Here is a 115343-nt window from a genome sequence, read left to right on the forward strand (position 1 = left end):
CCCGCGTCACCGCGTCGAGCGTCGCCGCGCTCAGCCCCTTGGGCAGAGCGGTCCCCCCGGGCGCCGCGCGCAGCCCCGACAGCGCCCTGTCCACCTCGGCCTGGCTGGCCGCCGCGCCGTCCGCCGTCGCCGTCTCGCTGCGGAACTCCGCGTAGCGCATCAGCCGTTCGCGCAGCGTCGGGAAGGTGAAGGGCTTCAGCACATGCTGTACGACGCCGAGCGAGACGCCCTCCCGTACGACGGCCAGATCGCGCGCCGAAGTCACCGCGAAGACGTCGGTCGTACGTCCGGCGGCGCGCAGCGACCGCAGCAGCGCGAGCCCGTGACCGTCCGGCAGATACAGGTCCAGCAGGATCAGGTCGACGTGCGAGCGCTCCAGGGCGCGCAGCGCCTCGGCCCGCGAGTGCACGACGCCCGCGACGGCGAAGCCCGGGACGCGGGAGACGTAGAGGGCGTGCGCGTCGGCGGTCACCGGTTCGTCCTCGACGATCAGGACCTGGACCGGCGGCGGCACCGCCGGGGTCTCCGGCCCGCTCACGGCTCCACCTTCTGCAGCGGAAGCCGCACGGCGAACTCGGCGCCGCCTTCCGCGGATTCGCCCACCTCCAGCGTGCCGCCGTGACGGCGCACGGCCTGCCGCACCAGCGCCAGTCCGATGCCGCGGCCGCCGCCTCTGCCCGGTCCGCCGACGGGGGAGACCTTGGTGGACCAGCCCCGTTCGAAGACCGACTCGGCGTCCTCGGGCGCTATGCCCGGCCCGCTGTCGGCGACCTTCAGCAGCAGTGCCGCACCTCCGTCCGTGCCGCGCTCGCCGCGCACGCTCACCCCGACGCGGGAACCGGTCTGCTCCGCGCCCGAGCCGGCCGCGGCGTCGACCGCGTTGTCGATCAGATTGCCCAGCACGGTGATCACATCGCGGTGCGGCAGACAGGACGGCAGCAGACCGTCGTCGATGTGGCTGTCGGGGCTCAGCGACAGTTCGACGCCGCGCTCGTTGGCCTGGGCGGCCTTGCCCAGCAGCAGCGCCGCCAGCACCGGTTCCGCGACGGCCGCGACCACCTCGTCCGTGAGGGCCTGCGCCAGCTCCAGCTCCTCGGTGGCGAACTCCACGGCCTCGTCCGTACGTCCCAGCTCGATCAGCGAGATCACGGTGTGCAGCCGGTTCGCGGACTCGTGCGCCTGCGACCGCAGCGCCTCCGTGAAGCCGCGCACCGAGTCCAGCTCGCCGGTCAGCGACTGGAGTTCGGTGTGGTCCCGCAGGGTCACCACGGTGCCGCGCTGCTCACCGCCGTCCACCGGCGAGGTGTTGACGACGATGACGCGCTCGTCGGTGAGGTGCAGCTCGTCCACGCGCGGCTCGGAGGCCATGAGCGCGCCGGTCAGCGCGCGCGGCAGGCCCAGGTCCGCGACGCTGCGGCCGACCACCTCGGTGGTGCCCGGCAGCCCCAGCAGCTCACGGGCACCGTCGTTGACGAGGGCGACCTGGCGCTGCCCGTCCAGCATCAGCAGCCCTTCACGCACCGCGTGCAGCGTCGCCTTGTGGTAGTCGTGCATGCGGCTGAGCTCCGCCGCGTTCATGCCGTGGGTGTGGCGCCGCAGCCGCGCGTTGATCACGTACGTGCCGATCCCGCCGAGCGCCAGCGCACCGCCGGCGACCGCGAGCAGCAGCATCACCTCGCGGCGCAGCTCCTCGGTGATGGTGTCCACGGCGATGCCGGCGCTGACCAGGCCCACCACGCGGCCTTCGTCCCAGATCGGCGTCACCACCCGCACCGACGGGCCGAGCGTCCCGGTGTACGTCTCATGGAAGCTGTGGCCCTCGGCCGCCCGGCCGATGTGTCCCACGAAGCGCCCGCCGATCCGGTCGGGATCCGGGTGGGTCCAGCGGACGCCCTCGGTGTTCATGATGGTGATGAAGGTGACTCCGGTGTCCTGGCGGACCTGCTCCGCGTACGGCTGCAGCTGCTCGCTCGGACGAGGGGTGCGGATCGCCTCCCGAACGGACGGGGAGCGGGCGATCGCGCCGGCCGTCGCGGACGAGCGGTGGCGGGCCGACTCCTCCGCCTGGATACGGTCCGTGACGAAGCCGAACACCGCGCACCCTGCCACGACGACCGCCACCAGCACGACCTGCATCGCGAAGAGCTGGCCGGCCAGGCTGCGGATGGGCCGCGGTGTACCGGGGGTGCGCATGTGCCCAGTCTGCCGCGTGCAATTTCCGTGCACGTAATGCACGCAACCGTGACGGGCGTCACCCCGGCATGCATAGTCGCCGGGACTCGGACCACGGCCGGCCCCCGGCCACGGAACCGAGCGAGACACCCCCCAGAGCCGCAAACACCCGGAACGAGGAGCCCCGACGTGTCCCAGCAGACACCGCCGCCGTCAGCGGCGGCGCCCAAGCGGACGAGGCAGGACCGCACCCACTACCTCTACCTGGCCGTGATCGCCGCCGTCGTGCTCGGAGTGGCCTTCGGCTTCATCGCGCCCGACACCGCCAAGGAGCTGAAGCCGCTGGGTGAGGGCTTCGTCGCCCTCATCACCATGATGATCTCGCCGGTCATCTTCGTCACGATCGTGCTGGGCGTCGGCTCGGTGCGGAAGGCGGCCAAGGTCGGCGCCGTGGGCGGTCTGGCGCTCGGCTACTTCCTGGCGATGTCCGTGGTCGCCCTGGCCATCGGCCTGGTCGTCGGGAACGTCCTCGACCCGGGCAGCGGCCTGCAGCTGACCGACGAGGCGCGCAGCGCGGGCGCCGCCGAGGCCAAGGGCGCGAGCGAGAGCACCGTGGACTTCCTGCTCGGCATCATCCCCACGTCGATGTTCTCCGCGTTCACCGAGGGCGAGGTGCTGCAGACGCTGCTCATCGCGCTGTTCGTCGGCTTCGCGCTGCAGGCGATGGGCCCCTCCGGGGAGCCGATCCTGCGGGGCATCGGACATCTGCAGCGGCTGGTCTTCCGGGTGCTCGCGATGGTGATGTGGGCGGCACCCGTCGGTGCCTTCGGTGCCATCGCCGCCGTCGTCGGAGAGACCGGACTCGACGCTCTGAAGTCCCTCGCGATCATCATGATCGGCTTCTACGTCACCTGTGTCGTCTTCATCTTCGGCGTGCTCGGACTGCTGCTGAAGCTTGTCACCGGGATCAACATCCTCTCGCTGTTCAGGTACCTGGCCCGCGAGTTCCTGCTGATCCTCTCCACTTCGTCCTCGGAGTCCGCCCTGCCGCGGCTCATCGCGAAGATGGAACACCTCGGCGTCAGCAGGCCGGTCGTCGGCATCACCGTGCCGACCGGCTACTCCTTCAACCTCGACGGCACGATGATCTACCTGACCATGGCTTCGATCTTCGTCGCCGAGGCCATGGGGGACCCGCTCACGATCGGCCAGCAGATCTCCCTGCTGATCTTCATGTTCGTCGCCTCGAAGGGCGCGGCCGGCGTCACCGGCGCCGGGCTCGCCACCCTCGCCGGCGGCCTCCAGTCCCACCGTCCCGAACTGGTCGACGGCGTCGGGCTGATCGTCGGCATCGACCGCTTCATGAGCGAGGCCCGCGCCCTGACGAACTTCGCGGGCAACTCCGTGGCCACGGTGCTGGTCGGCACCTGGACCAAGGAGATCGACAGGGAACGGGTCAGGCGCGTCCTCTCGGGCGATGTGCCGTTCGACGAGTCGACGCTCCTGGACGCCGGTGATCACGACGACGCCGCGGACACCGCCGACGGCGGCGCCGACGGCCAGGTGCCCGCCTCGCGCTCCGACGACCGCCAGGAGGCAGCGGTCTCCACCTCGAAGAGCGGCGGCTGAACGAGGTCCGGGCGGCCGCCGTTGCGGCCGCCGAGCCGCGGCCGTCCGCCCGGCTCACCGGGCACAACGGGCCCGCCCGGCGTCCCCTGCCGGGCGGGCCCTCGTGCGCGGGGCGGCGGCAGCCACCCTTCGCCGTCTGTCAGGCGGGCCGGAACCAGAGCGTGGCCAGCGCCGGCAGCGTCGGTGTCACGGACGCGGGATACCCGTGCGCGGGGTGCGCCTCGGACTTCAGCGTCCCGTCGCCGCCCGTACCGCTGCCGCCGTAGCGCACGTCGTCCGTGTCGAGCACCTTGCGCCAGTCCCCGTCGCCCGCGCCGCCCGTCGGCACGCCGAGCCGGTACGAACTCACCTGCCTGGACGAGAAGTTGCTCACCGCAAGCAGCGGATCCCCGGCGGCGTCGAATCGCAGGAAGGCGAAGACGCTCTCCCCGGCGGCTCCCGCCGCTCCGCTGCTGCCGTCCTCCACCCAGGAGAAGCCCGCCGGGTCGGTGTCCAGCTGCCACAGTGCCGGTGTGCTCGTGTAACGCGAGTTGAGGTCACGCACGAGGTCCTGCACGCCGCGGTGCCCGCCGCCGTCAGCGCCGTCAGCGCCCGCGGAGCCGAGCAGCCGCCAGTCGGGGCCGCGTTCGTCCGACCACTCGCTGTCCTGGGCGAACTCCTGGCCCATGAAGAGAAGTTGCTTGCCGGGGTGGGCCCACATGAAGCCGAGGAACGCCCGGTGGTTCGCCCGCTGCTGCCACGCCTCGCCCGGCATCTTCCCGACGAGCGGGCGCTTGCCGTGCACGACCTCGTCGTGCGAGACGGGCAGGATGAAGTTCTCGGCGTAGGCGTAGGTCATCGCACGCGCCAACTGCCCGCCCTCATAGGCGCGTTCCGCGGGCTCCCGCTGCACGTATCCCAGCGAGTCGTGCATCCAGCCCATGTTCCACTTGAAGTCGAAGCCGAGGCCGCCGAAGCCGCCCTCACCGGCATGGTCCGTGGCCCGGGTGACCCCGTCCCAGGTCGTCGACTCCTCCGCCGCCGTGATGACGCCCGGGCACCGGCGGTGGAGCGTGGCGTTCATCTCCTGCAGCAGCGCCACGGCGTCCGGATTCTCGCGCCCGCCACGGGAGTTGGGCGTCCACTCGCCCGGCCCGCGCGAGTAGTCGAGGTAGAGCATGGATGCGACGGCGTCCACGCGGAGGCCGTCGATGTGGAACTCCTCGCACCAGTGCACGGCGCTGGACACGAGGAAGTTGCGCACCTCGCGACGCCCGAAGTCGAACTCCAGCGTCCCCCAGTCGGGGTGCTCGGCGCGCGAAGGGTCCGGGTGCTCGTACAGCGAGGAGCCGTCGAAGCGCGCCAGCGCCCACTCGTCCCTCGGGAAGTGCGCGGGCACCCAGTCCATGAGCACGCCGATGCCCGCCCGGTGCAGCGAGTCGACCAGGAACTTGAAGTCGTCAGGGCCGCCGAGCCGCGCGGTCGGCGCGTAGAAACCGGTGACCTGGTAGCCCCAAGAGCCGCCGAACGGATGCTCGGCGCACGGCATCAGCTCGACATGTGTGAAGCCCATGTCCCTGACGTACGCGGTGAGTTGGACGGCGAGTTCGCGGTACGTCAGACCGGGGCGCCACGAGGGCAGATGGATCTCGTAGACGGACAGCGGCGCCGCGTGCGGACTGCCCGCGGCGCGCCGGTCGAGCCAGTCGCCGTCGCCCCATCTGTACGTGGAGGTGTGGACGACCGAGGCGTTGGCGGGCGGCACCTCCGCCGCGCGGGCCATGGGGTCGGCGTGCAGCACACGGGAGCCGTCGTCCCGTACGACTTCGAACTTGTACAGCGCGCCGTCCCCGACCTCCGGCAGGAACAGCTCCCACACCCCCGACGTGCCGAGCCGGCGCATCGGGAAGGCCGTGCCGTCCCAGTTGTTGAAGTCCCCGGCGACACGCACGCCTTGAGCGTTGGGGGCCCACACGGTGAACCGCGTCCCGGCCACGCCCCCGTGCGTCATCGTGCGGGCCCCCAGCGCCCGCCACAGCACCTCGTGTCTGCCTTCGCCGAACAGCCGCAGGTCCAACTCGCCGACGGCGGGCGGGAATCCGTACGGGTCGACGAAGCCGTCGCCGTCCTCGCCGGGCCCGCTCCCGTACCCGACCAGCAACCGGTACCCGGGGATCTCCCCGTCCCCGGCGAGCGGGCCACCGGGCGGCGTCACCTCGCCGGCGAAGAAACCGTCGCCTTCGTCCAGCAGCCCGGCCCGCCACTCTTCCTCGCCGTCCTGGACGACGACGGTCACGGAGCGCGCGTACGGGCGCAGCGCACGGAAGCGCACGGCGCCGCCGGGCGTGATGCGGGCCCCGAGGTGTGCGTGCGGGTCGTGGTGGGCGCCCGCGAGCAGCCGCTTGCGGTCCTCCGGGGGAAGGGCCGCCGCGGCCCCGGCACGCGGAATCCCGGGCCCCGGCTCGGTGCCCGGTCCGGTGCCCTGCTCTGTGCCCGGTACGAGGTCCGGCTCCGGGCGTCGAACCGGGCGCCCGTCCGTGTGCCCGCCCGTGCGTGGCTCCGGGTCCTTACCGGTGCGGGGCGCGACCGGCCGCCCTGCCGCCACGGGCTCCGAGGGGAGCCCTGGCCACGGGGCCGGCTGCGGCAGCCGCGCCGCCTTCCGCCGCCGCCCCTTGCCCGGCGCGTACGGGCCGGGTGCGGCGAGCCCGGCCGGGGGGTTGGCCCACGGCCCGGTCAGCGCCGCGAGCGACCAGCCCGAACGGGCACTTCCGGCCGGGCCGTCCGTCCGGCCGGGCAGGAAGGTGGCAGGCACGTGCGGCTGAACGCTCCCCGTGGGATCGGGCGGCTGAGGGACGGTCACGGTCAGAACCTCCTGATTACGTCGGCGACGGCTGGCACATCGGGAACGGAAGGCGGACGGTGGCGCCGCCTACCGGTGCACGGGCGCAGTCGCCAGGCGGCGGATCGCGGACATGGGGATGTGCAGCCAGGTGGGCCGGTGCCGGGCCTCGTAGAGCACTTCGTAGACCGTCTTGTCGGTCTCGTACGCGCGCAGCAGCGTGGCCTCCTCGCGCGGGTCGCAGCCGGAGACGTCGGCGTAGCCTGCGCAGAAGGCGTCCCGGTTGGCCTCGGCCCAGCGCCGCGCGAACGCCTCACCCGAGCCCGAGCCCGAGCCCATGCCCGTGCCGACCCCCGAGCCGGCGCCGGTCCCGGCAACCGTCGCGGAGTCCGCCCCCGCTGCCCGCTGCTGACAGGCGGCGTAGTCGAACGAGCGCAGCATCCCCGCGATGTCGCGTACGACCGGCTGCGGCACACGCCGCTCAACGAGCGGACGCGCCGGTTCCCCCTCGAAGTCGATGAGCGACCACCGGCCGTCGGGCCCGTACAGCACCTGCCCCAGGTGCAGATCACCGTGTACGCGCTGCGCCGGACAGGTGTGGCCCAGGCGGCCCAGTGCCGCGAGCGAACGGAAGGCCTCCCGCAGCCCCGGCCGGTACGGGCGCAGTCCCGGCACCGCGCGCCCCGCGGCCTCCAGCCGCTCCGTCATGGCCGCCGCAGTGCCCTCCAGCTCGGCCCGCCCGAGTACGCAGGCGGGCAGCGCCCCGGCCAGGACGGTGTGGACTTCGGCGGTGGCGCGTCCGAGGGCGCGGGCCTCCGCGGTGAAGTCGCGCCGTTCGGCGAGGGCGTTCAGGGCGAGCTGCCAGCCGTCGCGGCAGCCGGGCAGGAACGGCTGCAGGACGCCGAGTGTCAGCGGGAGCGCGCCTTCGCTCTCCGGCCCCGGCTCCGCCTCGAACCACGCCGTCGGCGCGGGCACCCGCAGCGAGCCGTGCCGGGAGAGCGCGAGCGGAAGCTCCAGATCGGGATTGATGCCGGGCTCGACCCGGCGGAAGAGCTTGAGGATGTACCGATTGCCGTAGACCACTGAGGAGTTGGACTGCTCAGCGGCCAGGGGCCGGGACGGAAGCCCTCTGGGTACCGCGGAGTCCGGCTCGCGGCGGAAGCGCAGCGGCCCGAACCGTCCGGGTGAGCCGAGCCGCTCCAGCAGGTGCCCCGCGAGCAGCGGGTCGTGCAGTGCGTCGTAGACGAGGCGCCCTCGGAGCGGCCCCGCGGCGGGGCGTCCGATCAGTGCGGCGGCGAGTTCCGGCGGCAGGGGGGACGAGGCGCCCCGTACCCCCAGCAGCAGTTGATAGCAGTCGGCGGACTCCCGCGCAGGCTCCCGGCCCGGATCCCCGGCGGTCGAGGGCTGCCGTGCCCGCAGCAGCAGATGAATCATCCCGGGCGCTCGACCAGAGTCGTCGCATGGCAGCAGCCCTGTCGCGGTGACGAGGTCGAATCCGCTGACCGGGCGGCCCTTGCCGGCGAACCAGCGCTGCCGGGGCAGCCATTCGGCGAGCGGCCCGGCGAGGGAGCGGAGCAGGTCCGCGCCGACGGGGACGGTGTCCGTCCGAAGAGCTGTGCGGGACAAGGAACTTTGCGACATGACGTCCGGCGTCCTTTCCCCGGGTACACGGAAAGCACGCAGATTGTGGCTGAATGTGGTGTTCTGTGTCCGGCTGTGCGGGCCGTGTCGGCGATCTTCACCCGCCGGCCAGGCGCCCTTCCCAGGGCCGGCCGAGCCCTGGTGGCCCGCCCGGCCGGACGCCGGGCTCCAATCCCGGCCCTTCCCCCGTCGGAGGGCGTGCCCCCTGCGGCGGCTCCCGGACCGGCCGGCGACGGCTCACGTGCGGGGCTGCTCCCGCGCCGTTACGGCTCGCCGTGGACATGCGTTCGCGAACGAGTTGACCCGCCGGCTGCGGGTCGTTCTGCAACATCACGCCGGTGCCGACTGCTGCCGACGGGTGTGGCGCGGGCGCCAACGGGGGTGCGCTCGAAGCGCACCCCCGCCGGACGTGGTCTCAACGGCCCGTCAGGGCTGCCTGCGCATGCGGAACCAGTAGAAGCCGTGGCCGCCCAGCGTCAGCAGATACGGGAGTTCACCGATCGGCGGGAAGCGCACGCCGCCGATCAGCTCCACCGGCACGCGCCCGCGCAGGAACTGCAGGTCGAGTTCGGTCGGCTGCGGGAAGCGGGAGAAGTTGTTCACGCACATCACCAGGTCGTCACCGCCGTCCGGCATCCGTACCTCGCGCAGGAAGGCGAGCACCGCCGGGTTGGACGAGGACAGTTCGGTGTACGTGCCCAGCCCGAAAGCCGGGTTCTGCTTGCGGATCTCCACCATCCGCCGGGTCCAGTGCAGAAGTGAACTCGGCGAACTCATCGCCGCCTCCACATTGGTGACCTGGTAGCCGTGCACCGGGTCCATGACCGTGGGAAGGAACAGCCGCCCCGGGTCGCAGGAGGAGAATCCGGCGTTGCGGTCCGGGGTCCACTGCATCGGCGTACGGACAGCGTCCCGGTCGCCGAGCCAGATGTTGTCGCCCATGCCGATCTCGTCGCCGTAGTAGAGGATCGGCGAGCCGGGGAGCGACAGCAGCAGGGCCGTGAACAGCTCGATCTGGTCGCGGTCGTTGTCCAGCAGCGTGGCCAGGCGGCGGCGGATGCCGATGTTGGCGCGCATGCGCGGGTCCTTGGCGTACTCCGCGTACATGTAGTCGCGCTCTTCGTCCGTGACCATCTCCAGCGTCAGCTCGTCGTGGTTGCGCAGGAAGATGCCCCACTGGCAGCCGGACGGGATCTGCGGGGTCTTGGCGAGGATCTCCGAGACGGGGTAGCGCGATTCACGGCGTACGGCCATGAAGATGCGCGGCATGACCGGGAAGTGGAAGGCCATGTGACACTCGTCGCCGCCTTTTTCGTAGTCGCCGAAATAGTCGACGACGTCCTCCGGCCACTGGTTCGCCTCGGCCAGCAGCACCGTGTCGGGGTAGTGGGCGTCGATCTCGGCGCGTACGCGCTTGAGGAAGCCGTGCGAGCGGGGCAGGTTCTCGCAGTTGGTGCCCTCCTCCGCGTACAGGTAGGGCACCGCGTCCAGCCGGAAGCCGTCGACGCCGAGGTCCAGCCAGAAGCGGAGTGCCGCGATCATCTCCTCCTGCACGGCCGGGTTCTCGTAGTTGAGGTCAGGCTGGTGGGAGAAGAAGCGGTGGAAGAAGTACTGCTTGCGCACCGGGTCGAACGTCCAGTTGGACGCCTCGGTGTCGACGAAGATGATCCGCGCGTCGGCGTACCGGGTGTCCTCGTCGTCCCAGACGTAGTAGTCGCCGTAGGGCCCGTCGGGGTTGTGGCGTGACTCCTGGAACCACGGGTGCTGGTCGCTGGTGTGGTTCATGACCATGTCGATGATGACGCGCATGCCGCGCTGGTGCGCCGAGTCCGTGAACTCCACGAAGTCCGCCAGGTCGCCGAACTCCGGCAGCACGGAGGTGTAGTCGGAGACGTCGTAACCCCCGTCGCGCAGCGGCGACTTGAAGAAGGGCGGCAGCCACAGGCAGTCGACGCCCAGCCACTGCAGATAGTCGAGCTTCGCGGTGAGCCCCTTCAGGTCTCCGATGCCGTCGCCGTTGCTGTCGTGGAAGGAGCGGACCAGCACTTCGTAGAAGACCGCCCGTTTGAACCACTCCGGGTCGCGGTCCCCGGCGGGCGTGTCCTCGAACGTGTCGTGTACGGGTTGGTTCACGGTCATGGGTGGGTGCCCTTCGGGTCGGTGGGGTCGTCGTCGGGCCGCAGGGTGAGGATGTGCGCGGCGGCGGGGGAGTCACCTCCTGACGCCAGACGCACGTAGTTCTTCGTGCTCCAGTCGTACGTCCGCCCGGTCAGCTCGTCGCGTACCGGGAAGGTCTCCCGACCGCCGGCCTGGGCGGCGGTGAGGCCGAATCGGCGCAGGTCGTCCTCGCTCAGGGTCACCGTCGCCTCCTGCGCGCGGTTCGGGTCGAGGCTGACCACGACGATGACGGTGTCGCTCTCCGGGATGTCCTGCTGCTCTGTGCGCCCCGGCTGCCGCGCCGGCTGTGCGGAGTGCTTGGAGAAGGCGATGACCTGCTGGTTGTCGCAGTGGTGGAAGGTGAGCGAGCGGAGCCCGCGCAGCGCGGGACGGTTCCGGCGCAGCCGGTTGAGCTGTCCGATCAGCGGTGAGATCGTCCGGCCCGACTCCTCGGCGCCCGCCCAGTCACGCGGACGCAGCTGGTACTTCTCGGAGTCCAGGTACTCCTCGCTGCCCGGCCGGACGGCCTTCGCCTCGCACAGCTCGTAACCCGCGTACATGCCCCACGACGGTGAGAGCGTCGCGGCGAGCACGGCCCGGGTCTCGAAGACGGGACGTCCGCCCTCCTGAAGGCTCGCGTGCAGGATGTCCGGGGTGTTGACGAAGAAGTTGGGACGCATGTAAGCGGCGGCCTCGCCGGACAGCTCCGTCAGATACTCCGTCAGCTCCTGCTTCGTGTTGCGCCACGTGAAGTAGGTGTAGGACTGCTGGAAGCCGGCCTTGGCGAGCGTGTGCATCATCGCCGGCCTGGTGAACGCCTCGGCCAGGAAGACGACATCGGGATCGGAGCGGTTGATGTCGCCGATGACCTTCTCCCAGAAGCCCACCGGCTTGGTGTGCGGGTTGTCGACGCGGAAGATGCGCACGCCCCGCGCCATCCACAGCCGCAGCAGCCGCAGCGTCTCGCGTACGAGCGACGCGTACGCCGACGGGTCGGTGTCGAAGGCGAGCGGCACGATGTCCTGGTACTTCTTCGGCGGGTTCTCGGCGTGGGCGATCGTGCCGTCCGGCCGGTGCCGGAACCACTCGGGATGCTCCTTGATCCAGGGGTGGTCCGGTGAGCACTGCAGCGCGAAGTCCAGGGCGATCTCCATGCCCAGCGACCGGGCGCGTTCCACGAAGTACTCGAAGTCCTCGACCGTTCCCAGGTCGGGGTGCACGGCGTCATGCCCGCCGGCCGCTGAACCGACGGCCCACGGTGAGCCGACATCGTGCGGACCGGCGGAGAGCGCGTTGTTGGGGCCCTTGCGGAAGGCGTCCCCGATGGGATGCACGGGCGGCAGGTAGACGACGTCGAAGCCCATGGCGGCGACGGCCTCCAGCCGCTCCGCCGCGGTCCGGAACGTACCGGGGACGGTGCTCCCGCCGTTCTCCGAGCCGAGGACCGCGCCCTCGGAGCGCGGGAACAGCTCGTACCACGATCCGAACTGGGCGCGTTCGCGCTCCACTTGGAGCGGCAGGGGACGCGTCGAGGTGACCAGTTCGCGCAGCGGGTAGCGGTCCAGCACGGCCGTCACCTGCGGCGTCAGCGCCGCCGCCAGACGTGCGGCGACGCCGCGGCTCCGGCTGCGCAGCGCGTCGGCCACGGCCAGCACGCCGTCCCGGCCCTCGCTTCTGGGTACGCCGGCGGCGGCCCGTTCGTGCAGCACCGCGCCCTCCTCCAGCACCACTTCGGTGTCGGTGCCGGCCGGGATCTTCAGCTTCGCCTGGCGCCGCCAGGTGGTGACCGGGTCGCTCCACGCCTCGATCGAGTACGTCCATCTCCCCTCGCTGTCCGGGGTGATGTCCGCTCCCCAGCGGTCGGTACCGGGTGCCAGTTCGCGCATGGGGGTCCAGGGGCCGCGGCGGCCGGTCGCGTCGCGGAGCACGACGTTGGCGCCGAGAGCTTCGTGGCCCTCACGGAAGACGGTGGCCGAGACCTGGAACGTCTCGCCCGGTACGGCCTTTGCGGGGTGGCGACCGCAGTCGACGAGGGGCCGGACGTCGAGGACGGGAATGCGACCGATCATTGCTTCACCTTGGTGCGGAGTGGAACAGGCGGACGGTTTGTGATCTTCCGCCTGTTCTATCTGCTTCACCTGGTGCCTCGGTGCCGCGTGCATGGGGGCAGCGCGCGTTCACCCGCCCGGCCCCCGCCCGTCGGGCGGGCGCCCCTTCAACCGTCCGGCTGGCCCCCCTTCAATGGCCGTGCAGATGCACGGGGAAGGACTGAAGGTCGTTCTGGGTGAGCACCGGCTGGTTGACGATCTCCTCGACGGGGACCGCGAACCGGATGCCTGGGAAACGGGCGAAGAGCGCCGGCAGCGCGATGCCCGCCTCCAGCCGCGACAGCGCCGCACCCGGGCAGATGTGCGGGCCGTGACCGAAGGTCATGTGCCGGTTGGGCGAGGGCCGGGCGATGTTGAACTCGTCGGCGTCCGGCCCGTGTTGCCCCGTGTCCCAGCCGATCGCGCGATAGGAGATGACGACGCCGTCGCCCTCGCGTATGACGCCGCCGTCGACCTCGATGTCCTCCGTGGCGAACCGCATGAGCAGATGCGTCGTCGGCGTGTCCCAGCGCAGGGTCTCCTCGACCACCGCGTCCCAGCCCACCTCGCCTGCGAGTACCGCGCGCAGCTGCCCGGGGTGCGTGAGCAGCGCCCGTACGGCGTTGAGGATCAGGCCGATCGTCGTCTCGTGGCCCGCGGCGACCATCGCCTTCAGATTGCCGACGACCTCCTCCTCGGTGAGGGGTTCGCCGCCCTCGTCCGCGAGGATCAGCGCACTGGTCAGGTCGTCCCGCGGCTCGGCGGTACGGGCCCTGACCATGTCGGTGAAGATGCCGTCGAGCTCGTCGATCACCGCGAGACGCTCGTCCTGCGGCGTCAGCATCGAGAAGAAGGCCTTGTAGAGCGTGTGCAGCCGCGGATGGAGTGCCGGGTCCACGCCCATCAGCACACTGATCACCGACATCGGCAGCGGCAGCGCGAAGACCGACTTGAGGTCGACGGGGCCGTGCGCGCCCTGCGCCTCCAGATCGTCCAGCAGCCGGTGCGTGATGCTCTCGATCACCGGGCGCAGGTTCTCCAGGCGGCGGGGAGTGATGGCCTGCGCGGTCTTGGTGCGCAGCCGCCGGTGCTCGGCGCCGTCCACCGTGAACATCGAACGCCCCGCGTCGATCATGCCGATCAGCGGCCACTCGCGCGTGACCTCGCCCGTACGCCACAACGTCCACCGGTCGATGTCCTTCACCAGCCGCTGGTCCGTCAGCAGCCGTCTGGCCTCCGCGTGACGGGTGATCGACCACGCCGGCACACCGAGCAGTTCGATGCGGGTGAGGGTGCCGGCGTCCCGGAGCCGGCGGGTCTCCCCGTCGAGGTCGCGCACCATCGGGTCGATGACGATGGGACACCCGTCGTGCGCGGCGGAGGGGGAGCTGGAGGCGGGGAGGCTCATGATGTGCCTTCGATGGGGGGCGTGGGGGCGAAGTGGACGGGCAGCGCGGTCATCCCGCGCAGGAACGCGGACGGCCGCCGCGCCAGAGCGCCGGCCGGTATCGCCAGGTCGATCTCGGGCAGCCGGTCGAGGAGGATCTCGATCCCGATGCGGGCGATCGTCTCCGCGATCTCCTGCGCCTGGAAGGGGCACTGGAACTCGCCGTGGCTGAAGGCGAAATGGGCGCTGTTGCCTCCGCGCAGCCCGGTGTCGGCGCCCGCCGTCGTGACGTGCACCTTCGGGTCCGCGTTGGCGCCGGCGAGGCCGAGCAGCAGCATGTCGCCCGAGCGGATGCGCTGCCCGCCTAGCCAGGTGTCCGAGGCGGCCCAGCGTCCCGCGAGGATCTGGGTGGGCGTGTCCTCCCAGAGCACCTCGTTCATCGCTTCGGGGATGCTGCGCCGGTTTCCGGTGAGGGACGCCGCGAAGCGGTCGTCGGTGAGCATCAGGCGTATGGAGTTGCCGATCCAGTCGGCGGTCGGCAGATGTCCCGCGGCCGTGATGGCCATCAGGTCCAGCGCGTACTCCTCATCGGTGAAGGGCTCGGGGTACGCGAGCATCCACGACGTGAGGTCGGCGCCCGCGGACGCGCGCTTGTTCGCCACCAGCTCGTGGATCTTGGCGCCGAAGTGCTGGAACCCTTCCAGGGCTTCGGCGCCGCCGTCGGCGAGGTCGCTCATCGCCTTGATGAGACCCGGGCCGTCGGAGTCGGGGAAGCCCAGGAGCCTGGCGAGCACGAGGACGGGCAGCGGCTTGGCGTACTCGGCGATGATGTCCGCCTCGCCGCGCGCGCAGAAGGTGTCGAGCAGCTGGTCGGCCAACTCCTCGCAGTGCTTGCGCAGTTCGAGCGGGCTGATGTTCTCCATCGCGGACTGCACCATCTCCAGGTGCCTGCGGTGCTCCGCGCCGACCGTGTAGTAGATGGACGGCTGCCGCTCGCCGATCATGGGCCGCAGCGGCCAGTCCTCAGGCAGCGTCTCCCACTGGTTCCACAGTCCGGAGTCGCGCGGGAAGAGCCGTGAGTCGGTGGTGACCTGGTACATCTCCTGATAGCCGATCACCAGCCACGCCGGCACGTCGCCTGGCAGCAGCACCGGCACGACGGGGCCGTGTTCCGCCCGCATCTCGCGGTAGTGGCCTGCGGGGTCGGTGTGGAAGCGGGGGCCGCTGAGCGGTACGACGTTCCCCGCGGCGTGTGCCGGGCACTCGGGCGGCGGCGCCGCGGCCCCCCACTCGCCCCACTCGTACGCTTGATCCTCCTGGTGGGCGTGTTGATACGCCGTCACGATGAAAACCTTCCGTGTGGTCGATCGCGACCGATTGAGTACGAGGGAACCGGAACGCGCGGCCGGACCGGGACGCGGTTCCAGCGGCGCAGGCGGTATCCGGGAGCTGGTCAGGAACCCACCGCTCGACTGCGCCGTCACACTTCACCCCGACGGGGAGCGAGCGTGCCCAGGGCCGCGCACCGCGGCCCGCGCCGTTGCTCTCCGCTCACCTCCGTGCTCTGTGTCCACGACCCGCGCCCGCCGTGTGGAGAGACGCAGGTGGAACGTGCAGAAGTCGTGCCCCCTGTACTGAGGTCACGAAGCTTAGGAGCACAGGCCGAGCGTGGTCGAGAGGGTGGAGCTGAGCATTCCGGCACGGGCCTGTGACGAGCGGAATTGCCTCACGGGTGTGACGGATGTGACGGCTGCGAAGCCGAATCGCCCTCGCGGTCCGGGTGTTGAGGTGCGGCGGACACCCGTCGGGGAGGCGGTCCGGCCCGTGCGTCCGCGGCACCTGGACGGCGCCTGGCGGCACACCGTCAGGGTGGACATACCACCTCAAGTGGATCATTGCCGCTATGCACGCGTATGCCCCGTTACGGTCGGGGTGTGAAGGCCATTCGTCGTATCTCCGTCCATCCCGTACTTCCCGAACCTCTCCGCCCGCTGAGCGAACTGGCGCACAACCTGCGCTGGTCCTGGCATCCCCCGACCCGCCGGTTCTTCCGCGAACTGGACCCGGACGCCTGGCGGCTCGCGGGCGGCGACCCGCTGCGCACGCTGTGCGCCCTGCCGCCGTCGAGGCTCGCGCAGCTCGCCTCGGACAGACCCTTTCTGCGGAGGCTCGCCGTCGCCTCCGGCGATCTGCACGACGCGCTGAGCGAACCGCGCTGGTACCAGCAGGAGGCCGCCTCCGGTGATCTCCCGCGCGCCGTGGCGTACTTCTCCCCCGAGTTCGGACTCACCGGGGCGCTGCCGCAGTACTCCGGCGGGCTCGGCATCCTCGCCGGCGACCATCTCAAGGCCGCCGCCGATCTGGGTGTCCCGCTGATCGGCGTCGGTCTGCTCTACCGGCAGGGCTACTTCCGGCAGAGCCTGAGCGCCGACGGCAGGCAGCAGGAGCACTACCCCGTGCTGGACCCGGCGGAGCTGCCGCTGCGGCTGCTGCGCGAGGAGGACGGCCTGCCGGTACGCATCACGCTGCGGCTGCCCGGCGGCCGGTCGCTGCACGCACACGTGTGGCAGGCGCGGGTGGGACGCGTACCGCTGCTGCTGCTCGACTCGGACACCGGGGCGAACGAGCCGTCCGAACGCGACGTCACCGACCGGCTCTACGGCGGCGGGGGCGAGCACCGGCTGCTCCAGGAGATGCTGCTCGGCATCGGCGGCGTGCGCGCGGTGCGCGCGTACTGCCGGCGCACCGGCCACCCCGCACCGGAGGTCTTCCACACCAACGAGGGCCACGCCGGCTTCCTCGGCCTGGAGCGCATCCGCGAACTGGGGGAGCAGGGGCTGGAGTTCGGCGCGGCCCTGGAGACCGTACGCGCGGGAAACCTCTTCACGACACACACGCCCGTCCCCGCCGGCATCGACCGCTTCGACGCCGCCCTCGTCGCCGACCACTTCGGTGAGCAGGGCGAACTGGAGGGCGTCGCCGCCGAGGAGGTGCTGCGCCTCGGAGCGGAGAGCTACTCCGGAGGCGACTCCGGGCTGTTCAACATGGCGGTCATGGGCCTTCGGCTCGCGCAGCGCGCCAACGGCGTGAGCACCCTGCACGGCGAGGTCAGCCGCACCATGTTCGCCGGACTGTGGCCGGGCTTCGACCCGGCGGAGGTGCCCATCACCTCCGTCACCAACGGAGTGCACGCCCCCACCTGGCGCTCGCCCGGCATGCCCGCCGACGCCGCCGGGCTGCCGGACGAGCGGCTGTGGGCGCTGCGCCGCACCCTGCGCGAACAGCTCGTGCGCGACGTGCGGGCGCGGGTGCGCGCGTCCTGGCGCGAACGCGGAGCCGCGGACGCCGAACTCGGCTGGACCGACGGCGTGTTCGACCCGGACGTGCTGACGATCGGGTTCGCCCGCCGGGTCCCGTCGTACAAGCGGCTCACGCTGATGCTGCGCGACCCGGAGCGGCTCACCCGGCTGCTGCTGCACCCGGAGCAACCCGTGCAGATCGTGGTGGCGGGCAAGGCGCATCCGGCGGACCACGGCGGCAAGGAGCTGATCCAGGAACTGGTGCGCTTCGCCGACGATCCGCGCGTACGGCACCGCATCGTCTTCCTCCCCGACTACGGGATGCACATGGCGCAGGCGCTCTACGCCGGATGCGACGTGTGGCTCAACAACCCGCTGCGTCCACTGGAGGCGTGCGGCACCAGCGGCATGAAGGCCGCGCTCAACGGCTGCCTCAACCTCTCGGTACGGGACGGCTGGTGGGACGAGTGGTTCGAGGCGGACTTCGGCTGGGCGGTGCCCAGCGTGGACGGTGCGGCCGCCGAGGACGCCGACCGCCGGGACACCGTCGAGGCCGCCGCGCTCTACGGCCTGATCGAGGATCACGTCGCGCCGTGCTTCTACGACCGGGGCGAGGGGGAAGGGCCGCGCGGCGGGCCCGGCAAGGGCGGCGTACCGGCCCGCTGGGTGGAGATGGTGCGCCGTACGCTCACCCGGCTCGGCCCGAAGGTCCAGGCGGAGCGGATGGTGCGCGAGTACGTCGAGCGGCTGTACGGACCCGCTGCCCGCGCCCACCGCGAGCTGGACGCGGTCAGCGCGCGAGAACTGGCCGCGTGGAAGGCACGGGTGCGGGCCGAGTGGCCGTCGGTCGCCGTCGGCCGCGTCGAGCACGCCGGCCCCGGTCAGGAGCGGGGGCATGACCACGAGCAGCACCCGGACCGCCGACAGGGGCCCGACGGCGCCCTGGATCTCGGTCTCGGCTCGTGCCTGACCCTGCGGGCGCGGGTCGCCCTGGGAAGGCTGTCCCCGGAGGACGTCGAGGTGCAGGCCGTCGCCGGACGGGTCGACGCCGGTACGGGCCGCATCGCCGGCGGCGACGCGGTGAAGGTGCCGCTCAAGCCCGTCACTTCGGCGGGCGGAAGCGGAGGCCCGGACCTCGACGGGCGCTGGACCTATGAGGGGACCGTCACGCCCGGCCGTACCGGCCCCTTCGGATACACGGTGCGTGTGCTGCCCGCGCACCGGCTGCTCGCCTCGGGCGCCGAAATGGGCCTGGCGGCCGCACCCCCGGACGGGGACGGGGAGGAGAACGGGAACGGGGACGGCGAGGCCGGCGGCGTCTGAACAAGGCGACGGGGCGGGTACCGCGCGCGAACTGCGCACGGTGCCCGCCCCGTCCTTTCAGCTGTGCCCTCCGGCTGGCCGACTGCGATCTCCGCCGGCAAGCCGCCTGCGATCTCCGCCGGCAAGCCGACTGCGATCTCCGCCGGCAAAGCCGGACTTGATCACTTGACCGCGACGGCCGTCCAGGCTGCCTCGACCGCCTTGGTCTCGGCGCTGTCGGCGCCGAAGAGGTCGTTCGAAGCCTTCACCGTCGCCTCACGGGCTGCCTTGTAGTCCGTGTTGGCGGTCATGTTCTCGGTCAGTGCCTTGAACCAGATCTGCTGGGCCTTGGTGATCCCGATGCCCTCGATGGTCGAGCCGTCGGAGGTCGGCGAGTCGTACTCGACACCGTTCTTCTCGGACTTGCCACTGCCCATGGACATGAGGAAGAACCAGTGGTTGGCGATGCCGGACGAGTAGTGCACGTCGACGTCGCCGGCCTTGTCGCTCCACTCGTCGAGCGAGTTGCCGTCCTTGCTCGGCTTGTCCATGTAGCGCAGCGGAGTGCCGTCGCCGTTGATGTCGATCTCCTCACCGACGTGGAAGTCGGCGACGTCTTCCTTGTTCTCCGGGGCGTGGAACTCCGTGGCCGCGGCGAAGATGTCCGAGGTGGCCTCGTTCAGACCGCCGGACTCACCCGCGTACACCAGCTTCGCGGTCGTCGAGGTGACACCGTGCGACATCTCGTGGGCCGCGACGTCGAGCGAGGTGAGGGGCTTCTTGTTGCCCTCGCCGTCGCCGTAGGTCATGCAGAAGCAGCTGTCGTCCCAGAAGGCGTTGACGTAGTTGTCGCCGTAGTGGACGCGGCTGGGCGCACCCTTGCCGTCACCCGCGATGCCTTCGCGCTTGAACTCCTCCTTGAAGAAGTCCCAGGTCTGCTGGGCGCCGTAGTGCGCGTCGACGGCTGCGGTCTGCGGGTCGTCCGGCTTGCCGGTGCCCCACTTGTTGTCCTCGTCGGTGAAGTCCTTGCCGTCACCGCTCTCGCCGTTCTCCAGGTTCGTGGTCTTGCTGCCGCCACGGGACTTGTCGCTCAGCGTGAACTTGCCGTCCGCGCCGTCCGTGGAGAGCTTGACCTCGCCGCTGTACTGGCTCGCGCCGGTGCCGTCGGCCTCGTGGATGCCCTGGAACTCGAAGAGCTTCTTGCCGGACTTGGCGTCGGTGATGACGTGCAGTTCGCTGGGCGCGCCGGACTTCTGGGTGCCGCCCTTGACGGTCTCCCAGGCCAGTACGGGCTTGCCGGTCAGCGCGAAGACGATCTGGCGCGGGGCCTTGCTGCCCTTCGCCTTCGGGGTGGCCGGCTTCTCGGCCTTGCTGACGCCCTTGGTGGAGACCTTGATGTCGGCCTTCGTGGACTTGGTGACGCCGGTGTGCTCGCCCGACTTGGACTTGTGCACGACCATGTCGCCGCCGAGGACCGGCATGCCGTCGAACGTCCGCTCGTAACGGACGTGGGTGGCACCGTCCTGGTTCTTGATGACGTCCCTGACCTGGAGCTTCTCCTTGGAGCCGAGGCCCAGGGCCTTGGCGTCCGCGGCCTTGGCCGAGGCGGAGTCGGCCTTCTTGATGGCCTGGGTCTTCTGGGCCGCGCTCATGGGGGCGGCCTGAGCGCCCGCCTTCGCAGTGGACCCTTCGTCCGCGGGACCGGCGGTGGCCGTGCCTGCCGTGACGCCGGCGACGACGAGCGCGGCGCTGGCCGCGAGGGCGGATATCCGCTGCTTCTTGCTCAACGATCTCACTCGGTGGCTCCTTCTGCCGTGGGGGCCGGGCGGCTGCTGTCTGCGGCCGCCCGTGCAGAACTGTGGAACAGGAATGCGAGTTGTCGTGCTCCTGTGCGAAAGCACGAACATTGGTCAGACTACTGTCGGGTACGCGCGACTGTCACCGCTTCCGGCACACGGTGCTCACGGCTTGACCAGAATTTGTCCGTTGCCGCCTTTCAATTCCCCGGATAACGGACGCCGTTGCGTGGGTGTCCCCGGCGGAGGCAGGGGGAAGCCGGGCCTTTCCGCAGGTCGCGAGCGGGTGGGCCGGTGGGCGCGAGTGGCCGGGTGGGCTTCATCGGGCCGTCGCTCCAGGCGCTGTGCGGGGCCCGCCAACCCTCCGGCGTCAGCGATCAGTTGGCGGGAAAGCGGTCCTCCGCGAGCCGCCCTCGCCCGGTCACCGGCATCCGGGTACGCGATCTCCGCCGCCGAGGCCGGCGGGTGACCACAGTCGCAGTACGCGCCCGAAGCGCCGTCAGCATCGCGCGCTGAACGGTCTCTTCGCCCGCAAGAGAGGGGAGGGCGGCGGCGCGTGCGGGTCGGTGACGGCCGGGTCCGCGGGCAGCGCGCGGGCTTCAGCCGCCGTTTCCGGTCGAGTCGGTGCTCGCACGCGGATGGTCTGCCCGGGATGCTTCCTCTACGGGACGTCTCGTCCGCCGTGCACGGAACATCCAGTCCACCGTTCCACCGTGCGGTATGTCCGGTTCGTTGCCCCTGCGGCGGCGGGTCGTTGGTCTCCGTACGGACGAGCTTCACGGGGAGTGGCATGGAACGGGCGGGGCGGACAGGGCAGTCGGGACAGTCGGGCTGGAAGGGTCTGCTGATGAGGACCATGTTGCTGAAGTGCTCGCCCGCGGCTCTGTGCGCGATGGGCACTCTGCTGGCGGGCTGCGGTGCGATGATCGAGCCGCAGACCCCCGCACAGCTGATCGAGGTGACGCCGCGGGACGGGGCCGAGGACGTAACGGCGAAAGGTAACCTGCGCGTCACCGCGACGGAGGGCCGCCTGGACAAGGTGGAGGTCGCGCGCCGCAGCCGCGGCGCGGCGCACGCCGTGCCAGGCAGCATCTCGTCCGACGGGCGCACATGGCGGCCCTCGGAGTCGGCCCGCAGACTCAAGCTGGGCAGCAAGTACACGGTCGACGTCGTCGCGCTCGACGACGAAGGGCGCCGGGCCGCCCGGCACACCACCTTCACCACCAAGGCCCAGCCGCGCCGCTTCATCGGCTTCTTCACGCCGGAGCACCGGCAGACCGTCGGCACCGGCATGATCCTCTCGATCAGGTTCAACCGGCCGATCGCCGAGCGGGAGGCCGTCGAGCGCGGCATCCGCGTCACCGCGAGCCCGCCCGTGAAGGTGGCACCGCACTGGTTCGGCGCCTCGCGTCTGGACTTCCGGCCCGAGGAGTACTGGAAGCCGGGCACCCGCGTCACGCTGGATCTGCGGCTTCGCGGTGTGCGAGGCGCTCCGGACGTGTACGGGGTGCAGCGCAAGACCGTCCACTTCACGGTCGGCCGCGACCAGCGCACCGTGGTGGACGCCCGGCGTCACACGATGACCGTGCACCGTAACGGCGAGGTGGTCCGGCGGGTGCCCGTCACGACGGGGTCGGCGAAGAATCCGACGTACACGGGGGACATGGTCATCAGCGAGAAGTTCGAGGTGACCCGGATGAACGCGCGGACTGTCGGCTTCGGGGGCGAGTACGACATCGAGGACGTGCCGCACGCGATGCGCCTGACCGACAGCGGAACCTTCCTGCACGGCAACTACTGGGCTCCCAAGCGCACGTTCGGCAAGGCGAACGTCAGTCACGGGTGCATCGGGCTGCGTGACAGGAAGGGCGGCGACCCCGGCAGCCCCGCCGGGACCTTCTTCCGCGAGTCTCTCACGGGAGACGTGGTGACCGTGAAGAACTCCGGTGAGCGCACGGTCGCACCGGGCAACGGCCTCGGCGGCTGGAACATGCCCTGGTCGTCCTGGACGGACGGCTCGGCGCTGGACTGACGCCCCGCAGCAATGGGCATGCCGTAGAGAGAAATCGCGACGGAACGGTGACACTCTCGGGGATTTCTTCTCCATCTCGGTGTGATTATCTAGCGCGTGCACAGTCGTGTTTTCGGTTCGGGGGCCGCACGATCATGCCGGCAGCCGTGCGAGGGGAGTAGCCCGCTGTGGATCTGAAGACCGTCGCCAGGGAAGCGAAGGAAAAGCTGAGCCCGGAGGCGATACGGGGGGCGATGCAGGGGGACAGCCGGACCCAGGTGATAGGCGGGTCAGCCGTTGGTCTCGTCGTGCTCGCCGTTGTGCTCGTGCTGACGCTGACGACCTGCGGCGGCGCCGGCGGAGGAGCCGGAGGCCAGGCCGGCGGGGACGACAAGCCGGAGAAGTCGCGGGCGGTCGTCGAGATATCCCCCAAGGACGGCGCGGACGGTGTCGGCACCCAGGACGCCCTGAAGGTGACTGCCGACAAGGGCAAGCTCGTCAAGGTGGACGTCAAGGACGAGGACGGCAAAACGGTCGCGGGTGAGCTCGCCAAGGGCGGGAAGGCGTGGACGCCTGCGACCCACCTGACGACGAAGACGAAGTACACGGTCGAGGCACACGCCGAGGACGCCGACGGCCGCAAGGCGACCGAGAAGGCACGCTTCACCACCCTCACCCCCGACAGCACCTTCATAGGCCGCTTCAACCCTGACGACGGCGCCAAGGTGGGCGTGGGGATGCCCGTCTCCATCAACTTCAACCACGCCATCCAGGACCGTGCGGCCGTCGAGAAGGCGATCTCCGTCACCGCCGACCCCGAGGTCGACGTGGAGGGCCACTGGTTCGGGAACAACCGCCTCGACTTCCGGCCGGAGGAGTACTGGAAGGCGGGCACGAAGGTCGAACTCGACCTGAACCTCGACGGTGTGGAGGGCTACGACGGCGTCTACGGCGAGCAGGACAAGGCCGTGAACTTCACCATCGGGCGGAGCCAGGTCAGCGTCGTCGACGCGAAGTCCAAGACGATGACCGTGACCCGCGACGGCAAAGAGCTGAAGAAGATCGACATCAGCTCCGGAAGCCCGGAGAACCCCACGTACAACGGCCGGATGGTGATCAGCGAGCGTCACAAGGAGACGCGGATGGACGGCGACACCGTCGGCTTCGGACGCAACGAGGAAGCGGGCGGCTACGACATCAAGGACGTGCCGCACGCCATGCGCCTGTCGACCTCCGGGACCTTCATCCACGGCAACTACTGGCTGACGCAGGGGCAGTTCGGCTCGGTCAACGCCAGCCACGGCTGCGTCGGGCTCTTCGACAAGAAGGGCGGCAACGACAAGGGCACGCCGGGCGCCTGGTTCTACAACGAATCGATCATCGGCGACGTGGTGGAGATCAAGAACTCCAAGGACAAGACGATTCAGCCCGACAACGGCCTCAACGGCTGGAACATGGACTGGGACGAGTGGAAGGCCCCGCAGGAATAGCGGTGCTGCCGCGGAAGCGGGCGGCGAACCGGAAGCAGTGCTGCCGCACGCGCGGCGCCGGCGCGGGGCTTCGCGGGACGGTGCGGCCGGAGCGTGCGGCCGCACCATCGGCCTGACGCGTAACGGCCGTTAACCTTCCCCCATGACTGTGAATCTCGAAGTCGCCGAGGGCGTCGGCACGATCCGCATCGACCGTCCTCCGATGAACGCGCTCGACATCGCCACCCAGGACAGGCTGCGTGAACTCGCCGAGGAGGCGACCGTACGCGACGACGTACGGGCCGTCGTGATCCACGGCGGGGAGAAGGTCTTCGCCGCGGGCGCGGACATCAAGGAGATGCAGGCCATGGAGCACGCGGACATGGTCAAGCGTTCCAAGGCGCTGCAGGACTCCTTCACCGCCGTCGCCCGCATCCCCAAGCCCGTCGTCGCGGCCGTCACCGGCTACGCGCTCGGGGGAGGCTGTGAGCTGGCGCTCTGCGCGGACATCCGCGTCGCGGGCGAGGGGGCCAAGCTGGGGCAGCCGGAGATCCTGCTCGGGCTCATTCCCGGCGCGGGCGGCACCCAGCGGCTCGCCCGGCTCGTCGGGCCGTCCAAGGCCAAGGACATCATCTTCACCGGGCGCCAGGTCAAGGCCCCGGAGGCGCTGCAGATGGGGCTCGTCGACCGGGTGGTGCCGGACGAGGAGGTCTACGAGCAGGCGCGGGCCTGGGCCGCTCAGCTGGCCAAGGGTCCGGCGATCGCGCTTCGCGCCGCCAAGGAGTCGGTCGACGTCGGCCTGGAGACGGACATCGACTCCGGGCTCGCCGTCGAACGGAACTGGTTTGCGGGGCTGTTCGCCACGGAGGACCGTGCGACGGGCATGCGCAGCTTCGTCGAAGAGGGTCCCGGGAAGGCGAAGTTCGGCTGATTGGGCGCCTTCCGGTGTGACGGTGGCACCGCCGCTCCATCGCTCTGAAGCCCCGTCATGCGTGCGGCACCCCCCGTACGGGGTGGGGTGGCTGGGGGTGGCGCACAGCGCCGTCCGAGTGCGCCCCACCTTGTGGGGGAACGGGACGGAATCCGGCAGGGTCCTGCGTGCGGCACCTTCACAGCCCGGCCGCTCCGGCGCCCGGCGGAGCGTCGTGCCAGGTCACGGCCGTATGTGTCGCTTCGCGGCGTTGCCCGCACCGAACGGGCCGGTATGCGGAGGGAGTTGTTCCGGAAGGTGGGATCTGGTTGAACCGCCCCACAACCCCCCTGCTCCCGCCATGATGGTGGCCATGGCGGGACAGGGAGAAGTGGCGAACGTGAGCGAGCGGATGCCAGAAGTCCCGGGTGAACCGACGAGCGACGGCCTCTCCGGCGGCGTTCTCGATCTCGTCGGTGACCCGACGATCGGTGAGGTGCGGCTGCCCAACCGCCCCGAGTCGGCGAGACGCGCCCGCCGGCTCGCCCGTACCGTCCTGGAATCGCACTGGTCGCTGCCCGAGCCCGTCACCGACGACGCCGTCCTGCTCGTTTCCGAACTCGTCGGCAACGCGGTGCGCCACACCGGCGCACTCGTCTTCGGGCTGCGGATGATGCGCCGCCGCGGCTGGATCCGCGTCGAGGTGCGCGATCCCTCCCGCGGACTGCCGTGTCTGCTGCCGGTGCACGGCATGGACACCAGCGGGCGCGGCCTCTTCCTCGTCGACACGCTCTCCGACCGCTGGGGCGTCGACCTGCTTCCCCGCGGCAAGACGACCTGGTTCGAGATGCGCGTCGTCGCCTGATGTGACCCGCGGGCACACCTCGTACGCCCCGCCCTCCTGCCGCCGGTTAGGCAGTTCACCCCGGGGCGGCCGCCCGCGCTCCTCGATGTCCTGGTTGACCATGGCCGGCCGGGGACGGACGATCTGGGCTGCGGCGGCGCCTTCGGCCGGACGGCCGGGGCACCAGCACGCGGAACACGAGGAAGGGGCAGGACAGGTCATGGAGCGCAACTCCGCGAAACTCACCGGCCCCGAGGGCGAACCGCTGATGTGGGTCGGCGTCAACTACTGGTCCCGCACCGGCGGCCCCCTGATGTGGCGCAGCTACGACGCCGCGGTGGTCGAGGAGGAGCTGCGCACGATGCGGGACCACGGCATCACCCTCACCCGCAGCTTCCTGTACTGGCCGGACTTCATGCCGGAGGAGAACACCCTCGACCCGGCGATGCTGGAGCGCTACGACGACTTCCTGGAACGGCACGCGGCGCTCGGGATGCAGACCGTCCCCACCTTTCTCGTCGGACACATGTCGGGGCAGAACTGGGACCCGGCCTGGCGCCGCGGCCGCGACGTCTTCGCCGACGCCTCCTTCGTCGCCCAGCAGGAGTGGTACGTACGCGAGACGACCGCACGGTGGAAGGACCATTCCGCCGTCGCGGGCTGGCTGCTGACGAACGAGATCCCCATCTACGCGGACTGGCCCTCGCGCGGCATCGGCACGCTCGACGCGGATACCGTCCTCGCCTGGGCGAAGACCCTTACCGGCGCGGTGCGTTCGGCCGGTGCCACGCAGCCCGTCTCCATCGGCGACGGAGCCTGGGGCGTGGAGACCTCCGGCGCGGACAACGGCTTCCGCATCCGCGACCTCGCGGAGCTGGTCGACTTCCACGGCCCGCACGTCTACCGCATGGAGACCGACGCCGTACGCCAGCACCTGGGCGCCGCATTCGTATGCGAACTCCTCGACATCGGCGGAAAGCCCGTGATCATGGAGGAGTTCGGGCTCACCTCCGACTGGGCGTCCGAGCAGAACGCCGCCCACTACTACCGGCAGATCCTCCACACCACGCTGCTCGCGGGGGCGACCGGCTGGATGGCCTGGAACAACACCGACTACGACGCGCTTGAGGACCAGGAGCCCTACAGTCACCACCCGTTCGAGATGCACTTCGGCATCACCGACTGCGAGGGCCGCCCGAAGGAGCAGCTGCGCGAGGTCCGGCGTTTCACCGAGGTGCTGAGGCGCACCGACGCCCCGCGGCTGAGCCGTCCCGGCGCACGTGCCGCCATCGTCGTCTCGTCCTTCCTGGAGAAGATGTATCCCTTCACCCAGCCGGACGACCGCACCGGCGTCCTCACCAGCACCCGCCAGGCCTACGTCGCCGCGCGCGAGGCCGATCTGGGTGTGGGCGTGGCGAGGGAGGCCGACGGGCTTCCCGGCGACTGCTCGCTGTATTTGCTGCCCTCGGTCAAGCAGCTCACGGCACCCGGCTGGTCCCGGCTGCGGCGGCTCGCGGAGGGCGGAGCCACCGTGTACGCCTCGTACTTCGCCGGGGTGCACGACCATGCGCGCGGTGCCTGGTGGCCGCGGCTCGACGAGACCTTCGGTGTACGGAAGAAGCTGCGCTACGGCCTGGCCGACACCATCGAGGACGACGAGCTGCGCATGGTCTTCCAGCGCGGCTTCGGCGGCATCGCCGCGGGCGAGGAGCTGGTCTTTCCCGTCGCCGGCACGGAGAGCTCACGCTCGTACCTGCCCGTCGAGCCGGACGGGGCGGAGGTCCTCGCGGCCGACGCACACGGCCGCCCCGCGCTGCTGCGCCGCGGCACCGGCAGCGGCGCCATGGTGCTGTGCACGTACCCCGTCGAGCACATGGCGGCAGTCACCCCGCGCGTCAACCCGGAGCCGACGTGGCGGCTGTACGCGGCGCTGGCCGCCGAGGCCGGGGCGGCACCGGAGGTCTCCGTCCCCGACCCGCGCGTGATGACGGGGCTGATGGAGCACGAGGACGGACGGAGCTTCGTGTGGTTCATCAGCCAGCACGACGAGCCGCTGACCGCGCAGCCAGAGCTCCCCGGCGGCGCCGCGCTCCGCAGCCTCGACGGCGGCCGGCTGAGCGAGGTCGGGCTGCCCCCGTTCGGCGTCGTCGTCGCCGAGATGACACGGTGAGAACGGCAGGCCGCCGACCAGGAGAGGAGCACGGCAGCATGAGGATCGAGTCCGCCGAGACAATCGTCACCAGCCCCGGGCGCAACTTCGTGACGCTGCGCCTGGTGACCTCGGACGGCGTCACGGGCCTGGGCGACGCCACGCTCAACGGCCGTGAGCTGTCCGTCGCCTCCTACCTCCGGGATCATGTGGCGCCGCTGCTGACGGGCCGGGACGCCCGGAACATCGAGGACACCTGGCAGTACCTCTACCGCGGGGCCTACTGGCGGCGCGGTCCGGTCACCATGGCCGCCGTCGCGGCCGTCGACACGGCTCTGTGGGACATCAAGGCCAAGGCGGCGGGCATGCCGCTGTACCAGCTCCTGGGCGGGGCCAGCCGCCGCGGCGCCCTCGCCTACGGTCACGCCTCCGGGCGTGACATCCCCGAACTGCTCGACTCCGTACGGGCCCACCTCGCCGACGGCTACCGCGCCATCCGCGTTCAGACGGGCATCCCCGGACTCGACTCGGTGTACGGCGTCGCCGCCTCCGGCGCCGGACCGGGCGAACGCTACGACTACGAGCCGGCCCGCCGCAGCGCCTCGGGCCCGGCCCTGCCGGTGGAGGAGACCTGGGACACCCGGGCCTATCTGCGTCATGTGCCGCGCGTGTTCGAGGCCGTACGCGAGGAGTTCGGGCCGGAGCTGCCGCTGCTGCACGACGGGCACCACAGGATGACGCCCATCCAGGCGGCGAAGCTCGGCAAGTCCCTTGAGCCGTATGACCTGTTCTGGCTGGAGGACGTCACGCCGGGCGAGGACCAGGCGGCGCTGCGCCTGATCCGCCAGCACACCACCACGCCGCTGGCCATCGGCGAGGTGTTCAACTCGGTGCACGACTACACCACTCTGCTCAGCGAGCGGCTGATCGACTACGTGCGCTCCGCGGTAACCCACACCGGCGGTGTCACCGCCATGAAGAAACTGCTCGACCTCGCGGCCGTCTACGGCGTCCGCTCCGGCATGCACGGGCCGACCGACATCTCACCGGTGGGCATGGCGGCGGCGCTCCATCTCGACCTGGCGGTGCACAACTTCGGCATCCAGGAGTACATGCGGCACTCCGCCGACACCCTGGAGGTCTTCCGTACGTCGTACAGCTTCGAGGAGGGCCTGCTGCATCCGTCCGAGACCCCCGGACTCGGCGTCGAACTCGACACGGACGCCGCCGGCCGCTTCCCCTACGAGCCCGCCTACCTGCCCGTCAACCGCCTCACCGACGGGACCGTCCACGACTGGTGAGCCGTGGGCGGTCCTGCCGGGAGGCGCCGGCCGGGCTGATTGAGGCCCGTCAGGGCTGCTTGCGGTACTGCGCGCCGACCTTCCGTGCCTCGTCCTGTGACTTGCGCAGCGCCGCTGCCACGGACTGTTCCCCCTTGATGGCGGCACTCAACTCCCGCGAGACGCTGTCACCGAGGCCCGTGAACTCCGGGACCCCGACGAACTGGATTCCGACGGTGGGCCGCCGCTGCACACCCGGCGTGCGCGGGTCGGCCTCCCGGATCGCCTTCTCCGTCGCGTCACCGAAGGCGCTCGCGGCCTTCTTGTACTGCGGCCGGTCGAAGGTCGACTCCCGCTTCCCGGCGGGTACGTTCTCCCAGCCGATCTCGCGGCCGACCAGCTTCTCGTACTCCTTGCTCGACGCCCACGAGATGAACTCCCAAGCCGAACGCGGCTGTTCGGAGGACTTCTGCAGGCCCCACGCCCAGGTGTAGAGCCATCCCGAGGACTTGGTCTCCTCGACCGGCGCCGGTACGTAGCCGATCTTGCCCTTGACGGGTGATCCGTCGGCCTCCAGGGGACCGGCACCCGCGGTCGCGTCGTACCACATCGCGGACCTGCCGTTCTTCATGTTGCGCAGGCAGCCGGCGTAGCCGGACTTCGTGGCGTTCTTCTCCCCGTGGTCGCGTACGAGGTCGACGTAGAACTGGGCCGCGTCGGCGAAGCCGGGGTCGGTGAGCTTCGCCTTCCAGTGCTGGTCGAACCATGTGCCGCCGAAGGTGTTGACGACCGTTGTCAGCGGCGCGGTCATCTCCCCCCAGCCCGGCTGTCCGCGCAGACATATGCCGCTCATGCCCTCCTCCGGGCGGTCGGCCTCTTCGGCCAGGGACGCGACCTGTCCCCACGTGGGCTTCTCGGGCATCTTCAGGCCGAGTTCGTCGAAGACGTCCTTGCGGTACATCAGGAAGGAGGACTCGCCGTAGAAGGGCTCCGCGTACACCTTTCCGTCCGCTCCGCTGAGGGAGAGCTGGATCGGCAGCAGGATGTCGCTCTGGTCGAAGCCGCGGTCCTTGGTGATGAACGAGTCCAGCGGTCTCAGCCAGCCGCGGCGGGCGTAGTCGCGCGTCTCGAAGTTGCTGATGGTCGCGACGTCGTAGCGCCCCGACTGTGCGGAGAAGTCCTTGTGTACCTGCTCGCGGACCTCGTTCTCGGGAACCGTGGTGAAGTCGACCCTGATGCCCGTCCGCTTCGTGAAGTGCTCGGCGGTGAGCTTCTTCAGCTCCAGCATCTGCGGGTTGTCGACCATCAGCACTTCGATGGACTTCTTCTCCGGCGGAGCCTCTTCCTGCGAGGTGCACGCCGCGAGCAGACCGGCCGTGACGGCCCCCGCCGCCACCATGACTACCGTCCTTCCTCTGTATCCGGACCTGTTCCGGGTGTTGAACACAGACTCTCCTCGGGATGGTTCTGGTGCGCGGCCCGCGAGAGGCGACCGGCACCCCCCGGGGGTTGCCTCCGGGGGGTGCTTCCGGGACACCTCGACGCAGCGTGACGCCGTCCGTGCGGAGAGTTCTACATGCCCGAGATAGCTGAAAAACAGTCCGAACGGCCTTCGATCCTGCCTGCTTGTGCCTGAGTTGAGGCCGCATTCGAATCCGCTGACCTGCGGAAGGAGAGTTACGTGTGCGTACGGGCTGCCCGTTTCCCGCTCTGGGGGTGCCCGTTCCGCTTCCGATGGCCTAGGCCAAGTGCCGCCGCTACGCGGGTAGTTGACGACGAAGGGCGCGACGAGGGGTCTTCACGGACCCCTCGTCGCGCCCTCGCGATTTCCTCACAGACCGTCCGGCGGGTGCGGCGACGGCGGACCGGCAGATCGCCCGTCCGTCCGGTCGGCCGCCGCCGGCCGCTCAGCCCACCGGCTTGGCCTCGGAGACGCTCTCCGGGCAGCGGCGCGACGGCACCACGGCCATTCCGCGTGGGGCGGGCGTCCGCGGACGCCTCGCGTGGTAGACGAGCGCGGGCGGCAGGTTGCGCCACACCGTGCGCCCCGGCACCACCTCTTCGAAGGTGGTGTGAAGCAGCTGCCGGAAACGCAGCGCCGAAGCGAGCCGCAGGGCATGCACGTACCCGAAGGTCGTGAACGCTCCGCCCGGCGCGAGCACACGGCTCACGGCCGAGAGGATCTCGTGCTGCACGTCATGCGAGAAGGAGGCCCAGGGCAGCCCGCTGACCACCACGTCCGCCTTGTCCAGGCCACGCTCGTGGAGGAGCTGGGGCAGCGTGGAGGCGTCGGCGTCGATCACGTCCACCATCCGGCAGCGCCAGCGCAGCTGATCGGCCAGCCGCGGATTCGCCTCGACGGCCAGCTGGTGCCCCCGGCCGCTCAGCTGCTCCTCGATGATGCTGGTGACCGCCCCCGTTCCGGGGCCGAGCTCGACCACGACCGGATCTCCGAGTTCGGGCACGGGCGCGGTGATCGCCTCGGCGAGTCTGGGGGAACTGGGTGCGACTGCGCCGATGTCGGCGGGTGATCGGAGGAACTCGCGCAGCATCGTGCCGGTCTCGCTCGTCAACGCTCTTTGCCTCTCGGGGACGTCAAGGGCTCGTCGAGACCGGCCAGGAACACAGCGCCTTCAGGTGGCTGACGGAGGGGCTGCGACGGGGGCGGCACGACCTCGCGGGGACAACCGTACCCATGGAATCCCCGATCGCGGCCACGCCCTGGAAGCTAATGGCCCGTAACCTGCCTCACCTGCGGATTCGTATTCGGGGCAAGGGGTTCCCGTATGCGGAGCATCCCGTCGAACCGGCCGCGCCGAGGCCGAAGCCGCAGCTGAGGGCGGAGCAGGCGAATCGGCATATTACGGGCATCCGAGGCTGTTATTCCGGCCACGGCCTTGGGCCGGCGCGTGCAGCACGCGGGCGTGTGCGCGGAGCCGCCGATGTCGCAGGCGCGAGGCGCCGTGCCAGTCGAAGTCGACGGAGGCGGAGAGCTTCTCCAGTGCTTCGGACGGGCCACCGGCCAGGTGTCTGCTCCGGCGATTCCTCGGGCAGCCTGAGAGCCGAGTCGAGCGCCGGCCCGGGACCCCCTGGGAGCCGGTGACCCCGATGCCGCTCCAGGAGTCTGCGGAACCTAGCTGCTGTGCGAGCGCTGTCCGCGTACCGGCATGCACAAGAGCGCTCCTGTCTTGCCTCGGCCTGACCGCCTCCGAACGATCACGCTGATTCGATGTCAGTAGGAGATGCGAGCATGCGCCCATGGAGCCATCGAAGATCGTTCATGAGTTGTGGGATCGCATGCAGGCGCGAGACTGGGTCGGGGTCGGTGAGCTGCTTGCGGACGACGTAGTCATCGAGTGGCCGGTCAGCGGCGAACGGATCGTGGGCCGGGGCGATTACGTGAGCATCAATGCGGAGTATCCGGAGGGCTGGTCGATCCGGTTGCTGCGGATCGTGGCCGCGGGGGAGGAGGTGGTCTCCGAGGTGGAGGTGCCGCACGAGACGATGGGTGTGCACCGGGTGGCGTCGTTCTGGACGGTGCGTTCCGGGCAGATCGTCGCCGCTCGGGAGTATTGGAGTGAGCTGGGCTCGGATCCGGCCCCGGAATGGCGTGCTGACTTCGTGGAGCGCTTGTAGGGCAGCGGGGGCTTCCTCAGCACTCGATGACGTTGACCGCGAGACCGCCGCGTGCCGTCTCCTTGTACTTGACCTTCATGTCGGCGCCGGTGTCCTTCATCGTCTTGATCGCCTTGTCGAGCGAGACGTGGTGGCGGCCGTCGCCGCGCAGGGCCATGCGGGCGGCGGTGACGGCCTTCACCGCCGCCATGCCGTTGCGCTCGATGCAGGGGATCTGGACGAGCCCGCCGATCGGGTCGCAGGTCAGGCCCAGGTTGTGCTCGATGCCGATCTCCGCGGCGTTCTCCACCTTCTCCGGGCCGCCGCCCAGGACCTCGGCCAGCCCGCCCGCCGCCATGGAGCACGCCGAGCCGACCTCGCCCTGGCACCCCACCTCGGCGCCGGAGATGGACGCGTTCTCCTTGAAGAGCAGTCCGACGGCGCCGGCGGCCAGCAGGAAGCGGACGATGCCGTCCTCGTCGGCGCCCGGCACGAACTCGGTGTAGTAGTGCAGCACGGCAGGGATGATGCCCGCGGCGCCGTTCGTTGGGGCGGTGACGACGCGGCCGCCCGCCGCGTTCTCCTCGTTCACCGCCATCGCGTACAGCGTCAGCCACTCCGTCGCGTGTGCCTCGCGTGCGCCCTCGGCCCGAAGCTGCCGCGCGGCCGCCGCGGCCCGGCGGCGCACCTTCAGACCGCCCGGCAGGATGCCCTCCCGGCTCAGCCCGCGCGCGACGCAGGCGCGCATCACCTCCCAGATCTCCAGCAGCCCGGCGCGGATCTCCTCCTCCGAGCGCCACGCCCTCTCGTTCTGGAGCATCAGCTCCGAGACGGACAGCCCGGTCTCGCGGGTCAGCCGCAGCAGTTCGTCGCCGGTGCGGAAGGAGTGCGTGAGCACGGTGTCGTCGGGCTTGATGGGGGAGCCCGCGCCTCCCTCGTCGAGCACGGCCTCGTCGACGACGAAGCCGCCGCCCACCGAGTAGTACGTCTTCTCCAGCAGCGTGCCGCCGGCGGCGTCGTACGCGAAGAGCGTCATGCCGTTCGCGTGGTACGGCAGTGAGCGGCGCCGGTGCAGGACGAGCTGGGACTGCTCGTCGAAGGGGATCTCGTGGGCGTCCCCTATCTCCGTGGCCAGCAGCCGCAGCCGCTTCGACGAACGGATGCCCTCCACTCGTTCGTCGGCCCCTTCGACGTCCACCGACCGCGGCGACTCGCCCTCCAGCCCGAGGAGCACGGCCTTGGCGGTGCCGTGCCCGTGGCCCGTGGCGCCGAGCGACCCGTACAGCTCCGCCCGCACGGACGCCGTGTGCGCCAGCACACCCTCGTTCTTCAGGCGGCCGGCGAACATGCGGGCGGCGCGCATCGGGCCGACCGTGTGGGAGCTGGACGGGCCGATGCCGATCGAGAAGAGGTCGAAGACGGAGACCGCCATGGCGGGCGCCTCCTTTCCGTGCGGGGCATTGCTGGTGGGCCGGGGCCCGGTGGTGGCCGGACGGCCGGACGGGTGCCGGAGTGAGCCGGTCTGCCGGACGGGGCCTGTTACCTGCCCAGGCCGGAGTAGAGCGGGTGCTTCTCGGTGAGCGCGGTGACGCGGGCGCTCAGCGACTTCGCCTTGTCCTCGTCGAAGCCGGGCAGCAGCGCCTCGGCGAGGATGTCGGCGACCTCCCGGAAATCCTCCTCCTGGAAGCCGCGGGTGGCCAGCGCGGGAGTGCCGATGCGCAGGCCCGAGGTGACCATGGGAGGCCGCGGGTCGTTCGGGACGGCGTTGCGGTTGACGGTGATGCCGATCTCGTGGAGCCGGTCCTCGGCCTGCTGGCCGTCCAGGTCGCTGTTGCGCAGGTCGACGAGGATCAGATGGACGTCGGTCCCGCCGGAGAGCACGGAGACGCCCGCGTCCACCGCGTCCTGCTTCAGCAGCCGCTCGGCCAGCAGCCGTGCGCCGGCGACGGTGCGCTCCTGCCGCTCCTTGAACTCCTCCGAGGCCGCGATCTTGAAGGACACCGCCTTCGCCGCGATGACGTGCTCCAGCGGGCCGCCCTGCTGGCCGGGGAACACCGCGGAGTTGATCTTCTTGGCGTACTCCTGCTTCGAGAGGATCACGCCGCCGCGCGGGCCGCCGAGCGTCTTGTGCGTCGTGGTGGTGACCACGTCGGCGTGCGGTACGGGGGAGGGGTGCAGCCCGGCCGCCACCAGGCCCGCGAAGTGCGCCATGTCGACCATGAGCAGGGCCCCGACCTCGTCCGCGATACGCCGGAACGCGGCGAAGTCGAGGTGCCGTGGGTACGCGGACCAGCCGGCGATGATCATCTGCGGGCGGTGCTCGCGCGCCAGCCGCCCGACCTCGTCCATGTCGACCTGGCTGGTCTTCTCGTCGACGTGGTAAGCGACGACGTTGTAGAGCTTGCCGGAGAAGTTGATCTTCATGCCGTGCGTGAGGTGACCGCCGTGGGCCAGGTCCAGGCCCATGATCGTGTCGCCCGGCTTCAGCAGCGCGAACATCGCCGCGGCGTTGGCGGAGGCACCGGAGTGCGGCTGCACGTTCGCCGCCTCCGCTCCGAAGAGGGCCTTGATGCGCTCGCGTGCGATGTCCTCGATGACGTCGACGTGTTCGCAGCCGCCGTAGTAGCGGCGCCCCGGGTAGCCCTCCGCGTACTTGTTGGTGAGGACGGAACCCTGGGCCTCCAGGGAGGCGACGGGAGCGAAGTTCTCCGACGCGATCATCTCGAGGGTGGACTGCTGGCGGTGGAGTTCGGCGTCGACGGCGGCGGCGACGTCCGGGTCCACCTCGTGGAGAGAACTGTTCAGAAGCGACATGGAACCATCCCTGGTGGCAGGCCGGTCGGGCATATTGGCGGACATACGTGCGGCGTTGGGTCGTTGCGGGGGCCGGTCACGGGCCTCCTGGGGCGGCCGTGCGCGCGGTCGCGGGACCGGGTGTCAGCTCCCGGCGGTGAACGAGGCGTACTCGTCGGCCGACAGCAGACCCGCCGGCTCGTCCGAGACACGGACCTTGAACAGCCAGCCGCCCTCGAACGGGGCGGAGTTGACCAGCGCCGGGTCGTCCACGACGTCCTGGTTGATCTCCGTGATCTCACCGGAGACCGGCGCGTAGAGGTCGCTGACCGACTTCGTCGACTCCAGCTCGCCGCAGGGCTCGCCCGCGGTGACGGTGTCCCCGGTCTCGGGGAGCTGGACGAAGACGACGTCGCCGAGGGCGTCGGCGGCGTGCGACGTGATGCCGACGGTCGAGACGCCGTCCTCGGCGTCCGACAGCCACTCGTGCTCTTTGCTGTAGCGCAGCTGCTGCGGGTTGCTCATGTTGCGATTCTCCTGGATGGGAAGGGGACGGAGGGAATCAGTCTTGGCCAGTGGGACGCGGGTCACCCCGGCGGCCGGGGGCACCACCCATGCCTCCCCCTGGCCTTCGGCCCGGGTGTACCCCCAGGCCCAGGGGAGGGCGTCGGCGCGCGCGGGTCACGGGGTGTCCCTGCCGGCATGGACGGGGAGGGCGATCAGCGCTGCCGCTTGTAGAAGGGGAGCGCCACGACCTCGTACGGCTCGTGCTTGCCGCGGATGTCCACCGCGACGCCCTCGGTGCCGGGCTCCGCGAACGCGGGATCGACGTACGCGATGGCGACCGGCTTGCCGAGGGTCGGCGACGGCGCGCCGGAGGTCACTTCACCGACCACCGAACCGTCCGCCGCGGAGACCACCTCGTATCCGGCGCGCGGCACGCGGCGCCCCTCGGCGACCAGGCCGACGAGCTTGCGCGGCGGCGCCTTCTCGGCCTGCGCGGCGGCGGCCTCCAGCGGCTCGCGTCCGACGAAGGCGCCGTCGTTGGCGGTCTTCTCGAACTTCACGATGCGGCCCATGCCGGCGTCGAACGGGGTTGTGCGCGTGGTCAGTTCGTGCCCGTACAGCGGCATGCCCGCTTCGAGGCGCAGGGTGTCGCGGCAGCTCAGACCGCACGGCACGAGACCGGCGGGCTTGCCCGCCTCGGTGAGCGCCTCCCACACGGCGACGGCGTCGGAGGGGGAGACGAACAGCTCGAAGCCGTCCTCGCCGGTGTATCCCGTACGGGCGATGAGGGCCTCGCGTCCCGCGACGGTGCCCGGCAGACCCGCGTAGTACTTCAGCCCGTCCAGGTCGGCGTCCGTGAGGCCCTTGAGAATGCCCGCGGCCTCCGGACCCTGCACGGCGATCAGCGCGTACGCGTCGCGGTCGTCGCGGACCTGGGCGGAGAAGCCGGCGCCGCGCTCGGTCAGCGCGTCCAGCACGGTCTGCGCGTTCGAGGCGTTGGCGACGACCATGTACGTCTCTTCGCCGGTGCGGTAGACGATCAGGTCGTCGAGGATGCCGCCGGAGGCGTCGCACAGCATCGTGTAGCGGGCGCGGCCGACGGCCAGCCGGGAGAGGTTGCCGACCAGCGCGTAGTCCAGCAGCTCGCCGGCCTGGCCGCCGGTGATGGTGATCTCGCCCATGTGGGACAGGTCGAAGAGTCCCGCCCGTGTGCGCACGGCGACGTGCTCGTCCCGCTCGCTGGAGTAGCGGAGCGGCATGTCCCAGCCTGCGAAGTCGGTCATCGTCGCGCCGAGCGCGCGGTGTACGGCGTCGAGTGCCGTGGTGCGGGGGGCGGCGGCCCCGCTGCCGGTGTCGTTCATGTCAGGCTCCCGTGACTCGGTGACGCGGATGTCCTCCCCATCTGTCATCGGAACCTGAGAGGTTCGCCACGAGCCCTCGTGCGCGGGCGGTGGCTTGCACCGTGGGTGGAGCCGCCCGTGGGCGGCCCGCTTTTCAGATCTGCCTCATCCTGCGCGGTATCGGTGCCTGAGAGATTCAAGGGAGGACTTGCTCCTTCGGCGCCCCGGCGACCCGCACACTGTGCGCGGCAGGGAACTCTCCCGCGTGGATTCGAACGGCCGGTATGCAGTTGACTGGCCCGCTCATCATGGCACGGCGACGGGCTCGTGGCACCACCCCGTCAGGGCCTGGGGGCTGGCGCCGACGGTGCGTGCCTCCGCGGGGAGCGGCGCGTGGCCTCCTCGCGGGAGCGGCTCCGGTGCGGTGCGTGCCTCCCCGGGGGAGCGCTCGCCCGCCTCCCGCGGCGGTAAGGCCGCCTTGCTGCACATTACTGTTTCTTGACACTCTCGGAGGCGGACCGCCGACCGGCGGTCACCAGCCGGGAGGGGCGATCAGGTGGGTAGCCTGCGCAGTGCGTACGCGACGGTGACCGGCTGGGGGTATTCATCCGCCGGGCAGCGCAGAGACGCCGACGGCGCGCCGGTGCCGGCACCCGCGGCCGTCGAGGCTCCGGCCCCGCCCGTGCCGTCCTCAGGGGTCGTCGCGCCCCCTCCGCCGGCCCCTTCCGCTCCGGTCGCCCCGTCCGCCGGAGCCGCTGCTGCCCCGGCGGCTGCGGCTGCTGCCCCGGCTGCCGCCGCCGGACCGGCCGTTCCGGCGCCCCCGGCTCCGTACGGCGTCACCGCCAACCCCGGCGATCTGCGCGGCACGGAGATCCGCCGTACGCTCCGCTTCCCCGCCGGCGACAGGGTCGTCGTCTCGGGGCTTCCCGGCAGCGGCAAGTCGACGCTGATCCGCCGTGCCGTCGCCGTACAGGACACCGTCCGCCGCATCGACTCCCAGGACGTGCGCGAGCGGTGGGAGTCCGTGCTCCCGCGCTGGCTGCCGTACGCCGCCTACCGGCCCCTCGTACGCCTCGCGCACTACGCCGGGCTGCGGCGTGCGCTCGCATCCGGTGCGAGCGTCGTCGTACACGACTGCGGCAGCCAGGCCTGGGTGCGCAACTGGCTCGGCCGGGACGCCCTCCGCCGCGGGCGCGCGCTCCACCTCGTACTCCTCGACGTTCCGGCCTCGACGGCGCTGCGCAGCCAGGCCGAGCGCGGCCGTACCGTCTCCGACTACGCCTTCATGCGCCACCGCCGGGCGGTACGGCGGCTCATCGCGGACGCGGAGGCCGGACGGCTGCCACGCGGGTGCGAGTCCGTGGTGCTGCTGGACCGGGGCGCTGCCGGGAGGCTCCCGGGCATGGCTTTCGACTGAGGGCCGGTGGAGGATGACGGCGGGGCGGGCGGCGGACAGGCGGCCGGCCGGCGCACGGCCGCAGCACCGGGACCGGCCGCATCCCTCCGTGACCACCGCACTAGGGTTTCCGCCATGACCATTCCTCAGCAGTACGGGCCGGGCCACGGCGGAGGCTGGCCCGGTAACGAACTGGAGGAGGCCCTCGCCGCCTCCCTTCAGGTGCCCGGCGCGGGTGCCCGGCTGCTGGAGGTGCTCGGACGCAGCAGCGTCTGGGTTCCGCTGCCCGAGGGCGGCGGCCCGAACAGCCCCGATCTGGATCTGCCCACCGTCGAGCTCGACGGGGGTGTGTACGTCCCGGTCTTCAGCTCGGAGCAGCAGTTCCTGCAGGTCGTGGGCGGCCACATGTCCTTCACCGTCGCGCCCGCCCGCGAGTTCGCCCGCGGACTGCCGCCGCAGGTCGGCATCGCCGTCAACCCGGAGGGCACCGTCGGCGTGCCGCTGCCGCCCGAGGCCGTCGCGGAACTGTGCGCCAACACCCCCGGCGAGCAGGCGGCGTGGGGCGTTGCGCGGGGCGCGCGCGTACGGCTATTCGAACCGGACTGGCAGGACGAGCCGGTGGACTTCCTCGCCGCCGCGGCCGGTGAGTTCTCCACGCTGCCGCGGATGCGCACCGCCCGTCGCGCCCTTGCCAGTTCGGAGGGCGATACGCCCGCGCTCTTCATCGGCGTCGAGCTGGACCAGCTCGACCCGGAGGTCCGCCAGGCCGCGCACGAGGCGCTGGCGCGTGCGCTGGGCCGCGTACCGGTCAAGTGGCTCGTGCAGCTCGTGCTGATGGACGCCGCGCAGGACCCGGTCGTCGACTGGATGCGGCACTGCGTGCGCCCCTTCTACTCGCGGGACTGACGCCGGTTCTGCTCGCGGGACCGACGCCGGCCCGGGCCGGCGCAGGACGACAGCCGGCCCTCCGCCCCAGGGCGTAGCGCTTCAGTACGACGCCCCGTGTCGGTGGCGGCTCGTAAGCTGGTTTGATGACGGGGACAACGGGGAGGGCCGCGTTCGCGGACCCGGTACAGATCATGGTGAAAGACCGCTTCCCTGCCGGCCGTGCCGCCCTGCGGGTACCTCCCATGCCGGAGGCCCTTGGGGAGGGCGCGCCGGGGAGCGGTTCCGTAAGAAGGGCGGCCAGGTGAGCGCGGTGGCAGGTGTCGAGCAGCTGCTGGGGCAGGTGTCACCGGGGCGGTATGACACATATGAGGCGTTGCTCGACGCGCTCACCGACAGCGAAGTGTGGATGCTGCTCTGGAACGGCCGTCCGGGCGCGCCCGACGCACAGTACGGAAACATGGAGGTCGGCGGGTACGGCTACGCCCCGTGCGTGACCTCCGCCCAGGAGCTGGCGGCCTCCGGCTGGGACCGTTCGCACGAGATCGTCAGCGGCCGCGAGATCTCCTCCGCGCTCTTCCCGGAGCGCTGGGGGATCTGGCTCAACCCGCACGCCCCGGGCGGCGGGGTCGGTGTCCCGTGGCTCGACCTGCGGCGCATCGCGCTGGGCCTGGACCAGCTGCCCGCCGGTCCGCTGCGGATCAGCGAACCGAGCCTGGACATCGCGCAGTTCTACGCGCTGCTCAGCCAGAACGCACACCGCACCCCGGCCGTGCGGTCCCTGCGCCGCGCCTGGGTGCAGCCCGCGCTGGGCGCCGGCTATCTCGCGATCGGCCTGGATCTGTACGACTCGGGCCGGCAGGCCGTCGAGTCGGCACAGCAGATGATGCGTCAGTCGGTGACCGCGGTGCCGGACGGGCTCCCCGTCTCCAGCGTCGCCATGTCGGACGACTACGACCCCGTGGCGATGTGGCTGCGCCGGAACTCGCGCCCCTTCTTCGACCGTGACGTGCCGACAGCCGACGCCGCTCCGCGGCACGGATACGGATATCCACTCTCCTGACGCCCGTACGGGCGGTCGGTGCCCAACTCGGCCTCGGCGCAAGAGGCCTGCGCACGGAACCGCTGGTGGGCGGTTGTCCACGCGCATTGACCGGATTCCGATAGTCGCGGGCTTCCGTTCGTATAACGGAAGCCCGCGACGCACATCACAGTTAGGCATCCTTTCCCCAGGGGGACTGGCGGGTGATCGCAGGGCGGATGAGACTCCCGAGCGTCGAGGCCTTCGGCCTCTTGTGAACGCGCTACTTGCGAACTGGCCGCTACAGCGGCAGGCGTGGCTGGTCACCCCCGGCCGAGAGAGGGTTCCCCCACGATGACGGCACCACTGCACGACACGTCCGCGGAGACCGCGCCTGTCGATCCCGCTCTCGGTGACGGCGCAGGCGGCGGCAAGTCCATCGAAGGACGCTCTCTCGGACGTATCGCGTGGAACCGCCTCAAGCGGGACAAGGTGGCGCTCACCGGCGGCTGCGTCGTCCTCCTGCTGATCGTGGTCGCCGTGTTCGCGCCGCTCATCGTGAGTGTGCTGGGGCATCCGCCGGACAAGCACCACGAGGAACTGATCGACCCGCTCTTCCAGACACCGAAGGGTGCGCTCGGCGGCATCAGCGGCGACCATCTCCTCGGTGTGGAACCCGGCAACGGGCGTGACCTCTTCAGCCGCATCGTCTACGGCGCACGCGTCTCGCTGCTCGTCGGCTTCCTCTCGGCCATGGTCGCCGTCGTCGTCGGAACCGTACTCGGCGCTCTCGCGGGCTACTTCGGCGGCTGGCTGGACGCGGCCATCAGCCGCGTGATGGACATGCTGCTGGCCTTCCCGCAGCTGCTCTTCATCATCTCGCTGATCTCCGTGGTGCCGAACTCGATGTTCGGACTGACGGGCACAGGCGTCCGGCTGACCGTGATGATCCTGGTGATCGGCTTCTTCGGCTGGCCGTACATCGGCCGCATCGTGCGCGGGCAGACCCTCTCGCTGCGTGAGCGGGAGTACGTGGAGGCGGCGCGCAGCCTCGGTGCCGGGCGGCGCTACATCCTCTTCAAGGAGCTGCTGCCGAACCTGATCGCGCCCATCACCGTCTACACGACGCTGATGATTCCCACCAACATCCTCACCGAGGCGGCCCTCAGCTTCCTCGGCGTGGGAGTCAAGCCGCCGACGGCTTCCTGGGGGCAGATGCTCTCCCAGGCCACGCGCTACTACGAGGCGGATCCGATGTTCATGGTGGTGCCGGGTGTGGCCATCTTCATCACCGTTCTCTCCTTCAACCTCTTCGGCGACGGCGTGCGCGACGCGCTCGATCCCAAGGGGTCCCGTTGACACCCCAGTGCCAGGCACGGCCTGGCTCTGGACCCCGGCCCGGCGCATCCGTGCGGGCCGTGACCTACACCGGAGGATGCAGATCGTGACAACCCAACGCTCATCGAGGCGCAGGATCGCCGCGTCGGCCGTCGCGGTCGCGGCCCTCCTCGTCACCGCCGGCTGCGGTGGCGGCGGCAGTGACGGCGAAGGCGACGGCAAGGCGCCCGGATTCAACGCGGCCAACGGCAAGACGGCGAACGCGTCGGACAAGAAGGGCGGGACGCTGAAGTTCATCGGTACCCAGGACGCCGACTCCTGGGACACCACGCGTGGCTACTACGGCTTCGCCTGGGACTTCATGCGCTACTACAGCCGCACCCTGATCACCAGCAAGCCCGTCGCGGGCAAGGAGAGTTCGGAGCTCGTCCCGGACCTGGCCAAGGCCAAGGCCAAGATCTCCGACGACGGCAAGACCTACTCCTACGAACTTCGCGACGGCATCACCTGGGAGGACGGCAAGCCCGTCACCTCCAAGGACATCAAGTACGGCATCGAGCGGCAGTGGGCGCAGGACGTGCTGTCCGGCGGTCCCATCTACCTCAAGGACACGCTCGACCCGGACGGCAAGTACAAGGGTCCCTACAAGGACAAGTCCAAGGACAAGCTGGGCCTGGAAGCGATCGAGACCCCCAGCGACACCGAGATCGTCTTCAAGCTGCCCAAGCGCAACGGTGACTTCGAGCAGATGCTCGCGATGCCGTCGGCCTCGCCGGTGCGCCAGGACAAGGACACCAAGTCCAAGTACGGCCTGAAGCCCTTCTCCAACGGCCCGTACAAGTTCGAGTCGTACACGCCGAACAAGAAGCTGTCGCTCGTCCGCAACCCCGAGTGGAAGAAGTCCTCGGACAACATCCGCAAGGCGCTCCCGGACAAGATCACGCTCACGCTGATCACCAACTCCGACGAGATGGACAAGCGCCTCATCAACGGCGACTACGACCTGGACATCAACGCCACCGGCATGGAGGCGGCGGGCCGTCAGACCGCCCTCAAGGAGCACAAGGGCAACATCGACAACCCGAGCACGGGTTACATCCGTTACGCGGTCTTCCCGCAGACGGTGAAGCCCTTCGACAACATCCACTGCCGCAAGGCGATGATCTACGGCTCGGACCACAAGTCGATCCAGAACGCCCGCGGCGGCCCGCTCGCCGGCGGTGACATCGGCACCAACATGCTGCCGAAGCTCGTCCCGGGCTCCGACCTGAGCTTCGACCCGTACGGCATCGCCAAGAACGACGGCAAGGCCGATGTGGCCAAGGCCAAGGCAGAGCTGAAGAAGTGCGGCAAGCCGAACGGCTTCAAGACCACGATCGCGGTCCGCAACAACAAGCAGGTCGAGATCGCCTCCGCCGAGGCCATGCAGGCGTCGCTGAAGAAGATCGGCATCGAGGCCGAGGTCGACGAGTACGACGGTGCGCAGACCACGGGCATCATCGGCAACCCGGAGTACGTCAAGAAGAAGAACTACGGGATCATCATCATGGGCTGGGGCCCGGACTTCCCGTCCGGCCAGGGGTACGGCATGCCGCTGTGGCACAGCAAGTACATCCTGGACAACGGCAACAACAACTACGCCATGATCGACGACAAGAAGATCGACGGCATGTTCGCCGACGCCATCGCCGAACTCGACAAGAAGAAGGCAGCGGAGAAGTACGCGGCCATCAACGCCGAGGTCATGAAGGGCGCGTACTACCTGCCCTTCACGTTCGAGAAGAACATCATCTGGCGTTCCAGCAGGCTGACCAACGTCGGTACGACCGATGCCTTCAGCGGTCGCTACGACTACGCCGTGCTGGGCGTCAAGTGACCGTCCGACCCCGCCGGCGCACCCGCCGCTAGGCACGAAGGGCAGGTGAGGGCCGCACAGCGGTGGCCCGGTGAACTCCCCGCAGAACCGGGAGAGTTCACCGGGCCACCGACCGGCCCGTAAGGCAGTGCTCACATATCTGATCAGGCGGCTGTTCGCCGTCGTCGTGATGCTCGTCGTCGTCATGCTGGCGGTCTTCGGCATCTTCTTCCTGATCCCGAAGTGGACCGGCGTCGACCCCGCCACGATGTTCGCCGGGAAGCAGGCCGATGCCCAGGCGCTGGAGGGCATCCGCCAGAAGCTCGGCCTGGACGACCCGATCATCGTCCAGCTCTTCGACTTCTTCAGGGGCATCCTCGCCGGACGCGACTACACCAGCGCCGGCGACACGTACCACTGCGAGGCGCCGTGCTTCGGCTACTCGTTCAAGACCGAGCAGGCCATCTGGCCGATCCTCGCCGACCGGCTGCCCGTCACCCTGGGCCTGGCCGTCGGTGCCGCGATCATCTGGCTGGTCATCGGGCTCGCCGCCGGCGTCGTCTCGGCGCTGCGCCGCGGCTCCATCTGGGACCGTGCGGCCATGGGCATGGCCCTCAGCGGCGTCTCGCTGCCGATCTACTTCACCGGCCTGCTGTCGCTGGCGATCTTCTCCTACGGGCTGGGGCTGGTCAGCAACGAATACACGCCCGTCGAGGAGAGCTTCCCGGACTGGTTCAGCGGGATGATCCTCCCGTGGCTGACCCTGGCGTTCCTCTTCGGCGCCATGTACGCCCGGCTCACCCGCGCCACGATGCTCGAAGTGATGGGCGAGGACTACATCCGCACCGCCCGCGCCAAAGGCGTACGGGAGCCGGTCGTCATCCGCAAGCACGCGATGCGCTCCACGATGACCCCCATCATCACGCTCCTCGGGGTGGACCTCGGTGCCCTCATGGGCGGTGCGATCCTCACCGAGACGACCTTCAGTCTCCCCGGTCTCGGCCAGGCGGTGCTGAAGGCGATCGGTGAGAAGGACCTGCCGCTGATCCTCGGCGTCACGCTGATCACCGCCTCGGCGGTCGTCGTGGCGAACCTCATCGTGGACCTGCTGTACGGCGTGATCGACCCCCGAGTGAGGCTCGCATGACGGAATCGCACAAGACGGGCGTCTCGGCGGTCGGCGAGCCCGCCACCGCCACCGCCGCCCCGGCCCGTTCCTTCCTCGAAGTGCGCGATCTGCATGTGCACTTCCCCACGGAGGACGGCCTGGTGAAGTCCGTCGACGGGCTCTCGTTCCGGCTCGAGAAGGGCAAGACCCTCGGCATCGTCGGCGAGTCCGGGTCGGGCAAGTCCGTCACCTCGCTCGGCGTCATGGGCCTGCACACGGTGGGGCAGTACGGGCGGCAGAAGGCGCGGCTCTCCGGTGAGATCTGGCTCGACGGGCAGGAGCTGCTCTCGGCCGACCCGGACACTGTGCGAAAGCTGCGCGGCCGTGAGATGGCGATGATCTTCCAGGACCCGCTCTCCGCGCTGCACCCGTACTTCACCATCGGGCACCAGATCATCGAGGCGTACCGCGTACACCACGACGTGGACAAGAAGACGGCCCGCAAGCGCGCGGTCGAGCTCCTCGACCGCGTCGGCATCCCGCAGCCCGACCAGCGCGTGAACAGCTACCCGCACGAGTTCTCCGGCGGCATGCGGCAGCGCGCGATGATCGCCATGTCGCTGGTGAACAACCCCGAGTTGCTGATCGCCGACGAGCCGACGACCGCTCTGGACGTCACCGTGCAGGCCCAGATCCTCGACCTGATCCGGGATCTGCAGAAGGAGTTCGGCTCCGCGGTCATCATCATCACCCACGACCTCGGCGTCGTCGCCGAACTCGCCGACGACATCCTCGTGATGTACGGGGGCCGCTGCGTCGAGTACGGCACCGCCGAGCAGGTCTTCTACGAGCCCCAGCACCCCTACACCTGGGGCCTGCTGGGCTCGATGCCGCGCATCGACCGCGCGCAGAGCGAACGCCTCATCCCCGTGAAGGGCTCACCGCCCAGCCTGATCAACATCCCGGACGGCTGCGCCTTCAACCCGCGCTGCCCGTACGCGGATGTACCCAAGGGCAATGTCACGCGCACCGAACGGCCCGAGTTGAGGGAGGTGGGCGACGGTCATCTGTCCGCCTGCCACATGGAGCGCGGCGACCGGGACCGGATCTGGAACGAAGAGATTGCCCCGAAGCTGTGAGTGAGGACGAGCAGATGACGATCCCGTCCCAGCGTGTGACGGATGCCGTGCAGACCAAGGCCGATCCGGAGCCCGGCGAGTCGCTGCTGCGGGTCAGCGGCCTGACGAAGCACTTCCCGATCACCAAGGGCATCCTCAAGCGGCAGGTCGGCGCGGTCAAGGCGGTCGACGGCATCGACTTCGACGTACGGGCGGGGGAGACCCTGGGCGTCGTCGGCGAGTCCGGCTGCGGCAAGTCCACGATGGGCCGCCTCATCACGCGGCTGCTCGAACCGACCGCGGGCACCGTCGAGTTCGAGGGCCGGGACATCACCCACCTCGGTGTGGCGGGAATGCGCCCGATGCGGCGTGACGTCCAGATGATCTTCCAGGACCCGTACTCGTCGCTGAACCCGCGCCACACCGTCGGCGCGATCGTCAGCGCCCCCTTCAAGCTCCAGGGCGTCACGCCCGAGGGCGGTGTGAAGAAGGAGGTGCAGCGGCTGCTGGACCTGGTGGGGCTCAACCCCGAGCACTACAACCGCTATCCGCACGAGTTCTCCGGCGGGCAGCGGCAGCGCATCGGCATCGCACGCGCGCTCGCCCTCAATCCGAAACTCGTCGTCGCCGACGAGCCCGTCTCGGCTCTGGACGTCTCCATCCAGGCGCAGGTCATCAACCTGCTGGACGACCTGCAGGACGAGCTCGGCCTCACCTACGTGATCATCGCCCACGACCTGTCGGTGATCCGGCACGTGTCGGACCGGATCGCGGTGATGTACCTCGGCAAGATCGTGGAGCTGACCGACCGGCGGTCCCTGTACGAGTCGCCCATGCACCCGTACACGCGCGCGCTGCTCTCCGCCGTGCCGGTGCCCGACCCGCGGCGCAAGGCGCAGGGCGGACGCGACCGCATCCTGCTCCAGGGCGACGTCCCCTCGCCGATCAAGCCCCCCAGCGGCTGCCGCTTCCACACCAGGTGCTGGAAGGCCACCGAGGTCTGCAAGACGACCGAGCCGCCGCTGGTCTCCCTGGCCCCCCGCCACGAGGCGGCCTGCCACCACCCGGAGAACGCCCCCGACCAGCACCCCGAGGACAGCACGCCGCTGGCGGACGGAGCGCCGCAGGCGGACTAGGAGCAGCGGAACCCGGGCCTCCCGGGCCCCGGACGTACGGAAGGGCGGCCGCGTAGGCCGCGGCCGCCCTTCCTGTTCCTGTGCTGTTGTCCGTGCTGTTGTCCGGAACATCTGTCCGTCCTGTTGTTGTGCTGTTGTTCCGCTGTGCGTGCTGCCGGATCAGTACGCGGAGTTCACGTTGTCCATGGAGCCGTACTTGTCGGCCGCGTAGTTGCAGGCGGCGACGATGTTGGCCACGGGGTCGGTCACCTCGTGCTTGGTGCCCTTCACGTGGTACGCGTCGAAGGTCGGCTGGATGGTCTGCAGCAGACCCTTGGACGGCGTGCCCTTCTGGGCGTTGATGTCCCAGTCGTTCATGGCGTTGGGGTCGCCGCCGGACTCACGCATGATGTTCTTCTTGATGCCCTGGTGCGAGCCGGGGATGCCCTCTTCCTTCATGACCGCGCGGGCCTGCTTGATCCAGCCGTCCAGGCTGTCGCCGCGGGTCGAGCGGTCGGCCTTCTGGCCGGCACCGCCGCGTGCCTCCTCGGCCTTCTCGGCCTGCTTGGCCTTCTCGGCTTCGTCGGCCTTGTCGGCCTTGTCGGCCGGCTTGGAAGCGGACACCTGCTTCGTCTCCTCACCCTTCACGGGAGAGGGGGAGTGGGCCGGTGCGTGGCTGCGCGTGTTGTCGGTGGCGTGGTCGCCCGTCGCGGCCTTGGCGGCCTTCGTCGACGGATGGTCGGCCACGTTGACCGAGTGTCCGGCAACCGGCTTGGCCGGGCCACGGTCCTTGTGAGCGTCCGCGTTCGCACCGGGCGCGGCACCGGCGGTCAGGGCGACGACTCCTGCGGCGGCCGCGAGGCCGGCAGCGGCGGACTTCTGGGTCCTGGTCAGGCGGTTGATAGCGGAAATGCGCATGGAAAAGCAAGAACCTTTCGATTGCTTCGTCGCGTAGGAGCCGGATCGGCGTGGGCGCCGAGTTCGGTTCCCGGCGCAAGCGACGCTGCCATTGGTAAAGGCTCTGGAAGCCGGGCCCAAATATGTGACGTACTAAGCGAGCACGGACAGAAATGCCGGTACAGAATCGGACATCAGGGTGCGAACCTTCGATATGCCGCAGGAGCGGAACCGGCGGCGCGAGCAGCCGACTAAGCGATTTCGTATGTGACGTGCGTCTTATGCGCCGCCTCACATGCGCGGGGTTCCGGATCGACGCTTCGTGATTCCGGGGACACATACCGGTATCGCGATGCCACACTTTGTCTGTTTTCGTCGCTTTCTGCCATCACGCCAGGTCGGAGGCGGGTTCCGGGGTGTTCCGCCGGGCTGCGGGGCCGCCACGGGCGTCCCGCCGTCTCCCGGGCCCGCGGGGGTCTCGTGCAGGGGAGACGGCGGTGAAGAATGGGCCGCGTGAATCAGCACCTGCTCGATCCGGCCGTGCAGCACTGGCTCGACATCGCCGGCATCTTCGTCTTCGCGATATCCGGCGCGCTCCTCGCCGTACGCAAGAACTTCGACGTCTTCGGCATGGCGGTGCTGGCGGAGGTCACAGGGCTCGGTGGCGGGCTTTTCCGCGACGTCGTGATCGGGGCCGTGCCCCCGGCCGCATTCACGGACGCCGGATACTTCCACGCCCCGCTGATCGCCACCGCCCTCGTCTTCTTCCTCCATCCGCACGTGGAGCGGATCAACAAGGCGATCAACGTCTTCGACGCCGCAGGCCTCGGGCTCTTCTGCGTCGTCGGCACCGTCAAGGCCCACGAGTACGGGCTCGGGCTCTTCGCCTCCGCGGTCCTCGGCCTTGCGACGGCCGCGGGCGGCGGCGTGCTGCGGGACGTGCTCGCCAACGAGGTGCCCTCGCTGCTGCGCTGGGACAGGGACCTCTACGCCGTACCCGCCATCGTCGGTGCCACCGTGACGGCCCTGCTGCTGGACGCGGGCGCGCTCAACGCCGTGACGATGCTGTGCGCCGCTGCCCTGGCGTTCCTCGTCAGGCTGCTGGCGCTGCGGTTCGGGTGGCGCGCCCCGCGTGCCTGGCACCGCCGCTCCACGGTGGAGGACGCGGAGCCGGGCTCCTGAGCCGTGCCGAAGCGGGCCGCAGCCGTCCCGGGACCGGTGACTACCGATGAGTAACTTATCCGTGTACGGTGCTCATATGTCCGAGACAATCTCCGAGGCCGTCCCCGGGAACACCCTGAGCGAGTTCGACCGCGACACCGCCGTGAGGCAGCGGGAGCCGGGCGTCCACGACGTGCGGCTCTCCCCGGGCTGGGCCATCGGCCACGCACTCAACGGCGGCTATCTGCTGGCGACCGCCGGCCGCGCCCTCGGCGAGACGCTTGCGCACCCCGACCCGTTCACGGTCACCGCGCACTACCTGTCGGCCACCACGCCCGGCCCCGCCGTCATCCGCAGCGAGACGGCCCGCGCGGGCCGCACCCTCTCCACCGGCACCGCCGGCCTCTTCCAGACCGGAGCGGACGGTCAAGAGACCGAACGCCTCCGCGTACTCGCCTCGTACGGCGATCTGGACACCCTCACGGACGACATCCGCACGAGCGCGAAACCGCCCGCCATGCCGCCCCTCGATCAGTGCTTCAGCGCCCGGGACAACCCGGCCGGGCCGGACGCCGCACCCGAGATGGGCAAGCGCCTCGACCTGCGGCTCGACCCCGCAACCTGCGGATGGGCGGTCGGGGCGCCGAGCGGGCGCGGCGAGATGCGCGCCTGGTTCGGCCTGGCCGACGGCCGCGACGCCGACCCGTTCTCCCTGCTGATGGCAGTGGACGCGCTCCCGCCCACCGCGTTCGAGCTCGGTCTGAGCGGCTGGGTGCCCACGGTGGAACTCACCGTCCACGTCCGGGCCCGCCCCGCCCCCGGGCCGCTGCGGGTCTCCGTCTCCACCGTCAATCTCGCCGGGGGCTTCCTGGAGGAGGACGTCGAGATCTGGGACAGCGCGGACCGGCTCGTCACCCAGTCGCGGCAGCTCGCCCGCGCGAAGGCGAACTGAGCGAGGAAGACGGCGCCGCACGGCCGGTCCGGATGGTCCAGGCCCTCCGGACCGCCCGTCACCGGACACTCCGTACGAACATCACGAGCACGGCGCCGACGGCCCCGACGATGCCCGCGCCCCAGAACAGGGCCGGGTAGTTGTCGGTGGCGCCGGAGGTCCCGAGGGTGAGCAGGAACAGCCCCGCGCCGCTGGCGAGCGACTGCGGCAGCGCGTTCGCGATGTTGAACACCCCCAGATCCTTCGCGGCCTCGTCCGGATCGGGCAGCACGTCGATGACCAGCGCCATGTCCACACCGACGTAGACGCCGAAGGCGATGCCCATGATCGCCTCCACGACGTAGAACTGTCCGATGGTCGTGACGGACGCGAGCGCGACGAGGCCCGCCGAGAAGATGACGGTCGCCACGGCCACGAAGATCCGCCGGCGGCCGAGCCGGTCGGAGAGCCGGCCGCCCACGTAGCTGGCGGCGACCAGGCCGACGGTGTAGATGAGCACTCCGTTCGCGAGTACGGCGGCCGCCTCGGCGGCGCTCATGTCCAGCTCCTCCTGGAGGAAGTAGAGCCGGAAGGTGATGAACATGAACGAGGCGAGCGTGATCAGGAACCGTCCCAGCCACACCAGCGCGAAGTCCGGGTGCTTGTGCGGGCTCACCCAGAACGAGCGCACGAAGTAGGCGAAGCCCAGCCGGGGCGGTGCGGTCGCGATCGGCCGGTCCGGCAGCACGAGGACGCAGGCGAGCACCGAAAGCGCCGCGATGACACCCGGAACGAGGAACAGCAGCGCCATGTCCTCGGTGAACAGCGGGGCCAGATAGGCGCCGGCCAGCGGCGCCGCGTTCGCCATGGCACCCAGGACGCCCGAGACCCTGCCGCGCTGCGCGAGCGGCACCAGGTCGGCAAGGCTCGCCATCAGCGCCGCGAACGAACAGCTGACGCACAACTGGCAGAAGGCCCACGACACGAGCACGACCGGAACCGACGGACCCCACGCGACCCCCGTCAGCCCCGCCAGGAACGCGACGGCGCCGCCGAGCAGCCACGGCCGCCGGCGCCCGAAGCGTGAGGTCGTGCGGTCGCTGATGCGTCCGAACACCGGGCTGCCCACCATCGCGACGATCGCGCCCACCGACAGCACGGCGGCCAGCGAGGAGGCCGAAGCCTTGGCGCTGTCCGGGAACAGCGTCTGCATCTTGATCGCCATGCTTACCGTGACCGGAGCGAGCACGCCGACGAACAGGCCGAGCTGCGCAACGGCGAGACCGGCAACGACCTTTCCCGGGACAGGTGTCCCGTCACCGGACGCCGCGCTGCCGTGATGTCCGACGAGGGGTTCTGTCACGGTCACCTCCGTGTCACCGCCGCGGCCCGGTCGCGGGACCGGGCCGGAATCAGGAGATGAGATGCCGGACCGGTCGCCTCGGTGCCGTGGGAGTAAGCCAGGTCTTCCGTTCCACGGGACCAGAACCCCTCGTCTCCTTCAACCACCCCAACTGCCGGAGATCCGCGGCCTGTTGTCGGAACACCGGAAGGCGACGGCAGGCAACGGGCCCCGGTCCACCGGTGATCCGTCCCCCGTGAGAGCAGATGAAGGTGTGCAGCGTGCGGTGACGATCCAGCGCCGCCGTCAGCTGTCCGGCGTCCGTCCACGGTGGGCGGCACAGGCAGCGGCACGGACGGCAGAGAAGACAGCGGCAAAGGCAGCAGCAAAGCTGCGGCAAAGGCAGAAGCAAAGACAAAGGCAAGGAGGTCGTTCCCTCCTTGCCACTCTCAACGTATAGCGCACCGGGGGGCTTGCGGCAAGACCCGGCCTGTGCTGCAGAATCACCCGCCGAAGCAGGAACCTGAGGAAATCAGCGCTTTGCGAATGATGTGTGCTTCCGTCGATGCATGGTCCCGCAGCGGGACGCGCGGAACAGCCGGCGGAAGCATCTGCGAATTGGGGGGACTTCATGATCGACGTGATCATTGCCGGTGGTGGGCCGACGGGGATGATGCTGGCCGCCGAACTGCGCCTGCACGGCGTGCATGTGCTCGTACTGGAGAAGGAGCCGGAGCCGGCAAGGCAGGTCCGGTCGCTCGGTCTGCACGTGCGCAGCATCGAGGTGCTGGACCAGCGCGGTCTGCTGGAACGCTTCCTCGCGCAGGGCCGGAAGTACCCGGACGGCGGCAACTTCGCCGCCATCGACCAGCCTTGGCCCGACGGGCTGGACACCTCCCATCCCTACGTCCTCGGCATCCCGCAGCCCACCACGGAGCGCCTGCTGGCCGGACGCGCCGTCGAGGCGGGCGCCGAGGTCCGCCGCGGCTGCGAACTGACCGGCCTGAGCCAGGACGAACAAGGGGTGACCGTCGAGCTGACGAGCAGGGAAGGAGGGGCAGGGGAAGGCACGCTGTTGCGCTCGTCCTACCTCGTCGGCTGCGACGGCGGCCGCAGCACGGTCCGCAAACTGCTCGGCGTCCCCTTCCCCGGCGAGCCCGCCAGGAGCGAGTCGCTGCTGGGCGAGATGGAGGTGACCGCGCCGCCGGAGGAGCTGGCCGCCGTGGTCGCCGAAGTCCGCGGGACCCAGAAGGGCTTCGGCGCGGGGCCCTCCGGGGACGGCGCGTACCGCATCGTCGTGCCCGCCGGGGGCGTGGCCGAGGACCGTACCGTCCCTCGCCCATCCTCATCGGCGGGGGTATCCCCAGCCGCCTTCGAGGAGTTCAAGCAGCGGCTGCGGGTGGTCGCCGGCACCGACTTCGGCGTGCACTCACCGCGCTGGCTGTCGCGCTTCACAGATGCCACCCGGCTTGCCGAGCGCTACCGCACCGGCCGGGTGCTGCTGGCCGGGGACGCGGCGCACGTCCATCCGCCGCTGGGTGGGCAGGGGCTCAATCTCGGCATCCAGGACGCGTTCAACCTCGGCTGGAAACTGGCCGCCGAGGTCGGCGGCCGGGCGCCGGAGGGGCTGCTGGACAGCTATCACACCGAACGGCACCCGGTGGCCGCCGACGTGCTGGACAACGTCCGCGCTCAGACCGAGCTGATGTCCACCGGGCCGGGCCCGCAGGCAGTCCGCCGGCTGATGTCGGAACTGATGGACTTCGAGGAGGTCAACCGGTTCCTGATCGAGAAGATCACCGCAATCGGGGTCCGCTACGACTTCGGCGACGGCCACGGACTGCTGGGCCGGCGGATGCGGGACGTGGCGCTGAAGGACGGGCGCCTCTACGAGCGGATGCACGCCGGCCGCGGACTGCTGCTCGACCGGACCGGCCGGCTCTCGGTGGCGGGCTGGGCAGACCGGGTCGACCACGTCGTCGACGTCTGCGAAGAACTGGAGGGACGGGAGGTGCCGGCCGCGCTGCTGCGGCCGGACGGTCACGTGGCGTGGGTCGGTGAGGACCAGCAGGACCTGCTCGGCCACCTGCCCGTATGGTTCGGTGCTGCCGCCGGCTGACCTCGCGGTGACTGCCCTGCTGGGCAGGGCGGTTGCGGCGCCTACCGGTGGGGTGCGCTCTCATCGGGGGGGTGACGGCTCCCGGCCTGCGCGGCCTGCCGTGGCGCGGGCGCCGGTGGCAGTGCCGGCGCCCGCGCGCCCGGAGCGGGCGGCAGCTGGGGCACGTTCGCGGCCGGTGCTTCCGCGGCCGGTGCCTCCGCCGCCGATACGTCCGGAGCCGCCGGGTCCGGAGCGCCCGCGTCCCGGATCGCCGCCTCCGGTGCCCGAGCCGGCGCGTTCGCCTGCGGGGAGAAGAACCACCGCATGCGCGGCTCCAGCACCAAGCGCAGAGCCCGCCGCACCGGCGCCGTACAGAGAAGGGTCATCATCATCACGGCGAGCACCGTGATGGCGAAGCGGTCGAGGGGATGTCTCGCCCCCTCCGCCTCGAACCAGCCCGACTCCCTGGCGTACGCGATCGGGTAGACGTGCAGCAGGTAGGCGCCGAGCGTTCCCGCCCCCAGCGAGGTGAACCACATGTGCCGCCGCGGCACCCAGGCCAGGAAGCACACCGTCATCACCAGCGCACAGCCGAACGCCGCCAGCGTCATCGCCGCGCCCAGCCACGCCGGAAGCCCCAGCCCTTGTGCGTCCTTGTCGTGCAGGAACGGGGCCGCGGAGATGTACGGCACGGCCGCGTACGACACCACGAGCGCTCCCACGGCCACCGGTACGGCGAGTATCCGCACGGTGCGGTGCCGCACCATCTCGAAGTGGCGGGGCCGCAGCCGGAGCCCCAGCACGAAGAACGGCAGGAACTGCGCGACCCGCATGAGCCCCAGGTCGTCGCTGACGGAGGGCGTCACACTGGCGGCGACCGCGACCGCGACGGCCACGGTGAGCGGCCACCGCAGAAGCTTCCAGATGGGGGTCGTGAGCCGCCACAGACACAGCGCCATCAGGAACCAGAGCGCGAACTCCGGCTCCTGGTAGCTGAATTCGCGGTCCGGGTCGTGGGCCGCCCACCGCATGAAGAGGGTGTAGAGCGTCTGGAAGACGAGGTACGGGACGACGATGCCGGTCAGCAGCCGCCTGATCTGCCGCGGCCGGCACTCGAAGCCGCGCGAGAGATAGCCGGAGACGATGATGAAGGCCGGCATGTGGAAGGAGTAGAGGAGGTAGTAGAGCGCGCTCGTCGAGCGGCTGCCGGTGGTGAGCGGCGCCCACGCGTGTCCGACGGCGACGAGCACGATGGTGAGGTACTTCGCGTTGTCCAGGTATGCGTCCCGCGCCGGGCGTTCACCCTGACCGGCCTGCTCCTTCTCCACACCGGCCGTCCCCGCTGCCGGTAACGGTCCGGCAGGGGAGGCGGATTCGGTGCGGAGCGGGGGAAGCGGCGCCCGTTCGATACCGGCCTGCAGCATCTGCCGCACGCTAGAAGCGGAAGTGGATGCTCGAAGTTTTTCTGTACGATGCAGCGGTTTCGCGAAGGCCGAGGGGGAGTCGCGGGTACCTTCTGCCGTCTCCGGGTCCCCACGGCTCCGCTGCGGCCCGGTCCGGCGGTCAGCCCGCGCCGTGCAGGAAGTCCCCGAGCGCGGCGGTCAGTTCGGCCGGTGCGTCCTCCTGTACGAGGTGGCCCGCGCCCTCGATGAGCCGGAGCCCCGCACCGGGGATCAGGCCGGCGAGCCGGTGCGCGCGGTCGACGGGGATCCAGGTGTCCGCCGTGCCCCAGCAGATGAGGACCGGCGGTCCGATCGCGGAGTAGCGTCCCTCGATCTCGTCCGTGAACCGCTGGTCGTTCTGCCGGATCTGCCGGTAGAACGCACCCTGCCCCGCCTCGCCCAGCCACGGGGCCACCAGAGCGTCCAGCACCCGCGGATGCAGGGCGTGCGCGCTCGCCGAGCTGACGTACTCACGCACCAGCGCCTCGTGCAGCGCGGGCGGCAACTGTCCGAACACCTCCGCGTGTCCGCCGAGCAGCCGGTATGCGGGCGACCCCCACGGGGCGAGCGCCACCGGGTCGACGAGCGCCAGGCGGTCGTACCGCGCGCCGTGCAGCAGATGTGCGCGCAGCGCGACACAGCCCCCGAAGTCGTGTGCCAGTACGGCCGGTTGGCGTGCCGCCGCCGTTTCCGCCTCCCAGTGGCCGAGGAGTTCGGCGAAGATCCGCCCCTGCGCGGCGAGCGACACGTCCTGCCCCTCGTACATCGCGGACGTGCCGTATCCGGGCATGTCCCAGACGTGGACACGGAATTGCTGCGCGAGGGCCCTCGCGATGCCCCGCCACGTGTACGACGACCACGGCGTCCCGTGCAGCAGCACCACGGGAGCCCCGTCCGCCGGACCGAGCCGGCCCCACCGGACCGTGCCGGACGAGCTCTCGTACGTCTGGTCCAGGACGTCCGCCCAGCTCTCCCGGTCTCCCGGGGCATCGGCCTTCCGCTGTGTCATCCGGCCAGTCTCCGCGAGGAGGCCGGGGCCCGCACCCGGGTTTCCGCGAGCCCGGTGTAGCCGTGTGCGACCGGGCCGGTCCACACAGTGACGGTATGGGCGGTCGGCCCCGCCGCGCATGAATCCCGTTGGCTCATCCGGTTACCCGGACGGTGCGAAATACAGGGCCGGCCGAGAGAAAGCGAGAAGGTTGTGACCTACGCAGTGAAGAGCACACTCCCGGACGACGACCTGAAGACCGTCGGCGAGGCCTTGCAGGGCGCGCTCGTGGACCTGGTCGATCTCTCCCTCGTGGCGAAGCAGATCCACTGGAACGTGATCGGCCCCCGGTTCCGCTCCATACACCTCCAGCTGGACGACGTCGTCGCCACCGCACGTTCCTACTCGGACACCGTGGCGGAACGGGCCTCCGCGCTCGGCCTGCCCCCGGACGGACGCTCCGCGACCGTGTCGGCGACGAGCGGGATCGACAAGGTGAAGGACGGCTGGCAGAAGGACACGGACGCCGTACGGACCATGGTCCACGCCCTGGAGTCGGTCATCGGCCGCTCCCGCGAACGCATGGCGTCGGTGAGCGAACCTGACCCGGTGACCGAGGACATCTTCATCCAGCTCACCGGCGACCTCGAGAAGCACCACTGGATGTTCCAGGCCGAGAACGGCAGTTGAGGTCCCCGGACCGTCAGCGGGCGTCGTACGGGCGGCGCGGTGGGCTCGGCCGCGGGCCGGCCGCTCACGCGGCGAGCAGCAGCATGCGCGCTGCGGCCGTGTAGCAGCAGGCTTCAGGCCCGCAGCCGTAGCCGTATCCCTACGCCCACGGCGGCGGCCCCGTACGCGTCGCCCACGCCGCCAACTGCGGAGCACCCACACAGCGAATCCCGTGCATCTCCGCGTACGCCGCGGCCGGCTGCGTGAACACGCTCGTCGTCACCACCGCGGCGATCTGCGCGCGGTGCACGCTCCAGCACGTGCCACCGAACCGCTGCACATCCGGACTGGTGACCTTTGTTGTCGGCCCGTACCGCTTGCACTGGATCACGACCTTCCGCCCGTCGTGCGTGGTGGCGGTGACATCCGCGCCCAGGTCGCCGGTGCGCCCGTCCACCCGCACATCGCGGCAGCCGTCGCGCTGGCACAGGAACGCAATCGCGTGCTCGAACTGGGCGGGGTTCATGGCGTGGTAGCGGGCGACCTCGACGGACTGTGCGGCCGTGAGCCGGTATTGGGCGTCGGCGCGCTGCTGCTTGAGGTACGCGCGGACGGAGACGATCCCGGCCACGGTGAGGACGAGTACGACGAGAACGCCGGGCTGGTTGTCGACGAGCGCGACGAGGCCTATCGGGACGGCCACGAGAGCGACGAGGGCCAGGCCGCAGCAGGCTGGCGACGACTCGCGGCTGCGGGCGGTGCGGGCGGGGGCGGTCATGCGGACTCCGTCCAGGGCAGAGAGGCAGGGGCTCGAATGACCCGGGGCCCCGCCGACTCGTGCGGCGGGGCCCCGGGTTGTGGCTGCGTCGCCGTCAGCTGGCGTACCTGGTCACGTCGGTGACCTTGCACTTGATCGAGCCGGACGCCTCGGTGAGCGCCTGCGCGGTCTGCTTGCTGGCCTGCTCCGGCGCGAGGTTGTTCGTCGCGGCCATGCCCTCGTCCAGGCGGGTTCCCCCGGAGTCGGTGAACTCGACCTGAACCATGTAGTTCGAGGTCTTGCTGCTGTTGTTGGTGATGGTGACCTTCGCCGACGGGAACTTCGTCGTCGGGTCGACCGAGCAGCTGTCTATCTTCACGTCGTCCATGCCGGGCTTGGTGGTGTCGGCGGCCTCGGCCTTGTCCGTGTCGGCCTTCTCTGCGTCCTCGGCTGCTCCCTTGTCTGCGGTGTCCGAGGCGCTGCTGCCCGGCTCTTCGGGCAGGGCACAGGCGGTGGCGAACGGCAGAACTGAAGCAGCCATGACAGCGGCGGCCAAAATACGGATCTTCACGAGATCCCCCCTCATGTATGTAGAACCGCAGAGTATCCGGCGGAATAGGTGCATTCGGTGGCTGCGGACGGACCCGTTACGTTCGTGATGATTTTGTGCTCAACTCCTGTAGCTGGTGTGCCTGTTGGGTCAGCGCATCTGCTCGCCGGGCTGCTCATCCGGGCGTCGCGTCGCGGCGCTTTCCTGCTGGCGTCGGCGTTTCACGGCCTTCGCCCGCTCATTGACCTGATGCGCTCGCGCAGTTCGGATGTGGGCATGGTGCGGCGGAATCCGGGCATGTCTCGGCCCTACTCCATGGACATACGCGACGTCATCGACGAGTTGCGGCGGTACGTCTTCCACGACCTGGCCGAGCGGGCGATCGCCCGGGCCGGGACGGAACTGCGGCGCGAGCACGCCACAGATGTGCAGGCCGAGGCCCTGTGGCTGCGGGCCGCCCTGACGGTCACCGACCGGTCCCCGGACAGGAACGCCTCGAGCGCCGCCTACCCATTCGATCCGGGCAACAGCCCCCGGGAGGAGATCGCGCACCTGCGGGCGGTGGCGTCGGCATACCGTCTTACCAGCCCGACCGACGGCCGGAAGCTGCTGGCTGATGCGGCTGCCGGCCCGCGGTGACAACCGAACGCGAGCACCGCGAGGTCTCACATGTCTCCGAACGCCGCCCGTCCCACCATGTCCGCGGGAGCGCTCCTGCGCGACGGCGATCAGCGGTACCTCATCGTCAAACCCGGCTACAAGGAAGGCTGGAACCTCCCGGGCGGCGGTGTCGACGCCGGCGAGACACCGGAGCAGGCCGCACGCCGTGAGTTGCGTGAGGAGATCGCGGTCGACCAGGAGATCGGGCGCCTCCTGGTGTGTGCCTACGTGAGGACCGCGGATCGGGAGCACATCTACTGGGTGTTCGACGGGGGAACGCTCACCGAGGAGCAGAAGGCCGGCATCGTGCTGCAGGAGAGCGAGTTGACCGCCTGTACGTTCCGTGCCTCCGACGAGATCGGTGCAGGCATGATCCCGCCCTCCATACGCCCCGTCTGGGACGCGGCTCTGACGGCTCTGGCCGACAACGGCACCGTGTACCTGGAGTTGGCGAAGTAGCGAGGACGGCGGGGACCGCCTGCGAACTGCGGTGGCTACCACGGCCGTTCGGTGTCCGGGCCGAGGAGTTCGGTGAACGTGCTGTTGATGAAGTCCCGAAGCTCGACCTTGACGTCCTCGGGGATCTCGTCCCCGCCGCCGCAGGCCGCACAGCCACCACCGCCACCGGGGGCAGTGCTCCGTCAACGCCCCGGCCGGGGCCTTCCGTTGCTCGCTCGCGCACCCGCACCAGAGGACCCGGCAGCAGGTCCCCGGCACCTCCCCTCCCGCGTCCTCAAGAGGGACGCACTGGAACGAAGCTGGTGAAGTTCGCCGGGACACCCGTGTGTTCGTTGCCGTCGTCGTCGGTGTAGCGCCATTCGAAAGGCAGGCCGTGCGCGACCGCCACATCCGGGCCGTCCATGAGCTGGAAGTGCAGATGAGGGTCCGAGCTGTTGCCGGAGTTGCCGCAGTCGGCGAGTTGCGCTCCCGCCGGGACCCGGTCGCCGGGGCTCACCCGCAGGGAGCCGCGGCGCAGGTGCGCGAAGACGGCGTGTACGCCTTCGCCCATGTCCAGCACCACGTGGTTGCCGAGGAGGTGACGCGGCCATCCCAGGCCTCGTACGAATCCCTCCAGGCCGAGAAAGAGCACGCCGGGCAGTGACGTACGTGTCAGGTGGTCCCGCTGCTCTCCCGCGGTCGCCACGACCACGCCGCCCGCCGGGGCGAGAACGGGGCGCCCGAAGGAGGGGTAGGCCTGAGGGCGCCGGGCGAGGGGCCAGAACCACGTGACAGGCGGGGTGGCCGAAGCCCCCAGGACGCCGCCTTCGCCGTCCTCTTCGCCGTCCGGACGCGGATCGTGTTTTACGTCGATCGCGTAGGTCTGCGCGTAGCTGTGCGTGTGGCTCGGGACCTTCGTACTCGGACTGTTGAACGCCGTCCAGCGCCCGGTGAAGGGCGGCGGGATCATCATGGGGGCCCGGCTCTCGCGCGGGCGCTGCCGGAGGTTCAGGGCACCGGCCATGAGAAGCCCGGCCACGATCAGCACAACGCCCGTGTACCAAAGCGGCCCGAGGCCCTGCGTGTTGACCAGAACGCACACCGCTCCGGTCGCGAAGACGAGCCCGTGCCGCTTCCACACAGCCATCAGCATGCGTTTCCCCCGGGTGCCGCGAGCACGCGGACACCGGCCGTCCGGCGTCACACGGCGAGCCCGCCGAGCAGTATCCCGCCCAGCGTACCCAGCACCATGAACGGGCCGAACGGTATGGCCGACTTGCGGCCCGCGCGCTTGGTGAGCAGCAGCGCCGAGCCGTATCCGGCGGCCAGGAGGAAGCTGAGGAAGGTCCCGGCGAAGAGCACGTCCCAGCCGTACCAGCCGAGCGCAGCACCCAGCGTGAGCGCCAACTTGACGTCCCCGAAGCCCATTCCGCGAGGGTTCACGAGGAAGAGGACGAAGTGTCCGCAGGCGAGGACGGCCGCGCCCAGCAGCGCCCGTGTCCAGCTGCCGCCCGCCTGCGGCAGCAGCGCCGCCAGCCCGAGCAGGGCGACCGTCGCCGCGGCCAGCGGCAGCGTCAGCACGTCCGGCAGCCGCTTCACCCGCAGATCCACCGCTGCCAGCAGCAGCCCCATCGGGACCGCGAGCAGCCAGACCGCCAACTCCGGTCGTGCGCCCGTGAACAGAGCGATCCCCGCGCACACCAGGGCCCCCGTCGTGGCGAAAAGGCCCGCGCCCGGACCGTACGGGCCCGCTGACGGCGCGCATTCCGGGCAGCGCGCGGTCCCGAGCCATCCGCCGGCCGGGCCCGTCAGGGGATGCCCCGCCGGGCAGCGCCCGTGCCTGGGCAACTCGGGCGGTACGGCGAAGCGGTAGACGGCACGTGGCACGAGCGAGCCGACCGCCGCGCCGTAGCAGGCGGCGCACGCGGCGAGCATCGCCCGCGCACCGTCGAGGGCCCACTCCACCCCGGTCGTCCCCTCCCGCCGCTCTTCACGCGGTGGCCGCTTGTCCGCTCCTGCCGGCGGCCGTCCGCTCTCCGTGCGCTGTTCAGCCTATTCGGCGTCTCCGGGGGCCGTAGGGACTTCCCCTCTCCATGGGGCGTACAACTCGCCGTGTCCGGCGGCCGGTTGGCGCCGTTCTGCGTGCGGTGAAACAGGCCCGGCAGGGCATTGCAGCATTGGCCCCTTGTGTCAACCAAGGGTTGACGCGTGCTCGCTGTCAACCTACGGTTGCCTCATGACCGATCCAGTTTCCATGGCCGGTCGGGTCCGGCTCGACGACCTGATCGAAGCCATCAAGAATGTCCACTCCGACGCACTCGACCAGCTTCAGGACGCCGTGCTCGCCGCGGATCACCTCGGTGACGTCGCCGACCATCTCATCGGCCACTTCGTCGATCAGGCCCGCCGCTCGGGCGCCTCCTGGACGGACATCGGCAAGAGCATGGGGGTCACGAGGCAGGCGGCTCAGAAGCGCTTCGTGCCCAAGGCCCCGGCGCCCGGCGAGGGTTCGGACCTCGATCCCTCCCAGGGCTTCAACCGCTTCACCCCGCGGGCGCGGCACGTCGTCGTGGCCGCCCAGAGCGAGGCCCGTAAGGCGGGGAACCACGAGATCTCCGACGGTCACCTGATCCTCGGACTCCTCCGTGAACCGGAGGGAATCGGAGCGAAGGCCCTCGTCGACCTGGGGGTGTCTCTCGAATCGGTGCGGGAGGCCGTGGGCGGGACGCTGCCGCCGGCCGCCGAGGGTGTGCCGGAGCTGATCCCGTTCGACGCACGGGCGAAGAAGGCCCTGGAGCTGACCTTCCGGGAGGCCCTGCGCCTGGGCCACAACTTCGTCGGTACGGAGCACATCCTCCTCGCGCTCCTGGAGCTGGAGGACGGGGACGGCACGCTCACGGCCCTGGGCATCGGGAAGCCGGAGGCCGAAGGGGAGGTCGTCAGGGCCCTCGAAGCCAAGCTCGCGGGCGGCTGACGGCCGGGCCCGTACCGGCGGGGCCCGGAGGCCCGTACGCCGGAGGTCAGTACGCCGGCGGCGGCCCGAACGTGCCGCCCGCACCGCCCTGCGGCGGTGGCGAGGCCGGAGGCGGGGGCGTTCCGGGCGGTGCCCCCGGCGGCGGCCCCGCAGACTGCGCCGGAGGCGGCGGCCCGGCCGGCTGCGACGGAGGATAGGCGTAGGCCGGACCCGCGGGACCCGGCCCCGGCTGCGGCGGGAAGTACGGCTGCGGCACGGGCTGCCCCGGCTGCGCGCCGAAGGGCACCGCGGCGCCCGGAGCAGGTGCGGGGCCCGGCTGGGCCGGGATGCCGGGACGCAGCGTCAGCACGATCAGCGTCACCGCACCCGCGAGCGTGATCAGCACCTGCAGGCGGCCGAAGGCGCCGGCCACGGGTGCCGCGTCGCCCAGTTCGAAGAAGGTCCCGGCGTCGAGCTGGCCCCACAGGGCGATGAACGCCTCCGGCAGCAGCAGGATCGCAAGGCCCAGCGTGAAGCCGCGGGCGGAGACCCTGCGGGCCAGGGCCAGGCCGACGCCCACACCGCCCGCGATGATCAGCGTGAGCCACTCCCAGCCCAGCGAAGCGTCGAGCAGCGCCACGACGGTGCCCTCGCCGGTGAAGAGCTTGAGCCAGTAGTCGCCGCCGCCGTTGGAGAACGCCTCCAGGCTCCAGCCGACGTGGAAGACCATGAGCAGACCGAGGAAGACCGCCGTCACGACGGCGTGCGCCCCGGTCGGGCGCTGCGGCGACTCACTGGGCAGCGGCGGCTCGTACGGCTGATGCGGCTGCGGTGAGATCACCACTTGCTGGGGCTGCGGCGGCACCGGCTGCCCGTAGGCCTGTCCGTATGGCTGCGGGGGCTGCCCGTAAGGCTGTGCCGGCTGCGGGGGCTGCCCCGTCCATGTCCGGTTTCCCGCCATCAGCACGATCGCGAGCGGCACGCAGAAGATCACCGTCCACACGCAGCTCGTCCAAGCGGCGTCCACGGCCGGGTCGTTGAAGAACCCGCCCAGCGCGTAGTACGGCGAGGACTCCGAGTGCAGGCCCGCGTGCCAGATCACGGGCAGCCGGTAGGAAAGAGTCAGCGCGGTGGTGACGGCGATGAGACCGCCGGCCGCCCACGCGCCCGTGAAGGCCGCGAAGACCGCGGCGATCTGCAGGAGGCCGAGGCCGACGTCGGTGGCGGTGGTGGCGGGGATGTCCGTCAGCTCGCCGGCAGCGGAGCCGAGCCCTCCCGTCCAGACCCTCCACGTGGTGGCGAATTCCAGCTCCAGGATGTCGCGCAGCACCCAGATCCACGTGTGCAGCGCGAAGAGGAGACAGAAGATCCCCCCGGTGATCCGTGCGCCCTTGCCCAGCACCCGCACCTGTGGCATCGCCACGCCCCCCTGCCCCGCTTCTTCCCGGCCCTGTGCTCCTGTGGAATACGGCCGCGCACGCGGACGTTGGTACGGGCTGTGCCCAGGCCCGTCGTCCAGGTGGCGGTGCCTGGAACATTAACAGTCGGACGGGTACGGACCGATGCCGCCCGTGGCGTCTGCCGCGCCCGTCCGAGCGCCCACTGACCGGCGTACGCAGGCGTAGCCGCACGTACGTAGAATCGAGGAATCATGGCTCGCTCCGCCTACCTCGATCACGCCGCCACCACCCCCATGCTTCCCGAGGCGGTGCAGACGATGACCGCCCAGCTCGCCGTCACCGGCAACGCCTCCTCACTGCACGGGTCCGGCCGCCGTGCGCGGCGCACGGTGGAGGAGGCGAGAGAGGCGCTCGCGGCGTCTCTCGGCGCGAGGCCCAGCGAGGTCGTCTTCACGGCGGGCGGAACCGAGGCCGACAATCTCGCGGTCAAGGGCCTGTACTGGTCGCGCAGGGACGCCGAGCCCGCCCGCAGGCGCATCCTTGCCAGCCCCGTCGAGCATCACGCCGTCCTCGACACGGTCCACTGGCTGGCCGAGCACGAGGGCGCGGACGTGGAATGGCTGCCCGTCGACGCATACGGGCGGGTGCACGCGCAGGCGTTGCGCGAGGCGATCGCGCGCGACCCCGGAAGCGTCGCCCTGGCCACCGTGATGTGGGCCAACAACGAGATCGGCACCACGATGCCGGTGGCCGAACTCGCCGACGCCGCAGCGGAGTTCGACGTGCCGCTGCATGCGGACGCGGTGCAGGCCGTCGGCCAGGCGGAGGTGGACTTCGCCGCGTCGCGGCTGGCTGCGCTGACCCTGACCGGGCACAAGATCGGCGGCCCTTACGGCGTGGGCGCGCTGCTGCTGCGGCGTGAGCAGACGCCCGTGCCGCTGCTGCACGGCGGGGGCCAGGAGCGGGACGTGCGTTCGGGAACGCTGGACGTTCCGGCGGTCGCCGCGTTCGCGACCGCCGCCGAACTGGCCGCCGAGCGGCGCCCGGACTTCGTACGCGACGTGGGCGCCCTGCGGGACAGGCTGATCGAGCGCGTCCGCAAGGAGGTGCCCGACGCGGTGCTCAACGGCGACCCCGGGCCCGCGGGCCGGCTGCCCGGCAACGCGCACTTCTCCTTCCCGGGCTGCGAGGGCGACTCGCTGCTGCTCCTCCTCGACGCGCAGGGCATCGAGTGCTCGACGGGCTCCGCCTGTACGGCCGGGATCGCCCAGCCGAGCCATGTGCTCCTCGCAGCGGGCTCCGACCCGGATCTCGCGCGGGGCACGCTTCGCTTCTCGCTGGGACACACCTCCACGGAGGCGGACGTGGAGGCGCTCGCCGCGGCCATCGGCCCGGCAGTCGAGCGGGCACGGGGTGCGGGCCTGAGCTGATCCCGACGGCGCAGGCGGGTTCTGCGCCTGCGCGGGCTATGCGCGACGCGCTCCGGTGAGTGCCCGCCGGGTCTGCGACGCGGTCCGCTGGCAGGTTCGCCCGCTGGATCTCCGACGGGTTTGCCGAACGTTCGCCCTCCGCATGCTCCGTCGTCCTTCTGGACGCCGGGTGCGCCCGTGCCGTTGACTGATGCGCCCGCACGCGGGCCGTGAGGCGCCGGACCGGGCATCGTCCCTACCGGGCGCCCGGTTCCCACCGCGGGGTTCGGCGGAGACCGGAGGGGAAGCGCTGTGGGCGGTGGCGTCGGGGGCGGACCGGACGGCGGCGCACCGCTGCCCGCCTCCGTACGGATCGGATACGGGCTGGGCTCGCTGTGCACCGGAACCTTCGCGACCGTGCCCGGTCTGCTGCTGCTCTACTACCTCACGAACGTCATGGCCGTGCCGCCTGCCGCGGCCGGCCTCGCGCTCTTCCTTCCCAAGGCCTGGGACGTACTGATCAACCCGCTTGTCGGCGCCGTCTCCGACCGCAGCCGGCTGCGCGGCGGGCCCCGCAGGCCGTTCATGCTGGCTGGGGCGTGCACGCTGCCGCCGCTCTTCGCGCTGGTCTTCGCCGGGCCTCCGCTGCGGGGGATGGCCGCGGCGGCGTACGCGGCGGTGCTGTTCCTGCTGGCCGCGACCGCCTACGCCGTCTTCCAGGTCCCGTACGTGACCCTGCCGGCGGAGATGACGGACGACCCCGGCGAGCGGGGCAGGGTGCTCGCCTGGCGCGTGGGATTCCTGGGAGCGGCGATCCTGCTGTCGGGCGCCGCCGCACCGGCCATCGCGCACGCCGGCGGCGGCACCCCGGCGAGCTACCGCCTGATGGGACTGGCCGTGGCGGTGCTGCTGGCCTGCGGAATGTTCGCCGCCTGGTACGGCACCAGAGGCAGGGCCGGGGCCGGGGCGGGCGGGAGGGCGGCGGCCGTGGCGCCCACCACGGCTGAGCCTTCGCTGCGGGCGCAGCTCACCGTGGCCCGCACCAACGGACCCTTCCTGTACCTCGCAGGGATGTGGACGGCACAGTCGCTGGCCGTCGGCGTGATGCTCGCCGGAGTGCAGTACTTCGCGACGTACGCGCTGGGCTCGGCGAGCGCCGTGACCCCCCTGTTCGCCTGCCTCATCGGGCCGTTGGCGCTCGTGATGCCGCTGTGGAACAGGCTCGCGCGTGCGCGGGGCGTCAAGTATGCGCAGTTCTGCGCCAGTTGGCTTTTCTTTGCGGCCGTGACGGCGCTCGTCCTGACGCCGTGGGGCGGTGCGGCGACGGCGTACGCGGCGGTCGCGGCCGTCGGAGTCGCCTACGGAGGGCTGCAGTTGCTGCCGCTGCGGATGCTCGCCGACGACCTCGCCGCGGACGCCGTCCGTACGGGGAAGCAGCGCGCCGCGACCTTCACCGGGCTGTGGACCGCCGCGGAGACCCTGGCGTTCGCACTGGGTGCGGGCGCCTTCGCCGCCGTGCTGGCCGTCAGCGGCTTCCGGTCCTCCGACGCGGCGCACGCGGCGGTCCAGCCGGGATCGGCGCTGACCGGAATCACCGTGGGCATGAGTCTGCTGCCCGCGGCCCTCGCGCTCGTGAGCCTTTGGATGCTGCGCAGATACCGCGTACCGGGGGAGTCGGACGACCGGAGCGATCAGGACGCGCCGCCTGTGCGGCACGCGCTCCTGGCGCAGGAGGCTCAGGCGCTGGTTCCCGAGGGGCAGCCGCACGCCCCCGACCCCCGCCCGGACCATGACCCCGACACCCTGGAGGACGAGATCCGCCGTGACCGCTGAAACAGCTTCCCGTCTCCCCGAGGGCCGGCCGGCCGGGGAAGTCCTCGCCGAACTGCGCGCGTTGCGTGAAGCCGACGCGCCCACGCGCGGCGGACGCACCTTCGCGTACGTCTACGACGCCGGCCTGGAAGGGCTCGACGAGCTCGCGGCCGCGGCCTATTCGGCGTACGCGACCGTCAACGGCCTCGACATGACGGTCTTCCCGAGCGTCGCCCGCCTGGAGAACGACATCGTGCGCAGCGCCGCCGCCCTGCTCGGAGCGCCCGGCACGCAGGGCACCTTCACCAGCGGAGGCACCGAGAGCATCCTGCTCGCGGTCAAGACGGCGCGCGACCACGCGCGGGCGGTACGTGGCGTGCGTGAGCCGCGCATGGTGCTGCCCTCCACCGCGCACGCCGCGTTCCACAAGGCGGCGGCGTATCTCGGGGTGGAGCCGGTGGTCGTGCCCGTCGATCCCGGCACGTACCGGGCCGACGCCGCCGCCATGGAGGCGGCGACCGACGAGGGCACGGTGCTGGTGGTCGCCTCGGCGCCGTCCTACGCGCACGGCGTCGTCGACCCCGTCGAGCAGATCGCCGCCGCGGCGGCCGGACGGGACGTGCTGTGCCACGTCGACGCCTGCATCGGAGGGTGGCTGCTGCCCTATCTGCGCCGCGCGGGGCGCGAAGTACCGCCGTTCGAGATGACGTTGCCCGGCGTCACCTCGGTCTCGGTCGACCTGCACAAGTACGGATACGCGGACAAGGGCGCGTCCGTGGTGCTCTACCGCGACGGCGAGCTGCGCCGGCACCAGTACTTCGCGCACGCCGCATGGCCCGGCTATCCCGTCGTCAACCCGACCGTGCAGGGCACCAAACCGGCGGGGCTGCTCGCCCAGGCATGGGCGGTGCTGCGGCACGTCGGCGAGGACGGGTACACGGAACTCGCGCGGCAGGTGGCCGCCGCCTCGGACCGGCTGCTGGCCGGACTCGGAACGCTGGGGGGCGTACGGGTACTGGGGCGTCCCGAGAGCGGGCTGGTCGCCTTCACCGTGGACGCAGAAGGCGGCCCGCACACCGGAACCGCCGTCTCCGAGGGCGACTTGAGCCTTGTGCTGCACCTCGCCGACGAGATGCGGATCCGCGGCTGGTATCTGCAGCCGCAGCTCGGTTTCGAAGGGATGCCGCCCAACCTGCATCTGACTCTCACCCCGGCCACCGTCGCCCATGTCGACGCGCTGCTCGCGGACTTGGGCGAGGCGCTGACCGCCGCCCGCGCGCTCACTCCCGTACGGGCCGATCCCGGACTCGTCCGGCTCGCCGCCGGTCTCGACCCGGAGACCCTGGGGCCCGACGAGGCAGCCGCCGTGCTGGCCCACGCCGGAACCGGCGGTGAGGAGGGGCGGATGGCACGCGTGCTCGTCATGCTGGACGCCCTTCCCGGGCCGCTCAAGGAGCGGCTGCTGACGGAGTACGTCGGATCGGTCTTCCGGATCTGACGCCGTGGGCGAACGCCGCGTCGCCCGATGTCCGATGCCCGTGTCCGGACGCCGCGTCCGACGCCGTCCGTCGCCTGCTGCAACCGGCGAAGCCCCTGACTCGTCCGGTCAGTTGACCACACGGGGGCGTGTCGAACACGGAAGTCCAGAGGGGAAGCATGAAGCCGGTGCATGTGAAGGGTGCGGCCACGCTCGCGGTGGCCGCACTCCTGGGAGTCGGGTACCAGACCGCCTTCGGCGGCGAGCCCGCGCCGCGGCAGAAGCCGTCGGCATCAGCCGCCGAGTCCATGAAGGTCTCGTACTACAGCAAGTCGCTCAGCGCCCAGTTGACCGACGTCGCCGCCGTGTCGGCCGACGAGGGCTGGGCCGTCGGCACGTCGCAGAAGGACGACGGCAGCGGGGACCCGGAGCAGGTGCTGCTGCACCGCGACGGGGAGAAGTGGAAGCAGAGCCCGCTGCCGGAGGGCGCCGCGCAGGCCTCCCTGGACCAGGTCGAGGCGTCCGGCCCGGACAACGTCTGGCTCTTCGGCCGGCAGAAGGGCGGTGAGGGGAAGCCGCTCGCCTTCCGCTGGGACGGGAAGAAGTGGGCCTCGGTTGAAGCCCCGGCGTCCGAGGGCACCTCGGGCGGCCGGAGCGTCGCCGTGCTCGGCCCGGACGACGTCTGGGCGCTCGGTCTCGACAACACGGCGCACCGCTGGGACGGGAAGAAGTGGACGGAGACGGAGCTGCCCGCGAACGCGCGGGCGGTGGCGGGCACCGGGCCCGGCGACGTCTGGGCCGTCGGCTTCCGTGACACCTCCGGGGACGGCGGCGGGCCGATGAGCCAGCCCGCGGCGATGCACTGGGACGGCAAGGAGTGGAAGACGACGAAGACGCCCGAATACCACTTCCCCGACCCGGCACCGCCGGAGGAGTCGGCCGGGCTCGAATCGGTCGTCGCCGTCTCGGAGGACGAGGTCTGGGCCGTCGGCAACCACACCTTCAACCACGGTGAGGGCGGTCCCGAACCGGAGGAGGAGAACATCCTGCTGCGCTGGAACGGCAGCGAGTGGAAGAAGGGGCCGGCGAAGGCCGCCGAGAAGGCGTCGACGGAGACCGCGTCGGACGGCGCCGGCGGGCTGGTGCTGGACCGCTACTGGCACATGAACGCGGACGGCGATGTCCACGGGATCGCCAGGCACAAGCCGGTGCCCGGCAGGTCGGGGAAGGTCGAAGAGGTCGACAAGAAACAGCGGTTCTGGCCCGAGGAGACCGTCCACGTGCCGGGCACGCGGGAGGTGTGGAGCGCCGGGGTGATCGAACTCGGTGCGTACGGCGATGCCAACTTCCGCCGTGGCGCCGTACTGAGCTACGACGCGGGCTAGGTGTGCTGTTCGGTCTAGCCGGGACCGGCGGGCCACGGGCAGGGGGCGGCGGAACGCGGTGAATTCGGGGCCGCCGCCCCTGCTGCCGTACCGCGCGGACCGACTGGATTTGTGCCCGGCGTCACTACTGGCGACCGGACCCCTACCCAGGGGTAGTAACGCGCATTAACGTTCGTCGCACGCTGGCGCATCTCACCCCACCTCAGGAGATCCGGTGTCCGACTCCCGTGCTACGTCCGGCAGATGGCGCGTCCCGACTACGAGCTCAGCGAAAGAACCGCGAACAGCGAAACGTCCGACGGCGAAACTGCCCGCGGCGAAGCCGCCAGGGGCGCGACGCCGGACCACTCTCCGGCGCATCGGGAAGGCGCGCGCCGCACTGGCCGCCGTCGCCGCGGCCGCGCTCCTCGCTCCGCTCGTCGCCGGCACACCGGCACTCGCCTCCGAGCCCCAGGCGCCCGCGGCGGCAAGGGCAGCCGAGGCGGCGCCCGACCCGGACGCCGACCCGTGCCGAGGACAGTGCCGCGACATTCTCCCGGCGGGGCAGAACGGCCACGCGTCCCTCGCGGAGATACTGCTGCACAAGGCCGTCGGCATCCGCCCGAAGCACTCCGCCGACCAACTCGGCCCGTACGACAAGCTGTTGCACGAGTACTCGGGCCTGAGCGACGACAAGCTCTCCGACTACTTCAACGACGCCTCCTTCGGCGTGCCCGAGGACGAGGTGGAGAGCGTCGTCTCGCCCCGCTCCGACGTCACCATCACCCGTGACAAGGCCACGGGCACGCCGCACATCAAGGGCACGACCCGTTCCGGGACCGAGTTCGGCGCCGGATACGCCGCAGGGCAGGACCGGTTGTGGCTCATCGACGTCCTCCGGCACGTCGGGCGCGGCGAGTTGTCGTCCTTCGCGGGCGGCGCGGAGGGCAACCGCCAGCTGGAGCAGAGCCTCTGGGCCGTCGCCCCGTACACCGAGGACGACCTGAAGCGGCAGGTCGAGCGGATACGCGGCTCCGGCGAGCGGGGTGCCCAGGCCTACGAGGACATCCAGGACTACGTGGAAGGCCTCAACGCCTACGCCGCCGAGGCCACGGGCCTGCTCGACAAGCCCGGCGAGTACTTCCTCACCGGCAACGGTTCGGAGATCGAGGACTTCACCGTCACGGACGTCGTCGCCATCGCCTCCGTGATCGGTGCGATCTTCGGCAACGGAGGCGGCGGCGAAGTGGGCAACGCCCTGGCCGAGCTGGCCTTCGAGAAGCAGTACGGAAAGGCGAAGGGGGAGAAGGCGTACACGGCGTGGCGCGCCCAGAACGACACCGAGGCCACAACGACCGTGCACGGCAAGGACTTTCCGTACGCGGAGTCGCCCAAGAACCCGCGAGGTGTGGCCACGCCCGAGAGCGGATCGGTCACGGCCTTCGACCACTCGCAGAACGAGGAGGGCACGGGCCAGGAGACGAAGGGCGCGGACGGGAAGACGGGCGGCAAGACGAGCGGCAAGACGAAGGGCGCGGGCAAGGGAGTTCTGCCCGGGGACCTCATCACCGCCGGGAAGGGCATGTCCAACGCCCTGATGGTCTCCGGGAAGCACACCGCGTCCGGCAACCCGGTCGCCGTGTACGGGCCGCAGACCGGCTACTACTCGCCGCAGATCATGATGGTGCAGGAGCTGGACGGGCCCGGGCTGCGCTCACGCGGCGCCTCGTTCCCGGGGCTCAGCTTCTACGTGGAGCTCGGCCGGGGCCTGGACTACTCCTGGAGCGCCACCTCCGCGAGCCAGGACATCACGGACACCTTCGCCGTCGAACTCTGCGAGGAGTCGGGCGCCGAGCCCACGACCGGCTCCAAGAGCTACATGCTGCGCGGGAAGTGCACGCCCTTCGAGAGGCTCGCCAAGCACAACGAGTGGGAGCCGACCCTCGCGGACGGCACCAAGGCGGGCTCGTACGACGTGGTGAGCCTGCGCTCGGCGTACGGTCTGGTCAGCCACACCGGAAAGGTGGACGGAAAGCCCGTCGCCTTCACCGCGCTGCGCTCGACCTATCACCACGACGCCGATTCGGTGATCGGCTTCCAGAAGTTCAACGACCCCTCGGCGATCACCTCCGCGCGCAGCTTCCAGCGGGCCGCGCAGGACATCGGCTACACCTTCAACTGGTTCTACGCGGACGCCGAACAGACCGCGTACTACAACTCCGGCGACAACCCGGTACGTGCGAGGAACACCGACCCCGACCAGCCGATACGGGCGGGCAAGGCGTACGAGTGGAAGGACTGGGACCCGGAGGCCAACACCTCCGCCGTCACGCCTCCCGCGGAGCATCCGCAGTCCGTCGGCCAGGGCTACTTCGTCAACTGGAACAACAAGCAGGCCGAGCGCTTCTCCGCCGGCTGGGGCAACGGCTCGGTCCACAGAGGCGATCTGCTGGACACCCGGGTCGCCGCGCTGGTGAAGAAGGGCTCCGTGACGCGTGCGAAGCTCGTCCAGGCCATGGAGGAGGCCGCAGCCGCCGATCTGCGGGCGGAGAAGGTGCTGCCCGAACTCCTCGACGTCATAGGCACATCAGAGGTGACCGACCCCTCACTCGCCGCGAAGGTCGAGGAGTTGCGCGCCTGGGTGAAGTCGGGCTCCCAGCGGCGCGAGGCCGCGAAGGACGACGGGAAGTACGAACACGCCGAAGCCGCAAGGGTGCTGGACGCCTGGTGGCCGCTGCTCGTCGAGGGCCAGTTCAAGCCGGAGCTCGGTGAGGAGCTGTACAAGTCGCTCACCGCGCTCGCGCCCGTCAACGAGTCGCCGTCCGGCGGCCAGAACGGCGGCGGCGGTTCGGGCGGCGGAGTGGGGGCGAGCCAGCCGCACAAGGGCTCGGCGCTGCAGCACGGCTGGTGGTCGTTCGTCGAGAAGGACCTGCGGAACGTGCAGGGCGAGGACGTCGCCTCACCGCTCGACAGGCCGTACTGCGGCAGCGGTTCGCTCGCGAAGTGCCGGAAGATGCTGCTGACGACGCTTGCCGGGGCCGTGGCGACGCCGGCCGAGGAGACCTACCCCGGGGACGACGAGTGCGAGCCCGGGGACCAGGTGTGCGCCGACTCGATCGTGCACCGGGCCATGGGCGGGATCACCGTCCCGCGTATCGCGTGGCAGAACCGGCCCACCTACCAGCAGGTCGTGGAGTTCCCGGCGCGCCGCTAGTGCGGCTCCGCCGGCTCCCTTCCGGACTCCGTCCGGGTGAGGGTCTCGTGGGCACGCCCCCTGGCTGCGCCGGGGGACCCACCGAGGCCGCCCCCTTCCCCTGGGTCTTCGGCCCAGGGGAAGGGCGACGCTGCATTGCGGACACGCCCGAGCGACCAGCCGCGATGGCTCCGCGCGACGGCGCGTGCGACGCCGGCAGGCGATGGCGCGTGCGACGCCGGCGTGCGGACTGCCCGCCCGCGGCGGCCAGTTCGCCCTCGCCCCGGTCGGAACCGGCACCGCCGCACGAGTCTCCTCAGCCCGGTTCGTGCAGGAACGCGAAGAGCTCCGTGGCGAGTTCGGCGGGCTTGTCCTCGGGCAGGAGGTGCCCTGCTCCGGGAATGACGGACAACCGCGCCGCAGGAATGCGGGACGCCAGCTCCCGTCCCCGTTCCACAGGGACCCAGGCGTCGTCCTCGCCCCAGCACACCAGAACGGGCAGGTCGACGGTGCCGTACCTGCCCTCCATCGCGTCGGTGTACCGCTTGTCGTCGAGGCGGCACGTGAGCTGCCGGTAGAAGGCGGCCTGCCCCTCGGGGGTGAGCCACGGCTCGACCAGCGCGTCGAGAGTGCCGGGACGGAGGCCCGGACTGCTCGCCGAACCGACATAATCGCGGATCAAGGCGCGGTGTGCGGAGTGCGGGAGCCGGCCGAACACCTCCGCATGGCGGCCGACCAGTCCGGAGAAGGCGCTTCCCCAGGGAGACAGGGCGACAGCGTCGACCAGAGCCAGCCGCCGATAAGGCACACCCCGCATGAGGTGGGCTCCCAGGGCGACCGCACCGCCACTGTCGTGCGCCACCACCAGCGGTTCTGTCACGCCCCAATGGTCGAGCAACTCTGCGAAGACCCCGGTCAGTGCCTCCAGGGAGATGTCCTGGTCGCCGGTCTTCTCCGAGGCTCCGTAGCCCGGCATGTCCCATACATGGATCCGGTGGCCACGGGCCAGTGCGCGGGAGAGGTCCCGCCAGATGAAGGATGAGAACGGCGTCCCGTGCAGAAGAACCAGAGGTTCACCGTCCGGATCACCGAACCGGTCCCAGCGGACCATTCCCGAGCGGCTGGCGTAGGTCTCGGTCAGTTGCCACCTCTCCATGGCGAACTCCCTTGCCGCTGCGATCGATTACCGGTCCCGGCAGCGTGGGCCCGGTCGGCGTCTCCGAGGGCCGGATCGAGCCTCGCGGCCTGCCGGGGCACGCGCCCTGAGCGACGCACAGCCGCACAGCCGCACAGCCACCGTCACGCCTTCCCGGGACTGCCCGGATCCCCGGCCGCACCGGCGGAGCCGCCCCGCGCCTCCCGTACGTAGCGCAGGTACCGCTTCCAGTCCCAATGCCGGCCCGGGTCGGTGTGGTCGGCGCCGGGCACCTCGTTGTGGCCGACGATGTGCTCGCGGTCGACGGGGATGCCGTACTGCTTGCATATCCGGGCCGTGAGGCGCGCCGAGGAGCGGTACATGGCCTCCGTGAAGTTCTGCGGCCGGTCCACGAAGCCCTCGTGCTCGATGCCTATGCTGCGCTCGTTGTAGCTGCGGTTGCCCGCGTGATAAGCGACGTCGAGGTCGCGGACCATCTGCACGATCCGCCCGTCGCTCGCACGCACGAGGTAGTGCGCCGCCGCCGCGTGCAGCGGATCGCGGAAGACCTTCACGGCCGTACGGAAGTCGCTCTGGGTCACATGGATCACGACCCGGTCGATGACGTAGTCGGCGGGCCGGTCCGCGAACCGCAGATTCGCCTCCGAGGCCGCGATCCAGCGCACGCCCGGCTGATCGACCTCACCCTCCTTGCGCTGCTTGTCCACTCCCGGCACCCGCCACCACAGACGCGAGGTCCGGTCCCAGGTCAGAGCAGCTGTTGTCGCGAGCGCCACACCGCTGCCGCCGGTGATGAGCAGGGCACGCCGAGAGACCGATGTCATACCGGTCTCAACGCCCACACCGGTCCCGGTGGTTCCGTCCTGCGGCGCGACGGGCCGTGCCGCGCGGCGCAGGCCCGTCCTCGCTTACGGAGGGACGGCCCGTTCCGTCTACTCTGGACGGGTTATGAGTGACGCTTCCAGCAGCCCCCGGTCCGCCGCCTCCGGCACCCTCCCCGGGGGCACGCCCCCTCGCTCCGCTGGGGGGACCCCCACCCGGGCCTCCCGGCCCAGGGGGACTTCGGCCGTGGGTGCCCCCGCCCGGCCCGCCGGCGGGGACGCGCCCAGGCTGCGCGTCCTGGCCGCGATGTCGGGCGGCGTGGACTCCGCGGTCGCCGCCGCACGCGCCGCGGAGGCGGGTCACGACGTCACCGGGGTCCACCTGGCCCTCTCCGCGAACCCGCAGTCGTTCCGTACGGGCGCCCGCGGCTGCTGCACGATCGAGGACTCGCGTGACGCGCGCCGTGCCGCCGACGTCATCGGCATCCCCTTCTACGTCTGGGATCTGGCGGAGCGCTTCCGCGAGGACGTGGTCGAGGACTTCGTCGCCGAGTACGAGGCGGGCCGTACCCCCAATCCCTGCCTGCGCTGCAACGAGAAGATCAAGTTCGCCGCGCTGCTGGACAAGGCCCTCGCGCTCGGCTTCGACGCGGTGTGCACGGGCCACTACGCCACGGTCGTCAACCGTGAGGACGGCACCCGCGAGCTGCACCGCGCGAGCGACGCCGCCAAGGACCAGAGCTATGTGCTGGGGGTGCTCGACGCCCGCCAGCTCGCGCACGCCATGTTCCCCCTCGGCGACACGCTCACCAGCAAGGACGAGATCCGGGAGGAGGCGGAGCGGCGCGGTCTGGCCGTCGCCAAGAAGCCGGACAGCCACGACATCTGCTTCATCGCCGACGGCGACACACAGGGTTTCCTCGCCGGCCGCCTCGGCACGTCCGAGGGCGACATCGTCGACGAAGACGGCCGGAAGCTCGGCACCCACGAGGGTGCTCACGGCTTCACCATCGGCCAGCGCAAGGGCCTGCGGATCGGTCACCCGGCACCGGACGGCAAGCCGCGGTACGTGCTGGACATCTCGCCCGTGGACAACACCGTCACCGTCGGCCCGGCCGACTCGCTCGACGTGGCCGGGCTGACCGCGGTCAAGCCGCGCTGGTGCGGCGCGGCACCGGCGGGGCCCGGCACGTACACCGCCCAACTCCGCGCGCACGGAGGCGAGACGGAGGTCAGCGCCGAACCGGCGGCGGACGGTGCCGAGTTGAGGGTCCGGTTCACCGAACCCGTGCGCGGTGTGGCCCCGGGCCAGGCGATCGTGCTCTATGACGGCACGCGGGTGATCGGCTCCGCGACGATCGCCACGACCGAGCGGGCGCGGCCCGCCGGGGTCGGTCCCGCCTGACGCGGAGGGCGTCGGGCCCCCTGCGGCCCGGGCTGCGCGTCGCGTGCGCGCAGCCTCGGGCGCCTGCGCGGACGGACCAGGCCGGGCCGGCCGGAGTTCGGCCCGCCCTGGAGAGGGCCGCATCCCGGCGCGCGAACGCGCGCCCGGTACCACCGACTTGGCGTCGAGCGGGACGCATCGCCCTCGGGTGTGTGCCCGTAGGTGTGCGTACGGGCCGCCTCCGGGCGTCCGGAGTCGCGCCACCCGGCAGCGGCGGTGAGCGCGACGGCAGGGCCCGGCGGACGCCGTCGGCGCCGCCGGCCGCGGCAGCGGGCCTACGCCCCGTGCACCGTGCCGCTGAAGACCTTCTCCAGCTTGTCGAACTCCTCGAGACAGCGGCCCGTGCCCACCGCCACGCAGCTCAGCGGCTCCTCGGCGACCAGCACGGGCATGCCCGTCTCCTTCGCGAGCCGGTCGTCCAGGCCGTGCAGCAGCGCTCCGCCGCCGGTCAGCACGATGCCGCGCTCCATGATGTCGCCGTAGAGCTCCGGGGGGCAGGCGTCGAACGCGGTGCGCACGGCGTGCACGATCGCCGCCACGGGCTTCTCCGTCGCCTCGTGGATCGCTTCCTCGCTCAACTCCACCGTCTTGGGCATGCCGGTCTCCTTGTCCCGGCCCCGCACCGGGGTCGGAACGCCGCTGCCCAGCGACATCTTGACGTCCTCCGCGGTGCGTTCGCCCACCGCCATGGCGAAGTTGTGCTCGATGTACGACGCGATCGCCGCGTCAAGGGCGTCGCCTGCGACGCGCGCGGAGTGCGTGACGACGGTGCCACCGAGGGAGATGATCGCGACCTCCGTGCTGCCGCCGCCGATGTCGACGACCATCGAACCGCGCGCCTCGTGCACGGGCAGCCCCGCCCCGATCGCGGCCGCCATGGGCTCCTCGATCAGATGCACCGAACGTGCTCCGGCCCTCGCGGCGGTCTGCAGCACAGCGCGGCGTTCGACGCCCGTCACCCCGCTCGGCACGCATACGACGACCCTGGGGCCCCGCCCGCGGCCGACTCTCGCCGCGCGGATGAAATGCCGCAGCATTCCCTCGGTGGCCTCGAAATCGGTGATGACGCCGCCCTTGAGGGGCCGCGTGGCCGTGATGGAACCCGGAGTACGGCCCACTGCCTGTTTCGCTTCGGTGCCAACGGCGAGGACTTTCCCGGTGCGCGACTCGACCGCCACGACGGACGGTTCGTTGAGGATGATGCCGCGTCCGCGCGCATACACCAGCGTGTTGGCAGTGCCGAGGTCTATGCCGATGTCACGCGTGCTGAACGAGGTGCTCTTTGCCATGTGGTCGTCTCGCCGTGTTCGGTGCAGGGTGTGCCGAAATGTCTCGCTGGCCTTGCAGCATACCCAACTGTCCTGGTTTCGGGGCAACTCGGCCTCCGGAAACCTCAGATCGCAAAGCCGCTGGTCGGAGCGCGGTTCACGGTCGAACAAGGAGCCGACTGTTCGGTTCGGTGGCATAGACCCGGGCCTGGGTGGATAGCTATGCGCTGGAGTCCGAGCGCGCGGTGCCCGTGACTGAAGCCTTGGCGTCCCGGGTTGGCCGCGCCGTAGGCCACCCTCTCAGCAATCGGAGGTACCCCATTACCGCGCGACCGACGCAGGAATTCGGAGAGAACCCCGTCGACGTCCGGGAAACCGGTCACTACACGGAAGAATATGTCCCCAGCTTCGTCGACAAGTGGGACTCTCTCATTGACTGGGAAAAGCGCTCACACAGTGAGGGCAATTTCTTCATCGACCTGCTGCGCAAGCGGGGCGTGAAGAGCGTGCTCGACGTCGCTACGGGGACCGGGTTCCACTCGGTGCGACTGCTCGAAGCCGGATTCGACGCCGTCAGCGCCGACGGCAGTGCGGACATGCTGTCGAAGGCATTCAAGAACGGAATGGAGAACGGAAGTCACATACTCCGCGTCGTCCAGGCGGACTGGCGCTGGCTCAACAGGGACGTGCACGGGGAGTACGACGCCATCGTCTGCCTCGGCAACTCCTTCACGCACCTGTTCTCGGAGCGGGACCGCCGCAAGGCGCTCGCCGAGTTCTACGCGATGCTGAAGCACGACGGGGTACTCATCCTGGACCAGCGCAACTACGACGCGATGCTGGACCGCGGATTCTCCAGCAAGCACACGTACTACTACTGCGGCGAGGACGTCGCGGTCGAACCGGAGTATCTGGACGAGGGATTGTGCCGCATGCGGTACAACTTCTCCGACAACTCCGTGTACCACCTCAACATGTTCCCGCTGCGGAAGGACTACACCCGCCGGCTCATGTCCGAGGTGGGCTTCCAGCACATAGAAACGTACGGCGACTTCCAGCACACCTACCGTGATGAACAGCCGGACTTCTTTGTGCATGTCGCGGAGAAGGAGTACCGCATGGACGAGGAAGGAGAGGGTGCATACTCCGCCGCCGTCAGCACGGCCCGTACGTACTACAACTCGGCGGACGCCGACGAGTTCTACGCCTCCGTCTGGGGCGGCGAGGACATCCACATCGGTCTCTACGAGAGCTCCGAGGAGCCCATCGCGGACGCGAGCCGCCGCACGGTGCAGCGGATGGCGGAGAAGCTCGACCTGGACGAGTCGTCGGTCGTGCTCGACCTCGGCGCCGGCTACGGCGGCTCCGCCCGGTACGTGGCCGAGACGTACGGCTGCAACGTCATCGCGCTCAACCTCAGCGAGGTCGAGAACGAGCGGAACCGCGAGCTGAACGCCCAGCGCGGGCTCACCGGCAAGATCGAGGTGCTGGACGGCTCGTTCGAGAGCATTCCCTGCTCCGAGGACAGCGTCGACGTGGTCTGGTCGCAGGACGCCTTCCTGCACAGCGGCAACCGCACGCGCGTACTGGAAGAGATCACGCGGGTGCTCAAGCCGGGCGGACAGCTCATCTTCACCGACCCGATGGCCGCCGACGGCACCTCCACGGCCGTACTGAAGCCGATCCTGGAGCGCATCCACCTCGACACGATGGGCTCGCCCGCCTTCTACCGGCGGGAGCTGGCGCGGCTCGGGTTCAGCGCGGCCAGCAGCGGCGGCTTCGAGGAGCACCGCGAGCAGCTCGTCAACCATTACGGGCGCGTGCTCAAGGAGACCGAGCGGCAGGAGGCCGAGGGGAAGGACGGGCTCGCCGGCAAGGTGAGTTCGGAATACCTCACCAACATGAAGAAGGGACTCGGACACTGGGTCAACGGCGGCAACGAACGTCAACTCACCTGGGGAATCTTCCACTTCAGGCTTTGAGAAACGATTTTGCCGTCCGGCCCCGTCCCGTGTGGGCGGGGCCGGACGGCCTCGTGGCCGCGCGGGGGACCCTTCGGGGGTGATCCAGCCGGGCGCCGGTCAGGGCGTGCGCGGGTCCGGCAGCGGGTGCTCGCCGGTGCCCGGGACACGTGGCCGCTCCGTCGCGGGCGCGGGGGCCAGCAGCCTGCTCAGGCCCCTGCGGGTCGAGGCGACCACGACGCGGTCGCCCGCCTGCAGCACGTACCCCGGGTGCAGGCGCCACTCCAGTTCGCCGGCGCCCGTGGACGTCACGGATGACAGGTCCTGCTGCCGCTCGTCCTCCGACGCGGTGTCGAGGGCGACCACCCGCCAGGCCTCCGGCTGGAACGCCTGCTCCACGGTGCGGCCCTCCAGCAGCGGATTGTCCCGTACGTCGACGGCGGCGAAGACCAGCACTCTGCGGCCCACCGAGATCGCGCCCAGCACCTGCCGGCCCATCATCGCCCCGGCGAACGCCGGAGCCGCGAGAGCCGAGACGCTGCGGCTGCGCGTCTGAGCGGCGGGATAGGTGTCGCGCAGGGTGCGGTAGACCGTGGCGGCGAACGCGTCGTCGAACAGCCGCATCACCACACGCAGTTCGGGCTTGATCTGACGGGCGTTGAGCGACGCCTCCAGATTGATGCCGTCAGTGCTGGTGAGGGCGATCAGCGCGCGGCTGCGTTTGATCTTCGCCTGCTCCAGGACGCCGTCGTCGGTGACGTCGGCGATCAGCGTGGGCACCCGGCGCCTGCGGGCGAGGGCGATGCCGCGCGCCTCGTCGTTCTGCTCGATGCACACGACGGGGATGTTCAGTTCCAGCAGCCGCTCCAGTACGTGCTTGCCGACCTTCCCCAGGCCCACCAGCACGACGTGCCCGGACATCCCGCGTGGCGGTGTGGGCAGTGCCGCCGCCTTGCGGAAGGAGCCGTAGCTCTCCAGGACGACCGCCAGGAGCAGCGGCAGCAGCATCATCCCGGCCAGCCCGGCGAGGAGTTGGAGCACCTGCTCGTCCGCGGGCTCCCCCAGGTTGGGTTCGTTGATGGCGAAGAGGTCGAGGAGCGTCACATAGCCGGCGTGCAGGGGGGAGTCGCGGCTGATGACCCAGTTCACGGTGGCGAGGGCGAGCACGACCACGGTCATGGCGACCAGGGAATACCGCAGGCGACGCGAGAAGAGCTCCTTGAAGGCGAGCATCCGCGGAAGCCGCCGGGCGCGTCCGGCGGTCGGGCGGTCGGTTCTGCGGGTGATGGCCTCCAGGACGACGGCCTCGCGCTGCGGCGGCAGGCCGCTGAGGTCCTCTTCGCCCGGCAGCAGCACGGGGCCGCGCCCGTGGCGGCCGCCCGCTTCGCTACGGCCGCCCTGATCGGCCGGCCCGGCCTGGCCGCCGCGACTGCCGGCTGCGGCGGGGGCGCCGGCTGCCGGGCCGCCGGGGGCTGCGCCGCGGGCGCCGTCGCTGCTGCCGTCATCCGGCCCGCTGTCCGTCCGGCCGTCCGGTCCGCCGCTCCCGTCGCCGCTGTCGTCCTCGCTGTCGTCGGAGTCGCCCTCGCCGTTCTCCGTGTCCTCGGTCGCGGGCATCAACGCGAGCGTGCACAGGGGGTTGCGGCGGTCGACGTTCCGCAGCGTGCGCTCTTTCGCGCGCAGCAGCAGCCCGTCCGCATACATCACCTTGTCGCTGCCGACGACGGCGGCGGCGACGATCGACGGAGCGGCGGTGTCGGAGTCCGAGAGCACCGTCGTGGTGGTGTCCGCCGCCTCGGCCGCCGTCGCGCCGCCGCCACGCGGCCGCGTGCCGCCCAGCCGCGCTGCCCGGTCCAGGAGGTCGGCTAGATACTGCCCCAGGTTGCGGTTGAACATCCGGATGACCAGGCGTACCCGGGGGTTGAGCCGACGGGCCCGCAGCGCGATGTAGATGTTCAGCTGGTCGTCGCCGGAGGTGAGCGCCAGGGCGCTGGCACGCTCGATGCCGGCGCGTACGAGCGCGTCGTCGTCGGGGACGCGCGCCTCGACCGCCTCCACCGACAGCCCCCGCCTGCAGGTGAGTCCGGCGATCTGCGGGCCGTGGCTGCCGCCGCGCAGCGAGGGCAGTACGACCGTCACGTGCTGCCCGTAGACCGTGGCCAGCTCTCTTGTGACCCGCTGCGCGAGCGCGTTGTCGCCGCAGACCACCATGTGCCCGCGCAGGCCGCGCCCTAGGCTGCTGTCCATGGTCTCCAAGGACAGTTCCCCCCTGAACATCTGCGTCTTCTGCTCGGCTGCCGAACTCGCCGACGTGTACACGGAGTCGGCGCGCGAGTTCGCCGAGCTTATCGGCAGCCGCGGACATTCTCTGGTGTGGGGCGGATCGGACGTCGGCCTGATGAAGGTCGTCGCCGACGGGGTCCAGGGCGCTGGCGGGAGGCTGGTGGGGATCTCCGTGGACTTCCTGCAGAACGTGGCGCGGGAGAACGCCGACGAGATGGTCGTCACCGCGACGCTGGCCGAGCGCAAGGCACAACTGCTGGAGCGCGCCGACGCGTTCGTCATCATGGTGGGCGGCACCGGGACCCTGGACGAGGCCACGGAGATCCTCGAACTGAAGAAGCACGGGCTGCACGCCAAGCCCGTCGTGCTGCTCAACACGGCCGGCTACTACGACGGGCTGCGGCAGCAGCTCGCACGCATGCAGGCCGAGGGCTTCCTGCCGCTGCCGCTGTCGGAGCTGGTCGCCTTCGCGGACGACGGCCCGGACGCGCTTCGGCTGCTGGAGGCGTGAACTCCCCCGCGAAGCGGCTGAGTTGCCTACTTCCTGTTGTACAGCCGCATCGTGAGCGTTCCGAAGACGGCGATCAGCACCGCGGAGGCCATGAGCGTCCAGCTGATCTCGGACCCGGGCCACTCGCCGTCCATCAGCCCCCGTACGGCCGCGACGAGATGGGTGACGGGGTTGACGTCGACGAACGCCTGCAGCCACCCGGGCATCGTGCTCGGCTCCACGAGGATGTTGCTGAGGAAGGTGAGCGGGAAGAGCACCATCATGCTGATGTTCATCACGGATCTCTCCGTGCGCAGCAGCAGCCCGAACATCGTCCACAGCCAGGAGAAGGCGAAGGAGAAGGCCACCAGCAGGGCGATCCCCGCCAGCACGCCCATCACCCCGCCGGCCGGGCGGAAGCCCAGCACCAGTCCCACGGCCAGGATCACCAGTGAGGCCATGGTGTAGCGGAAGGCGTCACCGAGGAGATAGCCGACCATCGGTGCGGGCCGCCAGATCGGCAGCGTACGGAAACGGTCGAACACCCCTTTCTCGATGTCGGTGTTGACCGAGACGCCGGTGTACATGGTGGTCATCACCACGCTCATCACCATGATCCCCGGCAGCAGGAACTGCAGGTACTCACTCGTGGAGCCCGCCAGCGCGCCGCCGAAGAGGTACGTGAACATCAGCGTCATCATGATCGGGAAAGCGGTGACGTCGAAGAGCTGCTCGGGCACGTGCTTGATCTTCAGCATCGCCCGCCAGCCGAAGGTCATGCAGACGGACAGCGGACTCGGACGGGGCGGCCGTTCACCGGAGAGCAGCGCGGCGGGCAGCGTGGCGGACGTCGCCGCCGGGGGAGTGCCGCGGGCGGGTGTACGGGGCTGGGCGGGCGCGGTGTTCATCGTGTTCTCTCCTCGGCCGGGGCTGCTGCTCTGTTCCCGTCGTGTGCGGCGTCCCTGTTCCCGTCCCGCGCGGCTTCGTGTGTGGAGTCGTGTCCGGCGTCCTGTTCGGGGTCGTGCGCGGGGTGGTCGGTCAGGGCCAGGAAGACCTCGTCCAGGCTGGGCTGGCCCAGCGAGAAGTGGTCCACGGCGACCCCGGAACGCGTGAGTTCGGCCAGTGCGCGTGCGGCCTGCTCGGCCGCTCCGCTCTCCGTGCCGTCGCCCGGTACGCGTGCGGTGAGCGCCACCGGGTCGCTGCCCGGCTGCACTTGGGCCGCCAGGGACTGCGAGAGGACCTTCCGCGCCTCCTCCCGCTGCCCGGCGTCCCGCAGCCGCAGATGCACCGAGCCCGCGCCGACGGACGACTTCAACTGGCCCGGTGTGCCCTCGGCGATGACCCTGCCGTGGTCGATCACGGCGATACGGCCCGCGAGCTGGTCCGCCTCGTCCAGGTACTGCGTGGTCAGCAGCACCGTCGTCCCCTGCGCGACGACGGCGCGGACGATGTCCCAGACCTGGTTGCGGCTCCTCGGGTCCAGCCCGGTCGTCGGCTCGTCCAGGAAGAGCAGATCGGGGGTGTTGAGGATGCTCGCGGCGATGTCGATGCGCCGGCGCATGCCGCCCGAGTACTGCTTGACCTGACGCCGCGCCGCGTCGGCGAGCCCGAAGGCCTCCAGCAGCTGATCCGCCCGCTTGCGCGCGGCGGGCTTGGAGTGGCCGAGCAGGCGGGCCAGCAGCACGAGGTTCTCCGTGCCGGTCAGGTCCTCGTCGACGGACGCGTACTGCCCGGTGAGGCTGACCCGGGCCCGTACGGCCTCCGCCTCGCCGACCACGTCGTGCCCGAAGACCTGGGCCTGCCCGCCGTCCGGGCGCAGCAGCGTCGCCAGCACCTTCACGGCGGTCGTCTTGCCCGCGCCGTTCGGGCCGAGCACCCCGTAGACCGAACCGGCCGGGACGCGCAGGTCGATGCCGTCCACGGCCCGGTTGTCGCCGAAGGCCTTCACCAGGCCCGACGTCTCGACCGCCGGGGTACCGGTGCCCTGGGGGCCGGTACCCGGGGTGCCCGTCCTGTCTGCCGGCATCGCTGGCCTCCCGTTCCGCGTCGCTCCCGGACGCCGCTCCGTGCGCGGGGTGCCGTCCGGCTCACAGCGATCAGACCGGGCCGGTGGAGCAAACTCATCGGTGCCCGTCGCAGGCGGCCGGTGCACGGGGCGGGGGCCGGCTGGGGGACGATGGTCACATGGCAACGCATCTGATCACCGGTGCCGGCTCGGGCATCGGCGCCGCCGTGACGCGGCGGCTTCTCGACCGTGGCGACGAACTGTGGCTGCTGGCGCGCGACGCCGGCCGCGCCGCGGAGCTGAGGGAGCGCTTCGAAGGCGCCCGCAGCGTCGTCGGCGACCTCGGTGAACCGGAGCGGCTCTCGTGGGCCCTCAGCCAGCAGGACCTGCCGGACCGGCTCGAGTCGCTGCAGCACATCGCGGGCGTCGTCGAGCTGGGCGAAGTCGGCGAACTGAGCGCCAAGGTCTGGAACCACACCCTGGCCGCCAACCTCGTCGCGCCCGTCGAGCTGACGCGTCTGCTGCTGCCCCAGCTGCGGCTCGCCCGCGGACACGTCCTCTTCGTCAACTCCGGTGCGGGGCTGCGGGCCAACCCGCAGTGGTCCGCGTACGCCGCGAGCAAGCACGGGCTGAAGGCCTTCGCGGACGCCCTGCGCGCCGAGGAGAGCGGCAACAGCCTGCGCGTCACCTCCGTCTATCCCGGGCGCACCGCCACGCCCATGCAGGAGAAGGTGCACCGCCAGGAGGGCAAGGAGTACGACCCCGCCCGGTGGATCAGCCCCGAGGCCGTCGCGACGACGCTGCTGACGGCGCTGGACATGCCGCGCGACGCGGAGGTCACCGACCTGACCGTGAAGCCGGGCCCATGAGCACCGAGAAGACGGTGTGGGGCGCGGCCGCCGCCACCGGCATCGGCTCGATGCCCGGTGAGGACGCACGTGAGGCGGCCCGCACGGTCACGGGCACCCTGGAGGCCTTCCCCTTTCTCGCGGAGCTCCCCGCGCGCGGCCCCGGCGCGGACATGACGGGACGCACCGTGGGCCTGCTGGCCGAGCTGTACGCGCATCTGGAGCCCAGCGGCTGGCGGATCAGCGACCGGCCGGGCCGCGACACCAGGCGTGCGCGGTCCTGGATGGGCGAAGACCTGGACGCGCTGGAGGAGTTCGCGCAGGGGGACACGGGCGGCCCGCGCGCGCTGAAGGTCTCCGCGGTCGGGCCCTGGACGCTGGCCGCGACCCTGGAGCGGCGAGGCGGTGAGGCCGTGCTCGGCGACGCGGGCGCGTGCCGCGACGTGACGGCGTCCCTCACCGAGGGACTGCGGGCCCATCTCGCGGACGTACGGCGCAGGGTGCCCGGCGCGCGTCCTGTACTGCAGCTCGACGAGCCGCTGTTGACGGCCGTGCTGCTCGGCCGGGTGCCGACGGCCAGCGGCTACCGCAGCCACGGCGCCGTCGACCGCGCGGTCGCCGAGGGCGCGCTGCGGGAGGTCACCGCCGCCTGCGAGGCGGAGGGAGTGCCCGTCGTCGTGCACTCGTGCGCGCCGCGGCCTCCCTTCGGACTGCTGCGCCGCGCGGGCGTCACCGGGGTCTCCTTCGACACGGGTCTGCTCACCGAGAGTGAGGACGATGCGATCGGTGAGGCCGTCGAGGCCGGCACGGTGCTCTTCGCCGGTGTCGTGCCGGGTGCCGGGCCGCCCGAGGGCGGATTGTCGGACCCTGCCGGTAGCGTCAGTGGTGTCAGGTCGCTGTGGCGCAGGCTCGGGCTGTCCCCGGCTCTCCTCGCGGAGTCGGTCGTGGTCACCCCGGCATGCGGTATGGCGGGCGCCTCGCCCGCGTATGCGCGTGAAGCGCTCGCCCACTGCGTCCGGGCGGCGAGATCCCTCGCCGACGACCCTGAGTGACGGGAGGACGAGACGGTGGCCCGCAACGAGCGAACGCCGGCGCCCGCCGATGCGCGCGAGCAGCATCAGCGCCTGGCCGAGCAGATCGAGGAGCACCGCTTCCGCTACTACGTGCGGGACGCACCGGTCGTCAGCGACGCCGAGTTCGACCGGCTGCTGCGTGAGCTGGAGGGCCTGGAGGCGGAGCATCCGGAGCTGGTCACGCCCGACTCCCCGACGCAGAAGGTCGCCGGGCAGTACGAGACGGAGTTCACCGAGGTCGCCCACCGCGAGCGGATGCTGTCGCTGGACAACGCCTTCGACGACGGGGAGCTGGAGGAGTGGGCGGAGCGCATCGCGCGTGAACTGGAAGGCGTTGAGTACCACTTCCTGTGCGAGCTGAAGATCGACGGCCTTGCGGTCAACCTGACGTACGAGCACGGCAGGCTCACCCGCGCGGCCACCCGCGGCGACGGGCGCACGGGCGAGGACATCACGCCCAACATCCGCACGATCGCCGACATCCCCGAGAGGCTGAGCGGCAGCCGCGTCCCGGAGCTGGTCGAGGTCCGGGGTGAGGTCTTCTTCCCCATGGAGCGCTTCGAGGAGCTAAACGCCCGCCTGGTCGAGGGGGGCGACAAGCCGTTCGCCAACCCGCGGAACGCGGCCGCGGGTTCGCTGCGCCAGAAGGACCCGAAGGTGACGGCCACGCGTCCGCTGCGCATGGTGGTGCACGGCATCGGTGCCCGGGAGGGCTTCGACGTCCCGAGCCTCAGCCATGCCTACGGCCTGCTGCGCGAGTGGGGCCTGCCCACCTCCCAGTACCCGAAGGTGGTGGACGGGCTCGCGGGCGTCCGCGAGTTCATCGCCTACTACGGCGAGCACCGCCACTCGGTGGCGCACGAGATCGACGGCGTGGTCGTGAAGCTCGACGAGGTGCGGCTCCAGGGGCGCCTGGGCTCCACCTCGCGTGCGCCGCGCTGGGCGATCGCGTGGAAGTACGCCCCGGAGGAGGTGAACACGAAGCTGGTCGACATCCGCGTCGGCGTCGGCCGCACGGGCCGTGTCACGCCGTACGCGGTGGTGGAGCCGGTGACGGTCGCCGGCTCCGAGGTCGAGTTCGCCACGCTGCACAACCAGGAGGTCGTCCGGTCCAAGGGCGTCCTCATCGGCGACACGGTCGTGCTGCGCAAGGCGGGCGACGTCATCCCGGAGATCCTGGGGCCGGTCGCCGATCTCCGGGACGGCAGCGAGCGGGAGTTCGAGATGCCCGCGCACTGCCCCGACTGCGGTACGGCGCTGCGCCCCATGAAGGAGGGCGACATCGACCTGCGGTGTCCCAACGCCCGTTCCTGCCCTGCCCAGTTGAGGGAGCGGCTGTTCTATCTGGCGGGCCGCAAGTGCCTGGATGTCGAGCACTTCGGCTATGTGGTGGCCACGGCGCTGACCCAGCCGCTGGAGCCGGCCGAGCCGCCGCTGAAGGACGAGGGCGGCCTCTTCGACCTGAAGGTCGAGGATCTGCTGCCCATCAAGTCCTTCGTCCTGGACACCGACAGCGGCCTGGCCAAGCGCGATCCCGAGACGGGCGAGGAGAAGGTCGTCACCCTCTTCGCCAACCAGAAGGGCGAGCCGCGCAAGAACACGCTGGCGATGCTGGAGAACATCCAGGCCGCCAAGGAGCGTCCGCTCGCCCGGATCATCACCGGGCTGTCGATCCGTCACGTGGGGCCGGTCGCCGCCGAGGCGCTGGCCCGCGAGTTCCGCTCCCTGGACCGGATCGCCGAGGCGGGCGAGGAGGAGCTGGCGGCGACCGAGGGCGTCGGGCCGACCATCGCGGCCTCGCTGAAGGCATGGTTCGCCGAGGACTGGCACCGCGAGATCGTCGACCGGTGGCGTGCAGCGGGCGTCCGGATGGAGGCGGAGGGCTCCGCCGAATCGGGCCCGAGACCGCTGGAGGGGATCACCGTCGTGGTCACCGGGACGCTCGCGACGCTCACAAGGGACAGCGCCAAAGAGGCCCTCCAGGAACGGGGCGCGAAAGTGACCGGATCCGTTTCGAAGAAGACCGGGTTCGTGGTGGTAGGAGAAAGCCCCGGGTCCAAATACGACAAGGCCGTCCAGTTGAAGGTGCCTATTTTGGACGATGACGGCCTCGCCGTTCTTCTGGAGCAAGGTCCGGACGCCGCGCGCGAAGTGGCCGAAAAGCACCCCGAACAGGGCACTGAGGGCTAGTCAAGTCTTCCCAGTTTTCCCGCTGTTGTGTGCCCGTCACAGGTGTCCCATGCGTTTACGCCCGGGTATGCACACAGAAGCCGCACTGTTATCGGCTGTTGTGCGCGAATGGGGCTGGATCAGCCGGGTCGCGCACAGCCAACCCCGGCCGATCGCTGCCCTGGAGGCGGTGTGCGGCCTACTGTTGATGTGTGTGCCTGATTTGGGGAAGCAGGCACGGACGGCCGGCGGAGGGACGGGCATGCAGGAAATTCCTGGGGGCCACGGCCCCCCGTACTCCAGCCTGCCCGACGGCACGAGCGGCAGTACGGGGTCCACGGGCGGAGCGGAGGACGTGCCGTGGGTGCAGCGCCTGGCAGCGCTGCGGGTGCCCGGACTGCCGTCGCTCGTCGTCGTCGGAGCGGGCGTCGCTCTCGGTTCGGGCATCTTCCGGGTCGTGACGGACGGCAGAGCCCTGTTCCCGGACGCGGTCACGGGCTGGTCGCTGGCGGTGCTCACGGGCCTGATCGTCGGTCACCTCATCGCACTCGGACGTGACCGCTGGTGGAGCGGCACCGGCTCGGGCGCCGCACTGACACTGGCCATCCTGCTGCTCTACGGCTGGGCGCCCGCCGTGGTGGTCAGCCTCGCCGTGGTGGTGCTGGTGGGCGCGGTGCGCCGGCACCGCTGGAGGCAGGCGGTGGTGCAGGGCGCCGTCGACATCCTCGGCATCGGGGCGGCGGCGCTGTCACTGGCCGCCGTGGGCGTGCGCCCGTCCGTCGCGGACCCCTGGAAGCCCGCCGACTGGGGCTACTTCTCGCTCCCCGAGATCGTCATGGCGGCCTTCGCCTACCTCGTGGTCACACGCGTCCTGCTGTGGTTCTCGCACGCCCCACGCAAGACGGGGCTGCCCACCGCGCTGCGCAGGGCACTGATGCGGCAGGGGCTCGTCGCCGTCGCGCTGCTGGGCATATCGCCGCTGATAGCGGTGGTCGCCGCGTACCGCCCGGTACTGCTGCCGCTGTTCGCGGTGCCGCTCATCGCTCTCGACTCGACGCTGTGGATCGCCCGCATCCGCGCCGAGGAGGCGCTGCGCGACCCGCTGACGGGCCTGCCCAACCGGCAGTGGCTGCTGGAGCGCACCTGGTCGGCGCTGGACGAGGCGGACCGCACCGAGGCCCGCTCCGCGCTGGTCCTCATCGACCTCGACCGCTTCCGCTCCGTCAACGACACCCTCGGGCATCTCGCGGGCGACAGGCTGCTGTTGAAGATCGCCGAACGGCTGCGTGCGGAGCTGCCGCGCGGCGCGGAGGCGGCCCGGCTCGGCGGTGACGAGTTCGCCGTGCTGATCCCTCTCGCCGACTCCACCACCAGCGCGATGCGCGCCGCCCGCACCCTGGTCTCCGCGCTGGGCTCACCGCTGGACCTGGACGGGCTGACGCTCGTCCTGGAGGCCAGCGCGGGCGTCGCCGTCTTCCCCGAGCACGCACGCGAGGCGGAAGGGCTGCTGCGCCGCGCGGACGTGGCGATGTACGAGGCGAAGCGCGACCGCACGGGCGTCGAGGTGTACGAGGCGACGCGTGACGGCAACACCCCCGACAGGCTCGGCCTGCTGGCGGACCTGCGCCGCGCGCTCGACGCGGGCGAGGTCGAGCTGCACTACCAGCCCAAGGTCGGCTTCGACGGCGTCGTCTCCGGCCTGGAGGCGCTGGTGCGGTGGGTCCATCCCGAGCGCGGGCGCGTCCCTCCGGACGAGTTCATTGCGATAGCCGAGACGTCGGGGCTGATGCCGCGGCTCACGGAGTACGTGCTGGAGACTGCCCTCGCGCAGGTCTCCCGCTGGCGCTCCGACGGGCTCATGGTGCCCGTCGCCGTCAACGTCTCGCCCCGCGACGTCCACGCGCCCGGCTTCGCGGGCGCGGTCGCCGGACGCCTCGCGCGGCACGGAGTCCCGGCCGGCGCGCTCCAGTTGGAGATCACCGAGCACGTCCTGCTGGAGGACCCGCACCGCGCCGCCGACACGCTGGCCGCCCTCGCCGGGCACGGCGTGAAGATGTCCCTGGACGACTTCGGCACCGGCTACTCCTCGCTCGTACATCTGCGCCGGCTGCCGGTGAGCGAGCTGAAGATCGACCGGTCCTTCGTCGCCAGGCTCGCGGTCGACGCGGAGGACGCGGAGATCGTGCGCTGCACCGTCGATCTGGCGCATTCGCTGGGCCTGCTGGTCGTGGCCGAAGGCGTGGAGGACGACGAGACCTGGGAGCGGCTGCGGGACCTGGGCTGCGACGCGGTACAGGGCTGGCTGGTCGCGGCCGCGATGCCGCCCGACGAGACGACGGCATGGCTGCGGGCGCGGGACGGTGTGCCGCACTCCCTCGAACGCGGCTCCCTGGAACGCGCCCGCCCGCGGCCGCAGCTGGAGTGCGGCCCGTCGGCCTCGGCCGCGGGCTCGACCCGCCAGCACCCGGGCTCCGGGGGCGGCACCTCCCGCTCCTCGGGGCCGCCCTCGAAGCCGACCCAGTCCCACGACGCGAATCGCCCCACGGGGTGGCAGCCGGTCCAGTAGCGGCCTCCCGGCCCGTGGCCGCTCCGGGGGCGTGCCCTTCCGGCAGCGGGGCGCGGTTCCGCCGTCCCGCGGAACCGCGTCCGGATGCCGTGATGCCGATCCGGGCGGCCTGTCCGGAGGCCGGACGCCTGCCCGCCTTCGGCGGGACAGCCGTGCCGGGTCTGCGGCTGAGAACCCCTGACAGGTGTGCCGTCCATGCGGCGACCGGCGTTGCCGCCTCGTCCCGGACCTCCTCCCGCCGGACGACGCGGCGCAGAACGGGCCGTGGATACCCTGCCGTCGAGTGAAGACGACAACTGGGGGCTCACGTGGCGCTGTTCGGGAACGCACACACCATCGATCCGGCGAAAGCGCAGCAGGAGTACGGGCGTCTGCTCGGGCGGAACGAGCAGGTGCACGCCGCGTTCCTGCTGATACGCGACACCATCCTCTTCACCGACCGGCGGCTGATCCTCGTCGACAAGCAGGGCATGACCGGCAAGAAGGTGGAGTACCACTCCGTTCCGTACCGGAGCATCTCGCACTTCGCGGTGGAGACGGCCGGCACCTTCGATCTCGACGCGGAGCTGAAGATCTGGATCTCCGGAGATCCCACTCCTGTCCAGAAGACCTTCACCAAGGGCGTCGACATCTACGAGGTGCAGGCCGTGCTCACGGAGTTCGTGGCGCGCTGACCGCGCGCCGTACGGGGTCCTGGCGCGCGGGCGACGCCGGCACGGCGAGGTGCCGCCCCCGCCGGCGTCCGGTCCGGAGCAGGCAACGAGCGCATCCACGATCCCGGACGGCGCCCCGGGGACCGGGCGCACACCATGTGCACCACCTGGGCGAGTGATCCCGACCGGCTTGAAAGGCTGCCGCCCAGAGGCTGGAACCGCCCGGCGGCACGGGCCGGCCCGGGGGAGCCATAGGATTGAGGCGGAAAATCCAACACTCACCCAGAGGACCGCTGCATGCCTGGCATCTCGCGCGAGGAGGTCGCCCACCTCGCCCGGCTGGCGCGCCTGGAGCTGAAGGACGAAGAGCTGGATCACTTCGCCGGTCAGCTCGACGACATCATCGGTGCTGTAGCCACCGTCTCCGACGTCGCCGACGAGGACGTACCGCCGACCTCCCACCCGCTGCCGCTCACCAACGTCATGCGCCCGGACGTCGTGCGTCCCGGCCTGACCCCCGAGCAGGCGCTCTCGGGCGCCCCGGCACAGGAACAGCAGCGTTTCAAGGTGCCGCAGATCCTGGGGGAGGACTGAACGATGGCCGATCTGACCAGACTGACCGCGGCGCAGACCGCGGAGAGGATCGCGAACGGCGAGGTCACCGCCGTCGAGGTCGCCGAGGCGCATCTCGCCCGTATCGACGCCGTGGACGAGAAGGTGCACGCCTTCCTGCACGTCGACCGGGAGCGCGCGCTCGCCCAGGCCCGGGAGGTCGACGAGAAGCGCGCACGCGGTGAGCGGCTCGGCCCGCTGGCCGGCGTGCCCGTGGCCGTGAAGGACCTCTTCACCACCGAGGGCGTGCCCACGACGGTCGGTTCGAAGATCCTCGAAGGCTGGATCCCGCCGTACGACGCGACCGTGGTGCGGAAGCTGAAGGAGGCGGGCCTCGTCATCCTCGGCAAGACCAACATGGACGAGTTCGCCATGGGGTCCTCCACCGAGAACAGCGCGTACGGCCCGTCCGGCAACCCGTGGGACCTGACCCGCATCCCCGGCGGTTCCGGGGGCGGCTCCTCCGCCGCGATCAGCGCGTACGAGGCGCCGCTGGCCATCGGCACCGACACGGGCGGCTCCATCCGCCAGCCGGCCGCCGTCACCGGCACGGTGGGCGTGAAGCCGACCTACGGCGGGGTCTCCCGGTACGGCATGGTCGCCTTCTCCTCCTCCCTCGACCAGGCGGGGCCCTGCGCCCGTACGGTCCTGGACGCGGCGCTGCTGCACGCCGTCATCGCGGGCCACGACGAGCTGGACTCCACCTCCATCGACCAGCCCGTCCCGGACGTGGTCACGGCCGCCCGCAACGGCGACGTGGCGGGCCTGCGGGTCGGCGTCGTCAAGGAGTTCCGCGGCGAGGGCTACCAGGCGGGCGTGCTCCAGCGCGTCGACGAGACCGTGGAGCTGCTGCGTGAGCTGGGCGCCGAGGCCGCCGAGGTGTCCTGCCCGTCCTTCACCAAGGCGCTGGCGGCGTACTACCTGATCGCCCCTTCCGAGTGCTCCTCCAACCTCGCCCGGTTCGACGCGATGCGCTACGGCCTGCGCGTGGGCGACGACGGCACGCACTCGGCCGAGGAAGTCACCGCCCTGACCCGTGAGGAGGGCTTCGGCGACGAGGTCAAGCGCCGCGTCATGCTGGGCACGTACGCGCTCAGCTCCGGCTACTACGACGCGTACTACGGCTCGGCCCAGAAGGTCCGCACGCTCATCACCCGGGACTTCGAGCGTGCGTTCGGCGAGGTGGACGTGCTGGTCTCGCCGACGACCCCGACCACGGCCTTCCCGATCGGCGAGCGCGCCGACGACCCGATGGCCATGTATCTGGCCGACCTGTGCACCATCCCGTCCAACCTGGCCGGGAACGCCGCAATGTCCGTACCGTGCGGCCTGGCCGGTGAGGACGGCCTCCCCGTGGGGCTGCAGATCATCGCCCCGGCCATGGCCGATGACCGTCTCTATCGTGTCGGAGCGGCCCTGGAAGCCGCTCACCAGGCACGTTGGGGGCACCCGCTGCTTGAGGAGGCACCGTCGCTGTGAGTGGAAAGCTGCAGAAGGCCAAGGGTTTCAAGAAGTCCCGTACCGGGATGTACGTGTCAATCGCGGCCTCCCTCTTCGGGGTGGTCGGCACCGTCAAGCGCGGCAGGGAGGCCCGCCGCGAGGGTGACACGCTCCAGCTGATCGACGTCGCCGTCTCGGCGGCGGGCATCGTCACGGGCGTCGCACTGCTCGTGCGGGAGCTGCGGCGCGGCGAGCTCCACGATGTCCTCGCGGACGACTGAGAGGCGGATTTTTCCGTGACCGTCACTGAACTGGTGCCGTACGAGGACGCGTTGGCCGTCTACGACCCCGTCATGGGTCTGGAGGTGCACGTCGAGCTCGGCACCGCGACGAAGATGTTCTGCGGCTGTTCGACGACGCTCGGCGCCGATGCCAACAGCCAGACCTGCCCCACCTGTCTGGGGCTGCCCGGCGCCCTGCCCGTCGTCAACGCGACAGGCGTCGAGTCCGCCGTCCGTATCGGTCTCGCGCTCAACTGCGAGATCGCGGAGTGGTGCCGCTTCGCGCGGAAGAACTACTTCTACCCGGACATGCCGAAGAACTTCCAGACCTCCCAGTACGACGAGCCGATCGCCTTCAACGGCCACCTCGACGTACAGCTGGAGGACGGCGAGGTCTTCCGCGTCGAGATCGAGCGCGCGCACATGGAGGAGGACACCGGCAAGTCGACGCACATCGGCGGCGCCACCGGCCGAATCCACGGCGCCTCACACTCGCTGCTCGACTACAACCGCGCCGGTATCCCGCTCATCGAGATCGTCACCAAGCCGATCGAGGGCGCCGGGGAGCGCGCGCCCGAGGTCGCGAAGGCGTACGTCGCCGAACTGCGGGAGCTCATCAAGGCGCTGGGCGTCTCTGAAGCCCGCATGGAGATGGGCCAGATGCGCTGCGACGTCAACCTGTCGCTGCGTCCCAAGGGTGAGAAGACCTTCGGCACGCGCAGCGAGACGAAGAACGTCAACTCACTGCGCAGCGTGGAGCGTGCGGCCCGGTTCGAGATCCAGCGGCACGCGGCCGTGCTGGACGCGGGCGAGAAGATCGTCCAGGAGACCCGGCACTTCCACGAGGAGAACGGCAGCACGACCTCCGGACGGGTCAAGGAAGAGGCGGAGGACTACCGCTACTTCCCCGAGCCGGACCTGGTGCCGGTGGCTCCCTCCCGCGAGTGGGTCGAGGAACTGCGTGCGGGTCTGCCCGAACTGCCGCGCCTGCGCCGTAACCGGCTGCGGGAGGAGTGGGGCATCTCGCAGCACGAGATGCAGTCCGTCCTCAACGCGGGGGCCGTCGGCCTCATCGTCGCGACGGTCGACGCGGGTGCGCCCGCCGACCAGGCCCGCAAGTGGTGGATGGGCGAACTGGCGCGTCGTGCCAACGAGTCGGGCACCGAACTCGCCGACCTGCCGATCGGCCCGGAGGACGTCGCCCGGGTCTGCGCGCTCGTCGGCGAGGGCTCGCTCAACGACAAGCTCGCGCGGCAGACCATCGAGGGTGTGCTGGACGGGGAGGGCACGCCGGACGAGGTCGTCGAGAAGCGCGGCCTGAAGGTCGTCTCGGACGAGGGCGCCCTCGGCACGGCCGTGGACGAGGCCATCGCCGGCAACCCGGACATCGCGGAGAAGATCCGCGGCGGCAAGGTGCAGGCCGCCGGCGCCCTGGTCGGTGCGGTCATGAAGGCCACGCGCGGACAGGCGGACGCGGCGCGCGTACGCGAGCTGATCCTGGAGAAGCTCGGCGTCGAGGGCTGAGCGCAGGCGCGCCACGGCGCGCCGGATTTCCCGATGACGGAGCGGGGGCGGCCTCACACGGGCCGCCCCCGCTCCGTCGCGTCACGCCGGCGGCGCCCCGCGCAGTGGTGCGACGGTCCGCCCTCGGCGGGGTCGGTACACATGCCCTTCGCGGCCGCACACGGCACGGGCTACCTGACCCCGTACGGGACGACCTGCCGAAACGCCAGGGTGGAGCCCTGTTTGTGGCCATGAACACAAAGGTGGCAAAGGATCTTCATCCGATGTCACTCTGCCAGGACGGAACATCACGACATCATCACGATGTTTCCCCTCGGCCTAACGGCCTGGGGGGACCCCCATCCTCGGCCTGAACGGCCTGGAGGGACCCCCATCCTCGGCCTGAACGGCCTGGGGACCCTCACACTCCGCTCGCCCGCTCGGCACCGTGACGAACGCCCGACCCGGTGAGACGCCCACACCCCTCTCACCGGGAAGGTCGAAGCACATATGACGGCTATCGCTCGCTGGTGCCTGCGCCGCCGTCTGGCCGTGGTCCTTCTCTGGTGCGCCGTCCTGGTGGGCGTCGGCACCTCCGCCCTCTTCTCCGGTTCGTCGTTCTCGAACCAGTACGACGTGCCGGGCACCGAGTCCGGGCGCGCCAACACGATGATCAGCGAGAGCTTCCCGGGCCGTGACGGCGACAGCGACACGATCGTCTGGCACACGGGCAAGGGCACCGACGCGTCCACGGACAAGGTCCGGGACACGCAGGTCGAGAAGACCATGGACCGGACCCTGAAGGACATCGCCGATCTGCCCGGGGTCGCCTCCGTCCAGAGCCCCTACGGCAGCCCCGGTGTCGCCGGCGACCGCGGCGAGCAGCAGGACCGCATCAGCCGCGACGGCCGCACCGCCTACGCCACGGTGACCTTCGACGCCGCCGTGGAGAAGCTCGACAAGAAGGACGTGGAACGCGTCGTCGAGACCGCGCAGGGCGCCGGCGAGGACGTGCCGGGCATGGACGTCGAGCTCGGCGGCCCCGGCATCGCGCTGACCGAGAAGCAGGAAGGCCATCTGAGCGAGGCCGTCGGCATCGCCGTGGCGGCCGTCGTGCTGCTGATCGCGTTCGGCTCGCTGGCGGCGATGCTGCTGCCCCTTGTGACGGCGCTGGTCAGCGTCGGTACGGCCATCCTCGGCATCGGGCTGCTCAGCCATGTGATGACGGTGGCCGACTTCGCGCCGATGCTCGGCACGCTCATCGGGCTCGGCGTCGGCATCGACTACGCCCTCTTCATCATCACCAGACACCGGCGGGGCCTGAAGGAGGGCATGCCCGTCGAAGAGGCGGCGGAGCGGGCCGTCGCGTCCGCGGGACGGGCCGTCGTGTTCGCGGGTGTGACGGTGTGCATCGCCCTCCTGGGCATGCTCGTACTGCAGCTGAGCTTCCTGAACGGGGTCGCGATCGCCGCCTCGCTCACCGTCGTGCTCGCCGTGCTCTCCTCGGTGACGCTTGTGCCGGCGCTGCTGGGCGTCATCGGCAAGCGGGCTCTCAGCAGGCGGGAGCGGCGCAGGCTCGCCGAGCACGGACCGGACGAACCCGCCGACCTGCACTCCGAGGAGGACGCCGCCGATGGAGCCGGCAGCCCGGGCGGCACCGGAGTCCGCCGTCGGCGTGCCTCTGTGGCCGCGCGCTGGTCGTCCTTCGTGGCGCGTCACCCGCGGCTGCTCGGCGGTGTCGCCGCCGTGGTGATGGTCGTGCTGGCGGTGCCCGTGGCCGGGCTCCAGCTGGGCACGTCCGACCAGGGCAGCAACCCGGGTACGACCACGACCCGGCAGGCGTACGACCTGCTCTCCGACGGGTTCGGACCGGGAACCAACGGGCCGCTCACGCTCGTCGGCGAGATCGACGACGCAAAGGCCAAGCTCGAGTTCGAGAAGCTGCCCGGCGAGCTGCGCGACGTCCAGGGCGTCGCACACGTCTCCGGCGGTGAGCTGAACGGCAGCGGCAGCACGGGCGTCATCACGGTCGTACCGGAGAGCGGACCGCAGGCCGAGAGCACTTCGCAGCTCGTGGACGATCTGCGCAAGGACGTACTGCCCGAGGCCACCGGCTCCAGCTCGCTCGACATGCAGGTGGGCGGAGTGACGGCCGCGCACGACGACTTCGCCTCCGTGATCCTCGGCAAGCTGCCGCTCTTCGTCGGCGTCGTGGTCTCGCTCGGCTGTGCGCTGCTCCTCGTCGCCTTCCGGAGCATCGGGATACCGCTCAAGGCGGCGCTGATGAACGTGATGGCGGTGGCCGCCGCCTGCGGAGTCGTCGTCGCCGTCTTCCAGTGGGGATGGGGCAGCGGCCTGATGGGGCTGGGCGGCTCCGGCCCGATAGAACCGTTCCTGCCGGTGATCATGGTCTCCGTGCTCTTCGGCCTGTCGATGGACTACCAGGTCTTCCTGGTCAGCCGCATGTACGAGGAGTGGCGTCTGACTGGCGACAACTGCAGATCCGTACGCGTGGGACTGGCGGAGACCGGACGTGTGATCAACTCCGCCGCTGTGATCATGATCGCGGTCTTCGGGGCGTTCGTGCTCAGCGGCGACAGGATCATCGCGATGTTCGGCATCGGCCTCGCGGCGGCAGTCGCGCTGGACGCGTTCGTGCTGCGCACGCTCCTCGTACCGGCCCTGATGCACATGCTGGGCAGCGCCAACTGGTGGCTGCCGAAGTGGATGGACCGGTGGCTCCCGCGCGTCAGCATCGAGCCCGAGGCCGTCCCCGAAACCGTGCCCGAGAAGGTGCCGGAACCGGTGGGCGCGGGCGTCGGCGCGACGGTTCCCGCTCAACGGTTCCGGACTCTCATCGGACTCTCAGAAACGGCCCCTACGGTGACGCCCCATGGCTACCGAGACGACTAAGACCGACAAGACCGAAGAGGCCGGCGCCAAGCCGGAGACCGGCCCCGACAAGGACACCACCGACAAGGCCGAGGGCACCGCTGCCGGTACGGCGGCGGACGACCCCCGTACCGAGACCCTCTCGGACGACGGCCTCGACGACGACTACGCGGAGGACGAGACGGCCCCCGCGACCACCGTGCGCAGCGGTGGACTGGGCGCCGGCGCCGCCGCCGTCGTCAGCGCCGGGCTGGGCCTCAGCGCCCTCACCGGCACCTCTCTCAGCGAGATGCTGCGCGACCGCAAACAGCTCATCGGGCAGATCGAGAGCAGTGCCCAGGGCCCGCAGGGCGGCGGCGGTGGCGCCGACCAGATCAACGCGCTCTACGGTGCGCCCTGGCACGCCACCGCTCTGGTCAACGGGATCTTCGCCCTGCTCGCCGTCATCGTGGGCGGTGTGCTGCTCGCGGTCGTGGCCAAGCGTGCCGACACCCGCTCCTGGGTGAAGGCAGTCGCGCTGGGCGGAGTCGTTCTCGGCGCGATCGGCCTGCTCGTGGCCGGCGGCATGTACTTCGACCTGTTCGCCGCGGCCCCCGAGGTGCCGAGCACTCCCACCGCGCCGCCCGCGCAGTGACCATCGCTCACTTCTGACGGAACCGCCGGCCTCGCGCCCTCACGGCAGGAGCCGCCCGCGTACGGGACCGATGCCCCGACCGGGCGGCTCAGCCGTGCCTGGGCGCCCGACGGAAGGCCGTAGGCGGACAGGCCCCGGTGCACCCCGGTACATCCCGCTCCCGGCCTAAGACGTGAGTACCCCGCGCCTAAGGCCCCGGGCGCCCGTAAGACCGGGCAGATGCCCGATGTGGCGACCCTCCTTGGGCGGCGACTGTGGAGACAGCGAAAAGCAGTCCGCACAGACAGGGGAGTCCGAGATGTACTACGGCCACGAGGCAGGGTTCCTGCGCATCGCCGAGATGCGGCAGAAGGCGGCGGCCGAACGCCGCGCCCGCGAGATCACCGAGAACGCCGTCCGGGACGGGGAGGGGTCGGCCCGCCGGTCGCGGCGTGCCCGGCGGTTCTGGCTCAGGGCCGCGTGAAACCGGCACCGGCGCCGCCACCCGGCATCAGGTCCGGTGCGGCGCCGGAGGAGAAATCGCCTGCCGCGATGTCGGTGGCAGGTGCCATGCTGGGCGACGTGCCCAGCCAGTCCACCATCAGCCCCGTGTTCGTCGGCCGTGAGAGCGAGCTGACCACGCTCACGGATGCGCTCGCCCGAGCCGGCGCGGGCGAGCCGCAGGCATTGCTGATCGGCGGCGAGGCAGGCGTCGGCAAGAGCCGTCTGCTGGAGGAGTTCCTGAGCGCCGCGCGCGCCTCCGGAGCCGTCACCGCGTTCGGCGGCTGTCTCGAACTGGGCGCGGACGGCCTGCCGTTCGCGCCCTTCGCCACAGCTCTGCGCGGTCTCCACCGTGCCCTCGGCGAGGCCGAGCTTGCCGCAGCCGCTGCCGGCCGGGAGGCCGAGCTGTCGCGTCTGCTCCCGGACCTGGCCTCCGCGCCGGCACCCGGCAGCCCGTCAGCCGCGCGTGAGGGTTCGTATGCCCCCGAAGGCGCGTCGGACGGCCGCGCCCGGCTGTTCGAGCTGACGGCCCAGCTGCTGGAGCGCCTGGCCGCCGGCCGTACGGTCGTGATCGCGCTGGAGGACCTGCACTGGGCGGACCGCTCCACCCGCGAACTCCTCGGCTATCTCTACCGCTCGGTGCAGACGTCACGGCTGATCCTGCTGGCGACGTACCGCTCGGACGACATCCACCGCCGCCATCCGCTGCGTCCCTTCCTCGCCGAGCTGGACAGGCTGCGCAGCGTCCGCCGCATCGAGCTCCCCCGGCTGTCCCGCGTGGAGGTGCACGCGCAGATGGCCGGAATCCAGGGCGTGGCCGCGCCCGATCCCGAGCTGGCCCGCGTCGTCTTCGAACGCTCCGACGGCAACCCGTTCTTCGTCGAGGAGCTGACCGCGAACTGCGCCACCTGCGGCATCAGCGACTCCCTGCGTGACCTGCTGCTCGTGCGGGTCGAAGCCCTGCCCGAGCCCGTGCAGCAGGTGCTGCGCACCGCCGCCCAGGGCGGCTCCGCCGTCGAGCACGCCCTGCTGGCCGCCGTCTGCGAACTGCCGGGGCCCGAGCTGCTGGAGGCACTGCGCGTGGCCGTCGGCGCCCAGGTGCTGCTGCCGACCGACGACGGCGACGGCTACCGCTTCCGGCACGCGCTGCTGCGCGAGGCCGTCGGCGAGGACCTGCTGCCGGGCGAGGCCGCCGCCCTCAACAGGCGCTACGCGAAGGCGCTGGAGGCCGACCCCGCGCTCGTACGGTCGGAGCAGTGCACGATCCGCCTGGCGTACTACTGGTACCACGGCCGGGACGCCGCGAAGGCCCTGCCCGCCGTGCTGGCCGCGGCCGTGGAGGCCCGCCGCAGACACGCCTACGCCGAGCAGCACCAGCTGCTGGAACGGGCGATCGAGCTGTGGCACGAGGCGCCCGGGGAGGTACGCGAGCGGCTGCGTCCCATGGACGAGGCGGAGGTCTACCCCCGTCCCGGCGGCCGCTCGGAGGCATCCGGCCCCGAGGCACCCGGCTCCCGTGAACTGGCCGCGCAGTCGCTGTCGTTCATGGACCTGCTGGCCGAGGCCGTCGTCGCCGCGCGCACCGGCGGAGACGTCGAGCGTGCCCTCGCCCTGACCAGACGCGCCCTCGACCTGCTGGACGAGCGCACGGACCCGCTGCGTGCCGCCTGGTTCTGGGTCAGCCGCTCCAAGACCGTGGAGGCCCTGGGCCGCGGCGACGGCTGGGACGAGATCGCCCGCGCGCAGGAGCTGGTGCGCGGTCTGCCGCCGTCGGCCGTCCACGCGGACGTGCTGGCCTGCGCCGCCGCCTGGGGCGTGATGCACCGCCCCGGCCACGACGCCATGAGCACCGCCGTACGGGCCGTCGAGCTGGCCCGCGTCGTCGGCGCGACCACGATCGAGCTCCACGCGCGCGTCACCCTCGGCATCCTCATGGCCCAGTCGGGCAGCCTGGACGCGGGCATCGGCGAAATGACCACGGCACGCGAACAGGCCCTGGAGACGGGCGCGTTCGGAGTCGTCGGCCGGGCGGACATCAACCTCGCCACCGAGCTGGAGTCCATGGGGCGCTCCAGCGAAGCCGTCGCCGCCGCGGTCCGTGCCGTGGAGACGGCGGAGACGCACGGGCGCCCCGACCTGTGCGGCTTCGCGCTGGGCAACCAGGCGGAGTCGCTGTACGCGATGGGGGAGTGGGCGGAGGCCGCCAGGATCACCGAGGAGGCGTCGGCCGCCGCACGCTCCGCGGAGACCAGGGGCTTCGCCGCCCTGATGAAGGCCCATATCCAGCTCGGCCGGGGCGACTTGGCGGCCCTGGAGTCGGCGGCGCAGGCCGCGCGTGAGGTGATGGGCAGCTATGCTGCCGCTGCACACGCCGCGGTCCAGCTCCGGCATTTCGCGCTGGAGGTGGCCGCCGGGCGCGGCGATTTCGCCGGTGCACGGGCGGAGTTGAGGGCCGCGCTCGCCGTCGGCTTCCCGCCCGGCACGCACCGCTACGCCTGGCCGCTGCTGCACGCGGCCGCGGTGCACGAGGCCGGTCTGCGCGGCCTGCCCGCCGCCGAGGACGGGCGGGCCGAAGTGCTGGAGGAGCTGCGTACGGCCGTGCGCCGGCTGCCGCACCCGGCGCGGGTCTGGGAGGCTCACTCGGCGCTCGCCACTGCGGAGATCAGCCGGGCGGAAGGGCGTTCGTCGCCGGCGGAGTGGCAGGGGGTGGTGGAGGCCTTCGAGACGCTGGAGCGCCCGTACCACCTGGCTCTGGCACGTCAGCGCCGCGCGGAGGCCCTGCTGGAGGACGGGACGGCCGGCCGTGAGGCGCGCGAGCACGCGAACGAACTGCTGGCGGCGGCCCACGGGGTCGCGGCACGGCTGGGTGCGCAGCCCCTGCGCACCGAGATCGAACAGCTCTCGCTGCGGGCGCGGCTGCCGGCGGCCCCTGCGGCGTCCGAGAACGGACGGGAAGCCTCCGGCCGGGCGGGAGAGCCGGCTGACACCTTCGGACTGACGCAGCGTGAGCGGGACGTGCTCCACCTCGTGGCGGCGGGCCGCAGCAACAGGCAGATAGCGGAGCAGCTTTTCATCTCGCCCAAGACGGCGAGCGTCCACGTGTCCAACATCCTGGCGAAGCTGGGCGTCGGCGGGCGCGGCGAGGCGGCGGCCATGGCACACCGCCTGCGGCTGCTCCCGGACGCGGAGACGCGTCCCGCAGCGGGCTGACCGCGGCCGGGGCAGGGGCCGGTCGGCGGGCAGCGGCGGCCCGGGAGCGAGCAGGGGCCTCGGGGTCCTGACGGAGATTCCGGGCGAGATCCCGGCGGTCTCGAGGAAACCCGGCGGTCTCGCGGAAGAGGCACCCCGGCGGTCTCGCAGAAGAACCCGGAGGCCTCAGGGGAGATCCGGCGGGCCGCCGTCACCGCCGGCGTCGTCTCCCTCGGACTCCTCGTCGAGCTTCGGCCGCGCGGGAAGGATCGCGTGCTGCTCCTGGAGAGCGATGACGATCCTGCCGGAGCCGAGGTCGACGGGACCGCAGCCGCGCTGGTTGCTGCCGTCGGCCGCGCCTTCCATGACGTAGGTGTGATCCAGCCGCTGCTTCTCGTGCTGCATGTGCTGCTGGCTCGGGAAGAAGAGGTCGTCCGCTATTCCCATGGCCGGCTCCCGCCGTGGTCCTCGTCCGTGTCCCGCTGCTCGGGGGGCCGGATCAGCACACGTCCTGAGGTGAGATCGATCGGGCCGTGCCCCGGATCGTTGCTGCCCGCTTCCACCCGCGTGTGCTCCAGCCGCCGGCGCTCGTCCTCGGTGTGCCGCCGGCCCGGGGAGAAGAGCTCCTCCATCAGGTTGAACATCGGCCCTCCGCTCGACCGCCCGATTCGCAGCGGTCCGGTGCTGCACCGCGCGAGCCCCGCAGCGACGGGACTCACGCGGTGCGGCACTAGCTCACCTTCAACTTCAGGATACGGTCATCGCCGCGTTGCGGGCTGCCGCGTCCGTCCGTCTCGCTCGTCAGGAGCCACAGCCCGCCGCTGCCGTCGGCGACGACGGTGCGCAGCCGCCCGTACTTGCCGTCCAGGAACGACTGCGGCTCCGCGGCCGCGGCCGTGCCCTTCAGCGGGATGCGCCACAGCCGTTCGCCGCGCAGGCCGGCCATCCACACCGAGCCCTTCACGATCGCGATGCCGCTCGGGGACGCCTCGGCCGTACGCCACTGTTCGACCGGGTCGACGAAGCCGGACTCGCCCGCCCGTCCCTCGGCCTCGGGCCAGCCGTAGTTCTTGCCGCTTCGGATGACGTTCAGCTCGTCCCAGGTGTTCTGCCCGAACTCGCTCGCCCAGAGCCGCTTCTCCGCGTCCCAGGCGATGCCCTGCACATTGCGGTGGCCGTAGGTGTAGTAGAGCGAGTCGGACTCGGGATTGCCCTGGCCGGGAGGTTCGCCCTCGGGCGTCATCCGGAGGATCTTGCCGCCGAGCGACTTCTTGTCCTGGGCGAGGCCGCCCTGGCCGGATTCGCCCGTACCCGCGTAGAGCATCTTGTCGGGCCCGAAGGCGATCCGGCCCCCGTTGTGGATCTCGCCCTTGGGGATGCCCTTGAGCACGGTGTCGGGTGCTCCGAGCTGGTTGCCGGGGGACTTCTCCGGGTCGTAGTTCATGCGGACGATGCGGTTGTCGGACGCCGTCGTCAGATACGCGTAGACCATCTTGGCGTTGTCGGGCGGGACGGCGATGCCGAGCAGCCCGCCCTCGCCGCTCGCCTGCACGCCGGGCACCGTGCCGACCACGGTCTTCTTGCCGTTGCGCTCGTCGACGCGGACGATCCTCCCGTCGTCGCGCTGGGAGACGAGCAGCCCGTCGCCGGGCAGCGGCGCCAGCCCCCAGGGCGACTTCAGCCGCGTCGTGACGGTGCGTTCCACCTTCACCGAGCCCTTCGCGGGAGCGGCCGACGCCGTCGCGTTCGGGCCGGTCTCCGCAGTGGGGGAGGCAGGCGTGGACTTCTCCTCCGAGGGGCCGCCGGAGTCGTCGGAGCAGCCCGCCGTCAGCAGCGCCAGGGCGGCGAGCCCCGCGGCGGTGGCTCGGACGGACGGCAGATAGCGGCTTCGCACGGTCAGCGCCTCCCGGTGTCGGTGTGCTCCGGTCACAGTGTGAGCGGTGAGCTCAGCACACCACATCAGTAACGGCGCCGTCGGGCACAGCGGAAGTTCGCGCACGGATGCGCGTACGCGGCTGTCGTCGCGGGTCTGCCGCCGGAGTCACTCCCAGGAGCCCTGCGCGGCGGGCAGCGCGTCCAGTTCGGCCATGTCGGCGGGTGTGAGTGCCAGGTCCGCGGCGGCGGCGTTCTCGGCCACCCGGCGCTCCTTCTTCGTACCGGGCAGCGGAACGACTTCCCGACCCTGCGCCAGCAGCCAGGCAAGCGCCACCTGAGCGGGCGTCACCTCTCCGTGCCGCTCCGCGACCCGGCGCAGGCCCGCCACGACGGGCTGGTTGGCGGCCATCATCTCGGCGGTGAAGCGCGGGTGACGGGCACGCACGTCGTCCGTCTCGAAGCCGCCTCCCGGGGTGAGGGTGCCGGTCAAGTAGCCGTTGCCCAGCGGCATCGCGGCCATGAAGCCCACACCGTGCGAGACGCACCACGGCAGCAGCGAATCCAGCGCCTCCCGCGACCAGACGGCCAGCTCGGCCTGTACGCCGCTGACGGGGAAGACGCCCTGCACGCGCTCCAGCTGCCGGATCGTCGCGGCGTGTATGCCCGAACCCGTCGTCACCGGCCGGTTCCTGTGGTCCGCCCGTGCGCCCACGGCGCTGAATCCGAGCGCCCGTACCTTGCCCTCGCTGACCAGCTCGGCCATCGCGCCCCAGGTCTCCTCGACGGGCACCTCGGGGTCGGCACGGTGCAGCTGGTAAAGGTCGATGAAGTCCGTCTGCAGGCGGCGCAGCGACGCGTCGCACGCCCGTTTCACGTAGCCGGGGCGGCCGTTGGCGACGATGTGCTGCTCGCCCACGAGCAGCCCGCACTTGGTGGAGACGAAGGCGTCCTCGCGCCGCTCCTTGAGGACCCGCCCGATCAGCAGCTCGTTGGTGAACGGGCCGTACATGTCCGCCGTGTCCAGCAGCGTCATGCCGCGGTCGAGTGCGGCATGGACCGTACGGAGCGACTCCTCGCCGCTCTGCTCGGACGCCGAATACGCCCAGCTCATCGGCATGCAGCCGAGGCCGATCGCACCCACTCCGAGCGCTGCCGCGCCGATCGTCCTGCGCTCCACCTGGACCGACTCCCCTCTGCCGGCCCCCAAACTAACGCCTGCCCGGGGCGGTGTCCGACGAGGCTCCTTCCCTCACTCTTCCGGACAGCGCCTACCCTCTGACCATGGCACCATCACCGGCACCGCAGGACTCCGGGGCACCCTCGGCGGCGCGAGCCGCCACAGACGTCTGGCTGCCGATTCCGCCCGCCCAGATCGAAGGACTCCCGGAGGGCTTCACCTACCACTTCTGGGACGGCGACGAGGAGTTCCCCGCCGACCCGGACGACTGCTGCTTCTACGTCGTCCCGTACATGAAGGGCCAGGCCGTGTCCGTGCGCCCGCTGCCGCAGATGCGGCGGCTGCGCGTGGTGCAGACGCTGACGGCGGGGATAGACCACGTGGCGGGCGCCGTGCGTGACCTTCCGCCGGGGACGCTGCTGTGCAACGCCCGCGGTGTGCACGACGCCTCCACGGCCGAACTCGCCCTGGCCCTCACGCTTGCGGCCCTGCGCCGGCTGCCGGCGTTCGTACGGGCCCAGGACGCCGAGGAGTGGAGCCCCGGTGTGTACGACGCGCTCGCCGACAAGTCCGTCCTCATCGTCGGTTACGGCGCGATCGGTTCGGCCGTGGAGGAACGGCTCCTCCCCTTCGAGGTCGAGGAGGTCGTGCGGGTGGCGCGTACTCCGCGTGAGGCGCCGCGCGGGCCGGTCCAGGCGATGGACGCCCTGCCCGGGCTGCTGCCGCACGCCGACGTGGTGATCCTGTGCACGCCGCTGACCGAGGAGACGAGGGGACTTGCCGGAGCCGGCTTCCTCTCCCGCATGAAGGACGGCGCACTGCTCGTCAACGTCGCGCGCGGGGGAGTGGTCGACACCAAGTCCCTGCTGGCGGAGCTGGATTCGGGCCGGCTGCGTGCCGCACTCGACGTGACCGAGCCCGAGCCGCTGCCGGCGGGACACCCCCTCTGGCAGGCTCCGGGGGTGCTCATCACCCCGCACGTCGGCGGTCCGACGACCGCGTTCCTGCCGCGCGCGAAGCGGCTGCTGCGCGCCCAGCTCGGCCGCTGGGCCCGTGGTGAACCCCTGGAGCACACGGTGGCCGTCGCCGAGTGACCCGGGTGCCGGGGAGCCGGCCCGCAAGGCGACGCGGAGACCGTCCGCGAGGGTCCCCTAGACGTCTCGCGAGGGGCGTCACGGGGACCGTCCGCGGGGCGTTCCGCCGACCCTGCCTGAGGGCTGCCGAAGCGCTCCAACACCCCTGAAAAATACGCTCCGGAGGCGTACGAACGCTCCCAGTGTCCGCAACGTGCCTGGTCGTCACGTTCTGTATCGGCACTATGTCCCTCTGTGACGGTTCTGGTGTATCGTCCAAGAGGGGGCGAACCCGGACACGAGGGGGGCGACGGGCGAATGCGCGGTCAATGGACGAACTGCCGGTGGACGAAGCGCCTTACACCACGGACACCCTGCCGTCGGCCGGTCCCGCAGCGGGACCGGAGCGCGGAAGTGCCCGTGTGCCGGTGCCCCGTCCGCGCGTACCGGAGGCCCGGGAGGGCTCTGTCCCGCAGGGGGACACGATGACCGCCGGAGGCGCGGCCACGCGCCAGGGCATCGTACGGACCCCGGCCGGTGCGCCGGCCTTCGCTCCGCCCTCCACGCAGCCGGGCGCTCCGCACGCCGGTGAGGTCCCTTCGGGCGGCAGGCCGGGAGGAGTTGGAGCACCGGCGGTGAGCGGCGCGCTCGCCCCTGACGGGGCCGAGCCGCGTGGCGGAGCCGCTGCGCCGGCGGGCCCCTCGCGGGTGGTGAGCGTGCTGCCGCAGCTGCTGCTCGTCGTCCTGTGCTGCGGCTATGCGGCAGGCGCGGCCGTCGGGTGGGGTTCCGAGCAAGTGTCGCTGTTCATGGGTGACTTCGGGCTGAGCGCCGCCGGACTGCTGGCCGCCGCCTCCTGCGTACGGTATGCGCGCGCGCACCGCGGCACCCAACTGGGCCCGGCCTGGCTCATGTTCGGCCTCTCGTCGCTGATGGCGGCCGCCGGCAACGCGGTGTGGGGGTGGTACGAGGTGGTGCTGCACCAGCCCGTGCCGCGTCCCTCCGCCGCCGACTTCTGCTTCCTGCTCTTCGCCCCGCCCGCGATCATCGGCCTGCTCGTGCTCGCCAAGAGGCCCGTCACGCGCGCCGGTTGGGTCTGCCTGGGCCTCGACTCGTGGCTGATCGGCGGTTCGCTGCTCACGATCTCCTGGTCGCTCGCGCTCGTCCACACCGCGTACTGGGAGGGCGATTCGGTGGCGCGGGCCGCGCTCAGCCTCGCCTATCCGCTGCTCGACATCGTGCTGGTGAGCATGGTGCTGGTGCTGCATTTCAGGCGCTCCGCAGCACACCGTTCGGCGATCAACACGGCCATCGGCGCCCTCGCGCTGACGGTGCTGTGCGACGCGCTGTTCACCTCGCCGCTGCTCCGTGAGCACTACACCTCGGGGCAGTTGCTGGACGCGGGATGGTTCGCGGGCTCCCTGCTCCTCGCGTACGCGCCGTGGGTCAAGGGCGAGCGGGAGGCCGCGCGGGCCGGCACGGCCCGCAAGGGCGCCGCGGCCGGTCCCGGCCGTGCCGTCGCGGTGCAGGATCGGGAGGACGTCCCGGACGGCGACAGCCCCAGCCGCCCGATCGCGGGGTCGCTGGCCGCGCTCACGCCGTATCTGGCCGCCGCCGTCTGCACGTTGGGGATTCTCTACAACGCGGTCTCGGGGCGCGAGATCGACGGCGTGGTGCTCTTCACCGCCTGCACGGTCGTGCTCGCCCTGGTCGTACGGCAGGGCATCATGCTGCTGGACAACATCAGCCTCACCCAGGAACTGGCCCAGAAGGAGAACCACTTCCGCTCGCTGGTCCAGGGGTCGAGCGACGTCATCATGATCGCTTCGCCCACTGGCATGCTCCGTTACGTCTCTCCCGCGGCCGCCGGGGTCTACGGCCGGGACGGCGACGCCCTCATCGGCTCGGAGCTCGCCGCGCTGATCCACCCCGAGGACCTCGCCCGTGTGCTGCACGAGTTGCGCCGTTTCCTCGCGACGCCTCCGCATCAGGAGCCCTCGACCCGGATCGAGTGCCGCTTCAGGCACGGCCGCGGCCACTGGCTGAACGTCGAGTCGACGGTCAACCGCTACCGCAGCGGACTGATCTTCAACAGCCGGGACGTGACCGAACGCGTCCGTCTCCAGGCTCAGTTGCAGCACAACGCCTCGCACGACCCGCTCACCGACCTGCCCAACCGGGCCCTGTTCACCGAGCGCGTGCGCAAGGCCCTCGTCGGGCGACGCGGCGGGGACAGCGAGCACGCCGTCCTCTTCATCGACCTCGACGGGTTCAAGGCGGTCAACGACAGCGTCGGCCACCAGGGCGGCGACGAACTGCTCGTGGCCGCGGCCCGCCGCCTCCAGGAGTCCGTCCGGGCGGGCGACACCGCTGCCCGCCTCGGAGGTGACGAGTTCGCGGTGCTCATCCTCGGCGACGGCAACCCGAGCACCCACTCCGAGACCGAGCGTGAGCAGCGCATCCACGAGATCGCCGACCGGCTGCGCATGACGCTCTCCGAGCCGTACAGCGTGGAGGGCCGGGAGGTGCGGATCGCCGCGTCCATCGGCATCGCCTTCGCCGAGCCCGGCATCTCGCCCACCACGCTCATGCGCAACGCGGACCTGGCGATGTACCGCGCGAAGCAGGCGGGCAAGGCCAGGGTCGAGCTGTACGCGCCACGGCTCCAGGACGGCACACCCGGCAAGCCCGGCACGTACGCGGCCGGTGTGCCACGGGCGGCGGGCGGCACCCGCGAGGACCACGAGGCAGGCCGCGAGGTCCACGAGTCCGGCGCGGCCGCGAAGAGGCATGCGGTGGCCGCGGCTGCGCAGCCCGGCAGCGAGTTCACGCTGCTGCACCAGCCCGTCGTCGAACTGGCGGGCGGCAAGATCACGGCGGTCACGGCCCATCCGCGGAAGCGCTCCGCGCAGGGCGTCCTGTTCACCCCGGCCGAGTTCCTGCGCGCGGGAAGCGGAGACGGAAGCGGGAGCCCCGGCGCGGGCGACGGAGGCAGCGGAGTCCGGCCCGGCGCGGCGGCCGAGTCCGGCCACCGGCTGCTGGAGGAGGCCGTGCGTCAGGCGGTGGCCCGGCACGGCGCCGGCTTCCCGGTGCCCGTATCCGTACGGCTGCCTGCCGCGTGCCTCACCGAGTCGGCACCCGGCAGCCGCACCGTCGAGGCCGTGCTCGCGCCCCGGGACGAGCTGCCGCCGGGTTCGCTGATCCTGGAACTGACGGGCGCCGACACGCGCGTGGCCCTGGACGAGCTGGAGGCGAGACTGAGCGCGCTGCACCGCCTCGGCGTCCGTATCGCCCTGGACGGCTTCGGCAGCGGGCCGCTGGCGGTGTCGGCCCTGCGGCGGCTGCCCGTGGATGTCGTGAGACTCGAACGAACCCTCGTCGAGGGCGTGGTGGAGTCCACGAGGCAGCGAAAGATCACCAAGGGGCTGCTGCGCATCGCGGACGACCTCGGGCTGACGTCCGTCGCCGAGGGTCTCGACCTGCCCGAACACGCGGTCAGACTGCGGGAGATGGGCTGCACCCACGGCCAGGGTGCGGTCTTCTCGGGGCCGCTCGACGAGCACCGCTTACGTCACGCGCTCTCGCGCGGGGTGCTGCCGGTGCCCGAGGAGCGCACGCCCGCGCGCGGAGTTCCCGCGTGCGGGCGCCCGGCGGGTTCGGCGGGTGGCCCGGCACCGGGAGGCGCGGCGACGGGCGGGAGGAGTGGTCACACTTCGTCCGGACGGGGCGGCGGCCGCTCGGTCGTGGTCGCCGGAGCCCTGCCCGTAAGGTTGCAGGAACGGCGCGAGAGCATGCCGCCGTGGCTGGTGTCGGGGGACGTCAGGGAGCCAGTGGAACCGGTCACACAGCCGCCGTCTCCGTGCCCGCATGCTGAGACGCGTGTCCCACCCACTTGACACGGAAAGTGCCTCGGGGGAGGGTCTGTGCCATGCGCACCCGAATTCTCGTACTTGGAAAGCGCGTCGACTGACCGGGTCCACACCACGACCCGCGATCCCAGCGACGCGCTCCCCTCGCTTGCCTCACGGCACGAGGGGTTTTTTGTTGCACAAACGCCGGAGACAAGCTCCACCACTCAGCAGCAACCGCACAAATCGAGCGTCAACCCTCACTCTCCGAGAAGAGATCACCGATGACCGAGCAGTCCACCGCGGCCCCGAAACCCCAGCCGCGGGCCCGCACCGTCGGACAGCAGAAGGCCGCGCCGGCCGTGATGACGGGCGCCCAGTCCCTCATCCGTTCTCTCGAGGAGGTCGGCGCCGACACCGTATTCGGCATTCCGGGCGGGGCGATCCTCCCGGCGTACGACCCGATGATGGACTCCGCCCGCGTCCGCCACGTCCTGGTGCGGCACGAGCAGGGCGCAGGCCACGCGGCCACCGGTTACGCGCAGGCCACGGGCAAGGTCGGGGTCTGCATGGCCACGTCGGGGCCGGGTGCCACGAACCTCGTCACGCCACTCGCCGACGCGCACATGGACTCGGTGCCGCTGGTCGCGATCACCGGGCAGGTCGCCTCCGGCGCCATCGGGACGGACGCATTCCAGGAGGCCGACATCTGCGGCATCTCCATGCCCGTCACCAAGCACAACTTCCTGGTCACCGACCCGGACGAGATCCCCCGCACGATCGCCGAGGCGTTCCACATCGCCTCCACCGGCAGGCCCGGCCCCGTCGTGGTCGACATCGCCAAGGACGCGCTGCAGGGCCGTACGGTCTTCAACTGGCCGCCCGTGCACGACCTGCCCGGATACCGCCCCGTGACCAAGCCGCACGCCAAGCAGATCCGCGAGGCCGCGAAGCTGATCGCCGAGGCCCGCCGTCCCGTTCTCTACGTCGGCGGCGGTGTGATGAAGGCGCAGGCGACCGGAGAGCTGAAGGTGCTCGCCGAGCTGACCAGGGCGCCCGTGACGACCACGCTGATGGCCCTCGGGTCCTTCCCGGACAGCCACCCGCAGCACCTGGGCATGCCCGGCATGCACGGCAGTGTGGCGGCCGTCACGTCGCTGCAGAAGGCCGACCTGATCGTCGCGCTCGGTGCCCGCTTCGACGACCGGGTGACCGGCAAGCTCGACTCCTTCGCGCCGCTCGCCAAGATCGTGCACGCCGACATCGACCCCGCGGAGATCGGCAAGAACCGGGCCGCCGACGTGCCGATCGTCGGCGACGCCCGCGAGGTCATCGCCGACCTGGTGGTGGCCGTGCAGGCCGAGCTGGGTGAGGCGTCCGCAGGAAGCGCCGCCGCGGCCGGATACGAGGACTGGTGGAAGCAGCTCGACCGCTGGCGCGAGACGTACCCGCTGGGTTACGACCTGCCCGAGGACGGCAGTCTCTCCCCGCAGCAGGTCATCGAGCGCATCGGCGAACTGGCCCCGGACGACACCGTCTACGCGGCGGGCGTCGGCCAGCACCAGATGTGGGCCGCCCACTACATCGGCTACGAGCGCCCGGCGACCTGGCTGAACTCCGGTGGCCTGGGCACCATGGGATACGCCGTCCCGGCCGCTCTGGGCGCCAAGGTCGGCAGGCCGCAGAGCACCGTGTGGGCCATCGACGGCGACGGCTGCTTCCAGATGACCAACCAGGAGCTGGCCACGGCCGCCATGAACGGCGTGCCGATCAAGGTCGCGATCATCAACAACGGTGCGCTGGGCATGGTCCGCCAGTGGCAGACGCTCTTCTACAACCAGCGCTACTCCAACACGAAGCTGCACACCGGGCCCGGCGAGGAGGACCCGCAGCAGCCCAACAAGGGCACCCGCTGCCCCGACTTCGTGAAGCTGGCGGAGGCGATGGGCTGCGTGGGCATCCGCTGCGAGGACCCGGACGAGCTGGACTCGGTGATCGAGAAGGCCAACGCGATCAACGACCGTCCGGTCGTGGTCGACTTCATCGTCCACGAGGACGCGATGGTCTGGCCGATGGTGGCCGCAGGCACCTCCAACGACGAGGTCATGGCGGCGCGCGGCGTCCGTCCCGACTTCGGTGACGACGAAGAGTGAGCCCGGAAGCCAGTGCCGTGACCGGCAATTCCGCCCGGCAGGGCGACGGTTGCCGGTAGAGGCACCAGGCAGGCTCATCGGCAGCTCAGGAGAAGGAACGACGAATGTCCAAGCACACGCTCTCCGTCCTGGTGGAGAACACCCCGGGCATCCTGGCCCGGATCGCCTCGCTGTTCTCGCGCCGCGGCTTCAACATCGACTCGCTCGCCGTCGGTGTCACCGAGCACCCGGAGATCTCCCGCATCACGATCGTCGTGAACGTGGAGGATCTGCCGCTGGAGCAGGTGACCAAGCAGCTCAACAAACTCGTCAACGTTCTCAAGATCGTTGAGCTGGACCCGGCATCCGCCGTCCAGCGTGAACTCGTTCTGGTGAAGGTCCGTGCCGACAACGAGTCGCGCTCCCAGATCATCGAGATCGTCTCGCTCTTCCGCGCCAAGACCGTGGATGTCTCGCCGGAGGCCGTCACCATCGAAGCCACCGGCAGCAGTGACAAACTCGACGCCATGCTCAAGATGCTGGAGCCGTACGGCATCAAGGAGCTGGTGCAGTCAGGGACCATCGCCGTCGGGCGCGGCGCCCGCTCCATCACAGACCGGAGCCTGCGCGCGCTGGACCGGTCCGCGTAAGGGTGTTCGCCCGCCTCCCGGGCGGCTCCCCCAGGGGGACGCCGGCCGGGGTGGCCCCACGCGGCGCCGGCCGGCGACCCCTCGCCGTCCGCGCCGTCCGGCCGTCGTAGGTTGGGCGGTCCGACCCTTCGAAAAACCCCTTCGAGAACACCTGCAGAACGACCCCGGGGGAGCCCCCGGGCCCCGAAAGAGGAGATTTCCCAAGTGGCCGAGCTGTTCTACGACGACGACGCCGACCTGTCCATCATCCAGGGCCGCAAGGTGGCGGTTCTCGGCTTCGGCAGCCAGGGCCACGCCCACGCGCTGTCCCTGCGCGACTCCGGGGTCGATGTGCGGGTGGGCCTGCACGAGGGCTCCAAGTCCCGCGCGAAGGCCGAGGAGCAGGGCCTGAGGGTGACCACGCCCGCGGAGGCCTCCGCCGAAGCCGACGTGATCATGATCCTGGTGCCGGACCCCATCCAGGCCAGGGTCTACCAGGAGTCCGTCGCCCCGAACCTGAAGGACGGCGACGCCATCTTCTTCGGGCACGGCCTGAACATCCGCTACGGCTTCATCAAGCCCCCCTCCAACATCGACGTGTGCATGGTCGCGCCGAAGGGCCCGGGCCACCTGGTACGCCGCCAGTTCGAGGAAGGCCGGGGCGTGCCGTGCATCGTCGCCGTCGAACAGGACGCGACGGGGCGGGGGTTCGAGCTCGCGCTCTCCTACTCCAAGGGCATCGGCGGCACGCGCGCCGGCGTCATCAAGACCACCTTCACCGAGGAGACCGAGACCGACCTCTTCGGTGAGCAGGCCGTGCTGTGCGGCGGTACGTCGGCGCTGGTCAAGGCGGGATTCGAGACGCTCGTCGAGGCGGGCTACCAGCCCGAGATCGCGTACTTCGAGTGCCTCCACGAGCTGAAGCTGATCGTGGACCTCATGTACGAGGGCGGCCTGGAGAAGATGCGCTGGTCCGTGTCCGAGACCGCCGAGTGGGGCGACTACGTCAGCGGCCCGCGCATCATCAACGACCAGGTCAAGGCCGAGATGCGCAAGCTGCTCGACGACATCCAGGACGGCACCTTCGCCAACAAGTGGATGCAGGAGTACAACGCGGGCCTGCCCAAGTACAACGAGTACAAGAAGGCGGCCAACGACCACCTGCTGGAGACCACCGGGCGCAAGCTGCGCAAGCTGATGAGCTGGGTCGACGAGGACGCGTAACGCGCCTGGTGGCGCAGCCGGGCCGCCGTGCCCGGGCTCTGCCGGTGGGCGCCTGCCCGTGCCCCGTCCTGCCACCCGGCGGGCGGGGCACGTGTGCGTGGTGCGCAGTGCAGGGGTGACCTGTGCTGTGGTGTCCGTGGGGCGCCCTGGGGGGTGGCCGGACGGTCGCATCCGGGGGCTTTCGGACGAGGACGCGTAACGCGCCTGGCGGCGCAGCCGCGCCGCCGTGCCCGGGCTCTGCCCGTGCGCGCCTGCCCGTGCCCCGTCCCGCCACCCGGCGGGCGGGGCACGTGTGCGTGGTGCGCAGTGCAGGGGTGACCTGTGCTGTGGTGTCCGTGGGGCGCCCTGGCGGGTGGCCGGACGGCCGGACGCGCGAGGGTGGTCCTCGGCACGCCGAGCCCTGCAGGGGGACCGAACATGACCCGCACTGCCGTCCGTTACCTCTACCTCGCGCGGCACGCCGAGGCCTCACCGGACGACGGACGGCTGACGGAGGCGGGCCGCCGCCAGGCCGTACTGCTCGGAGAGCGACTCCGCCGCAGCCCCCTCTCCGCGGTCGTTCACGGGCCGCTTCCACGAGCGGAGGAGACCGCGCGGCTGGTCCAGGGCCGGCTCCGCGGCGTTGAGCTGAAGTCCTCGGAGGCAGCCGGGGATTACGTCCCCCACGTACCGGAGAGGGACGAACTCCCCGCGGAATCGGCGGACTTCCTGCTCGACCGGCTCGCGGAGCTCCCGGCCGGGGAGCGTGAGGGCGGCCGGGAGCAGGCGGAGCAGGCACTCGCGGCGTTCGCCGGACCGGCCGAGGGCGGTGCCCCGCGCCACGAACTCGTCGTCACCCACGCCTTCCTCATCGGCTGGCTGGTCCGCGACGCCCTCGACGCACCCGAGTGGCGCTGGATGGGTCTCAACCACGCCAACGCCGGCCTGACCGTCATCCGTTACACGCCCGGACGGCCCGCCTCCCTGCTCCTCTTCAACGACACGGGACACCTGCCCCCTCGGCTCCGCCGGACCGGCCAGCCGCGTGAGATCGACGTATG

General features: G+C 71.0%; 85 protein-coding genes and 1 riboswitch (2 of these 86 cut by a window edge). Of the genes, 51 read left to right on the plus strand and 34 right to left on the minus strand.

Translation table 11 applies throughout. The annotated features are described in order from the left end of the window. On the minus strand, positions 1 to 538 hold the 5' portion of the coding sequence (locus tag AN215_RS25310; protein WP_245694709.1) for a response regulator. Its footprint begins 179 nt before the window's first position; only the first 538 of its 717 coding nucleotides appear in the window; it begins with the start codon at positions 536 to 538; its stop codon lies off the left edge, out of view. Continuing rightward, on the minus strand, positions 535 to 2193 hold the full coding sequence (locus AN215_RS25315; protein ID WP_070010845.1) for a sensor histidine kinase: 1659 nt from the start codon (positions 2191 to 2193) through the stop codon (positions 535 to 537). Before AN215_RS25315 ends, AN215_RS25310 begins: the two co-directional genes overlap by 4 nt. A 168-nt stretch (positions 2194 to 2361) precedes the next feature. On the opposite strand from AN215_RS25315, the gene AN215_RS25320 reads away from it, so the two are divergent. Then, positions 2362 to 3801, plus strand: coding sequence for a cation:dicarboxylate symporter family transporter (locus AN215_RS25320; protein WP_070010844.1), 1440 nt, complete (start codon positions 2362 to 2364; stop codon positions 3799 to 3801). A 139-nt stretch (positions 3802 to 3940) separates the two neighbouring features. On the opposite strand, the gene glgB is transcribed toward AN215_RS25320, so the two are convergent. From glgB to AN215_RS25350, 6 genes are all read right to left on the minus strand, one after another. After that, entirely contained in the window at positions 3941 to 6229 is a 2289-nt protein-coding gene (gene glgB, locus AN215_RS25325; protein WP_070031280.1) for a 1,4-alpha-glucan branching protein GlgB, read from the minus strand. A 480-nt stretch (positions 6230 to 6709) separates the two neighbouring features. Continuing rightward, a complete protein-coding gene (locus AN215_RS25330) occupies positions 6710 to 8260 on the minus strand; it encodes a maltokinase N-terminal cap-like domain-containing protein (RefSeq protein WP_079123404.1) in 1551 nt (516 codons plus the stop codon). A gap of 426 nt (positions 8261 to 8686) precedes the next feature. After that, positions 8687 to 10399 (minus strand): maltose alpha-D-glucosyltransferase, encoded by a 1713-nt coding sequence (treS, locus tag AN215_RS25335; RefSeq protein ID WP_070010842.1) that lies wholly within the window; start codon positions 10397 to 10399, stop codon positions 8687 to 8689. After that, positions 10396 to 12486: an alpha-1,4-glucan--maltose-1-phosphate maltosyltransferase gene (locus AN215_RS25340; protein WP_070010841.1), complete on the minus strand. Its 2091-nt coding sequence runs from the start codon at positions 12484 to 12486 to the stop codon at positions 10396 to 10398. The genes treS and AN215_RS25340 overlap by 4 nt, the downstream gene beginning before the upstream one ends. Before the next feature lie 169 nt (positions 12487 to 12655). After that, a complete protein-coding gene (locus tag AN215_RS25345; protein ID WP_070010840.1) occupies positions 12656 to 13912 on the minus strand; it encodes a cytochrome P450 family protein in 1257 nt (418 codons plus the stop codon). Further along, positions 13909 to 15234: a cytochrome P450 gene (locus AN215_RS25350; protein ID WP_070010839.1), complete on the minus strand. Its 1326-nt coding sequence runs from the start codon at positions 15232 to 15234 to the stop codon at positions 13909 to 13911. Before AN215_RS25350 ends, AN215_RS25345 begins: the two co-directional genes overlap by 4 nt. A gap of 591 nt (positions 15235 to 15825) precedes the next feature. Between AN215_RS25350 and glgP the strand changes: the two genes are divergently transcribed. Next, positions 15826 to 18513 carry an alpha-glucan family phosphorylase gene (gene glgP, locus AN215_RS25355; RefSeq protein ID WP_070010838.1) on the plus strand — a complete coding sequence of 896 codons (2688 nt, stop codon included), beginning with the start codon at positions 15826 to 15828 and terminating at the stop codon, positions 18511 to 18513. Positions 18514 to 18674: 161 nt separating this feature from the next. Here glgP and AN215_RS25360 read toward each other — a convergent pair whose 3' ends face one another. After that, complete coding sequence (locus AN215_RS25360) at positions 18675 to 20288, minus strand: M4 family metallopeptidase (protein WP_070010837.1); 1614 nt, start codon at positions 20286 to 20288, stop codon at positions 18675 to 18677. A gap of 847 nt (positions 20289 to 21135) precedes the next feature. On the opposite strand from AN215_RS25360, the gene AN215_RS25365 reads away from it, so the two are divergent. The 6 genes from AN215_RS25365 to manD all read left to right on the plus strand — a co-directional run bounded on the left by AN215_RS25365 (position 21136) and on the right by manD (position 28972). Then, the gene (locus AN215_RS25365) at positions 21136 to 22320 is read left to right on the plus strand and encodes a L,D-transpeptidase (protein WP_107374499.1); all 1185 of its coding nucleotides are present in this window, start codon (positions 21136 to 21138) and stop codon (positions 22318 to 22320) included. Between the two features lie 167 nt (positions 22321 to 22487). Beyond that, entirely contained in the window at positions 22488 to 23789 is a 1302-nt protein-coding gene (locus AN215_RS25370; RefSeq protein WP_245694710.1) for a L,D-transpeptidase, read from the plus strand. Between the two features lie 142 nt (positions 23790 to 23931). After that, positions 23932 to 24699 carry an enoyl-CoA hydratase/isomerase family protein gene (locus AN215_RS25375; protein WP_070010835.1) on the plus strand — a complete coding sequence of 256 codons (768 nt, stop codon included), beginning with the start codon at positions 23932 to 23934 and terminating at the stop codon, positions 24697 to 24699. 391 nt (positions 24700 to 25090) lie between these two features. Further along, on the plus strand, positions 25091 to 25543 hold the full coding sequence (locus AN215_RS25380) for an ATP-binding protein (protein ID WP_070011345.1): 453 nt from the start codon (positions 25091 to 25093) through the stop codon (positions 25541 to 25543). Between the two features lie 199 nt (positions 25544 to 25742). Further along, a complete protein-coding gene (locus AN215_RS25385; RefSeq protein WP_070010834.1) occupies positions 25743 to 27692 on the plus strand; it encodes a cellulase family glycosylhydrolase in 1950 nt (649 codons plus the stop codon). 38 nt (positions 27693 to 27730) lie between these two features. Continuing rightward, positions 27731 to 28972: a D-mannonate dehydratase ManD gene (gene manD / locus AN215_RS25390; RefSeq protein WP_070010833.1), complete on the plus strand. Its 1242-nt coding sequence runs from the start codon at positions 27731 to 27733 to the stop codon at positions 28970 to 28972. Between the two features lie 49 nt (positions 28973 to 29021). On the opposite strand, the gene AN215_RS25395 is transcribed toward manD, so the two are convergent. Beyond that, positions 29022 to 30350 (minus strand): ABC transporter substrate-binding protein, encoded by a 1329-nt coding sequence (locus AN215_RS25395; protein ID WP_070010832.1) that lies wholly within the window; start codon positions 30348 to 30350, stop codon positions 29022 to 29024. A 508-nt stretch (positions 30351 to 30858) separates the two neighbouring features. Beyond that, positions 30859 to 31524, minus strand: coding sequence for a class I SAM-dependent methyltransferase (locus AN215_RS25400; protein ID WP_070010831.1), 666 nt, complete (start codon positions 31522 to 31524; stop codon positions 30859 to 30861). A gap of 685 nt (positions 31525 to 32209) precedes the next feature. Between AN215_RS25400 and AN215_RS25405 the strand changes: the two genes are divergently transcribed. Further along, positions 32210 to 32587 (plus strand): nuclear transport factor 2 family protein, encoded by a 378-nt coding sequence (locus AN215_RS25405; protein ID WP_070010830.1) that lies wholly within the window; start codon positions 32210 to 32212, stop codon positions 32585 to 32587. A 16-nt stretch (positions 32588 to 32603) separates the two neighbouring features. Here the strand turns inward: AN215_RS25405 and AN215_RS25410 are convergent, their stop codons facing one another. The 4 genes from AN215_RS25410 to gcvT form a co-directional block, all read right to left on the minus strand. Beyond that, positions 32604 to 33998 (minus strand): L-serine ammonia-lyase, encoded by a 1395-nt coding sequence (locus AN215_RS25410; protein WP_070010829.1) that lies wholly within the window; start codon positions 33996 to 33998, stop codon positions 32604 to 32606. A 107-nt stretch (positions 33999 to 34105) separates the two neighbouring features. Beyond that, positions 34106 to 35380 (minus strand): serine hydroxymethyltransferase, encoded by a 1275-nt coding sequence (gene glyA / locus AN215_RS25415; RefSeq protein WP_070010828.1) that lies wholly within the window; start codon positions 35378 to 35380, stop codon positions 34106 to 34108. 123 nt (positions 35381 to 35503) lie between these two features. Further along, positions 35504 to 35884 carry a glycine cleavage system protein GcvH gene (gene gcvH / locus AN215_RS25420; protein ID WP_070010827.1) on the minus strand — a complete coding sequence of 127 codons (381 nt, stop codon included), beginning with the start codon at positions 35882 to 35884 and terminating at the stop codon, positions 35504 to 35506. 194 nt (positions 35885 to 36078) lie between these two features. Beyond that, entirely contained in the window at positions 36079 to 37227 is a 1149-nt protein-coding gene (gcvT, locus tag AN215_RS25425; protein ID WP_070010826.1) for a glycine cleavage system aminomethyltransferase GcvT, read from the minus strand. A gap of 144 nt (positions 37228 to 37371) precedes the next feature. Beyond that, positions 37372 to 37480: riboswitch (glycine riboswitch) on the minus strand. 408 nt (positions 37481 to 37888) lie between these two features. Here gcvT and AN215_RS25430 point away from each other — a divergent pair. The 8 genes from AN215_RS25430 (at position 37889) to AN215_RS25465 (ending at position 47063) form a co-directional block, all read left to right on the plus strand. Beyond that, entirely contained in the window at positions 37889 to 38623 is a 735-nt protein-coding gene (locus AN215_RS25430; RefSeq protein WP_420856171.1) for an AAA family ATPase, read from the plus strand. A 114-nt stretch (positions 38624 to 38737) separates the two neighbouring features. Beyond that, positions 38738 to 39508, plus strand: a complete 771-nt coding sequence (locus AN215_RS25435; RefSeq protein ID WP_070010825.1) for an enhanced serine sensitivity protein SseB — start codon at positions 38738 to 38740, stop codon at positions 39506 to 39508. A gap of 283 nt (positions 39509 to 39791) precedes the next feature. Then, positions 39792 to 40550 (plus strand): enhanced serine sensitivity protein SseB C-terminal domain-containing protein, encoded by a 759-nt coding sequence (locus tag AN215_RS25440; RefSeq protein WP_070010824.1) that lies wholly within the window; start codon positions 39792 to 39794, stop codon positions 40548 to 40550. A gap of 312 nt (positions 40551 to 40862) precedes the next feature. Further along, a complete protein-coding gene (locus AN215_RS25445) occupies positions 40863 to 41867 on the plus strand; it encodes an ABC transporter permease (RefSeq protein WP_070010823.1) in 1005 nt (334 codons plus the stop codon). Between the two features lie 85 nt (positions 41868 to 41952). After that, positions 41953 to 43722: an ABC transporter substrate-binding protein gene (locus AN215_RS25450; RefSeq protein ID WP_070011344.1), complete on the plus strand. Its 1770-nt coding sequence runs from the start codon at positions 41953 to 41955 to the stop codon at positions 43720 to 43722. 127 nt (positions 43723 to 43849) lie between these two features. Then, positions 43850 to 44848 carry an ABC transporter permease gene (locus tag AN215_RS25455; RefSeq protein WP_070010822.1) on the plus strand — a complete coding sequence of 333 codons (999 nt, stop codon included), beginning with the start codon at positions 43850 to 43852 and terminating at the stop codon, positions 44846 to 44848. Beyond that, positions 44845 to 45948: an ABC transporter ATP-binding protein gene (locus tag AN215_RS25460; RefSeq protein ID WP_070010821.1), complete on the plus strand. Its 1104-nt coding sequence runs from the start codon at positions 44845 to 44847 to the stop codon at positions 45946 to 45948. The genes AN215_RS25455 and AN215_RS25460 overlap by 4 nt, the downstream gene beginning before the upstream one ends. A gap of 14 nt (positions 45949 to 45962) precedes the next feature. After that, complete coding sequence (locus tag AN215_RS25465; protein WP_070011343.1) at positions 45963 to 47063, plus strand: ABC transporter ATP-binding protein; 1101 nt, start codon at positions 45963 to 45965, stop codon at positions 47061 to 47063. Between the two features lie 159 nt (positions 47064 to 47222). Here the strand turns inward: AN215_RS25465 and AN215_RS25470 are convergent, their stop codons facing one another. After that, a complete protein-coding gene (locus AN215_RS25470) occupies positions 47223 to 47960 on the minus strand; it encodes a transglycosylase SLT domain-containing protein (RefSeq protein WP_070010820.1) in 738 nt (245 codons plus the stop codon). Between the two features lie 492 nt (positions 47961 to 48452). Between AN215_RS25470 and AN215_RS25475 the strand changes: the two genes are divergently transcribed. After that, positions 48453 to 49121 carry a trimeric intracellular cation channel family protein gene (locus AN215_RS25475; protein WP_070011342.1) on the plus strand — a complete coding sequence of 223 codons (669 nt, stop codon included), beginning with the start codon at positions 48453 to 48455 and terminating at the stop codon, positions 49119 to 49121. 76 nt (positions 49122 to 49197) lie between these two features. Then, complete coding sequence (locus AN215_RS25480; protein ID WP_070010819.1) at positions 49198 to 50052, plus strand: thioesterase family protein; 855 nt, start codon at positions 49198 to 49200, stop codon at positions 50050 to 50052. Positions 50053 to 50110: 58 nt separating this feature from the next. Here the strand turns inward: AN215_RS25480 and AN215_RS25485 are convergent, their stop codons facing one another. Then, a complete protein-coding gene (locus tag AN215_RS25485) occupies positions 50111 to 51394 on the minus strand; it encodes an MFS transporter (protein WP_070031255.1) in 1284 nt (427 codons plus the stop codon). A gap of 610 nt (positions 51395 to 52004) precedes the next feature. Between AN215_RS25485 and rox the strand changes: the two genes are divergently transcribed. Further along, on the plus strand, positions 52005 to 53492 hold the full coding sequence (gene rox, locus AN215_RS25490; protein ID WP_070010817.1) for a rifampin monooxygenase: 1488 nt from the start codon (positions 52005 to 52007) through the stop codon (positions 53490 to 53492). A 41-nt stretch (positions 53493 to 53533) separates the two neighbouring features. Here rox and AN215_RS25495 read toward each other — a convergent pair whose 3' ends face one another. Together AN215_RS25495 and AN215_RS25500 are read right to left on the minus strand one after the other, a co-directional pair. Beyond that, positions 53534 to 54895 carry an acyltransferase family protein gene (locus tag AN215_RS25495; protein WP_079123516.1) on the minus strand — a complete coding sequence of 454 codons (1362 nt, stop codon included), beginning with the start codon at positions 54893 to 54895 and terminating at the stop codon, positions 53534 to 53536. A gap of 139 nt (positions 54896 to 55034) precedes the next feature. Then, positions 55035 to 55922 (minus strand): alpha/beta fold hydrolase, encoded by an 888-nt coding sequence (locus tag AN215_RS25500; protein ID WP_070010815.1) that lies wholly within the window; start codon positions 55920 to 55922, stop codon positions 55035 to 55037. Positions 55923 to 56114: 192 nt separating this feature from the next. On the opposite strand from AN215_RS25500, the gene AN215_RS25505 reads away from it, so the two are divergent. Beyond that, on the plus strand, positions 56115 to 56591 hold the full coding sequence (locus AN215_RS25505; RefSeq protein WP_070010814.1) for a Dps family protein: 477 nt from the start codon (positions 56115 to 56117) through the stop codon (positions 56589 to 56591). Between the two features lie 139 nt (positions 56592 to 56730). Here AN215_RS25505 and AN215_RS25510 read toward each other — a convergent pair whose 3' ends face one another. After that, a complete protein-coding gene (locus AN215_RS25510; protein ID WP_070010813.1) occupies positions 56731 to 57348 on the minus strand; it encodes a restriction endonuclease in 618 nt (205 codons plus the stop codon). 94 nt (positions 57349 to 57442) lie between these two features. Then, positions 57443 to 57868: an FxLYD domain-containing protein gene (locus AN215_RS25515; RefSeq protein ID WP_070010812.1), complete on the minus strand. Its 426-nt coding sequence runs from the start codon at positions 57866 to 57868 to the stop codon at positions 57443 to 57445. A 306-nt stretch (positions 57869 to 58174) separates the two neighbouring features. Between AN215_RS25515 and AN215_RS25520 the strand changes: the two genes are divergently transcribed. Further along, complete coding sequence (locus AN215_RS25520; protein ID WP_139140783.1) at positions 58175 to 58516, plus strand: DUF6545 domain-containing protein; 342 nt, start codon at positions 58175 to 58177, stop codon at positions 58514 to 58516. Positions 58517 to 58546: 30 nt separating this feature from the next. Next, the gene (locus AN215_RS25525) at positions 58547 to 58996 is read left to right on the plus strand and encodes an NUDIX domain-containing protein (RefSeq protein ID WP_070010809.1); all 450 of its coding nucleotides are present in this window, start codon (positions 58547 to 58549) and stop codon (positions 58994 to 58996) included. 274 nt (positions 58997 to 59270) lie between these two features. Here AN215_RS25525 and AN215_RS25530 read toward each other — a convergent pair whose 3' ends face one another. After that, positions 59271 to 60122, minus strand: a complete 852-nt coding sequence (locus AN215_RS25530; RefSeq protein ID WP_245694711.1) for a M23 family metallopeptidase — start codon at positions 60120 to 60122, stop codon at positions 59271 to 59273. 53 nt (positions 60123 to 60175) lie between these two features. After that, positions 60176 to 60910 carry a prepilin peptidase gene (locus AN215_RS25535; RefSeq protein ID WP_070011340.1) on the minus strand — a complete coding sequence of 245 codons (735 nt, stop codon included), beginning with the start codon at positions 60908 to 60910 and terminating at the stop codon, positions 60176 to 60178. 301 nt (positions 60911 to 61211) lie between these two features. On the opposite strand from AN215_RS25535, the gene AN215_RS25540 reads away from it, so the two are divergent. Then, entirely contained in the window at positions 61212 to 61949 is a 738-nt protein-coding gene (locus AN215_RS25540; protein WP_070010807.1) for a Clp protease N-terminal domain-containing protein, read from the plus strand. Positions 61950 to 61995: 46 nt separating this feature from the next. Here the strand turns inward: AN215_RS25540 and AN215_RS25545 are convergent, their stop codons facing one another. Continuing rightward, positions 61996 to 63351, minus strand: coding sequence for a hypothetical protein (locus AN215_RS25545; protein ID WP_070010806.1), 1356 nt, complete (start codon positions 63349 to 63351; stop codon positions 61996 to 61998). A 228-nt stretch (positions 63352 to 63579) separates the two neighbouring features. Between AN215_RS25545 and AN215_RS25550 the strand changes: the two genes are divergently transcribed. The 5 genes from AN215_RS25550 (at position 63580) to AN215_RS25570 (ending at position 72604) form a co-directional block, all read left to right on the plus strand. Then, positions 63580 to 64758, plus strand: a complete 1179-nt coding sequence (locus tag AN215_RS25550) for a cysteine desulfurase family protein (RefSeq protein ID WP_070010804.1) — start codon at positions 63580 to 63582, stop codon at positions 64756 to 64758. A 291-nt stretch (positions 64759 to 65049) separates the two neighbouring features. Continuing rightward, positions 65050 to 66570, plus strand: a complete 1521-nt coding sequence (locus AN215_RS25555) for an MFS transporter (RefSeq protein ID WP_079123408.1) — start codon at positions 65050 to 65052, stop codon at positions 66568 to 66570. Next, positions 66560 to 68047: a pyridoxal phosphate-dependent decarboxylase family protein gene (locus AN215_RS25560; protein ID WP_245694712.1), complete on the plus strand. Its 1488-nt coding sequence runs from the start codon at positions 66560 to 66562 to the stop codon at positions 68045 to 68047. The genes AN215_RS25555 and AN215_RS25560 overlap by 11 nt, the downstream gene beginning before the upstream one ends. 158 nt (positions 68048 to 68205) lie before the next feature. Further along, entirely contained in the window at positions 68206 to 69411 is a 1206-nt protein-coding gene (locus tag AN215_RS25565; protein WP_070010802.1) for a beta propeller repeat protein, read from the plus strand. A 307-nt stretch (positions 69412 to 69718) separates the two neighbouring features. Next, complete coding sequence (locus tag AN215_RS25570; protein ID WP_079123517.1) at positions 69719 to 72604, plus strand: penicillin acylase family protein; 2886 nt, start codon at positions 69719 to 69721, stop codon at positions 72602 to 72604. Positions 72605 to 72899: 295 nt separating this feature from the next. Here the strand turns inward: AN215_RS25570 and AN215_RS25575 are convergent, their stop codons facing one another. Next, the gene (locus AN215_RS25575; protein WP_070010801.1) at positions 72900 to 73739 is read right to left on the minus strand and encodes an alpha/beta fold hydrolase; all 840 of its coding nucleotides are present in this window, start codon (positions 73737 to 73739) and stop codon (positions 72900 to 72902) included. A gap of 143 nt (positions 73740 to 73882) precedes the next feature. Next, on the minus strand, positions 73883 to 74563 hold the full coding sequence (locus tag AN215_RS25580; RefSeq protein WP_070010800.1) for an N-acetylmuramoyl-L-alanine amidase: 681 nt from the start codon (positions 74561 to 74563) through the stop codon (positions 73883 to 73885). A gap of 286 nt (positions 74564 to 74849) precedes the next feature. Between AN215_RS25580 and mnmA the strand changes: the two genes are divergently transcribed. After that, positions 74850 to 75965 carry a tRNA 2-thiouridine(34) synthase MnmA gene (gene mnmA / locus AN215_RS25585; RefSeq protein WP_420856170.1) on the plus strand — a complete coding sequence of 372 codons (1116 nt, stop codon included), beginning with the start codon at positions 74850 to 74852 and terminating at the stop codon, positions 75963 to 75965. A gap of 314 nt (positions 75966 to 76279) precedes the next feature. Here the strand turns inward: mnmA and AN215_RS25590 are convergent, their stop codons facing one another. Continuing rightward, positions 76280 to 77293, minus strand: coding sequence for a rod shape-determining protein (locus AN215_RS25590; RefSeq protein ID WP_070010799.1), 1014 nt, complete (start codon positions 77291 to 77293; stop codon positions 76280 to 76282). 230 nt (positions 77294 to 77523) lie between these two features. Between AN215_RS25590 and AN215_RS25595 the strand changes: the two genes are divergently transcribed. After that, the gene (locus AN215_RS25595; protein ID WP_488803509.1) at positions 77524 to 79254 is read left to right on the plus strand and encodes a glycine/sarcosine N-methyltransferase; all 1731 of its coding nucleotides are present in this window, start codon (positions 77524 to 77526) and stop codon (positions 79252 to 79254) included. Between the two features lie 99 nt (positions 79255 to 79353). On the opposite strand, the gene AN215_RS25600 is transcribed toward AN215_RS25595, so the two are convergent. Continuing rightward, entirely contained in the window at positions 79354 to 81477 is a 2124-nt protein-coding gene (locus AN215_RS25600) for an NAD-binding protein (RefSeq protein ID WP_245694715.1), read from the minus strand. Positions 81478 to 81499: 22 nt separating this feature from the next. Here AN215_RS25600 and AN215_RS25605 point away from each other — a divergent pair, with 22 nt between their 5' ends. Further along, positions 81500 to 82024 (plus strand): LOG family protein, encoded by a 525-nt coding sequence (locus AN215_RS25605; protein WP_070011336.1) that lies wholly within the window; start codon positions 81500 to 81502, stop codon positions 82022 to 82024. A gap of 26 nt (positions 82025 to 82050) precedes the next feature. On the opposite strand, the gene AN215_RS25610 is transcribed toward AN215_RS25605, so the two are convergent. Continuing rightward, positions 82051 to 82911: an ABC transporter permease gene (locus AN215_RS25610; protein WP_070010796.1), complete on the minus strand. Its 861-nt coding sequence runs from the start codon at positions 82909 to 82911 to the stop codon at positions 82051 to 82053. Beyond that, positions 82908 to 84029, minus strand: coding sequence for an ATP-binding cassette domain-containing protein (locus AN215_RS25615; protein ID WP_079123409.1), 1122 nt, complete (start codon positions 84027 to 84029; stop codon positions 82908 to 82910). Before AN215_RS25615 ends, AN215_RS25610 begins: the two co-directional genes overlap by 4 nt. 158 nt (positions 84030 to 84187) lie before the next feature. Between AN215_RS25615 and AN215_RS25620 the strand changes: the two genes are divergently transcribed. The 13 genes from AN215_RS25620 (at position 84188) to AN215_RS25675 (ending at position 102369) form a co-directional block, all read left to right on the plus strand. Further along, the gene (locus AN215_RS25620) at positions 84188 to 84877 is read left to right on the plus strand and encodes an SDR family oxidoreductase (protein ID WP_070010795.1); all 690 of its coding nucleotides are present in this window, start codon (positions 84188 to 84190) and stop codon (positions 84875 to 84877) included. Continuing rightward, positions 84874 to 85908, plus strand: a complete 1035-nt coding sequence (locus tag AN215_RS25625; protein ID WP_070010794.1) for a methionine synthase — start codon at positions 84874 to 84876, stop codon at positions 85906 to 85908. Before AN215_RS25620 ends, AN215_RS25625 begins: the two co-directional genes overlap by 4 nt. Positions 85909 to 85923: 15 nt before the next feature. After that, positions 85924 to 88119, plus strand: coding sequence for an NAD-dependent DNA ligase LigA (gene ligA, locus AN215_RS25630; RefSeq protein WP_070010793.1), 2196 nt, complete (start codon positions 85924 to 85926; stop codon positions 88117 to 88119). A 241-nt stretch (positions 88120 to 88360) separates the two neighbouring features. Beyond that, positions 88361 to 90664: a putative bifunctional diguanylate cyclase/phosphodiesterase gene (locus tag AN215_RS25635; RefSeq protein ID WP_171904277.1), complete on the plus strand. Its 2304-nt coding sequence runs from the start codon at positions 88361 to 88363 to the stop codon at positions 90662 to 90664. 308 nt (positions 90665 to 90972) lie between these two features. Next, on the plus strand, positions 90973 to 91338 hold the full coding sequence (locus AN215_RS25640; RefSeq protein ID WP_070010792.1) for a PH domain-containing protein: 366 nt from the start codon (positions 90973 to 90975) through the stop codon (positions 91336 to 91338). 276 nt (positions 91339 to 91614) lie between these two features. After that, complete coding sequence (gatC, locus tag AN215_RS25645) at positions 91615 to 91911, plus strand: Asp-tRNA(Asn)/Glu-tRNA(Gln) amidotransferase subunit GatC (protein WP_070010791.1); 297 nt, start codon at positions 91615 to 91617, stop codon at positions 91909 to 91911. Between the two features lie 3 nt (positions 91912 to 91914). Beyond that, positions 91915 to 93408 carry an Asp-tRNA(Asn)/Glu-tRNA(Gln) amidotransferase subunit GatA gene (gatA, locus tag AN215_RS25650; RefSeq protein WP_070010790.1) on the plus strand — a complete coding sequence of 498 codons (1494 nt, stop codon included), beginning with the start codon at positions 91915 to 91917 and terminating at the stop codon, positions 93406 to 93408. Continuing rightward, positions 93405 to 93650, plus strand: coding sequence for a hypothetical protein (locus AN215_RS25655; protein ID WP_070010789.1), 246 nt, complete (start codon positions 93405 to 93407; stop codon positions 93648 to 93650). Before gatA ends, AN215_RS25655 begins: the two co-directional genes overlap by 4 nt. A gap of 15 nt (positions 93651 to 93665) precedes the next feature. After that, complete coding sequence (gatB, locus tag AN215_RS25660) at positions 93666 to 95174, plus strand: Asp-tRNA(Asn)/Glu-tRNA(Gln) amidotransferase subunit GatB (protein ID WP_070010788.1); 1509 nt, start codon at positions 93666 to 93668, stop codon at positions 95172 to 95174. A gap of 489 nt (positions 95175 to 95663) precedes the next feature. Then, on the plus strand, positions 95664 to 98066 hold the full coding sequence (locus AN215_RS25665; protein WP_070010787.1) for an MMPL family transporter: 2403 nt from the start codon (positions 95664 to 95666) through the stop codon (positions 98064 to 98066). Beyond that, entirely contained in the window at positions 98047 to 98679 is a 633-nt protein-coding gene (locus AN215_RS25670) for a hypothetical protein (protein WP_070010786.1), read from the plus strand. Before AN215_RS25665 ends, AN215_RS25670 begins: the two co-directional genes overlap by 20 nt. 298 nt (positions 98680 to 98977) lie before the next feature. Continuing rightward, positions 98978 to 99142 carry a hypothetical protein gene (locus AN215_RS29965; RefSeq protein ID WP_171904278.1) on the plus strand — a complete coding sequence of 55 codons (165 nt, stop codon included), beginning with the start codon at positions 98978 to 98980 and terminating at the stop codon, positions 99140 to 99142. A gap of 68 nt (positions 99143 to 99210) precedes the next feature. Continuing rightward, a complete protein-coding gene (locus AN215_RS25675) occupies positions 99211 to 102369 on the plus strand; it encodes a helix-turn-helix transcriptional regulator (protein WP_245694717.1) in 3159 nt (1052 codons plus the stop codon). 165 nt (positions 102370 to 102534) lie between these two features. Here the strand turns inward: AN215_RS25675 and AN215_RS25680 are convergent, their stop codons facing one another. The 4 genes from AN215_RS25680 to AN215_RS25695 all read right to left on the minus strand — a co-directional run bounded on the left by AN215_RS25680 (position 102535) and on the right by AN215_RS25695 (position 105400). Next, the gene (locus AN215_RS25680; protein WP_070010784.1) at positions 102535 to 102795 is read right to left on the minus strand and encodes a hypothetical protein; all 261 of its coding nucleotides are present in this window, start codon (positions 102793 to 102795) and stop codon (positions 102535 to 102537) included. Further along, positions 102786 to 102992: a DUF6191 domain-containing protein gene (locus AN215_RS25685; RefSeq protein ID WP_070010783.1), complete on the minus strand. Its 207-nt coding sequence runs from the start codon at positions 102990 to 102992 to the stop codon at positions 102786 to 102788. The genes AN215_RS25680 and AN215_RS25685 overlap by 10 nt, the downstream gene beginning before the upstream one ends. An 86-nt stretch (positions 102993 to 103078) precedes the next feature. Continuing rightward, positions 103079 to 104278, minus strand: coding sequence for a PQQ-dependent sugar dehydrogenase (locus AN215_RS25690; protein ID WP_420856153.1), 1200 nt, complete (start codon positions 104276 to 104278; stop codon positions 103079 to 103081). A 111-nt stretch (positions 104279 to 104389) separates the two neighbouring features. Beyond that, positions 104390 to 105400, minus strand: coding sequence for an aldo/keto reductase (locus tag AN215_RS25695; RefSeq protein ID WP_070010782.1), 1011 nt, complete (start codon positions 105398 to 105400; stop codon positions 104390 to 104392). A 104-nt stretch (positions 105401 to 105504) separates the two neighbouring features. Here AN215_RS25695 and AN215_RS25700 point away from each other — a divergent pair, with 104 nt between their 5' ends. The 6 genes from AN215_RS25700 to AN215_RS25725 form a co-directional block, all read left to right on the plus strand. Next, positions 105505 to 106494 carry a 2-hydroxyacid dehydrogenase gene (locus AN215_RS25700; protein ID WP_070010781.1) on the plus strand — a complete coding sequence of 330 codons (990 nt, stop codon included), beginning with the start codon at positions 105505 to 105507 and terminating at the stop codon, positions 106492 to 106494. 464 nt (positions 106495 to 106958) lie between these two features. Then, positions 106959 to 110366 carry a diguanylate cyclase domain-containing protein gene (locus AN215_RS25705; RefSeq protein ID WP_079123520.1) on the plus strand — a complete coding sequence of 1136 codons (3408 nt, stop codon included), beginning with the start codon at positions 106959 to 106961 and terminating at the stop codon, positions 110364 to 110366. A gap of 236 nt (positions 110367 to 110602) precedes the next feature. Then, positions 110603 to 112471 carry an acetolactate synthase large subunit gene (locus tag AN215_RS25710; RefSeq protein ID WP_070010780.1) on the plus strand — a complete coding sequence of 623 codons (1869 nt, stop codon included), beginning with the start codon at positions 110603 to 110605 and terminating at the stop codon, positions 112469 to 112471. A gap of 104 nt (positions 112472 to 112575) precedes the next feature. Further along, the gene (gene ilvN, locus AN215_RS25715; RefSeq protein WP_070010779.1) at positions 112576 to 113100 is read left to right on the plus strand and encodes an acetolactate synthase small subunit; all 525 of its coding nucleotides are present in this window, start codon (positions 112576 to 112578) and stop codon (positions 113098 to 113100) included. A 204-nt stretch (positions 113101 to 113304) separates the two neighbouring features. Next, positions 113305 to 114303 carry a ketol-acid reductoisomerase gene (gene ilvC, locus AN215_RS25720; RefSeq protein ID WP_070010778.1) on the plus strand — a complete coding sequence of 333 codons (999 nt, stop codon included), beginning with the start codon at positions 113305 to 113307 and terminating at the stop codon, positions 114301 to 114303. A 417-nt stretch (positions 114304 to 114720) separates the two neighbouring features. Then, positions 114721 to 115343, plus strand: partial view of a histidine phosphatase family protein gene (locus AN215_RS25725; protein ID WP_070010777.1) — the 5' portion only. Its footprint extends 1 nt past the window's final position; only the first 623 of its 624 coding nucleotides appear in the window; its start codon is at positions 114721 to 114723; the stop codon is cut by the window's right edge — 2 of its three bases fall inside, at positions 115342 to 115343.

This window comes from Streptomyces abyssalis, from assembly GCF_001751365.1.
Taxonomy (GTDB): Bacteria; Actinomycetota; Actinomycetes; order Streptomycetales; family Streptomycetaceae; genus Streptomyces; species Streptomyces abyssalis.

Excerpts from the sequence above, each read along its gene's own strand:
- AN215_RS25315 (WP_070010845.1), bottom strand. The coding sequence starts at position 2,193 with ATGCGCACCCCCGGTACACCGCGGCCCATCCGCAGCCTGGCCGGCCAG.
- AN215_RS25330 (WP_079123404.1), bottom strand. The coding sequence starts at position 8,260 with ATGTCGCAAAGTTCCTTGTCCCGCACAGCTCTTCGGACGGACACCGTC.
- treS (WP_070010842.1), bottom strand. The coding sequence starts at position 10,399 with ATGACCGTGAACCAACCCGTACACGACACGTTCGAGGACACGCCCGCC.
- AN215_RS25340 (WP_070010841.1), bottom strand. The coding sequence starts at position 12,486 with ATGATCGGTCGCATTCCCGTCCTCGACGTCCGGCCCCTCGTCGACTGC.
- AN215_RS25345 (WP_070010840.1), bottom strand. The coding sequence starts at position 13,912 with ATGAGCCTCCCCGCCTCCAGCTCCCCCTCCGCCGCGCACGACGGGTGT.
- AN215_RS25365 (WP_107374499.1), top strand. The coding sequence starts at position 21,136 with ATGAGGACCATGTTGCTGAAGTGCTCGCCCGCGGCTCTGTGCGCGATG.
- AN215_RS25375 (WP_070010835.1), top strand. The coding sequence starts at position 23,932 with ATGACTGTGAATCTCGAAGTCGCCGAGGGCGTCGGCACGATCCGCATC.
- AN215_RS25380 (WP_070011345.1), top strand. The coding sequence starts at position 25,091 with ATGCCAGAAGTCCCGGGTGAACCGACGAGCGACGGCCTCTCCGGCGGC.
- AN215_RS25385 (WP_070010834.1), top strand. The coding sequence starts at position 25,743 with ATGGAGCGCAACTCCGCGAAACTCACCGGCCCCGAGGGCGAACCGCTG.
- manD (WP_070010833.1), top strand. The coding sequence starts at position 27,731 with ATGAGGATCGAGTCCGCCGAGACAATCGTCACCAGCCCCGGGCGCAAC.
- AN215_RS25395 (WP_070010832.1), bottom strand. The coding sequence starts at position 30,350 with ATGGTGGCGGCGGGGGCCGTCACGGCCGGTCTGCTCGCGGCGTGCACC.
- AN215_RS25405 (WP_070010830.1), top strand. The coding sequence starts at position 32,210 with ATGGAGCCATCGAAGATCGTTCATGAGTTGTGGGATCGCATGCAGGCG.
- AN215_RS25410 (WP_070010829.1), bottom strand. The coding sequence starts at position 33,998 with ATGGCGGTCTCCGTCTTCGACCTCTTCTCGATCGGCATCGGCCCGTCC.
- glyA (WP_070010828.1), bottom strand. The coding sequence starts at position 35,380 with ATGTCGCTTCTGAACAGTTCTCTCCACGAGGTGGACCCGGACGTCGCC.
- gcvH (WP_070010827.1), bottom strand. The coding sequence starts at position 35,884 with ATGAGCAACCCGCAGCAGCTGCGCTACAGCAAAGAGCACGAGTGGCTG.
- gcvT (WP_070010826.1), bottom strand. The coding sequence starts at position 37,227 with ATGAACGACACCGGCAGCGGGGCCGCCGCCCCCCGCACCACGGCACTC.
- AN215_RS25435 (WP_070010825.1), top strand. The coding sequence starts at position 38,738 with ATGACCATTCCTCAGCAGTACGGGCCGGGCCACGGCGGAGGCTGGCCC.
- AN215_RS25445 (WP_070010823.1), top strand. The coding sequence starts at position 40,863 with ATGACGGCACCACTGCACGACACGTCCGCGGAGACCGCGCCTGTCGAT.
- AN215_RS25460 (WP_070010821.1), top strand. The coding sequence starts at position 44,845 with ATGACGGAATCGCACAAGACGGGCGTCTCGGCGGTCGGCGAGCCCGCC.
- AN215_RS25465 (WP_070011343.1), top strand. The coding sequence starts at position 45,963 with ATGACGATCCCGTCCCAGCGTGTGACGGATGCCGTGCAGACCAAGGCC.
- AN215_RS25470 (WP_070010820.1), bottom strand. The coding sequence starts at position 47,960 with ATGCGCATTTCCGCTATCAACCGCCTGACCAGGACCCAGAAGTCCGCC.
- AN215_RS25480 (WP_070010819.1), top strand. The coding sequence starts at position 49,198 with ATGTCCGAGACAATCTCCGAGGCCGTCCCCGGGAACACCCTGAGCGAG.
- rox (WP_070010817.1), top strand. The coding sequence starts at position 52,005 with ATGATCGACGTGATCATTGCCGGTGGTGGGCCGACGGGGATGATGCTG.
- AN215_RS25495 (WP_079123516.1), bottom strand. The coding sequence starts at position 54,895 with ATGCTGCAGGCCGGTATCGAACGGGCGCCGCTTCCCCCGCTCCGCACC.
- AN215_RS25500 (WP_070010815.1), bottom strand. The coding sequence starts at position 55,922 with ATGACACAGCGGAAGGCCGATGCCCCGGGAGACCGGGAGAGCTGGGCG.
- AN215_RS25510 (WP_070010813.1), bottom strand. The coding sequence starts at position 57,348 with ATGACCGCCCCCGCCCGCACCGCCCGCAGCCGCGAGTCGTCGCCAGCC.
- AN215_RS25515 (WP_070010812.1), bottom strand. The coding sequence starts at position 57,868 with ATGGCTGCTTCAGTTCTGCCGTTCGCCACCGCCTGTGCCCTGCCCGAA.
- AN215_RS25520 (WP_139140783.1), top strand. The coding sequence starts at position 58,175 with ATGTCTCGGCCCTACTCCATGGACATACGCGACGTCATCGACGAGTTG.
- AN215_RS25525 (WP_070010809.1), top strand. The coding sequence starts at position 58,547 with ATGTCTCCGAACGCCGCCCGTCCCACCATGTCCGCGGGAGCGCTCCTG.
- AN215_RS25530 (WP_245694711.1), bottom strand. The coding sequence starts at position 60,122 with ATGGCTGTGTGGAAGCGGCACGGGCTCGTCTTCGCGACCGGAGCGGTG.
- AN215_RS25535 (WP_070011340.1), bottom strand. The coding sequence starts at position 60,910 with ATGCTCGCCGCGTGCGCCGCCTGCTACGGCGCGGCGGTCGGCTCGCTC.
- AN215_RS25540 (WP_070010807.1), top strand. The coding sequence starts at position 61,212 with ATGACCGATCCAGTTTCCATGGCCGGTCGGGTCCGGCTCGACGACCTG.
- AN215_RS25550 (WP_070010804.1), top strand. The coding sequence starts at position 63,580 with ATGGCTCGCTCCGCCTACCTCGATCACGCCGCCACCACCCCCATGCTT.
- AN215_RS25565 (WP_070010802.1), top strand. The coding sequence starts at position 68,206 with ATGAAGCCGGTGCATGTGAAGGGTGCGGCCACGCTCGCGGTGGCCGCA.
- AN215_RS25575 (WP_070010801.1), bottom strand. The coding sequence starts at position 73,739 with ATGGAGAGGTGGCAACTGACCGAGACCTACGCCAGCCGCTCGGGAATG.
- AN215_RS25580 (WP_070010800.1), bottom strand. The coding sequence starts at position 74,563 with ATGACATCGGTCTCTCGGCGTGCCCTGCTCATCACCGGCGGCAGCGGT.
- AN215_RS25590 (WP_070010799.1), bottom strand. The coding sequence starts at position 77,293 with ATGGCAAAGAGCACCTCGTTCAGCACGCGTGACATCGGCATAGACCTC.
- AN215_RS25600 (WP_245694715.1), bottom strand. The coding sequence starts at position 81,477 with ATGGACAGCAGCCTAGGGCGCGGCCTGCGCGGGCACATGGTGGTCTGC.
- AN215_RS25610 (WP_070010796.1), bottom strand. The coding sequence starts at position 82,911 with ATGAACACCGCGCCCGCCCAGCCCCGTACACCCGCCCGCGGCACTCCC.
- AN215_RS25615 (WP_079123409.1), bottom strand. The coding sequence starts at position 84,029 with ATGCCGGCAGACAGGACGGGCACCCCGGGTACCGGCCCCCAGGGCACC.
- AN215_RS25620 (WP_070010795.1), top strand. The coding sequence starts at position 84,188 with ATGGCAACGCATCTGATCACCGGTGCCGGCTCGGGCATCGGCGCCGCC.
- AN215_RS25625 (WP_070010794.1), top strand. The coding sequence starts at position 84,874 with ATGAGCACCGAGAAGACGGTGTGGGGCGCGGCCGCCGCCACCGGCATC.
- AN215_RS25635 (WP_171904277.1), top strand. The coding sequence starts at position 88,361 with ATGCAGGAAATTCCTGGGGGCCACGGCCCCCCGTACTCCAGCCTGCCC.
- gatC (WP_070010791.1), top strand. The coding sequence starts at position 91,615 with ATGCCTGGCATCTCGCGCGAGGAGGTCGCCCACCTCGCCCGGCTGGCG.
- gatA (WP_070010790.1), top strand. The coding sequence starts at position 91,915 with ATGGCCGATCTGACCAGACTGACCGCGGCGCAGACCGCGGAGAGGATC.
- AN215_RS25665 (WP_070010787.1), top strand. The coding sequence starts at position 95,664 with ATGACGGCTATCGCTCGCTGGTGCCTGCGCCGCCGTCTGGCCGTGGTC.
- AN215_RS25670 (WP_070010786.1), top strand. The coding sequence starts at position 98,047 with ATGGCTACCGAGACGACTAAGACCGACAAGACCGAAGAGGCCGGCGCC.
- AN215_RS29965 (WP_171904278.1), top strand. The coding sequence starts at position 98,978 with ATGTACTACGGCCACGAGGCAGGGTTCCTGCGCATCGCCGAGATGCGG.
- AN215_RS25675 (WP_245694717.1), top strand. The coding sequence starts at position 99,211 with ATGTCGGTGGCAGGTGCCATGCTGGGCGACGTGCCCAGCCAGTCCACC.
- AN215_RS25680 (WP_070010784.1), bottom strand. The coding sequence starts at position 102,795 with ATGGGAATAGCGGACGACCTCTTCTTCCCGAGCCAGCAGCACATGCAG.
- AN215_RS25685 (WP_070010783.1), bottom strand. The coding sequence starts at position 102,992 with ATGTTCAACCTGATGGAGGAGCTCTTCTCCCCGGGCCGGCGGCACACC.
- AN215_RS25700 (WP_070010781.1), top strand. The coding sequence starts at position 105,505 with ATGGCACCATCACCGGCACCGCAGGACTCCGGGGCACCCTCGGCGGCG.
- AN215_RS25705 (WP_079123520.1), top strand. The coding sequence starts at position 106,959 with ATGACCGCCGGAGGCGCGGCCACGCGCCAGGGCATCGTACGGACCCCG.
- AN215_RS25710 (WP_070010780.1), top strand. The coding sequence starts at position 110,603 with ATGACCGAGCAGTCCACCGCGGCCCCGAAACCCCAGCCGCGGGCCCGC.
- ilvN (WP_070010779.1), top strand. The coding sequence starts at position 112,576 with ATGTCCAAGCACACGCTCTCCGTCCTGGTGGAGAACACCCCGGGCATC.